This window comes from Streptomyces sp. NPDC056224 (assembly GCF_042267665.1).
Taxonomy (GTDB): Bacteria; Actinomycetota; Actinomycetes; order Streptomycetales; family Streptomycetaceae; genus Streptomyces.
This window is the reverse complement of the sequence record NZ_JBHJTK010000020.1, coordinates 1-112,965: the sequence shown is the minus strand read 5'-3', so window position 1 is coordinate 112,965 and position 112,965 is coordinate 1. Positions and strand designations below refer to the sequence as shown.

At 72.2% G+C, this 112,965-nt stretch carries 98 protein-coding genes, 1 tRNA gene, 1 rRNA gene and 1 other RNA gene (1 of these 101 only partly in view); 36 read left to right on the top strand and 65 right to left on the bottom strand.

The window, feature by feature from the left end; all coding sequences use genetic code 11:
- On the bottom strand, positions 1-332 hold the start of the coding sequence (rph, locus tag ACFCZ1_RS22910) for a ribonuclease PH (protein ID WP_376680126.1). It extends 394 nt beyond the left edge of the window; only the first 332 of its 726 coding nucleotides appear in the window; it begins with the start codon at positions 330-332; its stop codon lies beyond the left edge, outside the window.
- Positions 333-531: 199 nt separating this feature from the next.
- Positions 532-855, bottom strand: coding sequence for a glucose PTS transporter subunit EIIB (locus tag ACFCZ1_RS22905; RefSeq protein WP_376680125.1), 324 nt, complete (start codon positions 853-855; stop codon positions 532-534).
- Positions 856-994: 139 nt separating this feature from the next.
- Between ACFCZ1_RS22905 and ACFCZ1_RS22900 the strand changes: the two genes are divergently transcribed.
- Positions 995-2,296 carry a PTS transporter subunit EIIC gene (locus tag ACFCZ1_RS22900; RefSeq protein WP_376680124.1) on the top strand — a complete coding sequence of 434 codons (1,302 nt, stop codon included), beginning with the start codon at positions 995-997 and terminating at the stop codon, positions 2,294-2,296.
- A 334-nt stretch (positions 2,297-2,630) separates the two neighbouring features.
- A complete protein-coding gene (locus ACFCZ1_RS22895) occupies positions 2,631-3,857 on the top strand; it encodes a PTS transporter subunit EIIC (RefSeq protein ID WP_376680141.1) in 1,227 nt (408 codons plus the stop codon).
- 104 nt (positions 3,858-3,961) lie between these two features.
- On the opposite strand, the gene ACFCZ1_RS22890 is transcribed toward ACFCZ1_RS22895, so the two are convergent.
- The gene (locus ACFCZ1_RS22890; RefSeq protein ID WP_376680123.1) at positions 3,962-4,714 is read right to left on the bottom strand and encodes an MBL fold metallo-hydrolase; all 753 of its coding nucleotides are present in this window, start codon (positions 4,712-4,714) and stop codon (positions 3,962-3,964) included.
- A 206-nt stretch (positions 4,715-4,920) separates the two neighbouring features.
- On the opposite strand from ACFCZ1_RS22890, the gene ACFCZ1_RS22885 reads away from it, so the two are divergent.
- Together ACFCZ1_RS22885 and ACFCZ1_RS22880 are read left to right on the top strand one after the other, a co-directional pair.
- Positions 4,921-5,340, top strand: coding sequence for a hypothetical protein (locus ACFCZ1_RS22885; protein WP_376680122.1), 420 nt, complete (start codon positions 4,921-4,923; stop codon positions 5,338-5,340).
- Positions 5,337-5,684: a DUF488 domain-containing protein gene (locus tag ACFCZ1_RS22880; RefSeq protein WP_376680121.1), complete on the top strand. Its 348-nt coding sequence runs from the start codon at positions 5,337-5,339 to the stop codon at positions 5,682-5,684. Before ACFCZ1_RS22885 ends, ACFCZ1_RS22880 begins: the two co-directional genes overlap by 4 nt.
- Positions 5,685-6,102: 418 nt before the next feature.
- On the opposite strand, the gene ACFCZ1_RS22875 is transcribed toward ACFCZ1_RS22880, so the two are convergent.
- The 7 genes from ACFCZ1_RS22875 to clpS all read right to left on the bottom strand — a co-directional run bounded on the left by ACFCZ1_RS22875 (position 6,103) and on the right by clpS (position 10,807).
- Positions 6,103-7,053 carry a PLP-dependent cysteine synthase family protein gene (locus ACFCZ1_RS22875; RefSeq protein ID WP_376680120.1) on the bottom strand — a complete coding sequence of 317 codons (951 nt, stop codon included), beginning with the start codon at positions 7,051-7,053 and terminating at the stop codon, positions 6,103-6,105.
- Positions 7,053-7,340, bottom strand: a complete 288-nt coding sequence (locus ACFCZ1_RS22870) for a MoaD/ThiS family protein (protein WP_376680119.1) — start codon at positions 7,338-7,340, stop codon at positions 7,053-7,055. The genes ACFCZ1_RS22875 and ACFCZ1_RS22870 overlap by 1 nt, the downstream gene beginning before the upstream one ends.
- 91 nt (positions 7,341-7,431) lie before the next feature.
- Positions 7,432-7,539 (bottom strand): putative leader peptide, encoded by a 108-nt coding sequence (locus ACFCZ1_RS22865; RefSeq protein ID WP_310941867.1) that lies wholly within the window; start codon positions 7,537-7,539, stop codon positions 7,432-7,434.
- Positions 7,540-7,616: 77 nt separating this feature from the next.
- On the bottom strand, positions 7,617-8,039 hold the full coding sequence (locus ACFCZ1_RS22860; RefSeq protein WP_376680118.1) for a Mov34/MPN/PAD-1 family protein: 423 nt from the start codon (positions 8,037-8,039) through the stop codon (positions 7,617-7,619).
- 77 nt (positions 8,040-8,116) lie between these two features.
- A complete protein-coding gene (locus ACFCZ1_RS22855; protein WP_376680117.1) occupies positions 8,117-9,559 on the bottom strand; it encodes an amino acid permease in 1,443 nt (480 codons plus the stop codon).
- Between the two features lie 319 nt (positions 9,560-9,878).
- A complete protein-coding gene (locus ACFCZ1_RS22850; RefSeq protein ID WP_376680116.1) occupies positions 9,879-10,493 on the bottom strand; it encodes a DUF2017 domain-containing protein in 615 nt (204 codons plus the stop codon).
- Positions 10,493-10,807 carry an ATP-dependent Clp protease adapter ClpS gene (clpS, locus tag ACFCZ1_RS22845; protein ID WP_376680115.1) on the bottom strand — a complete coding sequence of 105 codons (315 nt, stop codon included), beginning with the start codon at positions 10,805-10,807 and terminating at the stop codon, positions 10,493-10,495. The genes ACFCZ1_RS22850 and clpS overlap by 1 nt, the downstream gene beginning before the upstream one ends.
- 80 nt (positions 10,808-10,887) lie before the next feature.
- Between clpS and ACFCZ1_RS22840 the strand changes: the two genes are divergently transcribed.
- The gene (locus tag ACFCZ1_RS22840; RefSeq protein WP_376680114.1) at positions 10,888-12,216 is read left to right on the top strand and encodes a nicotinate phosphoribosyltransferase; all 1,329 of its coding nucleotides are present in this window, start codon (positions 10,888-10,890) and stop codon (positions 12,214-12,216) included.
- Positions 12,217-12,345: 129 nt separating this feature from the next.
- The gene (locus tag ACFCZ1_RS22835; protein ID WP_376680113.1) at positions 12,346-12,939 is read left to right on the top strand and encodes an isochorismatase family protein; all 594 of its coding nucleotides are present in this window, start codon (positions 12,346-12,348) and stop codon (positions 12,937-12,939) included.
- Positions 12,940-13,072: 133 nt separating this feature from the next.
- Here the strand turns inward: ACFCZ1_RS22835 and ACFCZ1_RS22830 are convergent, their stop codons facing one another.
- Both ACFCZ1_RS22830 and ACFCZ1_RS22825 read right to left on the bottom strand, forming a co-directional pair.
- Positions 13,073-13,375, bottom strand: a complete 303-nt coding sequence (locus ACFCZ1_RS22830) for a hypothetical protein (RefSeq protein WP_030825287.1) — start codon at positions 13,373-13,375, stop codon at positions 13,073-13,075.
- 112 nt (positions 13,376-13,487) lie between these two features.
- Positions 13,488-15,842 (bottom strand): immune inhibitor A domain-containing protein, encoded by a 2,355-nt coding sequence (locus tag ACFCZ1_RS22825; protein ID WP_376680140.1) that lies wholly within the window; start codon positions 15,840-15,842, stop codon positions 13,488-13,490.
- Between the two features lie 473 nt (positions 15,843-16,315).
- On the opposite strand from ACFCZ1_RS22825, the gene ACFCZ1_RS22820 reads away from it, so the two are divergent.
- Positions 16,316-16,651, top strand: coding sequence for a hypothetical protein (locus ACFCZ1_RS22820; protein WP_376680112.1), 336 nt, complete (start codon positions 16,316-16,318; stop codon positions 16,649-16,651).
- Between the two features lie 12 nt (positions 16,652-16,663).
- Here the strand turns inward: ACFCZ1_RS22820 and ACFCZ1_RS22815 are convergent, their stop codons facing one another.
- Positions 16,664-17,368 carry an RDD family protein gene (locus ACFCZ1_RS22815; protein WP_376680111.1) on the bottom strand — a complete coding sequence of 235 codons (705 nt, stop codon included), beginning with the start codon at positions 17,366-17,368 and terminating at the stop codon, positions 16,664-16,666.
- 87 nt (positions 17,369-17,455) lie between these two features.
- A complete protein-coding gene (locus tag ACFCZ1_RS22810; RefSeq protein WP_376680110.1) occupies positions 17,456-19,090 on the bottom strand; it encodes an RDD family protein in 1,635 nt (544 codons plus the stop codon).
- A 257-nt stretch (positions 19,091-19,347) separates the two neighbouring features.
- Between ACFCZ1_RS22810 and ACFCZ1_RS22805 the strand changes: the two genes are divergently transcribed.
- Positions 19,348-19,827, top strand: a complete 480-nt coding sequence (locus ACFCZ1_RS22805; protein ID WP_376680109.1) for an SsgA family sporulation/cell division regulator — start codon at positions 19,348-19,350, stop codon at positions 19,825-19,827.
- A 5-nt stretch (positions 19,828-19,832) separates the two neighbouring features.
- On the opposite strand, the gene ACFCZ1_RS22800 is transcribed toward ACFCZ1_RS22805, so the two are convergent.
- Positions 19,833-21,215 (bottom strand): FAD-binding oxidoreductase, encoded by a 1,383-nt coding sequence (locus ACFCZ1_RS22800; protein ID WP_376680108.1) that lies wholly within the window; start codon positions 21,213-21,215, stop codon positions 19,833-19,835.
- A 96-nt stretch (positions 21,216-21,311) separates the two neighbouring features.
- Here ACFCZ1_RS22800 and ACFCZ1_RS22795 point away from each other — a divergent pair, with 96 nt between their 5' ends.
- Positions 21,312-22,871 (top strand): tetratricopeptide repeat protein, encoded by a 1,560-nt coding sequence (locus ACFCZ1_RS22795; protein ID WP_376680107.1) that lies wholly within the window; start codon positions 21,312-21,314, stop codon positions 22,869-22,871.
- A gap of 66 nt (positions 22,872-22,937) precedes the next feature.
- Here the strand turns inward: ACFCZ1_RS22795 and hppD are convergent, their stop codons facing one another.
- The gene (hppD, locus tag ACFCZ1_RS22790) at positions 22,938-24,083 is read right to left on the bottom strand and encodes a 4-hydroxyphenylpyruvate dioxygenase (protein ID WP_376680106.1); all 1,146 of its coding nucleotides are present in this window, start codon (positions 24,081-24,083) and stop codon (positions 22,938-22,940) included.
- Between the two features lie 133 nt (positions 24,084-24,216).
- Between hppD and ACFCZ1_RS22785 the strand changes: the two genes are divergently transcribed.
- From ACFCZ1_RS22785 to ACFCZ1_RS22775, 3 genes are all read left to right on the top strand, one after another.
- Positions 24,217-24,693 carry an Lrp/AsnC family transcriptional regulator gene (locus tag ACFCZ1_RS22785; RefSeq protein ID WP_376680105.1) on the top strand — a complete coding sequence of 159 codons (477 nt, stop codon included), beginning with the start codon at positions 24,217-24,219 and terminating at the stop codon, positions 24,691-24,693.
- Between the two features lie 111 nt (positions 24,694-24,804).
- Complete coding sequence (locus ACFCZ1_RS22780; protein ID WP_376680104.1) at positions 24,805-25,407, top strand: ArsR/SmtB family transcription factor; 603 nt, start codon at positions 24,805-24,807, stop codon at positions 25,405-25,407.
- Complete coding sequence (locus tag ACFCZ1_RS22775) at positions 25,404-26,699, top strand: MFS transporter (protein ID WP_376680103.1); 1,296 nt, start codon at positions 25,404-25,406, stop codon at positions 26,697-26,699. Before ACFCZ1_RS22780 ends, ACFCZ1_RS22775 begins: the two co-directional genes overlap by 4 nt.
- Here ACFCZ1_RS22775 and ACFCZ1_RS22770 read toward each other — a convergent pair.
- The 6 genes from ACFCZ1_RS22770 to ACFCZ1_RS22745 all read right to left on the bottom strand — a co-directional run bounded on the left by ACFCZ1_RS22770 (position 26,629) and on the right by ACFCZ1_RS22745 (position 32,569).
- A complete protein-coding gene (locus ACFCZ1_RS22770; protein ID WP_376680102.1) occupies positions 26,629-27,426 on the bottom strand; it encodes a S16 family serine protease in 798 nt (265 codons plus the stop codon). The two genes, ACFCZ1_RS22775 and ACFCZ1_RS22770, sit on opposite strands and share 71 nt — an antisense overlap.
- Before the next feature lie 138 nt (positions 27,427-27,564).
- Positions 27,565-28,206 (bottom strand): IclR family transcriptional regulator, encoded by a 642-nt coding sequence (locus tag ACFCZ1_RS22765; RefSeq protein WP_069920456.1) that lies wholly within the window; start codon positions 28,204-28,206, stop codon positions 27,565-27,567.
- Positions 28,207-28,522: 316 nt separating this feature from the next.
- On the bottom strand, positions 28,523-30,307 hold the full coding sequence (locus ACFCZ1_RS22760; protein WP_376680101.1) for a DEAD/DEAH box helicase: 1,785 nt from the start codon (positions 30,305-30,307) through the stop codon (positions 28,523-28,525).
- 150 nt (positions 30,308-30,457) lie between these two features.
- Positions 30,458-30,829 carry a type II toxin-antitoxin system death-on-curing family toxin gene (locus ACFCZ1_RS22755; RefSeq protein WP_376680100.1) on the bottom strand — a complete coding sequence of 124 codons (372 nt, stop codon included), beginning with the start codon at positions 30,827-30,829 and terminating at the stop codon, positions 30,458-30,460.
- Complete coding sequence (locus ACFCZ1_RS22750; protein WP_365921590.1) at positions 30,826-31,023, bottom strand: Arc family DNA-binding protein; 198 nt, start codon at positions 31,021-31,023, stop codon at positions 30,826-30,828. The genes ACFCZ1_RS22755 and ACFCZ1_RS22750 overlap by 4 nt, the downstream gene beginning before the upstream one ends.
- A gap of 76 nt (positions 31,024-31,099) precedes the next feature.
- The gene (locus tag ACFCZ1_RS22745) at positions 31,100-32,569 is read right to left on the bottom strand and encodes an MFS transporter (protein WP_376680099.1); all 1,470 of its coding nucleotides are present in this window, start codon (positions 32,567-32,569) and stop codon (positions 31,100-31,102) included.
- A 171-nt stretch (positions 32,570-32,740) separates the two neighbouring features.
- On the opposite strand from ACFCZ1_RS22745, the gene ACFCZ1_RS22740 reads away from it, so the two are divergent.
- Positions 32,741-32,812, top strand: a tRNA-Cys gene (locus tag ACFCZ1_RS22740).
- Here ACFCZ1_RS22740 and ACFCZ1_RS22735 read toward each other — a convergent pair.
- The 13 genes from ACFCZ1_RS22735 to ACFCZ1_RS22675 form a co-directional block, all read right to left on the bottom strand.
- Entirely contained in the window at positions 32,794-33,426 is a 633-nt protein-coding gene (locus ACFCZ1_RS22735; RefSeq protein WP_376680098.1) for a hypothetical protein, read from the bottom strand. The two genes, ACFCZ1_RS22740 and ACFCZ1_RS22735, sit on opposite strands and share 19 nt — an antisense overlap.
- 110 nt (positions 33,427-33,536) lie before the next feature.
- Positions 33,537-34,082: a hypothetical protein gene (locus ACFCZ1_RS22730; RefSeq protein WP_376680097.1), complete on the bottom strand. Its 546-nt coding sequence runs from the start codon at positions 34,080-34,082 to the stop codon at positions 33,537-33,539.
- A complete protein-coding gene (locus ACFCZ1_RS22725; RefSeq protein ID WP_376680096.1) occupies positions 34,082-36,397 on the bottom strand; it encodes a hypothetical protein in 2,316 nt (771 codons plus the stop codon). Before ACFCZ1_RS22725 ends, ACFCZ1_RS22730 begins: the two co-directional genes overlap by 1 nt.
- Before the next feature lie 8 nt (positions 36,398-36,405).
- Positions 36,406-36,837, bottom strand: coding sequence for a hypothetical protein (locus tag ACFCZ1_RS22720; protein ID WP_376680095.1), 432 nt, complete (start codon positions 36,835-36,837; stop codon positions 36,406-36,408).
- A gap of 79 nt (positions 36,838-36,916) precedes the next feature.
- Entirely contained in the window at positions 36,917-38,101 is a 1,185-nt protein-coding gene (gene mycP, locus ACFCZ1_RS22715; RefSeq protein ID WP_376680094.1) for a type VII secretion-associated serine protease mycosin, read from the bottom strand.
- A gap of 21 nt (positions 38,102-38,122) precedes the next feature.
- Positions 38,123-39,541, bottom strand: coding sequence for a WXG100 family type VII secretion target (locus ACFCZ1_RS22710; protein ID WP_376680093.1), 1,419 nt, complete (start codon positions 39,539-39,541; stop codon positions 38,123-38,125).
- Positions 39,541-40,077 carry a DUF2563 family protein gene (locus tag ACFCZ1_RS22705; RefSeq protein WP_376680092.1) on the bottom strand — a complete coding sequence of 179 codons (537 nt, stop codon included), beginning with the start codon at positions 40,075-40,077 and terminating at the stop codon, positions 39,541-39,543. The genes ACFCZ1_RS22710 and ACFCZ1_RS22705 overlap by 1 nt, the downstream gene beginning before the upstream one ends.
- A 171-nt stretch (positions 40,078-40,248) precedes the next feature.
- On the bottom strand, positions 40,249-42,552 hold the full coding sequence (locus ACFCZ1_RS22700; RefSeq protein ID WP_376680139.1) for a xanthine dehydrogenase family protein molybdopterin-binding subunit: 2,304 nt from the start codon (positions 42,550-42,552) through the stop codon (positions 40,249-40,251).
- 35 nt (positions 42,553-42,587) lie between these two features.
- On the bottom strand, positions 42,588-44,642 hold the full coding sequence (locus tag ACFCZ1_RS22695) for a 2Fe-2S iron-sulfur cluster-binding protein (RefSeq protein ID WP_376680091.1): 2,055 nt from the start codon (positions 44,640-44,642) through the stop codon (positions 42,588-42,590).
- The gene (locus ACFCZ1_RS22690) at positions 44,639-45,529 is read right to left on the bottom strand and encodes an FAD binding domain-containing protein (RefSeq protein ID WP_376680090.1); all 891 of its coding nucleotides are present in this window, start codon (positions 45,527-45,529) and stop codon (positions 44,639-44,641) included. Before ACFCZ1_RS22690 ends, ACFCZ1_RS22695 begins: the two co-directional genes overlap by 4 nt.
- A 247-nt stretch (positions 45,530-45,776) precedes the next feature.
- Positions 45,777-47,471, bottom strand: a complete 1,695-nt coding sequence (locus tag ACFCZ1_RS22685; RefSeq protein WP_376680089.1) for a beta-N-acetylhexosaminidase — start codon at positions 47,469-47,471, stop codon at positions 45,777-45,779.
- A gap of 145 nt (positions 47,472-47,616) precedes the next feature.
- On the bottom strand, positions 47,617-47,898 hold the full coding sequence (locus tag ACFCZ1_RS22680) for a DUF3039 domain-containing protein (protein WP_328925954.1): 282 nt from the start codon (positions 47,896-47,898) through the stop codon (positions 47,617-47,619).
- A gap of 28 nt (positions 47,899-47,926) precedes the next feature.
- Positions 47,927-48,487 carry a YqgE/AlgH family protein gene (locus ACFCZ1_RS22675; RefSeq protein WP_376680088.1) on the bottom strand — a complete coding sequence of 187 codons (561 nt, stop codon included), beginning with the start codon at positions 48,485-48,487 and terminating at the stop codon, positions 47,927-47,929.
- A 263-nt stretch (positions 48,488-48,750) separates the two neighbouring features.
- Between ACFCZ1_RS22675 and murA the strand changes: the two genes are divergently transcribed.
- Positions 48,751-50,094, top strand: coding sequence for a UDP-N-acetylglucosamine 1-carboxyvinyltransferase (gene murA, locus ACFCZ1_RS22670; RefSeq protein WP_376680087.1), 1,344 nt, complete (start codon positions 48,751-48,753; stop codon positions 50,092-50,094).
- A 306-nt stretch (positions 50,095-50,400) separates the two neighbouring features.
- Here murA and ACFCZ1_RS22665 read toward each other — a convergent pair whose 3' ends face one another.
- The 8 genes from ACFCZ1_RS22665 to ACFCZ1_RS22630 all read right to left on the bottom strand — a co-directional run bounded on the left by ACFCZ1_RS22665 (position 50,401) and on the right by ACFCZ1_RS22630 (position 60,528).
- Positions 50,401-50,682 (bottom strand): HU family DNA-binding protein, encoded by a 282-nt coding sequence (locus ACFCZ1_RS22665; protein ID WP_007264399.1) that lies wholly within the window; start codon positions 50,680-50,682, stop codon positions 50,401-50,403.
- Between the two features lie 397 nt (positions 50,683-51,079).
- Positions 51,080-52,483 (bottom strand): NAD-dependent malic enzyme, encoded by a 1,404-nt coding sequence (locus ACFCZ1_RS22660; RefSeq protein ID WP_376680086.1) that lies wholly within the window; start codon positions 52,481-52,483, stop codon positions 51,080-51,082.
- Between the two features lie 438 nt (positions 52,484-52,921).
- A complete protein-coding gene (locus ACFCZ1_RS22655; protein ID WP_376680085.1) occupies positions 52,922-55,228 on the bottom strand; it encodes a HelD family protein in 2,307 nt (768 codons plus the stop codon).
- Positions 55,229-55,321: 93 nt separating this feature from the next.
- Positions 55,322-55,867, bottom strand: coding sequence for a CGNR zinc finger domain-containing protein (locus tag ACFCZ1_RS22650; RefSeq protein ID WP_376680084.1), 546 nt, complete (start codon positions 55,865-55,867; stop codon positions 55,322-55,324).
- 311 nt (positions 55,868-56,178) lie between these two features.
- The gene (locus ACFCZ1_RS22645; protein WP_376680083.1) at positions 56,179-56,727 is read right to left on the bottom strand and encodes a GNAT family N-acetyltransferase; all 549 of its coding nucleotides are present in this window, start codon (positions 56,725-56,727) and stop codon (positions 56,179-56,181) included.
- Positions 56,728-56,831: 104 nt separating this feature from the next.
- A complete protein-coding gene (locus ACFCZ1_RS22640; RefSeq protein WP_376680082.1) occupies positions 56,832-57,983 on the bottom strand; it encodes a uroporphyrinogen-III synthase in 1,152 nt (383 codons plus the stop codon).
- 111 nt (positions 57,984-58,094) lie between these two features.
- Complete coding sequence (locus ACFCZ1_RS22635; RefSeq protein WP_376680081.1) at positions 58,095-59,465, bottom strand: nitrate/nitrite transporter; 1,371 nt, start codon at positions 59,463-59,465, stop codon at positions 58,095-58,097.
- A 97-nt stretch (positions 59,466-59,562) separates the two neighbouring features.
- Positions 59,563-60,528 (bottom strand): LysR family transcriptional regulator, encoded by a 966-nt coding sequence (locus ACFCZ1_RS22630; RefSeq protein WP_376680080.1) that lies wholly within the window; start codon positions 60,526-60,528, stop codon positions 59,563-59,565.
- A gap of 84 nt (positions 60,529-60,612) precedes the next feature.
- Between ACFCZ1_RS22630 and ACFCZ1_RS22625 the strand changes: the two genes are divergently transcribed.
- The 3 genes from ACFCZ1_RS22625 to ACFCZ1_RS22615 are packed head-to-tail and all read left to right on the top strand — an operon-like array spanning position 60,613 to position 62,434.
- On the top strand, positions 60,613-61,914 hold the full coding sequence (locus ACFCZ1_RS22625) for an MFS transporter (RefSeq protein WP_376680079.1): 1,302 nt from the start codon (positions 60,613-60,615) through the stop codon (positions 61,912-61,914).
- On the top strand, positions 61,905-62,180 hold the full coding sequence (locus ACFCZ1_RS22620) for a type II toxin-antitoxin system Phd/YefM family antitoxin (protein ID WP_376680078.1): 276 nt from the start codon (positions 61,905-61,907) through the stop codon (positions 62,178-62,180). The genes ACFCZ1_RS22625 and ACFCZ1_RS22620 overlap by 10 nt, the downstream gene beginning before the upstream one ends.
- Positions 62,177-62,434: a Txe/YoeB family addiction module toxin gene (locus ACFCZ1_RS22615; protein ID WP_376680077.1), complete on the top strand. Its 258-nt coding sequence runs from the start codon at positions 62,177-62,179 to the stop codon at positions 62,432-62,434. The genes ACFCZ1_RS22620 and ACFCZ1_RS22615 overlap by 4 nt, the downstream gene beginning before the upstream one ends.
- Positions 62,435-62,491: 57 nt before the next feature.
- Here ACFCZ1_RS22615 and ssrA read toward each other — a convergent pair.
- The 5 genes from ssrA to ftsE all read right to left on the bottom strand — a co-directional run bounded on the left by ssrA (position 62,492) and on the right by ftsE (position 66,399).
- Positions 62,492-62,880, bottom strand: a transfer-messenger RNA (tmRNA) gene (gene ssrA / locus ACFCZ1_RS22610).
- A gap of 84 nt (positions 62,881-62,964) precedes the next feature.
- On the bottom strand, positions 62,965-63,450 hold the full coding sequence (gene smpB / locus ACFCZ1_RS22605; RefSeq protein ID WP_376680076.1) for an SsrA-binding protein SmpB: 486 nt from the start codon (positions 63,448-63,450) through the stop codon (positions 62,965-62,967).
- Positions 63,451-63,468: 18 nt separating this feature from the next.
- Entirely contained in the window at positions 63,469-64,659 is a 1,191-nt protein-coding gene (locus ACFCZ1_RS22600; protein ID WP_376680075.1) for a S41 family peptidase, read from the bottom strand.
- Between the two features lie 67 nt (positions 64,660-64,726).
- Positions 64,727-65,692 (bottom strand): permease-like cell division protein FtsX, encoded by a 966-nt coding sequence (ftsX, locus tag ACFCZ1_RS22595; RefSeq protein WP_362392190.1) that lies wholly within the window; start codon positions 65,690-65,692, stop codon positions 64,727-64,729.
- Positions 65,693-65,709: 17 nt separating this feature from the next.
- Positions 65,710-66,399, bottom strand: coding sequence for a cell division ATP-binding protein FtsE (gene ftsE / locus ACFCZ1_RS22590; RefSeq protein ID WP_328925968.1), 690 nt, complete (start codon positions 66,397-66,399; stop codon positions 65,710-65,712).
- A 223-nt stretch (positions 66,400-66,622) separates the two neighbouring features.
- On the opposite strand from ftsE, the gene ACFCZ1_RS22585 reads away from it, so the two are divergent.
- The gene (locus ACFCZ1_RS22585) at positions 66,623-66,814 is read left to right on the top strand and encodes a hypothetical protein (RefSeq protein WP_376680074.1); all 192 of its coding nucleotides are present in this window, start codon (positions 66,623-66,625) and stop codon (positions 66,812-66,814) included.
- An 89-nt stretch (positions 66,815-66,903) separates the two neighbouring features.
- On the opposite strand, the gene prfB is transcribed toward ACFCZ1_RS22585, so the two are convergent.
- Positions 66,904-68,013: a peptide chain release factor 2 gene (prfB, locus tag ACFCZ1_RS22580; protein WP_376680073.1), complete on the bottom strand. Its 1,110-nt coding sequence runs from the start codon at positions 68,011-68,013 to the stop codon at positions 66,904-66,906.
- Positions 68,014-68,326: 313 nt separating this feature from the next.
- Here prfB and ACFCZ1_RS22575 point away from each other — a divergent pair, with 313 nt between their 5' ends.
- Entirely contained in the window at positions 68,327-69,331 is a 1,005-nt protein-coding gene (locus ACFCZ1_RS22575; protein WP_376680072.1) for an isopenicillin N synthase family dioxygenase, read from the top strand.
- A 52-nt stretch (positions 69,332-69,383) separates the two neighbouring features.
- Here ACFCZ1_RS22575 and ACFCZ1_RS22570 read toward each other — a convergent pair whose 3' ends face one another.
- A complete protein-coding gene (locus tag ACFCZ1_RS22570) occupies positions 69,384-70,634 on the bottom strand; it encodes a serine/threonine-protein kinase (protein WP_376680071.1) in 1,251 nt (416 codons plus the stop codon).
- 159 nt (positions 70,635-70,793) lie between these two features.
- Positions 70,794-72,515 carry a serine/threonine-protein kinase gene (locus tag ACFCZ1_RS22565; protein ID WP_376680070.1) on the bottom strand — a complete coding sequence of 574 codons (1,722 nt, stop codon included), beginning with the start codon at positions 72,513-72,515 and terminating at the stop codon, positions 70,794-70,796.
- A 426-nt stretch (positions 72,516-72,941) separates the two neighbouring features.
- Between ACFCZ1_RS22565 and ACFCZ1_RS22560 the strand changes: the two genes are divergently transcribed.
- From ACFCZ1_RS22560 to ACFCZ1_RS22540, 5 genes are all read left to right on the top strand, one after another.
- Positions 72,942-75,971, top strand: coding sequence for an FHA domain-containing protein (locus ACFCZ1_RS22560; RefSeq protein ID WP_376680069.1), 3,030 nt, complete (start codon positions 72,942-72,944; stop codon positions 75,969-75,971).
- A 128-nt stretch (positions 75,972-76,099) separates the two neighbouring features.
- Positions 76,100-77,461, top strand: a complete 1,362-nt coding sequence (locus tag ACFCZ1_RS22555) for an ABC transporter substrate-binding protein (protein WP_376680068.1) — start codon at positions 76,100-76,102, stop codon at positions 77,459-77,461.
- A 4-nt stretch (positions 77,462-77,465) separates the two neighbouring features.
- Positions 77,466-78,785: a carbohydrate ABC transporter permease gene (locus ACFCZ1_RS22550; protein ID WP_376680067.1), complete on the top strand. Its 1,320-nt coding sequence runs from the start codon at positions 77,466-77,468 to the stop codon at positions 78,783-78,785.
- A 26-nt stretch (positions 78,786-78,811) separates the two neighbouring features.
- On the top strand, positions 78,812-79,723 hold the full coding sequence (locus tag ACFCZ1_RS22545) for a carbohydrate ABC transporter permease (RefSeq protein WP_376680138.1): 912 nt from the start codon (positions 78,812-78,814) through the stop codon (positions 79,721-79,723).
- Positions 79,724-79,900: 177 nt separating this feature from the next.
- A complete protein-coding gene (locus ACFCZ1_RS22540; RefSeq protein ID WP_376680066.1) occupies positions 79,901-82,144 on the top strand; it encodes a CDP-glycerol glycerophosphotransferase family protein in 2,244 nt (747 codons plus the stop codon).
- 30 nt (positions 82,145-82,174) lie between these two features.
- Here ACFCZ1_RS22540 and ACFCZ1_RS22535 read toward each other — a convergent pair whose 3' ends face one another.
- Positions 82,175-82,792: a TetR/AcrR family transcriptional regulator gene (locus tag ACFCZ1_RS22535; RefSeq protein WP_376680065.1), complete on the bottom strand. Its 618-nt coding sequence runs from the start codon at positions 82,790-82,792 to the stop codon at positions 82,175-82,177.
- 130 nt (positions 82,793-82,922) lie between these two features.
- Between ACFCZ1_RS22535 and ACFCZ1_RS22530 the strand changes: the two genes are divergently transcribed.
- Together ACFCZ1_RS22530 and ACFCZ1_RS22525 are read left to right on the top strand one after the other, a co-directional pair.
- The gene (locus tag ACFCZ1_RS22530) at positions 82,923-83,828 is read left to right on the top strand and encodes an ABC transporter permease (protein ID WP_376680064.1); all 906 of its coding nucleotides are present in this window, start codon (positions 82,923-82,925) and stop codon (positions 83,826-83,828) included.
- Positions 83,821-84,603, top strand: coding sequence for an ABC transporter ATP-binding protein (locus tag ACFCZ1_RS22525; protein ID WP_376680063.1), 783 nt, complete (start codon positions 83,821-83,823; stop codon positions 84,601-84,603). The genes ACFCZ1_RS22530 and ACFCZ1_RS22525 overlap by 8 nt, the downstream gene beginning before the upstream one ends.
- 98 nt (positions 84,604-84,701) lie before the next feature.
- Here ACFCZ1_RS22525 and ACFCZ1_RS22520 read toward each other — a convergent pair whose 3' ends face one another.
- The 3 genes from ACFCZ1_RS22520 to ACFCZ1_RS22510 form a co-directional block, all read right to left on the bottom strand.
- Complete coding sequence (locus tag ACFCZ1_RS22520) at positions 84,702-89,678, bottom strand: NAD-glutamate dehydrogenase (protein ID WP_376680062.1); 4,977 nt, start codon at positions 89,676-89,678, stop codon at positions 84,702-84,704.
- Positions 89,679-90,045: 367 nt separating this feature from the next.
- Positions 90,046-90,702 carry an HAD family hydrolase gene (locus ACFCZ1_RS22515; RefSeq protein ID WP_376680061.1) on the bottom strand — a complete coding sequence of 219 codons (657 nt, stop codon included), beginning with the start codon at positions 90,700-90,702 and terminating at the stop codon, positions 90,046-90,048.
- Complete coding sequence (locus tag ACFCZ1_RS22510) at positions 90,699-91,199, bottom strand: DUF6912 family protein (protein WP_376680060.1); 501 nt, start codon at positions 91,197-91,199, stop codon at positions 90,699-90,701. Before ACFCZ1_RS22510 ends, ACFCZ1_RS22515 begins: the two co-directional genes overlap by 4 nt.
- A gap of 445 nt (positions 91,200-91,644) precedes the next feature.
- Here ACFCZ1_RS22510 and ACFCZ1_RS22505 point away from each other — a divergent pair, with 445 nt between their 5' ends.
- Positions 91,645-92,124 (top strand): Rv3235 family protein, encoded by a 480-nt coding sequence (locus ACFCZ1_RS22505; RefSeq protein WP_376680059.1) that lies wholly within the window; start codon positions 91,645-91,647, stop codon positions 92,122-92,124.
- 260 nt (positions 92,125-92,384) lie between these two features.
- Here the strand turns inward: ACFCZ1_RS22505 and secA are convergent, their stop codons facing one another.
- Positions 92,385-95,186, bottom strand: coding sequence for a preprotein translocase subunit SecA (gene secA / locus ACFCZ1_RS22500; protein WP_376680058.1), 2,802 nt, complete (start codon positions 95,184-95,186; stop codon positions 92,385-92,387).
- 241 nt (positions 95,187-95,427) lie between these two features.
- Here secA and ACFCZ1_RS22495 point away from each other — a divergent pair, with 241 nt between their 5' ends.
- Genes ACFCZ1_RS22495 through ACFCZ1_RS22485 form a run of 3 tightly spaced genes read left to right on the top strand, consistent with a single transcriptional unit; the run spans position 95,428 to position 97,811 of the window.
- Positions 95,428-96,000 carry a GNAT family N-acetyltransferase gene (locus tag ACFCZ1_RS22495; RefSeq protein WP_376680057.1) on the top strand — a complete coding sequence of 191 codons (573 nt, stop codon included), beginning with the start codon at positions 95,428-95,430 and terminating at the stop codon, positions 95,998-96,000.
- Between the two features lie 22 nt (positions 96,001-96,022).
- A complete protein-coding gene (locus ACFCZ1_RS22490) occupies positions 96,023-96,619 on the top strand; it encodes a GNAT family N-acetyltransferase (protein ID WP_376680056.1) in 597 nt (198 codons plus the stop codon).
- Positions 96,600-97,811: a winged helix-turn-helix domain-containing protein gene (locus ACFCZ1_RS22485; RefSeq protein ID WP_376680055.1), complete on the top strand. Its 1,212-nt coding sequence runs from the start codon at positions 96,600-96,602 to the stop codon at positions 97,809-97,811. Before ACFCZ1_RS22490 ends, ACFCZ1_RS22485 begins: the two co-directional genes overlap by 20 nt.
- Before the next feature lie 72 nt (positions 97,812-97,883).
- On the opposite strand, the gene ACFCZ1_RS22480 is transcribed toward ACFCZ1_RS22485, so the two are convergent.
- The 8 genes from ACFCZ1_RS22480 to mtrA form a co-directional block, all read right to left on the bottom strand.
- Complete coding sequence (locus ACFCZ1_RS22480; protein ID WP_376680054.1) at positions 97,884-98,477, bottom strand: hypothetical protein; 594 nt, start codon at positions 98,475-98,477, stop codon at positions 97,884-97,886.
- Positions 98,474-98,761, bottom strand: coding sequence for a hypothetical protein (locus ACFCZ1_RS22475; RefSeq protein WP_376680053.1), 288 nt, complete (start codon positions 98,759-98,761; stop codon positions 98,474-98,476). The genes ACFCZ1_RS22480 and ACFCZ1_RS22475 overlap by 4 nt, the downstream gene beginning before the upstream one ends.
- Before the next feature lie 343 nt (positions 98,762-99,104).
- Positions 99,105-99,857, bottom strand: a complete 753-nt coding sequence (locus ACFCZ1_RS22470; protein WP_376680052.1) for a response regulator — start codon at positions 99,855-99,857, stop codon at positions 99,105-99,107.
- Positions 99,858-100,066: 209 nt separating this feature from the next.
- Entirely contained in the window at positions 100,067-100,762 is a 696-nt protein-coding gene (hpf, locus tag ACFCZ1_RS22465) for a ribosome hibernation-promoting factor, HPF/YfiA family (RefSeq protein ID WP_376680051.1), read from the bottom strand.
- A 310-nt stretch (positions 100,763-101,072) separates the two neighbouring features.
- Positions 101,073-101,774, bottom strand: a complete 702-nt coding sequence (locus ACFCZ1_RS22460; protein WP_376680050.1) for a ComF family protein — start codon at positions 101,772-101,774, stop codon at positions 101,073-101,075.
- A gap of 73 nt (positions 101,775-101,847) precedes the next feature.
- The gene (locus ACFCZ1_RS22455; RefSeq protein ID WP_376680049.1) at positions 101,848-103,767 is read right to left on the bottom strand and encodes an LpqB family beta-propeller domain-containing protein; all 1,920 of its coding nucleotides are present in this window, start codon (positions 103,765-103,767) and stop codon (positions 101,848-101,850) included.
- On the bottom strand, positions 103,703-105,694 hold the full coding sequence (gene mtrB / locus ACFCZ1_RS22450) for an MtrAB system histidine kinase MtrB (RefSeq protein WP_376680048.1): 1,992 nt from the start codon (positions 105,692-105,694) through the stop codon (positions 103,703-103,705). The genes ACFCZ1_RS22455 and mtrB overlap by 65 nt, the downstream gene beginning before the upstream one ends.
- A 1-nt stretch (position 105,695) precedes the next feature.
- Complete coding sequence (mtrA, locus tag ACFCZ1_RS22445) at positions 105,696-106,385, bottom strand: two-component system response regulator MtrA (protein WP_200904315.1); 690 nt, start codon at positions 106,383-106,385, stop codon at positions 105,696-105,698.
- Between the two features lie 233 nt (positions 106,386-106,618).
- On the opposite strand from mtrA, the gene ACFCZ1_RS22440 reads away from it, so the two are divergent.
- The 6 genes from ACFCZ1_RS22440 (at position 106,619) to ACFCZ1_RS22415 (ending at position 112,649) form a co-directional block, all read left to right on the top strand.
- Positions 106,619-107,860, top strand: coding sequence for a hypothetical protein (locus ACFCZ1_RS22440; protein ID WP_376680047.1), 1,242 nt, complete (start codon positions 106,619-106,621; stop codon positions 107,858-107,860).
- A gap of 7 nt (positions 107,861-107,867) precedes the next feature.
- On the top strand, positions 107,868-108,548 hold the full coding sequence (locus tag ACFCZ1_RS22435; protein WP_376680046.1) for a DUF4129 domain-containing protein: 681 nt from the start codon (positions 107,868-107,870) through the stop codon (positions 108,546-108,548).
- On the top strand, positions 108,545-109,789 hold the full coding sequence (locus ACFCZ1_RS22430) for a DUF4350 domain-containing protein (protein ID WP_376680045.1): 1,245 nt from the start codon (positions 108,545-108,547) through the stop codon (positions 109,787-109,789). The genes ACFCZ1_RS22435 and ACFCZ1_RS22430 overlap by 4 nt, the downstream gene beginning before the upstream one ends.
- Positions 109,786-110,772: an AAA family ATPase gene (locus ACFCZ1_RS22425; RefSeq protein ID WP_376680044.1), complete on the top strand. Its 987-nt coding sequence runs from the start codon at positions 109,786-109,788 to the stop codon at positions 110,770-110,772. The genes ACFCZ1_RS22430 and ACFCZ1_RS22425 overlap by 4 nt, the downstream gene beginning before the upstream one ends.
- Positions 110,772-112,082: a DUF58 domain-containing protein gene (locus ACFCZ1_RS22420; protein WP_376680043.1), complete on the top strand. Its 1,311-nt coding sequence runs from the start codon at positions 110,772-110,774 to the stop codon at positions 112,080-112,082. The genes ACFCZ1_RS22425 and ACFCZ1_RS22420 overlap by 1 nt, the downstream gene beginning before the upstream one ends.
- Before the next feature lie 132 nt (positions 112,083-112,214).
- Positions 112,215-112,649, top strand: a complete 435-nt coding sequence (locus ACFCZ1_RS22415; RefSeq protein WP_376680042.1) for a nuclear transport factor 2 family protein — start codon at positions 112,215-112,217, stop codon at positions 112,647-112,649.
- Between the two features lie 59 nt (positions 112,650-112,708).
- On the opposite strand, the gene rrf is transcribed toward ACFCZ1_RS22415, so the two are convergent.
- Positions 112,709-112,825, bottom strand: a 5S ribosomal RNA gene (rrf, locus tag ACFCZ1_RS22410).
- Positions 112,826-112,965: the final 140 nt, after the last annotated feature.

Here is a 112,965-nt window from a genome sequence, read left to right as displayed (position 1 = left end):
TTCTCGCCGAGCGCCTTGTAGTCGATGACGGCGCGCAGCGAGCGTCCGATGAGGCGGGAGATCTCGTGGGTGCGGCCGCCGATCTTGCCGCGGACGGACTCGCGGTCGCCGCGGGTGTTGGTGGAGCGGGGCAGCATCGAGTACTCGGAGGTGACCCAGCCTTCGCCGCTGCCCTTGCGCCAGCGCGGGACGCCTTCGGTGAAGGAGGCGGTGCAGAAGACCTTGGTGTCTCCGAAGGAGATGAGGACGGAGCCCTCGGCGTGCTTGCTCCATCCGCGTTCGATGGTGACCGGGCGGAGCTGTTCGGGCGTACGGCCGTCGATGCGAGACATGGCTCCGAGCCTAGTCCCTGAGCGCGAACGCGAAGACCCCGTCCGGGTTTATCCGGGACGGGGTCTGTCGTACGGCGGGCCGTGCGCGGGTCGTACGCAGGCTGTACGGCGGGCCGTGCGCAGGCCGTACGCAGGCCATACGCAGGCCGTACGCAGGCCGTACGCAGGCCGTACGGCGGCGAGCCTTGAGGGGCTCAGCTCACATCATGTCTTCGATCTCGCCGGCGATCGGGTCGGCGTCGGTGCCGATGACGACCTGGACCGCGGTGCCCATCTTGACGACGCCGTGGGCGCCGGCGGCCTTCAGGGCGGCTTCGTCGACGAGGTCGGGGTTGTGAACCTCGGTGCGCAGGCGGGTGATGCAGCCCTCGATCTCGTCGATGTTGTCGATGCCGCCGAGCCCGGCGACGATCTTCTCAGCCTTGGTGGCCATGTGTTTCTCCCTGAGTGTTTCGAAGAACGAGTCTCGGCGGCCAGGTTCCGGATGCCCACCTGCGTGATCCGCTTTGTCACGGTAACGCACGGTTGGCCCATCTATGCGAGCGCATGACTGCTGTCTGTCGAATGATGACGATCAGCAGCAGCCTGCCCCACGACTGGTCTACACCAGTGTGCCGCACGTGCCGCAACTGCCAAAAACGGGCCGGTCAGGGAGGACGCCGATGAGCGCGAGCAGCGCTGCAGCAGCGCCGCAGCCGAAGTGGTGGAACGGTGTGTTCCAGGGGCTGCAGAAGATGGGGCGGAGCCTTCAGCTGCCGATCGCCGTACTGCCCGCCGCGGGCATCCTCAACCGCCTGGGCCAGCCTGACGTATTCGGCGTGGAGGGCCTCGGCTGGACGGACGTCGCCCGGGTCATGAACGCCGCGGGCGGCGCGCTGCTCAATGCCGACCTCGGCCTGCCGCTCCTCTTCTGCGTCGGCGTCGCGATCGGCATGGCCAAGAAGGCCGACGGTTCGACGGCACTGGCGGCGGTGGTCGGCTTCCTCGTCTACCGCAGCGTCCTGCGCGCGTTCCCCACGGCCTGCCCCACGGGGACCAGGGACGTCGGGGGTGGCTGCCTGGGGAAGGACTTCACCCTCGCCGAGTACACCTTCCAGAACCCGGGGGTGTTCGGCGGCATCGTCATGGGCCTGCTGACGGCCTGGTTCTGGCAGCGCTTCCACCGGGTGAAGCTGGTCGACTGGCTCGGCTTCTTCAACGGCCGCCGGCTCGTCCCGATCATCATGACCTTCGTCGCGATCGGCTTCGCCGTCATCTGCCTGTGGATCTGGCCGCCGATCGGTGACGGCTTGGAGAGCTTCTCCGACTGGCTGGTGGGCCTGGGTTCCTGGGGCGCCGGGATCTTCGGTGTCGCGAACCGCGCGCTGCTGGTGATCGGCCTGCACCAGTTCCTGAACGTACCGGTGTGGTTCCAGTTCGGCAGTTTCACCAAGCCGGACGGCCAGGTGGTGCACGGCGACATCACCATGTTCCTCAGCGGCGACCCGGAGGCCGGGCAGTTCCTCACCGGCTTCTTCCCGATCATGATGTTCGCCCTCCCGGCGGCGGCACTGGCGATCACCCATTGCGCGAAGCCGCGGCGGCGCAAGGAGGTCGGCGGCCTGATGCTGTCGGTCGCCCTGACGTCCTTCGTCACCGGCATCACGGAGCCGCTGGAGTACTCGTTCCTCTTCGTGGCACCCCTGCTGTACGTGATCCACGCGTTGCTCACGGGCGTCTCGATGGCGGTGACGTGGGCGCTGGGCGTCCATGACGGCTTCAGCTTCTCGGCCGGCCTGATCGACTACGTCATCAACTGGAGCCTGGCGACGAAGCCGGCGCTGATCATCCCGATCGGGCTGGGTTTCGCGGCGGTCTATTACGCCATCTTCCGGTTCGCGATCACCAAGTTCGACCTGGCCACCCCGGGCCGGGAGTCGGACGAGGAGATCGACGAAATGGAGAAGGAGAACATCAAGGCGTAGGCACCGCCCGGTAGTACGCCGGCCCTTCGGTCCGTCTCCCCGTGGCCCCCGGATCCTCGCATCCGGGGGCTTCGGGCATGTTCGACGCGCACCCGAACCCCTTGTGGCGTAGACCACAGGAAATCGAAGGTTCCTTATCTAACCCCGACCGTGTTACAACTGGTCTACACCATCAATTGGTGTAGACCACGTGGGCCTGTCTGCGCTCGCGTTCCCCCCTTTTACGAGACGTCGCCGTCCCCCGGCTCACCCCCTGGCGGCGCCTTGCCCACTGGAGGAAGTTGTGACCACGGCTGCCGCCCCCGCGGCGGAAAAGAAGAAGGGCGCTGGCGTGATGGCCGTCATGCAGCGCATCGGCCGGAGCCTCATGCTCCCCGTTGCGGTGCTGCCCGCGGGCGCGCTCCTGCTCCGCCTGGGCGCGGACGACATGCTCGGCGACAAGGACGTCTTCCCGACGTTCATCCTCAAGATCGCCGGATACATGGCCGCCGGTGGTGGCGCGATCCTCGACAACATGGCGCTGCTGTTCGCCGTCGGTATCGCGATCGGCTTCGCCAAGAAGTCGGACGGTTCCACCGCCCTGGCCGCCGTCACCGGCTACCTGGTCTTCCAGAAGGTCCTCGCCACCTTCACCGACGGCAACCTGCCCCAGGTCGCCAAGGTGGCCGGCGGCAAGATCGTCATGGTGGACGCCCCGGTCAACGCGGGTGTGCTCGGCGGTGTCGTGATGGGCATCATCGCCGCGCTGCTCTACCAGAAGTTCTACCGGACCAAGTTGCCGGACTGGGCGGGCTTCTTCGGCGGCCGCCGCCTGGTCCCGATCCTCTCCGCCCTGGCGGGTCTGGTCACGGGTATCGTCTTCGGCCTCATCTGGCCGGTCCTCGGGTCGGGTCTGCACAACCTCGGTGAGTGGCTGGTCGGTTCCGGCTCGGTCGGCGCGGGCATCTTCGGTGTCGCCAACCGTGCGCTGATCCCGATCGGCATGCACCACCTGCTGAACTCCTTCCCGTGGTTCCAGGCCGGTTCCTTCGACGGCGCCAACGGTGCCGTGCACGGTGACATCGGCCGCTTCCTCGCCGGTGACCCGACCGCCGGACAGTTCATGACCGGCTTCTTCCCGATCATGATGTTCGCCCTCCCGGCGGCCTGCCTCGCGATCGTCCACTGCGCCCGTCCCGAGCGCCGCAAGGTCGTCGGCGGCATGATGTTCTCCCTCGCGCTCACCTCCTTCGTCACCGGTGTGACCGAGCCGATCGAGTTCACCTTCATGTTCATCGCCCCGGTGCTCTACGCGGTCCACGCGGTCCTCACCGGTATCTCCATGGCGCTGACCTGGGCCCTGGGCATGCGTGACGGCTTCGGGTTCTCGGCGGGTCTGGTCGACTACCTGCTGAACCTGGGTATCGCCGAGAACCCGCTGGGCCTGGCCGTCGTCGGCCTCTGCTTCGCGGCGGTCTACTACTTCGTCTTCCGCTTCGCGATCACCAGGTGGAACCTCCCCACCCCGGGCCGCGAGTCCGACGAGGAGCTGGCCGAGCTGGCGAAGGCCGAGGCCAAGTAGGCCTCAACGCCTCTGGCACGACGGAGCCGACGGAACCGACGGAACCGACGGAGCCCCCGCTCTCCCGGAAGGGAGGGCGGGGGCTCCGTCGTACCCCGGGTGCCTCAGACCTCGTACACGGCGCCCGCGTACGCCAGGTCGATCGGGCCGTCGTAGACCGCGCGGGCGTCGGCGAGGTTCTGCTGCGCGTCCGTCCACGGCGGGATGTGGGTGAGGACGAGGCGGCCGACCCGGCCGCCCCGCGCGTACTCCCCGGCCTCGTGGCCGTTGAGGTGCAGGCCGGGGATGTCCTCCTTGCCGCGGGTGAAGGAGGCCTCGCAGAGGAACAGGTCGGTGCCCTCGGCGAGCAGGCCCAGCTCCGGGCAGGTCCCGGTGTCCCCCGAGTAGGTGAGCGAGCGGCCGCCGTGCTCGATGCGGATGCCGTACGCCTCGACGGGGTGGCTGACCCGCTCGGTGCGGACCTGGAAGGGGCCGATCTCGAAGCTGCCGGACTTCAGGGTGCGGAAGTCGAAGACCTCGCTCATCGAGCGTTCGTCGGGCACGTCGTCGTAGGCGTTGATCAGGCGCTTCTCGGTGCCCTCGGGGCCGAAGACGGGGATGGTGCCGCAGCGGCCGCCCTCGTGCCGGTAGAAGCGGGCCACGAAGTACGCGCACATGTCGATGCAGTGGTCCGCGTGCAGGTGGCTCAGGAAGACCGCGTCGAGGTCGTAGAGACCGATGTGGCGCTGGAGCTCGCCGAGGGCGCCGTTGCCCATGTCGAGGAGCAGCCGGAAGCCGTCGGCCTCGACGAGGTAGCTCGAACAGGCCGATTCCGCGGACGGGAACGACCCCGAACAGCCGACGACGGTGAGCTTCATGGAGCGTGAACCTCCGTGGACGGTCCGTGGACGGAATGCGGGCCGTGCGTGCGTCGAGCGTAAGGCGCGAAACGGCCGGTCGCTCCTCCACGGCGGGCCGTTGTGGGGGGAATCACCTGCACTGTCACCCGGGGGAGCGACGGCGGGTACGGGCGTTGCCAAAGGTTGCCCATGCCGGGGCGTTCCCGCGCGGCTACGGTCGAAACATGGACACGTCCTGGTGGCCCGCGGTGGCCGCTGTCGTGGCCGTGGCACTGGTGATGCTGCTCGCCGGGGCGCGGCTGGGACTCCCCCGCCGGGCCCCGCCCGCGCACGGCCCCGGCCCGCCGCCCCGGCCGCGGCCGGGTGAGCTGTGGTCGCTGGAGGACGGGCGGGTCTGTCTGGTGCTGGCGGTGGCGCAGGTACGGGGCCACCGGGCGCGGGTCGCGTGGATCACCGGGAAGTACGACGACCGGCGGGCGGGGGTGGTCCCGCTGCCGCCGGGAACGGTGGGGGCGCAGGGACGGGCGACCTATCTGGAGGCGGACCGGCCGGCCGAGGTGTCGCTGTGGGAGTTCCGTGGCCGGCTGGGGGTGCTGGACCCGGCGGTGTGGGACGAGATCAAGGGACTCGGAGGTGGCCGGTGATCCGATTGCGGCGCGTGTACGACCCGCCGGAGCCGGGGGCGGACGGGGTGCGGGTGCTCGTGGACCGGCTGTGGCCGCGCGGTCTTTCGAAGGCGGCGGCGGAGGTGGACGAGTGGCCGCGGGCCGTTGCCCCGTCGACGGAGCTGCGGAAGTGGTTCCACGGGGGCGGCTCCGCCGGGGAGTTCCGGCAGCGGTACGAGGCGGAGCTGGCCGGCCCCGAGGCGGTGGCGGAGCTGGAGCGGCTGCGGGGGCTGGCCGCCGCGGGGCCGCTCACGTTGCTGACCGCGGTCAAGGACCCGGAGTCCAGCCACGCGGCCGTGCTCGCGGAGCTGCTGGGCGGCTAGTGCCCTGGCCGGACGGGTTTGCCGGGGCGCGGCGCCGGTGCGGTGCAACCTGATGCGGCGGGCCGCGACCCGTACGGGACGTACCGGCGCGGTCCGGCAACGCGGCGAGGTGCCGGGCCGGGCCGGGGGCCGCGACCCGGTGAACCCCGCCGGTCACAGCCGGGTGTGCCGTCCCGCTTGGGGCCTGCCGGGCGCCGCCGCCCGTGCCCGGCACGTCGATCCCCGGCGCGGCCGGAAAACCCGGGCTCCGCCCCGGACCCCGCGCCCGTCCTCCGGACGGGGCCGGATCTCCCGCAGGGCGGTTCCGGCGCCGTCGGCGTTCGAGGCGCTGGGGTCCCCCCGGACGGAGTCCGGGGAAGGTTCCGGGGCCGGCCCCGGCAGCGGCGCCGCAGCCTCCCGCTGAGCAGCCCCGCAGGGACTACGCCCAGAGCTGGCCCTGGAGGACCTCGATCGCCTCTTCCGTCGTCGCGGCCGTGTAGACGCCGGTCGACAGGTACTTCCAGCCGCCGTCGGCCACGACGAAGACGATGTCCGCCGATTCACCGGCGGCCACCGCCTTGCGGCCGACGCCGATCGCCGCGTGCAGGGCGGCCCCGGTGGAGACGCCCGCGAAGATGCCCTCCAGCTGGAGGAGTTCCCGGGTGCGGGTGACCGCGTCCGCCGAGCCGACCGAGAAGCGGGTGGTGAGGACCGAGGCGTCGTAGAGCTCGGGTACGAAGCCCTCGTCCAGGTTGCGCAGTCCGTACACCAGGTCGTCGTAGCGCGGCTCGGCGGCGACGATCTTGATGCCCTCGACGTTCTCGCGCAGGTAGCGGCCGACGCCCATCAGGGTGCCGGTCGTGCCCAGGCCCGCCACGAAGTGGGTGATCGAGGGGAGGTCCGCCAGGATCTCGGGGCCCGTCGTCGCGTAGTGCGCGCCCGCGTTGTCCGGGTTGCCGTACTGGTAGAGCATCACCCAGTCGGGGTGCTCCGCCGCCAGTTCCTTGGCCACCCGTACGGCGGTGTTCGAGCCGCCCGCGGCGGGCGAGGAGATGATCTCGGCTCCCCACATGGCGAGAAGGTCCCGGCGCTCCTGCGAGGTGTTCTCCGGCATCACGCAGACGATGCGGTAGCCCTTGAGCTTGGCCGCCATCGCCAGGGAGATTCCGGTGTTGCCCGAGGTGGGCTCCAGGATGGTGCAGCCGGGGTACAGCCGGCCGTCCTTCTCGGCCTGCTCGACCATGTGGAGCGCGGGGCGGTCCTTGATCGAGCCGGTCGGGTTGCGGTCCTCCAGCTTCGCCCAGATGCGGACGTCGTCCGAGGGCGACAGCCGGGGCAGCCGGACGAGCGGCGTGTTGCCGACCGCGGCCAGCGGGGAGTCGTAGCGCATTACTTCGATCCGCCGGCGACGGCCGGGAGGATGGTGACGCTGTCGCCGTCCTTGAGCTCGGTGGTGATGCCGGCGAGGAAGCGGACGTCCTCGTCGTTGAGGTAGACGTTCACGAAGCGGCGCAGCTCGCCGCCCTTGGACTCGTCGACGATGCGCTCGCGGATGCCCTTGTGGCGGGTCTCCAGGTCGGTGAACAGCTCGTCCAGGTTCGCGCCCTCGCCGGACACGGCCTTCTCGCCGTCGGTGTAGGTGCGGAGGATGGTGGGGATGCGGACCTCGATGGCCATGGCTGGCTCCAGTCGTGAAGGATCGTGAGGGAGGGCGTGAGAACGTGAAGCGCGCGGTTCGTCGGCCCCCCGCGCAAGAGGGCTCTGGTGCTCAGGCGGCAGGACAGATGGCGCTGGCGAGGCGGCACAGGTCGACGTGCAGCCGGGCCACGAGCAGCAGCCTGCCGGGCGTCTCGATGCTCACGTCGTGGGGAACCATGCGGTCATGTTAACGATTCCCGCTCCCCGGTTTGGAGTGTGATCCCGCATCTCGGACGCCCACTGCTCGGATGCTGGTCAGTAGGCCTCGACGACCTGCACTTCTTCCTCGGTGATCACACCGTCGACGATGCTGTACGAGCGGAACTGGAACTCGCCGAGGCCGTCCTTGTCGGCCGTGGAGACCAGAACGTAGTGGGCGCCGGGCTCGTTCGCGTACGTGACGTCCGTGCGCGAGGGGTAGGCCTCGGTCGCGGTGTGCGAGTGGTAGATGATCACCGGCTCCTCGTCGCGGTCGTCCAGCTCGCGGTAGAGCTTCAGCAGGTCCTTCGAGTCGAACTCGTAGAAGGTGGGCGAGCGGGCCGCGTTGAGCATCGGGATGAAGCGCTCCGGGCGGCCGGTGCCCGCCGGGCCGGCCACGACGCCGCACGCCTCGTCGGGGTGGTCCTGGCGGGCGTGCTCGACGATCTGGTCGTACAGGGCCTGGGTGAGGGTCAGCATGAGCGACAGGATAAACAGACGGGCCCTTCCGTACCGAGGTGTGGTACGGAAGGGCCCGAATGCTGGACAGGGCTGGTTCAGGCGGCCTTGTTGAAGGCCGCTCCGGCCGGGTTGCGGGACTTGAGGACCAGGTAGGACACGCCGAGGATCAGACCCCACAGCGGGGCGCAGTACAGCGAGACGCGGGAGTCCTTGTCGACGCCCATCATCACGATGACCATGCCGATGAAGAGCAGTGCGAACCAGCTGGTCCACGGGGCGCCGGGGGCGCGGAACGCGGACTGCGGGAGCTCGCCGCGGTCGGCCTTGGCGCGGTAGCGGATCTGGCAGACCAGGATCATGATCCAGGCCCACATGCCGGAGATCGTGGCGAAGGAGACGACGTAGTCGAAGGCCTTCCCCGGGGCGACGTAGTTGATCCAGACGCCCACCAGCATCAGCGCGGCGGAGAAGGTGGTGCCGACCAGCGGGGTGCCGCTCCTGGTGAGCCTGGTGAAGAACTTCGGGCCCTGGCCGTTGAGCGCGAGGTCGCGCAGCATGCGGCCGGTGGAGTACATGCCGGAGTTGCAGGAGGACAGTGCGGCGGTCAGGACGACGAAGTTGACGATCGCGGCGCCGACGCCGAGGCCCATCTTCTCGAAGGCCAGCACGAAGGGGCTCTCGCCCGCCTTGAAGTTCGACCACGGGATGACCGACATGATCATGATGAGTGCGCCGACGTAGAAGACGGCGATGCGCCACGGCACGGTGTTGATGGCCTTGGGCAGGGTCTTCCCGGGGTCCTTGGACTCGCCGGCGGTGACGCCGACCAGCTCGACCGCGAGGAAGGCGAACATCACGATCTGCAGGGTCATCAGCGTCTCGCCGATGCCGTTGGGGAAGAACCCGCGGTCGCTCCACAGGTTGGAGACGGAGGCGGTGGCGGCGGCGTCGGAGAAGCCGATGGTCAGGATGCCGGCGCAGATCAGGATCATGCCGACGATGGCCGTGACCTTGACCATCGAGAACCAGAACTCCAGCTCGCCGAAGAGCTTCACGGAGATCAGGTTGGCGGCGTAGAGGATGACGGTGAAGATCAGCGCGTACGCCCACTGCGGGAAGCCGTCGTGGGTCCAGTACGACATGTACTTGGCCGCCGCGGTGACCTCGGTGATGCCGGTGACCACCCAGAACAGCCAGTAGGTCCAGCCGGTCGCGTAACCCCAGAACGGGCCCAGGAACTCGCGGGCGTAGTCCGAGAAGGAACCGGAGACGGGGCGGTACATGAGCAGCTCGCCCAGCGCCCGCATGATGAAGAAGATGACCAGGCCCGCGATGGCGTAGGCCAGGATCAGGCTCGGTCCGGCCTTGGAGATGGCCTTGCCCGCGCCCAGGAAGAGGCCGGTGCCGATGGCTCCGCCGATCGCGATCATCTGGATCTGGCGGGCGCCGAGCGCGCGGTGGTAACCCTCGCCGTCGCCGTCGCCCGAAGTGCCCTCGCCGGGCGTCCTGCCGTCCTGCTCGACCTGCACAGAGGTCATGTCTTGGTGCGCCTTTCTCCACGCCGACCCGCGCCTTTCGCAGGCCGCGGATCGGGTCCTCGATCCCCCCGGATACGGATGGAGTTGCACCCGGCGGTCAGCCGGTTCAAGCCCGCCGCGGGACATGGGTGGCGTCCCGTCGGCGGTCGTGAAGATCTATCACGTGATCGCGGGTGAACGGGGGCGGAAGAAGTGGCGCAGCTCACGGCAAACCGGGGACATAACACCCGAAATTAATCAGATCACCGTATGACGGTGATCTGATCGTTATCCGGATTTGAGCGTCCGCTGAGCGAACGGCGCTCGCCGTTGAGGAACCTCAGAGGGTCCCTGCGAGCGTCTCGACGAGGGTCTCCTGGAGGCCGCCGAGCCAGAGGTACGCCATGACCATCGGCTTGCGCGGATCGTCGTCCGGAAGCCGGAAGAGCGCCTCGCTCTCGTCGTCCTCGGTGATGTCGAGCCGCGCCGCGAGCGTCAGCCGCAGGTCGTTGAGGGCCCCGAGCCAGCGCAGCGGCAGCTCACCGGTCAGCTCCAGGACCGCCACCCCGTCGCCGGCCGGGGTGAGCGCGTCCAGGCTGCGCACCACGGCCAGCGCGTCCTGCCGCTTGCGGGTGCGCAGGTCGTTCTCGGTGAAGCGGCGGAACTCCGCCGACCGGGCGCGCAGTTCCTCGGGGTCCTGCGCGGGCTCGGCGCCCGGTCCCCCGTACGCGTCGGGGAAGAGCCGGGCCAGCGCCGGGTCGGAGGGGGGCTCGGTCGGGCCGTCGGCGGCGAACAGCGCGGCCAGCGGGTCGGCGTCCTCCGCGGGTTCCGGCTCGCCCGGGCCGATCAGCTCCAGCAGCTGGACGGCCAGGGAGCGCAGGATGGAGATCTCGATCTCCTCGAGCGCGACGGCGGCGCCACTGCCGCCCTTGAGGGGCTGGAACGTGCCGCCCATCAGGTGCGGTCCTGGGAGAGGGTCGCCCACAGGCCGTATCCGTGCATGGCCTGCACGTCGCGCTCCATTTCCTCGCGGCTGCCGCTGGAGACGACCGCCCGCCCCTTGTGATGGACGTCGAGCATCAGTTTGTGCGCCTTGTCCTTGGAATAGCCGAAGTACGCCTGGAACACGTACGCCACGTAGCTCATGAGGTTGACCGGGTCGTTGTGCACCAGGGTCACCCAGGGGACGTCGGGTTCGGGGACCGCGAAGGTCTCTTCGGCCGATTCGGTGCGTTCGATCTCTACAGGAGCAACACTCACTCGTCCCATGCTGCCACTGTGACGGGCCCGTCGCACAAACGGGCCCTACATCTCGTCACTCTGACGAAATGTGCGCTAGCATCCGTGACATGAACCCTGCGGACCTGGGCCTGCCGGTGGACGTGCCGTCGACAGCGCTCTTCACGGACCATTACGAGCTCACGATGCTGCAGGCCGCCCTGGCGAACGGCACCGCCGACCGCCGCTCGGTCTTCGAGGTGTTCACCCGGAGGCTGCCCGAGGGACGCCGGTACGGCGTGGTGGGCGGCACCGGCCGGGTGCTCGACGCGGTGGAGAACTTCCGCTTCGACAGCGCGGTGCTGGAGTTCCTGCGCGAGCGGGCCGTCGTCGACATGCGGACCCTGGACTGGCTGTCCTCGTACCGCTTCTCGGGCGACATCTGGGGCTACCCGGAGGGGGAGGTCTACTTCCCCGGCTCGCCGATCCTGCGGGTGGAGGGCAGCTTCGCCGAGTGCGTGCTGCTGGAGACCGTGATCCTGTCGATCCTGAACCACGACTCGGCGATCGCGGCGGCCGCCTCCCGGATGTCCTCGGCGGCCGGCGAGCGCCCGCTGATCGAGATGGGCGCGCGGCGCACGCACGAGCTGGCCGCGGTGGCCTCGGCGCGGGCCGCGTACGTGGGCGGCTTCGCCTCCACCTCGGACCTGGCGGCCGGATTCCGGTACGGCATCCCCACGGTCGGCACGAGCGCGCACGCCTTCACCCTGGTGCACGACAGCGAGCGCGACGCGTTCACCGCACAGGTGGCCTCGCTGGGCGGCTCGACCACGCTCCTGGTGGACACCTACGACGTGGCCGAGGCGGTACGGACGGCCGTGGAGGTCGCGGGCACCGACCTGGGCGCGGTGCGCATCGACTCGGGCGACCTGCTGCTGGTGGCCCACCGGGTGCGGCAGCAGCTGGACGAGCTGGGCGCGGCCTCGACGAAGATCGTGGTCACCTCGGACCTGGACGAGTACGCCATCGCCTCGCTGGCGGCGGCCCCGGTGGACGCGTACGGGGTGGGCACGCAGCTGGTGACGGGCAGCGGGCACCCGACGTGCTCGATGGTCTACAAGCTGGTGGCGCGGGCGACGTCGGCGGACCCGAAGGCGCCGCTGCTGCCGGTGGCGAAGAAGTCCACCGGCGGGAAGACCTCGATCGGCGGGCGCAAGTGGGCGGCCCGCCGGGTCGACGCGGAGGGCGTGGCGGAGGCGGAGGTCGTCGGGACGGGCCCGGTTCCGTCGGCGCTGGCGGACTCGCAGCTGCTGGTCGAACTGGTGAAGGGCGGCGAGGTGGTCGCCCGCGAGCCGCTGGAGGCCGCTCGGCAGCGCCACCGCGCCGCCCGCGCCGGGCTCCCGCTCTCCGCGACGCAGCTCTCGCGCGGCGAGGCCGTGATCCCGACCGAGTACGCGTAGCGGCCGCGCCGCCACCGCCGGCGCGCCGTACCGGGTCCGGGGCGGCGCCCCCGTTTCGGGAAGGGGCGGGGTGGGGGAAAGGCCCCGCAGGGCCCCGCCGCAGGACACCATCGAACCGAAGGGCACGCGATGCACCGCGCACTGATCGTCGTCGACGTACAGAACGACTTCTGCGAAGGCGGCAGCCTGGCGGTCGCCGGCGGGGCCGACGTCGCCGCCGCCATCACCGAGTTCATCGGGCAGGCCACCCCCGGTTACCGGCACGTCGTCGCCACCCGCGACCACCACATCGACCCGGGCACCCACTTCGCGCGCCCCCCGGCCGAGCCGGACTACGAGTCCTCCTGGCCCGTGCACTGCGTCGCCGGGACCGAGGGCGTCGGCTTCCACCCGAACTTCGCCCCCGCCGTGGCCTCGGGCTCCGTGGCCGCCGTCTTCGACAAGGGCGCCTACGAGGCCGCGTACAGCGGGTTCGAAGGGGCCGACGAGAACGGGGCGGGCCTCGCCCAGTGGCTGCGGGACCGGCACGTCACCGAGGTGGACGTGGTCGGGATCGCCACCGACCACTGCGTGAAGGCCACCGCCCTGGACGCCGCCCGCGCCGGATTCACCACCCGCGTGCTGCTCGACCTGACGGCCGCCGTGGCCCCCCACACCACCGCGAGGGCGCTGGAGGAGCTCCGGGCGGCCGGAGTGACCCTGATCGGCGGCAAGGCCTCCTGAGGGCCGTCCCGCGGTCCCGGCGGGCGCGCGACGCCGGGACCGGCGGCGCGCCGCCGTGCCCGCAGCCCGAACGCGCCCGGTACGGGAACACCAGGCTCCGTGCGCCGACCCACCAGGGATCGGGGGACGGCCCTCAGGTCCCCAGCAGGGCCCGGATGGGGTGCCAGAGCTCCTGCGCGCGGTCGGGTGCGCCGCGCCACAGGAGGCCGTCCGGGTGGTGCAGGACGGCCGTGACCTCGTCCGGGGTCGGCGGCTGCGCGTTGCCGCGCAGGTACACGGCCCGCATGCCGAGGTTCCGCAGCCTGGTCAGGGCGCGGGCCCGGTTCGCGGCGTGCACGAGGACGCGGACGTTTCCGCCTTCTCCGGACGGCCTCGGCAGCGTGAGCGCGACCACCACGCTGCCGCCCGGCAATCTGACGAAACCGCCACCCGGCATGGCTGTCATCTCCCCCGTCAATAAGAAACTCGTACCGCGCATCTAAACGCGATCGGCCGCCGCCCGCTAGAGGGCGACGGCCGATCATGCTTTGACCTGCGGTTTTACCGAGTTACTTCGAAGAGGGGCCGACCTCGACGGTCATGACCTCACCGTCGTAGGTCTCCTTCAGGATCTTGATCTTGGTGTTGGTGTCAGTGACCTTCACCGATCCGGTCGGGTTCTCGTCGTAGTAGTACTTGCCCTTGTGGTCGTCGAAGACCAGCTGGGCGGGCTTCGGCTTCAGGAACAGCGCCTCGCCGTTCTTGTGCAGCGTGAACGCGTCCGTCGAGTAGGCGCTGAACGCGGCGTCGTACGGCTGGATCTTGTTCCGCAGCAGGGTGCCGTCCGCCCACTTCATGGGCTTGGCGTTGGCGTCGATCGGAAGGATCAGACCCTGGCCCGGGTGCTGGCTGGTGTTGTTGTCCTTCTGGGAGGTGTCCCACTGCCAGATGAGCAGGCCGTCCTGGTACGGGTAGTGCTCGACCCAGTCGGGCTTGGTGTTGCCGAAGCCGAAGTTGTACGGGCCGACCTTGAGGGTCTTGTCGTACGAGACGTAGCGGCGGTTCTCGGCCAGGTAGTACTGCGCGTACTCCTTGGTGAAGCCGGCGCCGATGCGCGAGAAGCCCTTGCCGGTCCAGCCGTTGTCGCCGTTCTCGGCGCCGTCGGTGAAGAGCGCGGAGCCGTCCGCGGTCAGGGTGACGGCGTCGGCCGTGAAGCCCTTGCCGCCCGCGCCGCCGTCCGTCTGGTAGCGGAAGCGGAGGTCGACCTTCTTGCCCGCGTAGGCGTCGAGCGGGAAGTTCAGCGACTTCCAGGCGCCGGAGGCACCCGTCAGCGACGGGCTGCCGGAGGCGTCGGCCGGGAGGGCCGTGCCGTCGGCGGTGCCGGCGAGGGCGGTCCAGGTGGCGCCGCCGTCCGTGGACACCTCGGTGTAGAGGAAGTCGTAGTCGGCCTCGATGTCCCACCAGCCCTTGAGGGACAGCGCGGCGGACGTCTTGCCCGTCAGGTCGACCGACCGGGTGAGGGTGTTCTTGAGGTCGTCACCCATGTTGCTCCACCACTGGGAGGAGCCCTCGGCGGGAGCGACGACGTCGGTCTTGACCTGCTTCTTCGGCAGCTCGACGACCAGCGCCTGCTTGTCCTTGGTGTTGTACTCCGCAACGCCCAGCTTGTGGGTGGACTTCGACGCGGCCTTGGCCTTGTCGTAGTTCAGCCAGCCCAGCTGGAGCTTGTCCCAGGCGGTCATGTCGCCCGGGAGGTCGCCTATGGAGTCCTTGCCGGTGCCGAGCCAGGAGCCGGCCGACATCAGGGACCAGAAGCCGACCGAGTTCTCGCCGCCACCGGAGGTGTCGTAGAGGTCCGGCAGACCGAGGTCGTGGCCGTACTCGTGCGCGAAGACGCCGAGTCCGCCGTTCTCCGGCTGCATCGTGTAGTCGCCGACCCAGATGCCGGTGTCACCGATCTGGGTGCCGCCGGCCTTGTTGTTCTCCGGGCCGGTCTTGCCCGCCGCGGTGCCGTAGGCGTACCAGCGGTGCGCCCACAGAGCGGTCGTGCCCTGCACGCCGCCGCCGGCCGACTCATCCTCGCCCGCGTGGACGATCTGGAAGTGGTCGATGTAGCCGTCGGGCTCGTTGAAGTTGCCGTCGCCGTCGAAGTCGTAGCGGTCCCACTGGTCGTACTGGGCCAGCTGCGCCTTGATCTGGGCGTCGGTCTTCCCGGCCTTCTTCTGGGCCTCCGTCCACGCGGTGACGCCGTCCTTGACGGTGTCCCACACGTTGGAGCAGTTGGTCTGGCCGCAGTAGTTGGAGCCGTAACGGCCCTCGTTGTACGGGACCTTGACCCAGTCGGCGACCTCGCCCTCGACCGAGTAGCGGCCCGAGGAGGTCTTCTCGTAGTAGGTCTTCAGCGAGTCCTTGCCCTGGCCCGTACCGAAGTACAGCTCCTGGAAGTAGTCGCGGCTGAAGTCCTTGCGCCAGGCGGTGCTGTTGTCCTGGGCGCGGTCCGGCTGGGCGATCGTGTTGTGCAGCGGACCGGGGGTGCCGCCGTACTTCGGGACCGCCGGCTTCGGGCCGGGACCGTCCGGGTCGAACATGGTCGTGCTGTCAACCTGGTCGCCGAACTCGACGAGGATCGTGAAGATCTTGTCGGTCTTCTCGCGGCCGAGCTCGACGTACTTCTTGTCGTCGAGCTTGACGACCTTGGAGGCGCCGCGCTGCTCGACGTCCTTCTTGCCGGCCAGCACCTGGTCCAGAGCGGCCTTGCGCTGCTGGGCCTGCTGCTCGCTGAACGGGCCCTTGAGGTCGTGCTCGACGACCTTGGCAGGAGCGGTCGGGTCCTGCCGGTCGGAGGCGGGCGCCCCGACGGAACCAGGGTTGGCCTGGGCCGCGGTGACGGTGAAGAAGGTGGCACTGGTCGCACACGCGGCCATGGTCACGGTGACGGCGGCAGCACGAAGCGCACGCCGACGGGCGGAATTGCTGGTCACTTGATGTCGTTCCCCTCCCGCGGCCGCAGCATAGGTCGGAACGTCTCCATAGGAGCGGGGGGTTCCGCGCGGCGCGCGTCTCAAGTGACGACATTTGACCGGAGAGTCGAGAGAAAAGACAGACCTTGACTTGTTCCTTACAACTGCACTATGCGGTCAGCCAGTTCCGCTATTCGGACGTTCGGCAGCCATCTGGGGCGAAGGGTGCTTCCCGGCCGTCCATCACGTGCTTCCGGTACGGCATTTCGGGCATGCCGGTGTGAGGAAGATGACCCCGTGCGCCCCCCGTGCTCCGGCACCGTGGGTTAGGTCACGCTTACCGGCGGTTCCGCTCGGGCATTCCCGTCGTAGAGTCTCTTGACGCGCGACCAGGTTGAGCCGACTCCCCCTCCCCTCCCCGAGGACGGATTATCCCCATGCCGCGTCCGACCGCCGCACAGCTCGCTTACGGGTCCGCCACCGTCGTCGTGTCGACGATAGCCATGCTGCTGCTCTCACGGACGAGCACGGGGCTGGGGATCGCGGTCATCTCCGCCGCCGCCCTCGGGCTCGGTCTGCTCGTCGCCGTCACCGTGCCCCACCCGGGGCGCCGCGGCCGCCACGCGGCCCGTGCGGGCGCTCCCGCGGCCTCCACGGCCTCCCTCCCGGTATCCGCCCCCGCTCCCGCCCCGCACGCGGACGCGGACGCGCCGGCGGCCGCCCGGGTTCCGGAACCCCGAACGGCCGCCGCCGAACACTCCGTTCACCACTGAGCCCGACGGGCGTCAGGTGGTCTGGACGACCACGGTCCTGGCGACCTTGTCGTGCAGGCCCTGCTTGTAGGGCTTGTCGACGAGGATCGAGATCACCAGCGCGATCGGCCACAGGCAGAAGCAGCAGATCAGCGTCGGCAGCCACAGGACGGCGGCGCGGGAGAGGGCCGCGTTCGACTGCGGGACGCTGCCGTCGTTGAGCATCGCGACGCGCAGGCCCATCGCCTTCTTGCCGACGGTCTGCCCGCTCTTCTTGGTGAACCACCAGTCGTAGCCCACGTACGCGACGATCGAGATCAGCGTCATGACCAGACCGCTGCCGCTGTAGGACTTGGTGATGACCTCGGTGACGTCCTCGCCCTTGTTCGTCTCGACCGTGTACCGGTTCGGGCCGAAGGCCAGCTGGATGAGGAACAGGGGCACGGCGATGATCAGCACGTCGATGATGCGGGCGGCGAGCCGCTTGCCGAAGTCCGCGAGCGGGGGCATCCCGGCCAGCGGATCGGGCATGCCGTAGCCGCCGCTGCCGCCGTACGGGTCGCGGCCGCCGTCGTACGGGGGCGGCGGGGTCGGATATCCGCCCCCGCCGCCGCCCGCGCCCCCGGGTGGCGGTGAGTCGTACGGCGAACCGCCCGACGGCGGCGTCGGTTCCTGGGGCTTCTTGAGGAACGGGTCTTCCTCGGGCGGCTCGCCGGGCGGCGGCTGATCGGTACTCATGGCCCGAGTCGAACCCGGCTCCGTCACCCCCGCAACGTGAGGGCGTCCGATCGGGGGGCGGCCCCGTCCCGGGCGGCTCGGCGGGCCTCAGCGGGCCACGTACGTCCGGGCCGCCTTGTCGTGCCAGGCCTGGCGCCGCGGGCGGTCCACGAGGCACCAGAGGCTGCCCGGGATGCCGAGGAGGACGTACACCAGCCAGCGGCGCAGGGCCGCGCCGAAGGTGGGCGGGCGCAGGGTCGCGACGTCGAGCACCCGGACGCCGAGCAGCTTCTTGCCCGGGGTGCGGCCCCAACGGGCGGTGGGCAGCGCCTCGTAGAAGACGCCGAAGAGCACGACCGCGCCGAGGACCAGTCCGAGGTGGCCGACGATGGTGCCGTCCAGCAGCCACACGGTGGTGGTGCGGCCGGTGGTCCGGGCGGCGTCCACCTTGCCCTGGACGTGGGCGGTGGCGGCGGGCAGGAGGGGCCGGGCGGCCGCCGCGCCGACCGCGGCGAGGACGAGCGAGTCCAGGGCGCGGGCCACGGCCCGGCGCACCAGCCCGGCGGGGCGCACGGCCCGTTCGGCCATCCGCTCGAACACGGCCCGGGGCGTACGGGTGCCCTCGGGCCGGGATTCGGGCCGGGATTCGGGCCGGGACTCAGGCCGGGACTCGGGCCGGAACTCGGAGCGGGACCCGGGCCCGGGTTCAGGCGCGGGTTCGGCCCGGGGCCCGGCCGGGACCGTCGTCCCGCGCGGCGGAAGCTTGGGACGGGCTCCGGTCCGGGGCTGCCAGGGATCGAAGCGGGGCGCCTCGGCGGGCTGGGCCCCGGCGGAGCCGTCCCGGGCCGCGGCGCGGTCCGAGGCCGGGGCCGGGATCGGGGTCGGGGAGCGGCGTGCGGTCGCTTCCCGCGGGAACGGCTCGGCCGGGGCGGCGGGCGCGGCGGCATGTGCGGCGGCGGGCGCGGCTCCCGTGGTACGGAGCCGCAACGGGCGGACCGCCTCGGACGGGGGCACCGCCGGGGCCGCCACCGCCTCGGGCCAGGAGGACGTCAGGCCGGAGCCGCCGGAGCCGCTGCCACCGGGAGCGTCGGGCCATGCCGGAGCCGGGACCGGTTCGGGGGCGGGGACCGCCTCGGGGGCAGGGGTCGGAGCAGGGGTCGGAGCAGGGGCCGGGGCCGGAGCCGGGGCCGCCGCCGCAGGGGAGCGCGCCGAGAGGATCCCGGCCGCCGCCTGGGCCGGGAACCGCTGGGCCGGTGTGGCCGCCGCCGCGGCGGACGGCGTACGGGCCAGGGAGATCCCGGGGCCCGGGGCCGCCGGAGGCTCCGCTGGGCTGCCCCACGAGACGCGGTGGTCGCGCGGCCCGCCGAAGCCTGCCTGGTGAAGGGGGTCGGCCTGCCACACCGCCTGCTCCGCGGCCCGCTCGGGGGCGCGCCCGGCGCCGCGCCCGGCGACCGGTTCGGCGACCACCCGGAGCACGGGCTCCGGCTCCGACCCCGGCCCCGGCGCCGCCTCCGGTTCCCGTTCCGGTTCGGGCTCCGCCAGCGCCTCCGTCACCGAGGTCCGGTCCAGGAACACCGGCCCCGTCTCCTCGACCGGCGCGGCGGGAGCGGGAGCGGGGGCAGGGCGGCTCGTACCCGGAACCCAGGCGGCGCCGTTCCAGTACCGGACGTACCCGGGGATGGAGGGATCCGGGTAGTAGCCCTCGCGGGCCGCGTGCTCGCCGTCACCAGGGGAGGCCGTCAATGTCCCCAACTCCGTTCGTGGCTTGAGGCATGTGCAGGGGAGGACCATAGCCAAGAACCGCCCCCCGACAGGTCCGGTAACGGGAGATTGTCAACCTTCGAGCGAAACTCGGGTATGCGGCTATTTCTCGTCACCCGACAGGATTCGGCCAACCTTTGGTTCCTCGCCCGAAGTCGCGTCATACCCGGGTACACCGGAGCTCTCTCCGGGTGCGGGGCGCTGTCCGGCCCCACGCACCGAACCGAAGTGAGGCCGTCATGCACCACCCCGTCATCGAGCGCGAGCTGGAACTGAAGCTGGTCCTGTCCCCCGAGCGCAGCATCCCGGTACCCGCCCGGCTCCTCTACCTCAGCGACGACCCGTACGCCGTCCACATCACGTTCCACTCCGGCTCCAGCGCCCCGGTCAACTGGACCTTCGCCCGCGAGCTGCTGGTCGAGGGGGTGTTCCGCCCGTGCGGCCACGGAGACGTCCGGATCTGGCCCACGAAGATCGACAACAGGGCCGTGCTCTGCATGGCCCTCAGCTCGCCCGACGGCGACGCCCTGCTGGAGGCCCCCGCCGCCGCCGTGTCGGCCTGGCTGGAGCGCACCCTGCGCGTCGTCCCGCCCGGGACCGAGGCCGAGCGGATCGGCCTGGACGCCGCCCTGGCCGAGCTGCTCACCCCGACCCCGGCGGACGAGCTGTGGCTGCGCGACCCCTGGCCGTCGGACGAGTCGGCGGACGGGGAGCTGTGATGCCGTCAGAAGAGCTTGCCGGGGTTGAGCAGCCCCAGCGGGTCGAAGGCCTGCTTGACGGCGCGCTGCATCTCCAGGCCCACCGGTCCGAGTTCGCGGGCCAGCCACTCCTTCTTCAGCACTCCGACGCCGTGTTCGCCGGTGATCGTGCCGCCCAGTTCCAGGCCGAGCGCCATGATCCGGTCGAAGGACTCGCGGGCCCGCCGCGTCTCGTCCTCGTCGGCCGGGTCGAAGCAGACCACGGGGTGGGTGTTGCCGTCGCCGGCGTGCGCGCAGACCCCGATGAGCAGGCCGTACGAGCGGGCGACGGCGGCCGTCCCCTCCAGCATCTCGGCGAGCCGGGAGCGCGGCACGCACACGTCGTCGATCATCGTGGCGGGCCGGAGCGTCTCCAGGGCCGTCAGCGACATCCGGCGCGCCTGGAGCAGCAGTTCGGACTCCGCCTCGTCGTCGGCGGGCACCACCGCGGTGGCCCCGGCGGCCGTGCACAGCTCCCCCACGGCCGCGAGGTCCTCGGGGGCGTGCGGGGTGTCGAAGGCGGCGAGCAGCAGGGCCTCGGTGGTCTCGGGCAGACCCATCTTCCCGAGCGCGTTGACGGCCCGGACGGTCGTCCGGTCCATCAGCTCCAGCAGGGAGGGCGTCAGTCCGGCCTCCATGACGGCGCAGACGGCCGCGCAGGCTGCCGCGGCGGAGGGGAACTCGGCGGCCAGGGCGAGCTGGCGGGGCGGCGCGGGCCGCAGGGCGAGGACGGCCTGGACGACGATGCCGAGGCTGCCCTCGGAGCCGACGAAGAGCCGGGTGAGGTCGTATCCGGCGACGCCTTTGGCGGTACGCCGGCCCGTGCGCAGCAGCCGTCCGTCGGCGAGGACGACGTCGAGGCCGAGCACGTACTCGGCGGTGACCCCGTACTTGACGCAGCACAGCCCTCCGGAGGCGGTGCCGATGTTGCCGCCGATGGTGCACTGCTCCCAGCTGGAGGGGTCGGGAGGGTAGTACAGGCCCTGTTCGGCGACGGCCCGCGAGAGCACGGCGTTGACGACGCCCGGCTCGACGACGGCGATCCGGTCGACGGCGGAGACCTCCAGGATCCGGTCCATCTTGACGAGCGAGAGCACGATGCAGCCGTCGGAGGCGTTGGCGGCGCCGGACAGGCCCGTGCGGGCGCCCTGCGGGACCACGGGGACCCGTAGGGCGGTGGCGGTGCGCATGACGTGCTGGACCTGTTCGACGGTCCGGGGCAGGACGACGGCGGCCGGTGTTCCGGCGGCGCAGAAGCTGGCCATGTCGGTGGCGTAGGAGGCGGTCACCTGGGGGTCGGTGAGCAGGGCCTCGGCGGGGAGCCCTTGCAGCAGACGTGCGCGCAGACGTGCGAAGAGGTCGTCATCCATGGGGTCAGCGTGGCACCCGGGGCCATCGGTGTGAACACGGCCGCGACCGGCTTCGGACATCTCGGTGAGCTCTTCATATTGACGCACAGTGAGCCCATGGACCGTATCGACCGTTTCGACCGTTTCGACGAGGCATCGCAGACCCCGGCACCGCCCGTGACCTTCACCGGCCGCAAGACGCTCGTGGCGGCCGCGGTCGCGGTGGTCCTGATCGCCGGGGCCCTGCTGATCCGGCCGGCCCGCGGCGGTGACGACGCCCGTCCGCCGGGACCGAGCGAGCGGGCCGCGGCGGCGGTCGGCATGGGCGCGCCCGCGGCGGCGGTGGACCTGGCGGCGCTGGTCGCGGACCGGGAGAAGTGGGTCGCGGCGCACCCGGACGACGAGGCCTCGTGGGCGGTCCTCGGCGCCGCGTACGTGGAGCAGGCGCGGCGCTCGGCGGACTCGGGCTGGTTCCCGAAGGCGGAGAAGGCGCTGAAGCGGTCGCTGGAGGCCCGCCCGGCGGAGAAGGGCAACCTCGACGCGATGACGGGCATGGGCGCGCTGGCCAACGCCCGGCGGGACTTCGGGACCGGGAAGAAGTGGGGCGAGCTCGTACGGGCGCAGGCGCCGAAGCGGTGGGCGGCGTACCCGGTGCTCGTGGACGCGTACACGGGCCTGGGCGACTACAAGGCCGCGCAGAGGGCGATGGAGGAGCTGATGGAGCTCCGGCCGGGCCTGGCGGCGTACGTCAGGGCCTCGCAGGTCTACCGGGACCGGGGCTGGCGCGAGGACGCCGCGATGTCGATGGAGCACGCGGCGGGCGCGGCGAAGGCCCCGGCGGAGAAGGCGTACGCGCTGTTCCGGCTCGGGGAGCTGTCCTGGGAGCGGGGCGACCCGTCGGAGGCGCTGCGGCAGTACGAGGGCTCGCTGCGGACGGATCCGGCGCAGGCGGAGGCGCTGGGCGGCCGGGCGCGGGCGCTGGCCGCGCTGGGGCGGACCGGTGAGGCGGTGCGGGACTACCGGCTGGCGCTGGGGCGGACGCCGCTGCCGCAGCTGGCGAGGGAGCTGGGCGAGCTGCTGGAGTCGCTGGGGCGGGAGCAGGAGGCGCGGGTGCCGTACGACATGCTGGGCGCGCTGGCGGCGCGGGACAACACGAACGGTGTGGACGACGACGTGGTCCTCGGCCTGTACGAGGCGGACCACGGGGATCCGGCGGCGGCGGTGCGGCGGCTGTCGGAGGAGTGGCTGCGCCACAAGAGCATGCCGGTCGCGGACGCGCTGGGCTGGGCCCTGCACAAGGCGGGCGAGGACGAGGCGGCGCTGGAGTACGCGAAGAAGGCGACGGAGCCGGGGCTGCGCAGCGCGGAGTTCGCCTATCACCGGGCGATGATCGAGCGCGGCCTCGGCGACGAGGCGGCGACCCGGCGTCACCTGGAGGAGGCGATGCGCACCAACCCGCACTTCTCGCCGCTGCGGGCGCCGCTGGCGAAGGAGGCCCTGGCGGCCATCGGCCAGCCGCCACCGGGCGGCCCGGAGCACCTGCAGCCGACCGCTCCGTGGGTGGCTCCGGAACTCCCGAAGGCCGCCAAGCCGAAGCCGGCGGCCCCGCCGGCCGAACCGAAGCCGAAGCCGTCCGCGCCGACCGCGCCGGGCACGTCAGGCGCGTCAGGCGCGTGACGGGCACGCCGGGCACGTGACGGGCCGGCCCCCCCGGCGGGAGCCGAGGGGGCCGGGTGCGGCGGCCTACAGGTTGCCGCGCTTCTCCTGCTCGCGCTCGATCGCCTCGAAGAGGGCCTTGAAGTTGCCCTTCCCGAAGCCCATGGACCCGTGCCGCTCGATCATCTCGAAGAAGACCGTCGGCCGGTCCTGCACCGGCTTGGTGAAGATCTGCAGCAGGTAGCCGTCCTCGTCGCGGTCGACGAGGATCTTCAGCTCGCGCAGGGTCTCGACGGGGACGCGGGTCTCGCCCGCCCACTCGCCGAGCGTGTCGTAGTACGAGTCGGGGGTGTCCAGGAACTGCACGCCCGCCGCGCGCATGGACCGCACGGTCGCGACGATGTCGTTCGTGGCCAGCGCGATGTGCTGGACGCCCGCGCCGCCGTAGAACTCCAGGTACTCGTCGATCTGCGACTTCTTCTTCGCGATCGCCGGCTCGTTGATCGGGAACTTCACCTTCAGGGTGCCGTCCGCGACGACCTTGGACATCAGCGCCGAGTACTCGGTCGCGATGTCGTCGCCCACGAACTCCTTCATGTTCGTGAAGCCCATGACCTTGTTGTAGAAGGCGACCCACTCGTTCATGCGGCCGAGCTCGACGTTGCCCACGCAGTGGTCGATGGCCTGGAAGGTGCGCTTGGCCGGCGGCTCGACGATCGGGTCGGCGGCGACGAAGCCCGGCAGGTAGGGGCCGGTGTAGTCGCCGCGCTGGACCAGCGTGTGGCGGGTCTGGCCGTAGGTCGCGATCGCGGCCAGCACGACCGTGCCGTGCTCGTCCTTGACCTCGTACGGCTCGTCCAGGCCGCGCGCGCCGTGCTCGACGGCGTACGCGTAGGCCGCCCGCACGTCGGGGACCTCGATGGCCAGGTCGATCACGCCGTCGCCGTGCTCGGCCACGTGCTCGGCGAGGAAGCGGCCGTGGTCGGTCGTCGCCTTGATGACGGAGGTCAGCACGAAGCGCGCGCCGCCGTTGGTCAGGACGTAGCTGGCGGTCTCCCGGGTGCCGTTCTCCGGTCCGGAGTAGGCCACGAGCTTCATGCCGAAGGCGGTCGAGTAGTAGTGCGCGGCCTGCTTGGCGTTGCCGACGGCGAAGACGACCGCGTCCATGCCCTTCACCGGGAAGGGGTCTGCCTCACGCGCGGTGTGCGGGGTGGTTTCGAGGGTCTCAGTCATGAGCGCAGAGTCCCGCCGATCCACAAGCTGCGCAATAGTTTCCTATTTGACTGTACAGACTGCCCAGCTGCGCCTGAGGATGGCTGAAACATCTGTGCACTATGACCACCTCCGAGGAGCTGGGAGCGTACTCATGGGAATCGACGAACTCGACGGCCGGCTGATCGTCCTGCTCGCCCGCGAGCCGCGGATCGGGGTGCTGGAGGCCTCGCGCCGCCTGGGAGTGGCGCGCGGGACCGTACAGGCCCGTCTGGACCGGCTCCAGTCGAACGGGGTCATCCGCGGTTTCGGCCCGCAGGTCGATCCGACGGCCCTCGGGTACCCGGTGACCGCCTTCGCCACCCTGGAGATCAAACAGGGGCAGGGAGCCGACGTGCGGGCCCACCTGGCCGGGGTGCCGGAGGTGCTGGAGCTGCACACCACCACCGGGCACGGGGACATGCTGTGCCGGCTCGTGGCCCGGTCCAACGCGGACCTCCAGCGGGTGATCGACCTCGTCGTCGGCTTCGAGGGCATCGTGCGGGCCTCGACGGCGATCGTCATGGAGAACCCCGTACCCCTGCGGATCATCCCGCTGGTCGAACAGGCCGCCGAGGACGACAGCCGGTAGGGGGCGGGGCGGGGCGGCCGGGCGGGGCGGGGTGGGGCGGGCCCGGAGTCACCGGGAAGGTGTTGCAAATAAACCGTTGCAGAGAAGTCTTTGCAACTCTACGCTCGCGGCATGCCCGAGACGACCGCCGCATCCCCCGACCCCTCCGAGCCCAATGCGCGGGTCCTCGACGCCCGCTCCCTGCGGGGCCTCGCCCACCCGCTGCGCATCCGCATGCTGGCCACCCTGCGCCACGACGGACCGGCCACCGCCTCCCAACTGGCCCAGCAGCTCGGCGAATCCAGCGGGTCCACCAGCTATCACCTGCGCCAGCTCGCCGTGCACGGGTTCGTCGAGGACGCACCCGAGCACGGCAAGGGCCGCGAACGGTGGTGGAAGGCCACCCACGACGGCACGGTCTTCGACGAGAAGCTGATCTACGACGAGGACCCGGCCACGCGGGGCGCGGCGGACCTCTTCATGCACGAGATCGCGACGATCCACACGCAGGAGTTGAGCACCTGGCTCGGCAACGCCCACACCTGGTCGAAGGAGTGGCGGCGCGGCTCGGACATGAGCGACTTCACCCTGCGCCTGACGGCCGCACAGAGCCTCGAACTGATCCGCAGGATGCACGAACTGGTCAACGGCTTCCGCGATCTGCCGCAGGAGGAGGGCATGGAGCAGGTCCGCGTCCACACCCACGTCCTCCCGCGCGGCGGTGAGACCACATGAGCCGGCGGCCCCTGGCGGCGGTGCTGGCCGCCAACACGATCTCCATAGCCGGAAGTTCGCTCACCCTCATCGGCGTCCCGTGGTTCGTGCTCCAGACCACGGGCAGCGCCGCGCGGGCCGGGATCGTCGCCTTCTGCGCCACCCTGCCCGTGATCGTGGCGGCCCTCGCCGGCGGACCCGTCATCGACCGGATCGGCCGCCGCCGGGTCTCCGCCGCCTCCGACCTGATCTGCGCCCTGTCCGTCGGCGCGATCCCGCTGCTGCACCACGCGGGCGTGCTGGAGTTCTGGATGCTGTGCGCGCTGATGGCCGTCGGCGGCCTCGTCCACACCCCCGGCCTGACCGCCCGCTCCGTCCTGCTGCCGGATCTCGCCGAGCACGCCGGCACCACCGTCCTGCGGGCCGCCAGCCTCTACGACGCGGTCTCGCGCGGAGCCCGGATGCTCGGGGCCGCGGTGGCCGGCTTACTGATCGCGGCGTCCGGCGCCGAGACGGTACTGCTGCTGGACGCGGCGACCTTCGGGGCGTCGGCCCTGCTGGTCACCGTCTTCCTGCGCGGGATCCCGGCCGCCGAGCCGCAACGCACCGCGCAGAAGGCCTCGTTCGCGGCCTACCGGGCCGAACTGGCCGAGGGCTGGGCCTTCCTGAGCCGCACGCGGCTGCTGATGGGCGTCACCCTGATGGTGATGACGACCAACGGGCTGGACCAGGGCTGGTCCTCGGTGCTGCTGCCCGTGCACGGCCGGGAGACCCCGGGCGGGCCCGCCGCGCTCGGTCTGCTGATCTCCCTCTTCGGCGGTTTCGCGCTGCTGGGCGCCCTGCTCTACGGCGCGTGGGGCGAGCGCTTCCCGCGCAGGGCGGTCTTCGCGGCCGCGTTCCTGCTCTGCGGGGCACCCCGCTACGTGACGGCCGCGGTCACGGACACGCCCCTGCCGCTCGCGGTGGCGATGGCCCTGTCCGGGCTGGGTGCGGGCATTCTCAACCCGGTCCTGAGCACGGTCTTCTACGAGATCGTGCCGGAGGAGCTGCGCACCCGCGTCTCGGGCGTGGCCACGGCGGGCTGCGAGCTGACCATGCCGCTGGGCGGGCTCGCTGCTGGCCTGCTCGTCGACGGGTTCGGCGTGTCGACGGCGCTGCTGCTGTTCGGCGGCACGTACCTGCTGGCCACTCTGGCGCCGCTGGTGTTCCCGGCGTGGCGCGCCATGGACCGCACGGCCACCGTCAGCAGGACGGAGCGGGCTCTCCCCGGTTCAGCGCGCGAAGGGCGTTCACGGCATCCGTCAGCGAGGTGACGGGGACCAGCCGGAGCCCCTCGGGGAGTTCCGACCGCGCGTCCGAGCACTCGGCCTTCGGCACGAGGAACACGCTCGCCCCGTCGCGCCGCGCGGCCTGGGTCTTCAGGGCCACGCCGCCGACCGCGCCGACCTTGCCGTCCGCGTCGATGGTGCCCGTACCGGCGATGCTGCGTCCGCCGGTGAGGTCGCCGCCGCTGCCGTCGCCGTCGAGCTTGTCGACGATGCCGAGGGAGAAGAGGAGACCGGCGCTGGGACCGCCGACGTCGGCGAGGTTCAGCTCGACCTTCACGTCCTTGGGGTCCTTGTGGAGGTAGCCGAGGGCCGCCTGCTCGGCCGCGGACTGGGATTTGGACATTTCCTCCAGATTGTGCTCCTCGATCTCCTCGTCCGTTCCGCCCGAGGAGTAGACGGCCTCCCTGGGCATGACGGCCCGGGAGGTGTCGAACCAGTTGTCCAGGAGTTCGGGGAGGTTCACCGTCGTGGAGGGGCCGGTGGCCTGGATGGTCGTCATGCGGAGCTGGCCCGTCGTCTGCCGGGCCGGGGCGCCGGTGACCGAGATGACGGCCTTGCCGTCCCGCTCGCCCAGCACGTCGGCTGTGAGCCCCGGCTGGGCGATCACGAAGGGCAGCGGCGCGAAGACCGCGACGGCGAACAGCGCGAGCACGGGCACGGCGCAGACGGCCAGGGCGGTGGGACGCGGCAGACGTGTGAGACGAGAGAGCACCCGCCCAATCTATCGGGCCGCCCCGCGGGGCCACTCAGCCCCACCGGGCGGTCCGGCCCCGCCGGGGGCGGCGGGCCGCGGAAACGGCGGCGCACCCGGCGCCGCAGCGGCGCCGGGCGACCCCGCCGGGCCCGCGGCTCAGCGAAGGGCGTCGGCGACCTCGCGCGCCGCGTCGACCACCCGCGGCCCGACCCGCTCGGGCACGGCGTCGGCCAGCATCACGACCCCGACGCTGCCCTCCAGCCCGGTGATCCCCACGAGCGGCGCGGCGGCGCCACTGGCACCGGCCTCCAGCTCCCCGTGGGTCAGCGTGTACCCCGGCTCGATCAGCGCGCCCTGACGGGCGGCCAGGATGGCCCGCCCGGCGGCCCCGCGGTCCAGCGGGTGGCGGAAGCCGGCCCGGTAGGCCACGTGGTAGTCCGTCCAGGTCGGCTCCACGACGGCGACGGCGAGCGCCTCGGTGCCGTCGACGAGGGTCAGGTGCGCGGTGGCGCCTATGTCCTCGGCGAGGGACCGCAGCGCGGGCAGGGCGGCCTCGCGGACGAGCGGGTGCACCTGCCGGCCCAGCCGCAGCACTCCGAGCCCGACCCGGGCCCGGCCACCGAGGTCACGGCGGACCAGGGCGTGCTGCTCCAGGGTGGCGAGGAGCCGGTAGACCACGGTGCGGTTGACACCGAGGCGGTTGGAGAGCTCGGTGACGGTCAGACCGTGGTCGGTGTCGGCGAGCAGTTTGAGGACTCTGAGCCCTCTGTCGAGAGTCTGGGAGGTTTCCGCGGTCACGACGCCTCTCCCTCTTTCGGTGAGCGGCGGTGACTCTCTGGGTGGCGCGCCGCCGGTCCCGCGGCGGCGCACGGAGAGGCCGCCGGTAGCGGCCATTGCACCGGCTGCGCTCCCGCGGCGGCGCTGCCACGGTGCGTTCGATGCGGGGACATTAGCGAGCGGGTCCGCTCAGCGGAAGGGCTCGTCCAGAATCCGGGCGTGCACTACCCCTTTATGCCGTTTCCTGACCGCTCTTGGAGTCGTTTCGTGACCTCGGACCGGCTCGGGGGCGGTACGAAGCTCCGTACCGCCCCCCGCCCATGCCTGTGGGAACAGATCACCGCATACGGGTGGCCCACTCCTGAACCTTCTTGATCCGCTCGCGCAGCTGGCCCGCCGTCGCCTCCGCGCTCGGCGGCCCGCCGCAGACCCGGCGCAGCTCCGTGTGGATGACGCCGTGCGGCTTGCCGCTCTGGTGGACGTACGCGCCCACCATCGTGTTCAGCGACTTGCGCAGCTCCAGCAGTTCCTTGTGCGAGACCACGGGCCGCCGGTCGGCCGGCAGCTCCAGCAGGTCCGCGGCCGCGTCGGGCTTGCGCCGGCTGTGCGCGATCTGCCGCGACTGGCGCTTCTGCAGCAGCATCTGCACCTGGTCGGGCTCCAGCAGCCCGGGGATGCCGAGGTAGTCCTGCTCCTCCTCGCTGCCCGGGTGCGCCTGCATGCCGAATTCGGCGCCGTCGTAGAGGACCCGGTCGAAGACGGCGTCGGACTCCAGCGCCTCGAAGGACATCTGCTCGTCCTCGCCGGTGTCCTCGTCCTCCTGCCGGTTCGCCTCGTCCATCTCCTTCTCGGACTCGGCGTACGGGTCCTCCTCGCCCTGCTTCTTCGGCTTGTCGAGGACGTGGTCGCGCTCGACCTCCATCTCGTTCGCGAAGCCGAGGAGGTAGGGGATGGTCGGAAGGAACACGGACGCGGTCTCGCCACGCCTGCGCGACCGCACGAAACGCCCGACGGCCTGCGCGAAGAACAGCGGGGTCGAAATGGTCGTGGCGTACACCCCGACGGCCAGTCTGGGCACGTCGACGCCCTCGGACACCATCCGGACCGCGACCATCCAGCGGCTGCCGTCCGCGCTGAACTCGTCGATCCGCTTGGACGCGCCGGTGTCGTCGGAGAGCACCACGGTGGCCTTGCTGCCCGTGATCTCCCTGAGCAGCTTGGCGTACGCGCGCGCCGAGTCCTGGTCGGAGGCGATGACCAGGCCGCCCGCGTCCGGAATGCCCTTCCTGACCTCGGTCAGCCGCTGGTCGGCCGCGCGCAGCACGTTCGGCATCCAGTCGCCGCGCGGGTCCAGGGCCGTGCGCCAGGCCTGCGAGATGGCGTCCTTGGTCATCGGCTCGCCGAGCCGGGCGGCGATCTCGTCGCCCGCCTTCGTCCGCCAGCGCATGTTCCCGCTGTAGGAGAGGAAGATGACGGGCCGGACGACTCCGTCCCCGAGCGCGTTCCCGTACCCGTAGGTGTAGTCGGCGGACGAGCGCCGGATCCCGTCGTTGCCCTCCTCGTACGTGACGAAGGGGATGGGGTTCGTGTCGGACCGGAAGGGCGTGCCGGTCAGGGCCAGGCGCCGGGTCGCCGGGTCGAAGGCCTCCAGGCATGCCTCGCCCCAGGACTTCGAGTCGCCGGCGTGGTGGATCTCGTCGAGGATCACCAGGGTCTTGCGCTGCTCGCAGCGGTTGCGGTGCAGCATGGGCCGTACGCCGACGCCCGCGTACGTGACCGCGACGCCGTGGTAGTCCTTGCTGAGCGGCCCGGCGGAGTACTCGGGATCCAGCCGGATGCCTATCCGCGCCGCCGCCTCCGCCCACTGCTTCTTCAGGTGCTCGGTCGGCGCGACCACCGTCACCTGCTGGACGACGTGGTGGTGCAGCAGCCAGGACGCGAGGGTCAGCGCGAAGGTGGTCTTTCCGGCGCCGGGCGTGGCCACCGCGAGGAAGTCCCGGGGCTGGGTCTGGATGTAGCGGTCCAGCGCCCCCTGCTGCCAGGCACGCAGCGCGCTGGCGGTGCCCCAGGGGGCACGGCCGGGGAAGGCGGGTGAGAGGTGGTGGGAGGCGGTAGTAGTCACGGTCTCCGGTTCGGGCTCTCGGCGTACTCGCGTACTGGTACGGGCAGTCGTACGTAGGACAACCGGGCCACCCTACCGGCCCGGGGCCGCCCCTCGCGGAGGGACAGGCCCGTGACCTCGGCGGGTGCGGCGAGCGTCACAGTCCGCGGGTCAGCGAGCGAACCTCGGAAGGTGCGCTGCGATCTTCGGTACGTCCAGTGCGCCCTGGCATACGTCCAGCACGAAGCGCTCGGCCTCGTCGACGTCGAAGTCGGCGTCGAGCGGGTGTCCGTTCATGTGCAGGAAAACCCAGGTCGCGTACCAGGCGATGCGCTTGTTGCCGTCCACCAGGCAGTGGTTGCGGGCGAGCGACTCCATCAGGGCGGCTGCCTTCTCCCAGACGTCCGGGTAGGCATCCTGGCCGAAGACGCTCGACCGGGGGCGGGCGAGCGCCGAGTCGAGCAGCCCGTAGTCGCGCACCTCGCTGGTCCCGAGCCGCTCCGCGAGGTTCAGCACCTCGGGGAGGGTCAGGTAGTGGGTCACGCAAGCCTCCGGTTCAGCTCACCGCTGACCTTCAGGACGTGCTCGGCCGCCTCGTTGAAGAGCCGGGAGTGTTCGTTCACGGCCTTGATCACCGCCTCGTGCGCAAAGGACTGCATGCTGCGGCCCTCCGCCTCGGCGCGTTCGCGCAAGGCGTCCAGCTCTTCTTCGGTGAACCTGACGTTGAGACCAGCCATGACGCCACGGTACCGCGTGGTACCAGCTGGTGTCAGCTGGTGTCAGCTGGCAGGTACCGCGTGGTACCAGCTGGTGTCAGACGGCTTCCGGAGCAGAAGCCGGATCCAATCGGGTGGCGACCCACGCCCCCACCAGCGCCACGCACGCCATCGGCAGGAACACCACCACGAACGCGCCGGGGTGCGAGGCGGCCGCGCCCTCGGCGGCGACGGCGTGCGCCGCCCCCACCGCACCCCCGCCCAGCGCGGCGAACGCCGCCCCGCCGCCGGCCAGCAGCACCACATTGGCCAGCGCGTCGGAGATCTGCAGCGCGGCGGAGTTCGCCCCGGCCTCCTCCGGCGCCGACAGCTTCAGCAGCAGCACGCTCGTCGAGCCGATGACGAGGCCCATCCCCAGGCACCCCACCGCCCAGGCGAGCGCCAGCGTCCACACCGGCACCGACTCGATCAGCACGGCGGGCGCGGCCGCGATGGCGGCGGCCACCATCACCATCCCGCCCACCATCAGCCGCTCCCGGTACGGCGCCATCCGCCCCTTCGACTGCAGCCACGAGCCGCCCGCCCAGGTCAGCCCGCCCAGCGCGAGCGAGAATCCGGCCAGCGTCGGGCTCAGCCCGCGCTGGGTGACCAGCATCAGCGGGATGAAACTCTCCGCCCCGATGAACGCCCCCGCCGCCAGCCCGCGCAGCAGCACCACGGACGGCAGTCCGCGCCGCGCCCGGTAGGTGCCGCGCGGCAGCAGTCCCCGTACGGCGGGGACCAGCAGGGCCACGCCCACCGCGCCCGGGAGCAGCGACAGCCACCGCAGGTCCTGGGCGGCGTACTGCAGGAGCCCGGCGCCCGTGGAGATGCCGAGGGCCAGCCGGATCCGGCGCCGGTCGAACGCCACCGGCGGCGCGCCGGGGTCGACCGGGCCCGACGCGGTCCGCCGTATCGCCGGCAGCGCGATGGCGAGCGGTACGACGACCAGGGGCGGTATCCCGAGGAAGACCCACCGCCACCCGAGGTGCTCGGTGACCGTCCCCGAGGCGAGCGGTCCGACGATCGAGGGGATCACCCAGCTGGCCGCGAAGGCCGCCATGATCGCGGGGCGCAGCCGCTCCTCGTACGCCCGGCTGACGACCACGTACAGGGCGACGATGACCAGCCCGCCGCCGAAGCCCTGTATCGCCCGGCCGAGGACGAAGACCCACATGGCGCCGGCGGTTCCGGCGACCACGAGCCCCGTGGCGAACGAGGCGATCCCGACGGTCAGCGGCCGCAGCGGTCCCTGGCGGTCGGCCCACTGCCCGGCGAGGACCATCCCGAAGAGGCTGGTCGTGAAGTAGGCGGAGAAGGCGAAGGCGTAGAGCCCGATCCCCTCCAGCTCCCGCGCGGCGACGGGCATGGCCGTTCCCACGGCGGTGGCCTCGAAGGCGATCAGGAAGATGACGGAGATGATCCCGATGCTGAGCGTCCGGTAGGCGGGCCCGAGGATCCCGGCGCGCGGCGGTGCCGGGGGGACGGCTGCGGTCTTTTCGGGCACGCGGGGTTCGAGGGCGCTCATCGCCCCAGAGTAAGGGGCGTACCCCTGTTTGGTCCCTGTCAATTCGACGTATCCCGCCTCGGCCGCCGGACCTAGGTCCGTGAACGCGGCATGGCAGTCGTGTTGCGGCCGCAGCGCCGCCCTTCCCCGGCCCCGCGGCCCCCCGTACGGTCGTGCACATCACCACCACAGAGCCGTGTGCCCGAGTGGTTGAGGGACTCGCCTGCAAAGCGAGGCACGCGGGTTCAATTCCCGCCACGGCTTCTACGTGAAGGCCGCTCAGGAGTCTCCTGAGCGGCCTTCACGTCATGTCCGCACGTGCCCGTACGTGCGTCAGGGCTTCGGGAGGCCAGCAGCCCCGTCGGGCAGTGCGCCGCTGTTCTCGCATCCCAGCTCTTCGGCGATCGCACGCGCGGCGGAGTGGGCGAGGACCAGGTAGTCCTCACCCAGCACGGCGTCTCCCTTGCTGTTGTGGAATCGGTCCGTATAGAAGGCCGTGATCGCAGCGGCATGTCGCGCGTCGAGCCGACGCGGGTGCTCACGCAGTCGAAGGCCACGCCTCGCTCCTTGTCGGCGCGCGTCACCCGGACACCCGTCTGGCCGGTTCCCGGCGCGCCGACGTTCCGGCTCTCCGCGGCGAGCCGGATCTCGCCCACCCGCTTCCCCATGCCCACGATTCCGGTGACGGTGCACGGAGGAACGGCGGCCTCGCCGGCCTTCGGCCCCGCATCGTAGGCCTCCTCCAGAGCCTTGCCCATGGCCGTGACGCCAACAGTCTGCGCATCGTCGTTGACCAGATGCGAGGACTGCAGCACATGCATCAGCGCCGGACCGGCGGCATCCGTGATCAACCCGGGGCACGCCTCCGTCAGGTCCACTTCCGGCGCCTTCACCGGACGCGACGCCTTCGGCTCAGGGTCTGACGTGGTACATCCTGCGACCAGGCCCACGAGTACCGCGAATGCCACGGCGCGGCCGGTGGAAACCATCAGGGCGCGCAGTTGAGCTGTTTGCGGGTGGAGTCCTGGTAGTCCTTCATCAACTGGGTATTCAGCGCCTTGGCCTTGGCGCTGTCGATGCTCGCCGGGCCGTTGTCGATCCTCAGCTCCAGTTCGAAAGCCTCCGTCGGAGTCCGGCACGTGTACAAGAGCGCAGCGCCGCCGTCCCACACCAACCCCTTGCGCCCCATGTCGAGCTTGTCCGGATGCAGCGGGTCGTATGCCTGCCAGAACGCGTCGCTGCCCAGCGGCTTGCGCCAGGCGAACGCGGTCATCACCGTCGCGCCGTCCAGCTGAACGCGACAGGTGATCTTGTTCAGATCGGCCGCCAAGGAGAACGCGTCCCGTGTGTCCTCCGTGATCTTCTTTCCGCTGCCCAACAGGGGAGCCACGGTCTTGGCGTCGAAGGCCCCCCAGCACAGCCTCTCCGGCATCTCGGAAGCGGTGGCGTTCTCCTTCTTATCCGAGCAGCCGGCCAGCAGGACGCCGACGGCCAGCACGGCGACGGCGGCTCCCGCCGACCTCGCCGCGGACATCAGGACGACCCCTTCGAGCTGTCCACCAGGTCCCGGCCGACCGAGTGGGCGACCGAGGACTCCTTGGACGCCACACCAGCCAGCGTATCGATGTCCTTCTGTGAGAGACCCGAGCCGACAGTCGCGTTGCGCACCGCACTCTCGGCCGAGCTACTGGTACCGATATCTGCCTTGGAGTACATGTTTGCCACGGCCTTTTCGGTGTCGGCGGTTTTCTCCTTGCCCTTTTCCTTGGCGTCCTCGACGAAGTATTCGGTGACGTCCTCCTGGACCCATTCCACGATGTCGCCGGCCACCGGCACCATTTCCAGGTACTTGCCACCGGCGGCACTGATGCCGCGATTGATCCACTTGGCCCCGTCCTCGACGCCCTTCACGTACTCCTCGTTCGTATGGGCGGTCTCGGCATGCATGCCCTGTGCGCGGGCCTCCGTCATCATGCCCGCGATCTGACCACCTGGCTGTACGGCGTTCCCCACCGCATCCCCCAGCAGGGTGTACTCGCCGTGGTGCTGGACTACGTCGTTGACCAGCACCGCCGTGAACGCCTGATTGGCGTTGGTGATCGCGCCGTAGGCGCCGGGGTCCTGGGCGACCGCCCCGAGGAAGCGGGAGACCGTCGCCTCCTCGAACTCGGCCATCGTCCCGTTGACCTTGATCTGGTTCCCGCCGTTCTCGGCGGAGGCCTGGAGGTCCGGGATGTATTCCGCCGCCATGTTGCCGAAGTGCCCGGCCATGGGGCCCAGCCGCGGCTTCTTGTCCTCGTCGTCCGGGTCCTGCGCCACCAGCGAAGGGTCGTCGCCGATCTTCTGGACGACGTCTTCCATGATCGCCGTCATTTCCTTGGTGTGCGGAACGGGCTTCGCGTCCTCGTCGCCCGGCACGCGGCCCGAGACCGCCGCCTCCAGCGCGCCGCCGAGCGCCTCCTGGGCCGGGCCCGCCTCGCCGTAGGGGTGGCCGGGGGCCCGGTCGAAGGCGTCGGCCCACGACTCCTTGTCGAGCATGTAGTCGACCATGCCCCGGGCTTTGCCGTGCTCTCCGCCCACCGCCTTGTCGGCCAGGGTGACGATGCCGTCGCCGTTGCTGTCCTGGCGGACCGGCTCGGTGAAGAAGGCCGTCGCCGCGTCCGGGTTGTGGGCCATCGCGTCCATCAGGCCCGTCAGCGGGTAGAAGCCCCGGCTGCCGTCCTTGCCCTGGCTGAGCACCGTCTTCGGGTCGTACGGGGACCCGTGCTCCCAGGCCTTGGGGTTCTCACGGTCGAACGCGACCATGTCCCGGCCTACCGAGGTCAGGAAGTCCTTGTCGTACTTGCCCTCGTGGAGCAGCGAGCCCAGCGCCTGGTAGCCGTAGATCTTGCTGGTCAGATCGCCGGTGACCTGCATCTCCTTGCGGCCGGCCTTCATCAGGTCGGTCGTCCACGCCGCATCCAGGTGGTTCGGCGAGCCCTTCTGCGTGGCGAGCCCGAGCATCGCGCCCATGTCGTTCTGGATGTTGCCGACCATCGCCAGGCGGTCCTTGCCCGCCTCGCCGAGGGTCGACGCGTCGATGGACAGCTTCGCGTACGCCTCGAGCGTGCCTTCGGGGCCGAGCTTGCGGTAGAAGTCCGTCGAGAAGTCCGCCTCGTTGCGGTTGTCGTCGAGCAGGTCCTCCAGCTCGCGCAGCGCCTCGGGGTTGCGCGCGACGCCGCCCTGCTCCTTGCTGAGCTTCTTCATCAGCTCGGCCGCGCGGTCGGCCTGTTCGCCGTCCAGGGTGGTGTACTTCGGCGCGGTGAAGTTGTGGTCGTCCGAGACGTTGGCGCGCAGGGCTCGGGCCAGGGAGTCGTCGGCGTCCGCGCAGTCCTCGACGAGCCGGTCCACCCTCGCCTGCCAGGCCTTGCGGTTCTCCTCCTGCTTGCGCAAGAACTCGGGGTAGTCCGGGTCGTGCCGGGCCGCGAACTCGGTCTTCGGGTCCATCGGAACGGCCGAGACCTTACCGGCCGCGTCCACCCGGAAGCCGGCGGCGGGGGCCTCCTCGTCGGCGGCCTTCTTCAGGGCGTCCCGAGCCGTCTTGATGGTGGTGTGGCCGTCGCTGAGGAGCTGGTGGACGCCCTTGGCCTCCTTGGCGGCGTCCTCGAACTCCTTGGCCGTCTTGTCGACGAACGCCCGCCCCACGCCGGCGGTGACCCCGCTCCACTCGGCCTTGTCGGCCTTGGCCTTCATCCCGTTGCGCGCCGCCTCGGCCAGCTCGTCCAGCTTGTCGACGAGCGCCTTCCAGTCGGTGACGGCCGTCTGGAGCTTGTCCAGCGGGGCGTTCATCACGTTTTCGTACGTCAGCATGCGGGCGCCTACTTGAGGTATTTGTCGAGCGCGGAAACGGTGAAGTCGGCGTGGAGCTCCTGCTCGTCCTTGGCGTGGGAGGTGAGCGAGTAGTTCAGCCCGTTGGAGATGGTGGCGCAGGCGGCCACGAGGGTCTTCACCTGGCTCTCCCAGGTGGTGTTGACCTTGAGCAGCGCCGCCCCGCTGGCGAAGCCCTCCTTGGTGAGCGCGCCGGCGGCCTCGGCGGTGGCGGTGGAGGCGTGCTTGCCGTCGGTCAGCAGACGGCTGTGCAACTTGTACGCCTCGGAGCCGATCGCACCGATGTGGTCCTGGTTGAGATCGAGATCGCCGCCGCCACCGCTCCCGCCGCCACCGGGTTCCACGGGGACGTGGTTGAGCCGCATGGACACGTTGGCGGCGGCCGTGGCGCGTGCCGCCGACCATTCCTCGTCGAACGACATCGCGTAGAACTCCCCTGTCAGGTCCGGTAGTCCGATAGTGCTTGTGGTCAGCGATCAGCGGAGCGACCAGCGTCAGCGATCAGCGGTTGTTACGGCGCACCACGACGGCGGTGACGGCTCCGCCGATCAGCAGGCAGGCTCCCAGACCGAGGCCGATCCAGGGAAGCAGGCTGCCGTCCTTCTTCTCCCCGGCCTGCGGCACCGGCTTGGCCGCCGCCGACTCGGGTGCCTTGCCGTCCGGAGAGGCCGAGGGGGACTTGGCGCCGTCCGCCGCCGCGAGGTCGGGCAGCGGGTAGACATCGGCAGGGCCGGGGTCGCCGGGGGTGGGCACCGCGATACGGGGGCGGACGACGCCGTAGCCGACGTAGTCGTTGCGCTGCGAGCCGTCGACGGGCTTGCCCGCGGTGTTCAGGAGGACCCGGAGAACCTGGTTGTTGGTCCAGTCGGGGTGGGCGGACCAGAGCAGGGCGGCGGAGGCGGAGGCAAGGGCGGAAGCGTCACTGGTGCCGTGGGTCTTGCACAGCCCCGTCTTGCCCTTGCATGCAGTAACGATGTCGATACCCGGCGCCGACAGGTCGATCTGCGGGCCGTGCTGCGACTCCTTGGTTGGTTCGCCATTGACGTCCACCGCGCCCACTCCGACCACTCCGGGGGTCGCAGCAGGGTAGTTGATCTCGTTGGTCGAGTCCCCTGAGTTACCCGCAGCGGCGAAGATCAATTTGCCCTTCGACAGTGCATACTTCACCGCGGCTGCCCGCTCTCGATCAGCCTCGGGCTTGCCGGACCTACCTTGAGAAATGTTGATGATCTTGGCGTCTGAGTCCGCTGCGTAGCGGATGGCTGCGACCCAAGCCGGGGTCGTGTCATCCTCCAGCATGTCTGGCACGCGGATCGGGAGGATTTTGGCGCCGGGTGCAAGCCCGAAAGCGCCATCACCACTCGGGTGCTTTCCGGTTCCGGCGATCGTTGCAGCCATGCCGGTACCGTGACCGAAGTAGTCGTTGTCTCTGCCGCCCTCGGCATCACCAACAGGGAAGGCTTTGCCCGGGAGGACCTGTCCTTCGAGTTCCGGGATCTGGTTGACGCCGGTGTCGATCACCGCGACGGTGACGCCTTTTCCAGTGCTCGTCTTCCAGATGTCGTCGGCCTTCATGGCGTCGAGATGCCACTGCTGCGAACGAATGGACTCCGCATGGGCCGGGGTCGCGGCGACCCCGGCCAGCAGCAGACCCACCAGGGCCGAGGTCGTCTTACGCATGCGCATCCCGTGCAACGTCCGTTCTGCTCAGTCGATCACCGGCGGAACAACACGACGGTTGCCCTGCCAGGTCTCTTCGTCCTCGGCCAGGTAGTCGGGGCGTTCGCCCGCGTGGTCATCGCGTCGGCCGCCCGGAGTGCGCGCACCGGCGCCGATTCCACCGGCGTTGTTCCGCACGAGGCCCGAACCGCCCTGGGTGAACGGCGTCGAGCGGCCACCCGTCGCAGGCTGACGCCCGCCGACGATACCCCCCGGCTCCGAGGCCAGCCGACGGCCGGTCGGCGAACCAACCTGGCCTCCGTGCGGACCACCCGCACCGTGGCCCATGCCGCCGCCCATCATGCCGCGGCCGGCCTGAGTGCCTTCGGCGCCGATGACCGTGCCGCGCGGGATGCCTGCGCTGGGTCCCGTGGAAGTCACCGGACGGCCGCCCATGATGCCGGTGTCCCGCGGGGGGAGGCCTGGCATGCCGAGCTTGCCGAGAGGACCGCTCGTACCCGGGACCGGACCGCCGGGAGGGAAGCCGACGGGGCCGATGCCGGGGATCGTCTTCATCCCGCCGACCGGCGGCAGGGGCACAGGCGGGACGAGGGTTACGGGGTTGGGACCGCTGGGCCCCGTGGGCAGCGGCCCACCGGGCATGGTCGTCGGTGGCAGGGTCGGGTTCGGGAGCGTGGTGACGGTGTCGAGGTCCACGTCCACGTTGCGGTCCGGGGTCAAAGAGACAGGCGGCATCGTCACCGTCGGGACGGTGCTGTCCGGCTGCGGCGGGTGTCCGGAAACCCAGCCCGGTTCATTCGCAGAGCCACTGCTGCCGGATGCCGACGATGCGTACGACGAACTCCCCGAGTAGTTCCCCTGACCGGAGCTTCCGCCCGGGCGGGCTATGTCCTCTCCGCCGTAGTAGTCCGACGGCACAAACACCTTCGGCGGCTCCGGAAACGTCGGAACGGGAGCCTTGTCCATCTCCCCCGACGACAAGCTGTACGACTGAGAGAGCTTCCTCAGCGCGTCCACGGCACGCGTGTGGTCCCCGCTCAGCTTTGACCACGCCTCCTGGCCCATCTGCTGGGCGTCCGGGTCGTTGTGGTACTCCCGCGACGTCGCGAGATTCTCCTTGAGCGTGGCCTCTGCCGCAGCGTCGTACTTGGGCATGTGGATCTCGGACATGGTCTGGGCAGCCAAGGTCATCCAATGGCCGCCCGTGGCGCTGTAGTCGGCCAGGACCAGGGTTGCGCTGCCCGCGCGGTTCACCCATTCCTGGAAGGCGACGGCTGCCTCGCCCTCCCAGTCCTTGACCTTGTGATCCTTGAGTTTCTGTCCGATCTCCTTGATGGCCTTGGAGGCTTCGGTGAGCTGCGTACCACGCTGCGACACCGTCTTGGAGTCGAGCGACGCGACCATCGCGGCCAACTGCGCGTGCGAGTAACCCTCGAAATTCGTCATCAGATCACAGCGCCCTTGTTCGCTCCGCCGTGGGCACCCGGGCTGTTCGGCGTGCCTGCCGGCACACCGCCCATCTTGTCCGCGTACGGATCACGCTTCGGGACGTAGTTCTCGCGGGCTTCCTTGGCGATGGCCGCCATGCGCCGCCTCGTCTCCTCGTCCACGTCCCCGAAGCCCTTGCCCGCCGTCAGGATCGCGATGCCCAGGGCCTCGATCTGGTCCGCGAGGCCCTTCGAGAGCTTCTGCAGCTCTGCGTGGACGGTGTTGTACGACTTGAAGAGGGCGTCGGCCTCGGGGAAGCCCGTGCCCAGCACACCGGCCGGCAGCGTGCCGTGGGACAGCTTCCCATGCTCCGCCGGAGACTCCTCCAGCGACGTCAGGAGGCCGTCCACCAGGTTCTTGTAGTCCTTCAGCGAGTCGTACTCGATCCGCAGCGCCGCGGCCTTCGCCTGTGCGTCGGCCTGCGCCCTGATCGCGTCCGCCAAACCCGTCGTAGGGCCTGCTCCGAACAGACCTGAACCGTTCTCCGCTGCCACGATGGCCTCCCCGACTCCCCGTCTCCCCGCGGTCGCGGCGTGAGTTACCGCCGCTCCCCGTCCCCGTTCGCACCCGTTCGCACGCGCGCGTGCACACTCTCACCGATCACTCTAGCGACCGGCACCGACAGCCCCAAGTCCGGGGTTGCAGGTGCAATGCGGGTCAGACGGTCACGAGTTGGGTGCCGCGACCGCCGCCGAGGGGCGGATCGGGAGCCTGTTCACCGGGCGGCCCGTGGCCGACCGGACCGCCGAGGCTACCGCCGCGGGCGTCGTCACCACAGGGATCGCGCTCGCCGCCTTCGCGCCGAAGGGGGCCACCACGTCGCGTTCCTCGACCAGCTTGACGATGCGCACGGCCGGGGCGTCCAGCGACGTCGGCAGTGCGTAGCCCGTCAGGTCCGGGTGGCGGACCAGGCCGGCGACCGTCCGGAGGTTCTCCGTCAGGGCCGCGCCCACGCCCTGGGTGACGCCCGCTTCGATGCGGGCCGCCAGCTGGCGGGGGTTGAGGACGCGGCCCACGTCCTGGGCCACGGCCAGCTCGACCACGCGCACCGATCCCAGCTCGATGTCCACGTCCACGACCGCGCGGATCGCGCAGAACGCGAGGCCCACGAACGCGTCGCCCTGGCCGTCCCCGTCCAGGGGTTCCGTCGGGTGGGGGCGGCACTGGGCCGTCGCCCAGAGTTCCTTGCCCTCGATCGCCTCCGCGACCGTCGTCGAGAACGCGCCGTCGTACGACGTGATCCGGCCGTCCGTGATCTGGAGGAGCTCCGTGGACATGCCGAGCTTGTGCGCCATCGGCTGGAGGAGCTGGGTGCGGACCATCTTCGCCGCCCGCTCCACCGCGCCGCCCGACACCCACGTGTGGCGGCCGTGCGCCGACGGACCGGCCGGCGGCTGGTCGGTGTCGACCGGAGCCGTCGTCACCTCGTCGATACCCAGGACCTCCTGGACGATCTGGCGGGCCAGTGTGGCGAAGCCCTGTCCGGTGTCCACCGCCGCGCAGATGACCGTCGCGACGCCGCCCACCACCTTCACGGTGGCCGTGGCGACCTCGTCCGTGCCCTCGGCGCCCAGCATGTGCACCATGCCGACGCCGTAGCCGACGCCGCGCCGCACCGCGCCCGGCTCACCGGCGCCCTCCGGGCCGCCCGGCAGCAGCCACTCCTCCTCCGGGGTGTCCTTCGGGAGCGGCGGAAGTTCGTGATCCCGTACCGCGCGCAGGAGTTCCGCCACCGGAGCCGGGCACGTCACCGTCTGGCCCGTCGGGAGCAGGTCGCCGGTCGCCAGGACGTTGCGCATGCGGAGTTCCGCGCCGTCCATGCCGAGCGCGGCGGCCAGTTTGTCCATCTGGCCCTCGTACGCCGCGCACACCTGCATGGCGCCCTCGCCGCGCACGTGGCCCGACGGGGGGTTGTTCGTACGGACCGCCCAGCCCTCGACGAAGGCGTGCGGGACGACGTACGGGCCGCACGCGAAGGCCACCGCCGCCGCGAGGGACTCCGAGGACGAGTCCGCGTACGCGCCCCCGTCCATCAGGATCTGCGCCTCGACCTTGACCAGCCGGCCCTCCGCGTCCGCGTGGTGGCGGTAGCGCAACAGGGTCGGGTGCCGGTGGGTGTGGCCGAGGAAGGACTCCTCGCGGGTCGCGGCCAGCTTGACCGGGCAGCCCGTGCGCAGGGCGAGGAGGCCGAGGGGGAGTTGGAACGCCGCGTCCTCGCGGTCCGCCGTCGCGCCCGGGACTCCGGTGACCACGACGCGCACGCGGTCCGGTTCGAGGCCGAAGCAGGCCGCGGCCAGGTCGCGGTCGGTGTGCGGGTCGGTGGAGGCCGTGTACAGCTCCACGCCGCCGTCGGGCCGCGGTACGGCCAGCCCGGCCTCGGCGCCGATGGGTGCGGGGTCCTGGCGGCCGATCCGGTACAGGCCCTCGACGACGACCTCGCCGGTCGCCTCCGGGTCGCCGTAGCGGAGCGGGATGTGCCGGATCAGGTTGCCGTCGGGGTGCAGGGCGGGGGCGCCGAAGGACTGCTCGGGATCGGTGACCGGGTCCAGCAGCTCGTACTCGACAGCGATCGCGGCCGCCGCGAGCCGTGCCGTGTCCGGGTGGTCGGCGGCGACAGCGGCGATGGGCTCGCCGTGGTGGCGCACGACGTCGTGGGCGAAGACCGGCCGGTCGGCGATGCGGCGGCCGTGCGTGGTGGCGCCGGGGACATCGGCGTGGGTGACGACGGCGCGCACGCCGGGCATCTCGGCAGCCGCCGAGGTGTCGATGGAGAGGATCCGGGCGTGGGCGTGCGGGGAGCGCAGCACGGCCGCCCACAGGAGACCCTCGGCCCACAGGTCGGCGGCGTAGGGGAAGGTGCCCTCGGTCTTGGCGCGGGTGTCGGCGGCCGGGACGGAGGCTCCGATTCCGCGCGGTACCTGCTGGTCCGGGGCCTCGGGGGCGGCCGAGGCCGCGACCGTGGCGTTCATGGTCGTCGTCGTGGCCGTCGCCGCGTCCTGCGCGCTCACACCGTGCCTCCGTGGTGGATGCCGCCCTCGCCGGGCTGTGCCTGATGCGGAATGCGCGGCTCGGGGAAGCCCTGAGCCGGAGAATGGCCGGCGGGCTCGGCCGAAGCCGAAGCCGACGCCGAAGCCGACGCAGTCGAAGCCGCCGTCGCCTCGCGCTCGGCCACGACCTCGCGCACGGCGTCGATGACCCCGGCGTAGCCGGAGCAGCGGCAGAGGTTGCCGCACAGCGCCTGACGGGTCTCCAGCTCGCTGGGGGCGTGATTGCCCTCCAGCAGATCGTGGATGGTCATGGCCATGCCGGGCACGCAGAATCCGCACTGCACCGCACCCGACCTGCACAACGCCTGCTGCACGTCCGAGAGTTCCCCGCCCGTCGCGAGACCCTCGACGGTACGGACCTCGCTCCCGGCGGCCGTCGCGGCCGGAACCAGGCAGGAGGCGACGAGCCGGCCGTCGACCTTCACCGCGCAGGCGCCGCATTCGCCCTGCGAGCAGCCGTCCTTGGCGCCGGCGAGGCCGAGGCGCTCGCGCAGCACGTAGAGCAGGGACTCGCCGATCCAGGCGCCGGTGACGGGCCGGTCGGCGCCGTTGACGCGCAGGACGTAGGAAGCCTGCGGGTGCTCGTGATGGGCGGCGGTCACGGCCGCCGCCGTTCCTTCTTCGTACGCCGGCAACCCGGCCGGGAAACCTACGGCGGTGTCCTCGGCCGGCGGTGCCACGGCCGTGTCGGCGGTGTCGGCGGTGTCGGCGGTGTCGGCCGTGTCGGCGGTGGAAGCGGTCGGCGTGGACCCGGCCGGGAACCCGGCCGGTGCCCGGGCGGCTTCGGTGAAGCCGTGCTCGTCCGCGTCGGCCGGCTCCGTTTCGGGTCCGTGCCCCGCCTCCGGCCCGTGCCCCGCCTCGGGTCCGTGCCCCGCCTCGGCCTCGGGAGGCGCCTGCGGCGCGTGCCCGGATACGGCGAAGCCCCGCCCGTCGCTGCCGGCGGGCCCGGCGGCCTGCTCGAACGGCACGGACGCGGACGGCTCGTGCTCGGACGTCACGTGCTCGAACGGCACCTGCTCGAACGGCACGGACTCGGCAGCCGCGGACTCGCCGGCCGCGGGTTCCGCCGCCGCCTCGACCCGCACTCCGCCGAAGAGGTCCAGGCCGCCGGTGGCCGCCGGCCGCTCCGCCGCCTCGGCCACCGGGTGCGGCCGCTCCCCCTCGACCTGCATCGCCGCCGCACCGTGCGCGGCCTCGATGTCGTGCGGGGCCGGGTGCACCGGCTCGCCCGCCTCCGGGAGCGGAGTGCCCACGCCGGGGCCGCCCAGCACGCGCGGCCCGCGCGGCGGGGCGCCGACCCCGGGCCCGCCGAGCAGCCGCCCGGCGGCCGCCGCCGTGGCAGCGGCCGCCGCGGCCGACGCCGCGGCCGCCTCGTCCGTACCCGGCAGGGTGCCCTGGTCCTGCTGCAGCGCCGCGAAGTCGGGGTGGTTCGCCCACGGCGCCGGGGCTCCGCCCGGCAGCGTCGCCGGGGCCTGGCTCCAGTCGGCGTCCAGCGCGCTCTGCCGGAAGTCCGCGGGCTGCCCGGCGGTGTCCGCCACGGCCCACTGCCCGGTCGCCGAAGCCTCGTCCGGGAACCGCCACTCCGCCGTCGCCCCCGGATCGGGCTCCGGCTCCGGCTCCGCGTACGCCGCGGCCACCGACGCCGGGATCGGGATCGACGCCGGGATCGGCCCGCCGACCGGCGCCGCGGCGGAAGCCTGGGCGGGCGCCGACGCCGGGTCCGCCGGAGCCGGGGCCCCGGCCTCCGGCCACTGCACCGGAATCGTCCACGTACCCGTGGCCGCCGGATCCGTGCTGGCCGAGCCGAGCGGCACGATCATCGGCGGCGGCACGTACCCGTGCCCGGGCGCGGCAAGGGGCTCCCCGGTGCCGAGCGCGTCCAGCATGTCCTGCGGCAGCTTGACGAAGGCCGTCGCGTCGGAGTCGTACTCGCCGCCCTGCGGGACCGGTTCCCAGCCCCAGCCCGCCGTACCGTTCCCCTGGGTCACGTTCTCGTTCTCGTTCTCGCTCATGAGGTCAGTGCCCTCCCGAGGGCCCTGCGTGCCAGCACGGCCACCGTCCGCCGCAGATGCAGTACACCGGGGGCCACCGGTTCGCCCTGGTCGGGCACGCAGGCGGCCGCGACGTACTCGCCGAAGGCATCCAGTGCCTCGGGGGCCAGGGTCCGCTCCCCGTCCCAGTCGATCAACGAGGCCACCCACTGTTCGGCCTCCAGCGGCCGGAGCGGCATCGGGGCCACCGCGCCGATCGCACAGCGCACACCCCGGCGCGCGGGGTCCAGTACGAGCCCCACGGACGCCACCGCGCGCCCCGGCCCGGTGCGCCCCGTGGCCTTGAGGAACACCTGGGGCGCGTGCAGCAGCGGCACCCGGACGTAGCCGATCAGCTCTCCGGGGCTCAGCATCTCGCGGCCGGCCAGCAGGTGGGACACGGGGATCTCGCGCGATCCGCCCGGGCCGACGATGACGAGCACGGCCTCCAGCGCGGCCAGCACGGGCAGGGCGTCACCTGTGGGCGCGGCGCTGGCGATGTTCCCGCCGAGGGTGCCCGCGTTGCGGATCTGCGGGGGACCGGCGGCGCGCGCGGCTGCCGCCAGCGCGGGGATCAGAGCGGCGAAATCCGGCCGCCCCATCCGCGCGTGGGTCAGGCCGGCGCCGAGCAGTGCGTGGCCGTCCTGGTACTGCCAGCCGCGGATCTCGTTGATCCGCCCGAGGCCCACCAGCGCGGCGGGTCGCAGCAGTCCGGCGTTGACGGCGGCCATGAGGTCGGTGCCGCCGGCCACGGGCACGGCGGCGGGCATGGCGGTGAGCGCCGCCACGGCCTCGTCGAGCGAGGTCGGCAACGTCACGGACTGCGCCGCCTGCGGCCCCTGAACTGAATGCGGTGCGTGCGTGGTCAACCCAGCTGCCCCTTCCCGATGTCCCGGTCCCGGCGCTCACGCCTGTCCGCCGTACGGTACGTGCTCACCGCCGGGACGTGGCAACTCTGGCACATCTTCCCGGCCGCCCCGCGCGAGGGTCGGCCCGGCGCCCCAAGGCCGCCCGGGCTGCCGAAATCCCTCTCCCGGGCGTGGTCCGGGTCTCCGCCCCCAACTGCCCGTTTTCCCCGTATCGGCAGAAATCCAGCCAGAGTTCCCGTTCTCGTTGTCACACGTTCGGGGGCGCACCCTCGACCGGCCGCCCGGCCACCCCCGGACGCCTCTGCCACGGCAGCGGGCCGCCCGGCGGCCGGTAGCCGACCCCCAGCGCGTCCAGCCTGGCGTAGTGAGCCGCCGCCATCCGGGCCTCGAACCGGGCGAAGTCCCGCTCCCGGGGCTCCGGCAGCCGCGACCACACCACCTCGGCGAAGGCCGCGAGCCGCGGGAACACCTGGTAGTCGACGCGGCCCTGGTCCTCCATCACCTCGGTCCACACGTTGGCCTGGGCTCCGAGCACGTGCGAGGCCGCCTTCGCCGACAACTCCGGCGGAACCGGCTCGAACCGGTACACGTCCTCCAGTGAGCGCACGTACGCGATGGGCGTCGGCTCCTCGGCGCCGCCCGACTGGCGGTAGTCCAGGTAGACGTGCTGCTCCGGGCACATCACCACGTCGTGCCCGGCCTCGGCGGCGGCGATCCCACCCCCGTACCCCCGCCACGAGGAGACGGCCGCCCCGGGCGCGAGCCCGCCCTCCAGGATCTCGTCCCACCCGATCAGCCGCCGCCCGCGCCCGGCGAGCCAGGTGTCGAAGTGCCGGACGAACCAGGACTGCAGCCCGTCCTCCCCGTCCACCCCCAGCTCCCGGATCCGCTCCTGGGCCGCCGCGGAGGCCTTCCACTGGGCCTTGGGGCACTCGTCGCCGCCGATGTGGACGAAGGGCGAGACCTCGGCGGGGAACAGCTCCAGCAGCTCCTCGAAGACCCCCTCGTAGAACCGCAGCACGGCCTCGGTCGGCGCGAGCACGTTCTCACTGATCCCCCAGTCGTCCCAGACCTCCAGCGCCCGGGTGTCGACCACGTCCGCATTGCCCAGCTCCGGGTACGCGGCGATCGCGGCCTGCGAATGCCCCGGTACGTCGATCTCGGGGACCACCCGGACGTGCCGCTCGGCGGCGTACGCGACGATCTCGCGGATGTCGTCCTGGGTGTAGTGGCCGCCGTGCGGGGTCTCGTTCCACAGCGGGGAGGCCCGGTGGCCCCGCCGGCTGCGCGCCCGCCACGCGCCGACGCCGGTCAGCCGCGGGTAGCGCTTGATCTCGACCCGCCAGCCCTGGTCGTCCGTCAGGTGCAGGTGCAGCACGTTCAGCTTGTGCGCGGCGAGCAGGTCGATGTACCGCAGCACCCCGTCCTTGGGCGTGAAGTGCCGGGCGACGTCGAGCATCATCCCGCGCCACCCGAACCGGGGACCGTCCTCGATCCCGGCGTACGGCAGGCTCCACGCGCGCCCGGGCAGCGGGGCCCTGCGGTACGCACCGGGACCCAGCAGCTGACGCAGCGTCTGGGCGGCCCAGAAGAGCCCGGCCCCGCTCGCGCCGACCAGCAGGACCCCGGCGGCGTCGACGGTGATCCCGTACGACTCGGGCCCCGCGCCCGCCCCGTCCGGCGCCCCGCCCGGCGCCCCGCCCCACGCCCCGTCCCCGGTCCGCGTCCCCCACTCCGGGTCGACGCGCAGCCGGATGTCCGCGGCCCGGCCTGGCCCGGCTGCCGGCAGGCTCCAGCCGGTGGCCGCGCCGAGCTCGCGGCGCAGCCAGCGGGCGACGCCCTCGCCACCCGGCCCGGCGGCGAGCGTCGGCTCGGGCCCGAACTCGAAGCGGCGACCGTCCCCGTGGAAGACGGCGGCCCTGGGAGCGGGGATCAGGTCCATGCGTCAGCCCTTCGCAGCGCCTGTTGCGCCCTGCGCAACGCCCGTTCCGCAGGGTGCTCGTCGCGCCGACCCTAGTACGCCGAAGGCCCCCTGGATACGCCGGTGCGTACCCAGGGGGCCTTCGTGCCGCCGCGGAGGGCCGGGCCTACTTGTCCTTGCCCTTGTCCTTGTCCCCGCCGGGGCCCATGGACTCGTAGATCTCCTTGCACATGGGGCAGACCGGGTACTTCTTCGGGTCCCGGCCCGGTACCCAGACCTTGCCGCAGAGCGCGACGACGGGGGTCCCGTCGAGGGCGCTCGCCATGATCTTGTCCTTCTGGACGTAGTGGGCGAAGCGCTCGTGGTCGCCGTCACCGTGCGACACCTGCGGCGTCGGCTCTACGAGGGTCCCCGTGCCAGTCCCGCGCTCGGGCTCAAGAGTGCTCATGCCACCAGGGTACCGATCCCCGTGCGCGTCAGTTCAGCGACGGGTCGTCCGGATAGGTGGCGACCATCGCGAGTTCGCTGCGCTGGCGGCGCAGCACCGCCCGCCACAGCCGCTCCGGGTCCGGGAAGGACACGTCACCGGGCTCCGACTCCACCACGTACCAGGCTCCGTCGCCCAGCTCTTCCTCCAGCTGGCCCGGGCCCCAGCCCGAGTATCCGGCGAAGATGCGCAGGGACCCCAGCGCCGCGGCCAGCAGTTCCGGCGGCGCCTCCAGGTCGACCAGGCCGATCGCCCCGTGCACCCGGCGCCAGCCGAGGGGGCCCTCCTCGCCCGGGATGACCGCGATGCCCAGGGCCGAGTCCAGCGCGACGGGCCCGCCCTGGAAGACCACGCCCGGGTCTCCGGCCAGGGGCGCCCACGGCAACAGGACGTCACCGACGCCCACCGGAGTGGGCCGGTTGAGGACAACGCCGAGCGAGCCCTGCTCGTCGTGGTCGAGCAGCAGCACCACCGCGCGGTCGAAGTTCGGGTCCGCGAGGGCGGGGGTGGCCACGAGCAGCCGCCCTGTGAGGGAGGACACCTCGGTCATGCCGCCATGATCCCCCACATTCGCCTTCCGCGGGGAGCGCGCGGAGGCATCCGGTCTCACGCAGTTCAGGGCGCACGGCAGCAGGAGGGAGGGCGCGCGGGCGGCGCGACCGGAATGCCACACTCCGCCATGAGGTGGATACGGAGGGTGTTGTGCCGAATTCATGACAGTCGTATGGCCGCGTCAGCCATGCGAACAAAGGGGTGATGGCCCTTACTCTTTTCTCTGGCCCCCTGCCCACCCCACTCCGGAACGCGAGATTCATGACCGGCATCAGTGACGATGTACTGCTTGTCCACGGCGGCACCCCGCTTGAGGGCGAGATCCGAGTCCGCGGTGCGAAGAACCTCGTGCCCAAGGCCATGGTCGCCGCTCTGCTCGGCAGCGGACCCAGCCGGCTGCGCAACGTTCCCGACATCCGTGACGTCCGGGTCGTGCGCGGTCTGCTCCAGCTGCACGGGGTGACGGTCCGCCCCGGCGAGGAGCCGGGCGAGCTGGTTCTCGACCCCACTCACGTCGAAAGCGCGAACGTCGCCGACATCGACGCCCACGCGGGCTCGTCGCGCATCCCGATCCTGTTCTGCGGCCCCCTGCTGCACCGCCTCGGCCACGCCTTCATCCCGGGCCTGGGCGGCTGCGACATCGGCGGCCGGCCGATCGACTTCCACTTCGACGTGCTCCGCCAGTTCGGCGCGACCATCGAGAAGCGCGAGGGCGGCCAGTACCTGGAGGCCCCGCAGCGCCTCCGCGGCTGCAAGATCCGCCTCCCGTACCCGTCGGTCGGCTCGACCGAGCAGGTGCTGCTGACGGCCGTCCTGGCCGAGGGCGTCACCGAGCTCAGCAACGCCGCGGTGGAGCCGGAGATCGAGGACCTCATCTGCGTCCTGCAGAAGATGGGCGCGATCATCTCCGTCGACACCGACCGGACCATCCGGATCACGGGTGTCGACCGTCTCAGCGGCTACAACCACAAGGCGCTCCCGGACCGCCTGGAGGCCGCCTCCTGGGCTTCCGCGGCCCTGGCGACCGGCGGCAACATCTACGTGCGCGGCGCCCAGCAGCGCTCGATGATGACCTTCCTGAACACCTTCCGCCGGGTCGGCGGGGCGTTCGAGATCGACGACGAGGGCATCCGCTTCTGGCACCCCGGCGGCCCGCTCAACGCCATCGCGCTGGAGACGGACGTGCACCCCGGCTTCCAGACCGACTGGCAGCAGCCGCTCGTGGTGGCCCTGACGCAGGCCTCGGGCCTGTCGATCGTGCACGAGACGGTCTACGAGTCCCGGCTCGGGTTCACCTCGGCGCTCAACCAGATGGGTGCTCACATCCAGCTGTACCGCGAGTGCCTGGGCGGCTCGGCCTGCCGCTTCGGCCAGCGCAACTTCCTGCACTCGGCGGTCGTCTCCGGCCCCACCAAGCTGCAGGGCGCCGACCTGGTCATCCCCGACCTGCGCGGCGGTTTCTCGTACCTGATCGCGGCCCTGGCGGCCGAGGGCACCTCGCGCGTCCACGGCATCGACCTGATCAACCGCGGCTACGAGAACTTCATGGAGAAGCTCGTCGAGCTCGGCGCGAAGGTCGAACTGCCGGGCGGCGACCTCGTCTGAGCCGTAACCGGCCGTCAGGAAGCCCCCCGCGCCCCGCCAGGGCCCCGGGGGGCTTCTTCGTGGCCCCGGGGGGCGCACAGCGGCGCACAGCGTCTCCAGGGGGCCCCGGACGGCCCAACGGGCCGACAGCGGCCCGTTGCAGGCCGAAGGGCGGCCGGGGACAGGCCGAAGGGCGGCCGCCCCGTCCGGGGTGACCGCCCTTCGCCGTATCCACGCTTCTACGCGTCTGCGCGGCCGTCCACGTGACCGGCGCGCGTACTCCTCACCGTCCCAGAGGCCTCTGCGGCCTCCGGCGCCGGGGCAGGACTACTTGCCCTTGGCGGCTTCCTTGAGCTTGGAGCCCGCGGAGACCTTCACGCTGTAGCCGGCCGGGATCTGGATGGGGTCGCCGGTCTGCGGGTTGCGCGCGGTGCGAGCGGCACGGTGGGTGCGCTCGAAGGTCAGGAAGCCGGGGATGGTGACCTTCTCGTCGCCCTTGGCGACAATCTCGCCGACGGTCTCGGCGAGCGCGGCCAGAACGGCGTCGGCGTCCTTGCGGGTCACCTCGGCGCGCTCGGACAGAGCGGCCACCAGCTCACTGCGGTTCATGTTGTACTCCCGTGTTCAACTTGCCTTAGAGGCGTGAGATCGAAGCCGATGCTGCCAGGGCCCTCGGACAGTCCCCGGACCCGGGTCTGAACGTCAGACCCTCTCGCCCGGTTACGCATCCTGCCCCCACCAGCGGCGGGAAAGCCAATCCGGCACCCGCCGGGGTCACACGAAAAGCGCCACAGTCACGCCGCGGTGACCCTCCGTCCGCGTCCTCGCCCAGACATCGCTGCGGACCGCGGACCTCGCGGGCATCCCCGCAACCCTAGAGGCGGCCCGGCGGGGCCGCGCCACGCGACGCGCCGGGATCAGAGGTCCGTGAGGGCGGTCACAGCGCCGCCTCCGCGCCCCGGCAACTCCCTCACGGCGCCGGGCGCGTCGGCGGCCCGGACGGCCGTCACACCGCCGAGGCGGCCTTGCGGACGGCGCCCGCCACCGCACCCGCGACCTTGTCGTTGAACACCGACGGGATGATGTAGTTCGCGTTCAGCTCGTCCTCGCCGACGACGTCCGCCAGGGCGCTCGCGGCGGCCAGCATCATGTCGGTGTTCACCGTCCGCGACTGGGCGTCCAGCAGGCCGCGGAAGACGCCGGGGAAGACCAGCACGTTGTTGATCTGGTTCGGGAAGTCGGAGCGGCCCGTGGCGACGACGGCGGCGGTCTGGCGGGCGACGGCCGGGTCCACCTCGGGGTCCGGGTTCGCGAGCGCGAACACGATCGCGCCCTCCGCCATCGCGGCCACGTCCTCGCCGGACAGCACGTTCGGGGCCGAGACGCCGATGAAGACGTCGGCGCCGACCACGGCCTCCTTCAGAGTGCCCGTGTAGCCCTCGGGGTTGGTGTTGTCGGCGATCCAGCGCAGCGGGGAGTCGGGGGCCGCGTCGACGAGGTCGGGACGGCCCGCGTGCACGACACCGTGGATGTCGGCGCTGACGGCGTTCTTGACGCCCGCCGCGAGGAGCAGCTTGAGGATGGCCGTACCGGCCGCGCCGGCCCCCGACATGACCACCTTGACGTCCCCAACTGCCTTGCCCACCACGCGAAGTGCGTTGGTGAGGGCGGCGAGCACGACGATCGCCGTGCCGTGCTGGTCATCGTGGAACACGGGGATGTCGAGGGCCTCGCGCAGCCGGGCCTCGATCTCGAAGCAGCGCGGCGCGGAGATGTCCTCCAGGTTGATGCCGGCGAAGCCCGGGGCGATGGCCTTGACGATCTCGACGATGGCGTCGGAGTCCTGGGTGTCGAGGCAGATCGGCCAGGCGTCGATGCCGGCGAAGCGCTTGAAGAGGGCCGCCTTGCCCTCCATGACGGGCAGCGCGGCCATCGGGCCGATGTTGCCCAGGCCCAGCACGGCGGAACCGTCCGTCACGACTGCGACGGAGTTGCGCTTGATGGTGAGGCGGCGCGCGTCCTCGGGGTTCTCGGCGATCGCCATGCACACGCGGGCCACGCCCGGGGTGTAGATCATCGACAGGTCGTCACGGTTGCGGATGGGGTGCTTGGACGCCATCTCGATCTTGCCGCCGAGGTGCATGAGGAAGGTTCGGTCGGAGACCTTGCCGAGGCTGACGCCCTCGATGCCGCGCAGCTTCTCGACGATCTCGTCCGCGTGCGCGGTGGAGGTCGCGGCGATGGTGACGTCGATGCGGAGCTTCTCGTGGCCGGAGGCGGTCACGTCGAGGCCGGTGACCGAGCCACCGGAGGACTCCACGGCGGTGGTGAGCTGGGAGACCGCGGTTCCGCTCGCGGGCACTTCCAGACGGACCGTCATCGAATACGAGACGCTGGGCGCCGTTGCCATGGCCGTGTTCCTCTTCTGTCCCTGGTTTTCGCTGTACGCACAGGGCCCGGCACACCTCGGGCGTGGCAGGACCTGTTGTCCGATCGTCCCACCTACCCGCCGGTACAAGGTAACCAGCTACAAATTTCGGAAGAACACTTCCACCATACGAGATGTCCGATGCCCGTGGAACGGCGGGTCCACACAAAACAGGTCCGCGCCCCCCACTGGATGGAGGGCGCGGACCTGGTGATGCGGACGTATATGACACCGACCCGCCATGCTCGCCTCGCGGCAAGTGGTCGCTCTAAGCGACGAAGGTTGGGCCCGGGGGCTTGGATCGAGTCGGTGCCTTCACCAGGCTAACAAAGGATCGCCGGATACGGTCCCCCTCCCGGCGGCCGGTTCTGCCCACCACGCTCCTGGCCGCGGGCCATACGGCCGTACGGCTCCGGACCCTCACGGAAGCAGCAGTTCCGGCACCCCGTCCGCGCCGGGCCGGTCCCGGTCGCCCGAGACCACCGTGAGCTGCTGCGTCGCGCGCGTCAGCGCCACGTACAGCACCCGCAGGCCCGCCGGGGACTCGTCCGCGATCTCCGCCGGGGAGACGACCACCGTGGCGTCGTACTCCAGGCCCTTGGCCTCCAGGCTGCCGAGCGCCACGGCCCGCTCCCCCAGGTCGGCCAGCCAGCCCGCCGCCTCCGCGCGCCGGTCCATGGCCACGACCACGCCGACGGTGCCGTCCACCTGCTCCAGCAGCCTGCGGGTCTCCTCCCGCACCGAAGCGCCGAGATCGTCCCCGGCGGCCGTGAAACGGGGCTCCAGGCCCGTGGAACGCACCGCCGACGGCGGCTCCATGCCGGGCATCGCCAGCCGCAGCACCCGGGACGCGACCTCGGCGACCTCGGCCGGGTTGCGGTAGTTCACGGTCAGGGTGAACCGGCGGCGCGGCCGGGACCCCAGGGCCTCGTCGCGGGCCGCGGCCGCCTCCTGCGGGTCGGTCCACGAGGACTGCGCCGGGTCGCCGACCACCGTCCAGGTGCCCATCCGGCCCCGGCGGCCCACCATCCGCCACTGCATCGGCGTCAGGTCCTGGGCCTCGTCCACGATGACGTGCGCGTACTCGGTGCGCTCCGCCGCGAGCCGCTCGGCCCGCTCCCACTGGGTCTCCTCGCGGGTCGGCATCAGCTCCTCCAGCCCGCTGAGCTGGTCCAGCGGGTCCATCTCCCGCCTGCGCCTGGGCCTCGCGGGCGCGCCGAGCAGCTGCTGAAGCTCGTCCAGCAGCGCCACGTCGTGCACGGAGAGGGGGCCCTTGCCGTCCGGGCCGATCCGGCGCAGCGAGCGGGCCAGCTGACGGGTCTCGCGCGGGTTCAGGTCCCGCCGCGACCAGCGGCCGAGCTTGCGCTCGTCGGCCATCGCGGCGAGCACCCCCCGCGGGGTCAGCTCCGGCCACCAGGCGTTCAGGAACTCGATGAAGGCGTCCTCGGTGGAGATGTCCTCGTCGAAGGCGGAGCGCAGCTCGGCCGCCAGCTCCGGGTCGCTGTGCCGGCCGGCCCCGCCGGACTTCGCGTACAGGGCGTCCAGCAGCAGCTTGCGGGCGCGGGGCCGCAGCAGGTTGACGGGGGCGGTGCCGCCGAGCACGTTCTGCCGGATCCGGTTCAGCTCGCCGGCCTCCAGCTCCTGGCGGCGGCCGAAGGCCACGACGCGCAGCCGGTCCGGGGCGTCCCCGAGCTCCAGCGCGCCCCGCACGGCCTTGCGCAGCACCTTCAGCATCCGCGAGGAGCCCTTGATCCGGGCCACGGCCGGATCGTCGTACGTGGTCGCCTCGGCGCCGTCGACCAGCGAGCCGAGCGCCCGGATGGCGACCTGGCCCTCCTCGCCGAGGGAGGGCAGCACGCCCTCGGTGTACGCGACGAGCAGCGGGGTCGGGGAGACGATCAGGATGCCGCCGGAGTAGCGGCGCCGGTCCTGGTAGAGCAGGTAGGCGGCGCGGTGCAGGGCGACGGCCGTCTTTCCGGTGCCGGGTCCGCCGGCGACCTCGGCGACCGAGGCGGCGGGGGCCCGGATGACCAGGTCCTGCTCGGCCTGGATGGAGGAGACGATGTCCCGCATGGAGTGCGTACGGGCCCGCCCGAGCGCGGCCATCAGGGCGCCGTCGCCGAGGGCGGGGAGCTCCTGGCCGCCGAGGAAGGCGGTGACCTCGGGGCGCATCAGGTCGTCCTCCACGCCGAGCACCTTGCGGCCCTTGGAGCGGATGACGCGCCGGCGCACGACGCGCCCGGGGTCCTTGGGCGTGGAGCGGTAGAACGGCGCGGCGGCCGGCGCGCGCCAGTCGATGACCAGCGGCGCGTAGTCGGAGTCCAGGACTCCGATGCGGCCGATGTGCAGCGTCTCGGCGATGTCGGCCGTGAGGTCCTCGCGGATCGCGTCGTCGGCCGGCTCGACCGAGGTGTAGGCGCCGTCCGGCCCCTTCTCCCCGTCCTTCCCCAGCACCAGGTCGATGCGGCCGAAGAGGAAGTCCTCGAACTCGTTGTTCAGCCGGTTCAGGTGGATACCCGCCCGGAAGACCTGCGCGTCGCGCTCGGCGAGGGCCCCGGGGGTGCCCACCTGACCGCGTTTGGCGGCGTCGTTCATCAGGAACTCGGCCTCGTGGATCTTCTCCTCAAGGCGTCGGTACACCTGGTCGAGATGCGTCTGCTCGACCGCGATCTCCCGATCGCGGACGGAATCCGCCGTGCTGTCGACAGCGGCATTCTGCGCGGCCACCAAGGCCCCCTTCTGACGTGCATGGGCGACCGTCAACCGTACGCGAACCGGCACCCTGTCCGCACGCCCGTTCCGGAACCGGCGGGGCCGGGCCTACACCGAGTCCGCGGCCAGCGCCCGCCGACGGTGGCGGGCGACGCGCTCCCGGTTGCCGCACACCTCGCTGGAGCACCAGCGGCGCCGGTGCCCACGGGAAGTGTCCAGGTAGACCCGGGTGCAGCCGTCACCCTCGCAGGCCCGCAACAGCGCCAGGTCGCCGGGGTCGGTCAGCAGCTCGACGGCGTCCCGGGCGACGGCCGCGAGCAGCGCCCCGCACTCCACGCCGCCGCACAGCTCCCGTACGAGGTGGCCTTCCCGGTCCCTTACGGCACACAGGCCCGGGGGTGGTCCGGCGGCCAGCGCGTTGACCCGGGCGAGTGCCTGTTCGTCGGGACCCGTCCCGTCCAGCTCCGCCCGTACGAGGCGCTCCACATCCCCGCGCAGGTCGCGGAAGGCGGCGGCCCAGTCGGGGCCCACCCGGGCGAGCGGCGTGCGGTCGGGCACCAGCCCGGCCCCGGCGAGCCACTGGCGCAGCTCGTCGCCGTCCCGGATCTCCTCGGCCACCAGGTCCAGGCAGACCCGCCCGGCGTCGAACCGCATGCCCGTCACCGCCTCGCGTCTCGGGGGCGCCCCACCAGAGTGCCCCCAGCCGCCGCACAGCGGAACCCCCCGTGCGGGTATGGCGCGGCGGGCCGGGCCGTCCTCCCCCGGCGGCTACCGGCGCCACCCGGCGGCTGGGGGCCGTCCCGCGGGCCCCGGCGGGCGCGGAGGCCGGCCGCGGCACCGCGCCGCGTCGCCGGAACGCCCGGATGCGCCCGGATGTGCCCGGTACGGGGGCGCCCCTCCGCCATGTGGTGCACCGCGGAGGGACGCCGTGCGGCGACGACCCGCCGGGGATCACGGGACGGCCCTCAGGGCGCCGGCGGGTCGTCGTGCAGCAGTCGCTGGAAGAGGCGGTGGTCCCGCCAGGCCCCGTTGATGTGGAGGTAGCGCGGCGCGACGCCGTACGGCTCGAAGCCCGCCTTGAGCAGCACCCGCTGCGAGGCCGCGTTGTCGAGCAGGGTCCCGGCCTCCACCCGGTGCAGGCCCAGGTCGTCGCGGGCGGCCCGGCACACCTCTTCCAGGGCCGCGGTGGCCAGGCCCCTGCCGTGCCAGGCCCGGTCGACCCAGTAGCCGACGCCTCCGCTGCACAGCGGCCCGCGCGCGATGGAGCCCAGGTTGATCGCGCCGACCGGCGCGCCCGTGGCCGCGTCGGCCAGCACGTACGGAACCATCCGCCCCGCGTCGCGCTCGGCGAGCATGCCCTCGATCCGGGCCCGCTGCCCCCGCTCGGTGTAGAAGTCCTCCGGCCGGACCGGCTCGAAGGGCGCCATGTACGCGCGGTTGCGCGCGAACGCCCCGGCCAGCCCGGCGGCGTCACCGGGCGCGAGGGCCCTCATCTCCACCCCGTCAATGATCATCCGGGCAGGCTAGTGCTGTGCTCCTCACCGGTCACGCCGCCGGCCCGGCCCGCCCCCCGGCGGACACCCCGCGGAGCTCACGCGCGGCGGGCACCCCCCGGCGCTCACGCGGGCGGGGCGTCCCCGTACTTGACCTCCCCGCCGGCGTCCAGCGACAGCCGGTACCCCCGCTTGACCACGGTCTGGATCAGCTTCGGCGCCCCCAGCGCCACCCTCAGCCGGGCCATCGCCGTCTCCACGGCGTGTTCGTCGCGCCCCGCCCCCGGCAGCGCCCGCAACAGCTCCCCGCGGGCCACCACCCACCCCGGCCGCCGGGCCAGCGCCCGCAGCAGGGCCATCCCGGCGGGCGGCACGGGCCGCAGCTCGTCGTCCACCAGGACCGCGTGCCCGCGGATCTCCACGCGGTGCCCGGCCACCGGCAGCACCCGCGCCCGTCCCGGCAGCTCCTTGCAGAGCAACTGCACCAGCGGGCCCAGCCGGAACCGCTCCGGCTGCACCGTGTCCACGCCGTGCGCCTGCAGCGGCAGCGCGGTCACCGGCCCCACGCACGCCGACACCACCCCGCCCCGCAGGGCCGCCAGCACGGCCTCCCGTACGCCCCGCTCCTCGGCCCGCGACAGCAGCGAGGCCGCCGCCGGGGCGGAGGTGAAGCTGACCGCGTCCACCCCGCCGCCGACCACCGCGTCCAACAGCCGGTCCAGCGGTGCGAGGTCCTCCGGCGCCATCCACCGGTACACCGGGACCACCACCACCTCGGCCCCGCCGGCCCGCAGCGCCTCGACGAAGCCGGGCAGCGGCTCCCCGTGCAGCTGGAGCGCGATCCGCCGCCCGGCCACCCCGCCCGACAGCAGCCGTTCCAGTACCTCGGCGAGCGATTCCGACTCCGGCGACCAGGCCTCCACCAGCCCGGCGGCCCGGATGGCGCCCTTCACCTTCGGTCCGCGCGCGAGCAGTTCGGTGGCCCGCAGCCGTGCGAGCAGTTCCTCGCCGACCCCCCAGCCGTCGGCGGCCTCGATCCACCCGCGGAACCCGATGGCGGTGGTGGCGACCACCGCGTCCGGCGCGCAGGCGATCAGCTCCTTGGTGGCGGCGAGCAGTTCGCTGTCGTCGGCCAGCGGCACGATCCGCAGCGCGGGCGCGTGCACCACGGCGGCCCCGCGCCGGCGCAGCAGGGCGATCAGCTCGTCGGCCCGCCGCGCGGCGGTCACCCCGACCGTGAAGCCCGCGAGCGGACCGGTGTTCCTGTCATCGTCCATGGTGACCTGCCTTGCCCAGTGGGTCGGTATCGCGTCGCGGGAGCGGAACCGAGCCTGCCAAGTCGGCGTGTCAGGCTCGGTTCCGTCGTATTTCACCGCGGTAAAGCCGGGTTACACCGACGTGAGCTGCGGCTTCGCCGCCACCCCTGCGTCCGGGACGGCCACCGCGGCCGGCCGGCGAAGGTATACCGCCCACATGACCGTGCAGCACACCGCGTAGAAGCCGAGGAAGGTCACGAAGGCTGCCGTGCCCGACCCGGAGCTCTGGAACGCCCCCCGGAAGACGAGGTTGATGCCGAGCCCGCCGAGCGCCCCCACCGCGCCGATCAGCCCCATGGCGGCCCCGGACAGCCGCCGCCCGTACGCGGCCGCGTCCTCGCCGCTCATGCCCCGGGCCAGCGCCTGGGCCTGGAAGATCCCGGGGATCATCTTGTACGTCGACCCGTTGCCGAGGCCGCTCAGCGCGAACAGCGCCACGAAACCGACCAGGAACACCGGCAGTGATTCCCGTACGGAGGCCAGGATGACGACCCCGGTCGCGGCGGCCATCGCCACGAAGGTGGCCAGGGTGATCCGCGCGCCGCCGAACCGGTCCGCCAGGGCCCCGCCCACCGGCCTGATCAGGGAGCCGAGCAGCGGCCCGATGAAGGTCAGCGAGGCCGCCTGGAGCGGGGTGCGGCCGAACTGCGTCTGGAGCACCAGCCCGAAGGCGAAGCTGTAGCCGATGAAGGACCCGAAGGTGCCGATGTAGAGGAAGGCCATGATCCAGGTGTGCGGTTCGCGGACCGCCTCGCGCACGGCGCCGGTGTCGTTGCGCACGGGCGCCAGGTTGTCCATCCGCAGCGCCGCGAGCGCCGCGGCGGCCACGATCAGCGGGATGTACACGACGAGCAGCAGCCGCGGGTGCCCGGCCCCGGCGGTGGCGATGACCAGCAGCGCGGCGAGCTGCACGACGGGGACGCCGATGTTCCCGCCGCCCGCGTTCAGCCCGAGCGCCCAGCCCTTCTTGCGCAGCGGGAAGAAGGCGTTGATGTTCGTCATCGACGAAGCGAAGTTCCCGCCGCCGACGCCGGTCAGGGCGGCCACGGCGAGGAAGGTGCCGTACGAGGTCCCGGGCTCCATGACCACCAGCGCGGCCACGGTCGGCGCGAGCAGCAGCAGGGCGCTGACGACGGTCCAGTTCCGGCCGCCGAAGCGGGCGACGGCGAAGGTGTAGGGCACCCGGACCAGGGCGCCGACCAGGGTCGCCGTCCCGATGAGGAAGAACTTCCCGGCCGGGTCGATCCCGTACTGCGGCCCCATGAACAGGACCATCACGGACCACAGGGACCAGATGGAGAACCCGATGTGCTCGGAGAGCACGGAGTAGAGGAGGTTGCGGCGGGCGACCCGCTCCCCCGTCTCCTTCCAGAACGTCTCGTCCTCGGGTTCCCACCGCTCGATCCAGCGGCCCCCCTTGCGCGGTGCGGTCGTACCGGTCATCACACGCCTCCACAGCTGTCGCGTCCGTGGTGACGACCGTAGGAACGGTGCGTTTCGGCCTCGGTCCCCGCCTGATGACCGCCGGGAAACCTTGCTCTCACCCGCCGCCGGGGCCGTGTGTGAGCCGCGCCGGGGTCCAGCTGCCCGCCGGCGGATCCAGCCAGCCCCTCTCCGCCGCCAGCTCGGCGGCAGCGGCGCGCAGGGCGTCCAGCCCGGGGTGGGCGAAGCCCCTGCGCCACACCATGGACAGCGGCGACAGCGGGACGGGGTCGGTCAGCGGCCGCTTCACGCAGCCGGGCATGTCGAGGAAGTCCACCGTCGCCAGCACCGGATTGCCGGTCTTGGCCATCACCCGGCCGAACTCCTCCTTGCCCATGGCCACGGGGGCGGGCGGCGCCATCTCGATCCCGCGCCCGGCGAACAGCTCGCGGGCGAGCCCCGTCCACTCCACGGTCCGCGGGTTCCCGGCCCCCGCGTACACGGTCTCCCCGGCCAGCGCGTCCAGGCGTACGGCGGTCAGCGCGGCCAGGGCGTGCCCCTCGGGCAGCAGCACGGCCAGCGGCTCGTACCGTACGGGCGCCTGCGCGAGCCGCGCCCGCAGCGCCGGGGCCAGCCCGTCGGCGTACCCGAAGGCGACGTCGAGCCGGCCGGCCGCGATCTCGGCGGCGGCGTGGGTGAGCCCGCTCTCGAAGCGGGCCATCAGCTCACAGTCCGGGGCGAGTTCGCGGGCCCGTTCCAGCACCGCGCGCCCGGTGCTGGGACCGTCGGTGTTCAGATCGACGAGCAGCGCCCTGGGGGCGGTGAAGGCGGCGGCCAGCTCCTCCTGCGCGCGCAGCACCCGCCGGGCCAGCGGCAGCAGCCGCTCCCCGTCGGGGGTGAGCTCCACCTGGCGGGTGGTCCGTACGAACAGGCTCGCGCCCAGGGCCTGTTCGAGCCGCCTGACGTCACGGCTGAGGGCCTGCTGGGCGACGTAGAGGCGGGCGGCGGCGCGGGTGAAGTGCAACTCCTCGGCGGCCGCGACGAACCCGCGCAGGAGCCGGGGGTCCACATCACGGGGGATCACCCGGGGAGACTAACAACAGGAACGGGTGAATGGCACGCGAACAGGTGTTGGACGACACCGCGGTCCCGGCCGGAGCCTTGGATCATGCCGCAGACCACCCCGTTGATGACCGTGACCGGCTCCACCCTCGTCATCGCCCCCGCCCCGCGGAGCCGGAGCGCCCGCACGCCGAGCCCCTACCACCGCCTGTTCGCCCTGCCCGGCACCCGCGCCTTCACCGCCGGGAACCTCCTGGCACGCCTCCCCATGGGCATGTTCGGAGTCAGCGCGGTCATGATGATCGCCGGCCAGCGCGGCTCGTACGCCCTCGCCGGCGCGGTCGTGGCGACCGGGCTGGCCGCCACGGCGCTGGTGGCGCCCTGGACGGCCCGGCTGGTCGACCGCCACGGCCAGGCCCGGATCGCCCTCCCGGCCACCCTGATCGCGGTCCTCGGCTCCCTCGCCCTGATCGTGTGCGTCCGTACGCAGGCCCCGGCCTGGACGCTCTTCGCCTCGTACGCCGCGACCGCCACCACCCCCAACATCGGCGGCATGTCCCGCGCCCGCTGGACGCACCTGCTGCGCGACTCCCCCGCCTCGCACCACACGGCGATGTCCTTCGAACAGGCCGCCGACGAGCTGTGCTTCATGCTCGGCCCGGTCCTCGCGGCCTTCCTCTGCACCGCCGTCTTCCCCGAGGCGGGCACCCTCACCGGCGCGGCCCTGTTCCTCGCCGGGATGCTGCTCTTCACCGCCCAGCGGGCCACGGAGCCCCCGGTGACCGGCGCGGCGGCCCGGCGCGGTTCACCGCTGCGCGCCCTGGGCCCGCTGCCGGTCCTCTTCCTCTGCCTGGGCCTGGTCTTCGGCTCGATGGAGGTCAGCTCGATCGCCTACCTCGACGCCGCGGGCCTGGGCGCCGCGTCCGGCCTGGTCCTGGGGCTCCAGGCGGCGGGCTCCTGCGCGGCCGGACTGCTCTACGGCGCCCTGCGCCCGCGCGGCCTGCGGACCTGCCTGACCGCCCTGGGCGTCGCGATGGCCCTCCCCTGGGCGGCGGCGGCCACCGGCTCCGTCCCGCTGCTGGCCCTCGCCCTGCTCCTGGCGGGCATGGCCACCGCCCCGGTGATGGTCACGGCGATGTCCCGCGTCCACGCCCGCACCCCCGAGGGCCGCCTCAACGAGGGCATGACCCTCGCGGTCACCGCCATCTTCGCGGGCATCTCGGCCGGCTCGGCCGTGGCGGGCCTGACCGTCGACCACCTCGGCCCGTCGGCGGCCTACCTCCTGCCCGCGGCGGCCGCCCTGCTGGCCGGCGCAGCCGGCACGATGACTCGTACGAGTTTCCGGTACCGGTCCCGTACCGTAAACTCGTACCAGCATCAGTCCGAGAGGGGCCAACCATGTCCATAAGCGCCAGCGAGGCCAGGGCGACCCTGTTCCCCCTGATCGAGCGCGTCAACACCGACCACGACCCGGTGCGCATCACCTCCAAGAACGGCGACGCCGTCCTCATGTCCGCCGACGACTACGACTCCTGGCAGGAGACCGTCTACCTGCTGCGCTCCCCCGCCAATGCCCAGCGGTTGATGGAGGCCGTCGCGCGCGACCGTGAGGGCGGCGCCACCGTCACCAGGACCCTGGACGACCTGAGGGAGCTGACCGGGGGCGAGGGGTGAGGAGCGTCCACCTCGACCCCGCGGCCTGGGAGGACTTCCTGTTCTGGCTCTCGTCGGACCGGAAGATGGCCCGCCGGATCACCCGCCTGATCGGCGAGATCCAGCGCGACCCCTTCACGGGGATCGGCAAGCCCGAGTCGCTGAAGGGGGACCTGTCGGGCTACTGGTCCCGCCGCATCGACGACGAACACCGACTTGTGTACCGGGCGGACGACAAGGAAGTGAAGATCCTCAAGGCCCGCTACCACTACTGACCGGCATGACAAAGGCCCCGCAGCCGTGAGGCCGCGGGGCCTTTGCCCACATGGGATGAGTGGAGATGGCGGGAATCGAACCCGCGTCCAACGGTGCAGAAGCAGGGCTTCTCCGAGCGCAGTCCGCTGCGCTTTTCTCGGCCCCGGAGATCACACGGACAAGTCTCCGACGGGCTCAGTCACTGTTTGATTTCCCTCCAACCCCCGTGACCGGGGCTAGAGGTTTAGATCCCTAATTGACGCCAGGATCCGGACCGGGACCACTTCCGGGCTGACGCTCCTCACAGAGGCTTCAGCTCACTGTTATTAGGCAGCGAGGGTGAAGCGGGAGTTATCGCTCTTGGAGTTGGCGATTATTGTTTGCGACATGTGGTTAGCGAGATCATTGCCGCTTCCTCGGCTCGCTTCCCCTGCATCGACATCCGCTGTCGAAACCGATCATCCCCATGTTTTTTTAACAAGCTGCTCCGCCCCCGAGGGGGTGGTGCTGACGCCATGGTACGCGAAGTGGACCGCCGCGTGCCAGGAGGTTAAACAGTGCCGCGCTGCTTGCGGCGGACCGCCGAGATCGCGCGGTTCGTCTCGCGGGTGTCCTGCTTCTCCCGCAGCGTCTGCCGCTTGTCGTACTCCTTCTTGCCCTTCGCCAGCGCGATCTCGACCTTCGCGCGGCCGTCCTTGAAGTACAGGGACAGGGGCACGATCGTGTGACCCGACTCGTCCGCCTTCCGCTCCAGCTTGTCGATCTCCTCCCGGTGCATGAGGAGCTTGCGCTTGCGGCGGGCGCTGTGGTTCGTCCAGGTGCCCTGGCTGTACTCCGGCACGTGCACGTTGTACAGCCAGGCCTCGCGGCCCTCCACCGACACGAAGCCGTCCACCAGCGAGGCCCGGCCCTGGCGCATGGACTTGACCTCGGTGCCCGTGAGCACGAGACCGCACTCGAAGGTGTCCAGGATCGTGTAGTCGTGCCGCGCCTTCTTGTTCTGGGCGATCAGCTTGCGCCCTTTTTCCTTAGCCATAGTGCGGTCATTTTCGCACTAAGGACCCACCTCGCGGCCACCCAATACCTTGGCGGCCCGTTCCTCGGCCCCGTCGCCCACCGCCACGTCCGGGGTGATGCCGCTGCCGTCCAGGCTGCGGCCCCCCGGCGTGCGGTACGTGCCCACCGTCAGCTCGGCCACCGAACCGTCGGGCAGCTCGGTGGGCATCTGCACCGAGCCCTTGCCGAAGGTCCGGCTGCCCACGGCCAGGGCCCGGCCGCGGTCCTGCAGGGCGCCCGTCACCAGCTCGGCCGCGCTCATCGTGCCGCCGTCGACCAGCGCCACCAGCGGCCGGGCCGTGTCGCCGCCCGGCTCCGCGTACAGGGCGCGCTCGTCGCCCCGTACGTCGTAGGTCGCCACCAGCCCGCCGTCCAGGAAGGCGGAGGCGGCCGTCACCGCCTCGGCGACCAGCCCGCCCGGATTGCCGCGCAGGTCGAGCATGACCCCGGCGCCGGGCGGGGCCTCGCGGACGGCGGCCTTGACGCGTTCGCCCGAGCCACGGGTGAAGGAGACCACCTTGATGACGGTGATCCCGCCCGCGATCTGCCGTACCGTCACCGGCTCGGTGCGCAGCTGCTCGCGGCGCACGGTCTCGGTGAGGCCGACGCCGTCGCGGCTCAGGTTCAGCACCACGGGGGTGCCGGCCTCGCCGCGCAGCAGGGCGACGACCTCGGTGACGGGCAGGCCGGTGACGGCGTGCCCGTCGACGTTCAGCAGCCGGTCCCCGGCGCGCAGGCCGGCCCGCGCGGCGGGGCTGCCGGGCTGGACCTTGTCGACCTTGATCAGGCCGTCACGGCCGCGGTCGGCCCAGAGCCCGACGCCGGTCCAGCGGCCGTCGAGGCCCTCGGCGAAGGCGGCGTACTCACCCTGGTCGTAGACGGTGCCCCAGCGGTCGCCGCTGCGGCTGACCACATCCTGGGCGGCCTTCTTGCCGGACTTCCCCTCGGCGACCGCCTCGGCGGCGGCGCGCGCCACGGCCTCGCGGTCGGCTGTGCCCGTGGCGCGGGGCTTCTCGGGCGCGGCGGCCCCGGTGGGGGCGGCGAGGGCGGCGGGTGCGGCGGGTGCGTTCTCGCGGTCCCAGCAGCCCGTGCTCACGGCGGCGGCGACGGCCGCGAGGAAGACCAACGTCAAGACGGCCCCGCGACGCAGGTCGCGGGGCCGGAGACAGAGGGCGGGGGGACCCGGCATGGCGCCGAGTCTAGGACAAGCCCCGCGCCGGTACGGATGGTTGACCGGACCGCTCGCGGGGCGCTTGTCACACCTTCAGGTACTTGCGCAACGCCAGGAAGGCCGCCAGGGAAGGCATCAGGAGCCCGATGAAGAGCACGTACGGCAGCTTGCCGATCATCGCTCCCCAGCCCAGGAAGTCGATGAGCTCCATCCGGTCCCGCAGTGCGAAGCCGTGGTCGATCACGAAGTACTGGCCGGAGACGAGCATGCCGCAGGCGAGGACCGCGCCGATGAGGCCGGCGACGGCCGCCTCCATGATGAAGGGGAACTGGATGTAGAAGCTGGAGGCACCCACCAGCCGCATGATCCCCGTTTCCCGCCTCCGGCTGAACGCCGAGACGCGCACGGTGTTGACGATCAGCAGCAGGGCCACGATCAGCATGATCAGCATGATGCCGAGCGCGGCGATGTTGACGGAGTTGAGGAGCCCGAAGAGGGCCTCCAGCGACTGGCGCTGGTCGTCGACGGTGTGGATGCCGTCCCGCCCGACGAAGGCGGAGGTGACGACCTTGTACTTCTCCGGGTCGTTGAGCTTGACCCGGAAGGACTCCTGCATCTGGTCGGGCGTGATGGAGGAGGCCAGCGCCGTGTGCCCGTACTGCTCCTGGTAGTGCTTGTACGCCTCGTCCGCCGACTCGTGGGCGACGGACTTGACCAGGGACATCTGCTTGAGCTCGGACTCGATCTGCTTCTTCTGCTCGTCGGTCACCGCACCCTTGCGGCAGGTGGCGACCCCCAGGTCGCCCGCCGACCCGGCCGCCTTGTTGGCGGCCTCGGTCGCCTGCTCGGCGTCCTGCTTGTTGCAGAGGTAGATCGAGACGTTGGCCTTGTCGTACCAGTAGCCCTTCATGCTGCTGACCTGCTCGCGCATGAGCAGGGAGCCGCCGAACAGGGCCAGCGACAGGGCCACGGAGATGATGACCGCGAAGGTCATGGTGAGATTGCGACGGAGACCGACGCCGATCTCCGACATGACGAACTGGGCGCGCATTGCGTCTCAGGGACCTTTCAGTGCTGGTAGCCGTAGACGCCGCGCGACTGGTCGCGCACGAGTCGGCCCTGTTCGAGTTCGATGACGCGCTTGCGCATCTGGTCGACGATCTGCTGGTCGTGCGTCGCCATGATCACGGTGGTGCCGGTCCGGTTGATCCGGTCCAGCAGCTTCATGATCCCGACGGAGGTCTGCGGGTCGAGGTTGCCGGTGGGCTCGTCCGCGATCAGCAGTGCGGGGCGGTTGACGAAGGCGCGGGCGATGGCCACGCGCTGCTGCTCACCGCCGGAGAGCTCGCCGGGCATCCGCTCTTCCTTGCCGCCGAGGCCCACCAGCTCCAGGACCTGCGGGACGGCCTTGCGGATCTCGCCCCTCGGCTTGCCGATCACCTCCTGGGCGAAGGCGACGTTCTCGGCCACCGTCTTGTTGGGCAGCAGGCGGAAGTCCTGGAACACGGTCCCCAGCTGGCGCCGCATCTGCGGGACCTTCCAGTTGGAGAGTTTGGCGAGGTCCTTGCCCAGGACGTGCACCTGGCCGTGGCTCGCCCGCTCCTCGCGGAGGATGAGCCGAAGGAAGGTGGACTTGCCCGAGCCGGAGGAGCCGACCAGGAAGACGAACTCGCCCTTCGCGATGTCGAGGGAGACGTCCCTGAGTGCGGGACGGCTCTGCTTCGGGTAGGACTTGGAGACGCTGTCGAAACGGATCACGGGTGCACCACGGTCGCCGGGAGTAGGTGTGCGTGACCATACGCGAACGGGCGCGAGGTGGGGACCCGGCATCCTGACTTGCCCCTTTTATCCCCTGGTCCGGGAGGGTTGGGACCGCGATTGCCCGGACGGGCCGCGCCGAATGTCGGCGGAGCTGGCACAGTGGTGGGGGGAACGGTCTCGTTCCCCCCAGCGTTGTACGAGGGGACGAGAGGAGGAGCGCATGACATATGACCGGCTCGTGTGCGCGAACTGCGCCGCACCCGTCAGCCAGGGCCGCTGCCCTGTGTGCCGGGCGAACCGGGAGCGCCTCCAGCAGGAGGGCCCCTTCTCCGGACTGAACCCCGTGGCGCTCATCGTCCTCATGGTGGTTCTCGTGGCCGCTCTGGTCGTGGTGGCCCAGCAGACCGCGTAGGCGTACCGATCACGACGGATGCCTGATGGAGTATGACGAAGGGCCCGGACACCACTGGTGTCCGGGCCCTTCGTCATGCGTCGTCGCGTTTAAGCGGTCTGCTCCTGCTGCTTGCGCCAGCGGATACCGGCCTCCAGGAAGCCGTCGATCTCGCCGTCGAGCACCGCCTGCGGGTTGCCGACCTCGAACTCCGTCCGCAGGTCCTTGACCATCTGGTACGGGTGCAGGACGTAGGACCGCATCTGGTTGCCCCAGGAGCTGCCGCCGTCCTTGAGGGCGTCCATCTTGGCCTGCTCCTCCTGGCGGCGCCGCTCCAGCAGCTTGGCCTGGAGGACGTTCATGGCGCTGGCCTTGTTCTGGATCTGCGAGCGCTCGTTCTGGCAGGAGACCACGATGCCGGTCGGCAGGTGCGTGATGCGCACGGCCGAGTCGGTCGTGTTGACGCCCTGACCGCCGGGGCCGGAGGCGCGGTACACGTCGATGCGCAGCTCGCCCTCGTCGATCTCGACGTGGTCGCTGGACTCGACGACCGGCAGCACCTCGACGCCCGCGAAGGAGGTCTGGCGGCGGCCCTGGTTGTCGAAGGGCGAGATCCGGACAAGGCGGTGGGTGCCCTGTTCGACGGAGAGGGTGCCGTAGGCGTACGGGGCCTTGACGACGAAGGTGGTCGACTTGATGCCGGCCTCCTCCGCGTACGAGGTCTCGTAGACCTCGGTCGGGTAGCCGTGGCGCTCGGCCCAGCGCAGGTACATGCGCTGGAGGCGCTCTGCGAAGTCGGAGGCGTCGACGCCGCCGGCCTCGGCGCGGATGTTGACCAGGGCCTCGCGCTCGGCGTACTCGCCGGAGAGCAGGGTCCGGACCTCCATCTCGTCCAGCGCCTTGCGGACGGCGACCAGCTCGGTCTCCGCCTCGGCGAGGGTGTCCGCGTCCTCCATCTCCTGGGCGAGCTCGAAGAGGACCGCGAGGTCGTCGATGCGGCCGCGCAGGCCCTCGGTCTTGCGGACCTCGGCCTGGAGGTGCGAAAGCTTGCTCGTGATCTTCTGAGCGGCGTCCGGGTCGTCCCACAGGGACGGCGCGGCGGCCTGCTCCTCGAGCACGGCGATTTCTGCCCTCAGCTTGTCGAGGTCCAGGACGGCCTCGATCGACCCCATGGTCGAGGAGAGGGACTTCAGCTCTTCGGAAACATCGACGACTGCCACGGGTCCAGCGTAGCCGGTCATCGGAGCGTGCCGTCCGGGCAGGCCAAATCACCCGTACTGGTGAACGCGGGTACGGGCGTACGCTCACCGTATGACCGTTCTCCTCGTCAAGCGCCGCCATGTGGACCACATGCGCGTCACGACGACCAGCTGTCTGCCGCCGGACCATCCCCAAGCCTGATCCACGCCGATCCGACTTGGTCCTGTACGCGGCCCTGCGGCCCCGGCCCATCCCTGCCGGCGGCCCTCCCCTCCCGCGGCCCCCGCCACCTCAAGGGGAACAGGACCCCGTGACATCCGAAACGGAGCCGTCATGCCGTCCGCGCACTCCTCCCTTCCCGTCCTGGACCTCTCCCAGGCCGACGATCCGGCCCAGCGGGCCGACTTCCTGAAGCAGCTGCACGCAGCGGCCAGGGACACCGGATTCCTGCACCTCACCGGGCACGGCGTCACGGACGCCGAGACCGCCCGCATCCTGGCCGTGACCAAGGCCTTCTTCGCCCTCCCGGAAGCCGACCGGTTCGCCGTGAGCAATCTCAGGTCGCCGCACTTCCGCGGCTACACCCGGATCGGCCACGAGCTGACCGGCGGGGCCTCCGACTGGCGGGACCAGCTGGACGTCGGGGCCGAGCGCCCCGCTCCGGTGGTGGGGCCGGACGACCCGCCGTACCTGTGGCTGGAGGGCCCGAACCTGTGGCCGCAGGCCCTCCCGGAGCTCCGTACGGCGGTGCTGGAATGGCAGTCCCGCCTGGCCGCGGTGGCCCACCGGCTGCTCCAGGAGCTGCTGGTCTCGATCGGCGCCCCGGCCGACTTCTTCGACGAGGCCTTCGCGGACCGCCCCCACCTGCACACCAAGCTGATCCGCTACCCGGGATCCGCCCCGACGGGTGCGGACCAGGGTGTGGGCGCCCACAAGGACTACGGCTTCCTGACCCTCCTGCTCCAGGACTCGGTGGGCGGGCTCCAGGTGGTCCGGGACGGGGGCTACCTGGACGTGCCGCCGCTGCCGGGCGCGTTCGTCGTCAACCTGGGCGAGCTGCTGGAGATCGCGACCGAGGGCTATCTGACGGCGACCGACCACCGGGTGGTCAGCCCGCCGGGGGCGGTGGAGCGGTACTCGGTGCCGTTCTTCTACAACCCGCGGCTGGACGCGGTCATCGAGACGGTCCCGGGCGACTACCTCGCGTCCGCACCCGGGATCGCGCACGACGCGTCGAACCCGCTGCACGCGGAGTACGGCCGCAACGAGCTGAAGGGCTGGGTCCGCGCCCACCCCGCCGTCGCACGCCGCTGGCACCCGGAACTGGTCGGGGCGTAGCCGCCGTCCCCGGGCGGGGGCCCGGTGACCCGCCGGCCCCCGCCCGGGGGCGCTACGGCTTCGCCGGGCGCGACTGCTTGGTGTCCTGCGGAGCGGCCGGCTCGTCGGCGCCCGAGACGGCGAGCCAGGTCCCCAGCCCGACCGCGGCGGCCAGCACGACGGCCGCGGCCGACAGTGCCAGGCGCCGCTTGCGGGCGGCCTCGGCCCGGTGCCGCGCGGAGCCCGGGCGGTGGCCGCCGGCCGGCCTCGGCACCCGCGCGGTGCCCAGCGCACCGCCCGCCAGCTCGTCCGGTCCCGGCACCCGCATCGAGGTGTGGGTGTCCCGGTTGGAGTCCGTCGCGGAACCCGGCACCAGCGGGACCACGCCCCGGCGGCGGACCGGATCGGCGACCGGCTCCTCCGAAGGGCCGGCCTCCGGTTCCGCGTCGTCCGGCTCGTCCACGTCCAGCGGCGGCATCCCGGCCAGCAGCGGCAGCAGCTCCCGCAGGCGTACGGAGAGCTCCGAGGCGCGCAGCCGCGAGGCCGGCGCCTTGGCCAGGCACTGCACGATCAGCTGCCACAGCTCGTCGGGGATCCCCGGCAGCGGGACGACGGTCTCCGTCACGTGGCGGCGCAGCACCGCGCCCGGGTGGCCCCCGCCGAAGGGGGTGAAACCGGCCAGGAGCTCGTACAGGACGGTGGCCAGGGCGTATATGTCCACCGCCGCCCGCGGGGGCAGGCCCTCGACGATCTCCGGCGCCAGGTAGTCCGGGGTGCCGATGATCCGGGTGGTGGGGGCCGATACCCGGCCGGCGGAGGCCCGCCGCGGGGTGTCGATCAGCTTGGCCACGCCGAAGTCGGTCAGCAGCGCCGGGTGCGAGCCGCCCGGGCCCAGCGGGCCCTGCATGTCCAGCAGGACGTTCTCGGGCTTGACGTCCCGGTGGACGACCCCGGCCGCGTGCGCGGCCGCCAGCGCGTCGGCGACGTCCGCGACGATCGCCACGGCCGCCTCGGGGGCGAGCCGCCGCTCGCGGTCCAGGCGCGTGCGCAGGTCCGTACCGCGGACGAGGTCCATGACGAGGGCGAGGTCGTTGCCGTCGACGACGAGGTCGCGGACGGATACGACGTGCGGATGCTCCAGGCCGAGCAGCGCGCTGCGCTCCTGGACGAACCGTCCGACCAGCTCCTGGTCGGACGCGAGGTCCTCGCGCAGCAGTTTGACGGCGACGGGGCCGTCAGGCCCCTCGCCCAGCCACACCGTGCCCGCGCTGCCGCGCCCCAGGATCTGGTGCGCGGTGTACCGGCTGCCGATCTTCCGTGCCACGACTGCTCCCTCAGCGGCTGGCGTACGCACCAAAGCTACGCGGCCGGGTGGGCGTTGGAGGCCAGCAGGGGCCCGGAATCGCGGCGACCTTCACTTCTGCGGGCGAAATCACGTCCCAGAAGTCGACAAATCCACGAACTCGGCGCTACGGGGTCCGTCTCAGGGCGCGGAGGAGCCCGTGGAGCCTGTCGCGTCCCCGATGGCGCTGATCCAGTCGACGATGCCGGTACCCCAGCTCCACACCTGGTCCCACCATCCCTTGCCGGTGCCGACCCACTCCTGGAGCGGGGTCAGTTCCCAGATCAGCCATCCGCCGACGAACATCAGCAGGATCATGACCAGGCAGCCCTTGAGGCAGCCGAGGCCGGGGATCCGTACCGGGTTGGCGCTGCGGCGACGCGGCTCGCGCGGCTCACGCGGGGCCTGCGGGGGCTGCTGCCGGGGCGGCGGGCTCTGCGGAGGCTGCTGCTGCGGGGGCTGCGGCTGGCGGTACTGGGGCTGCTGCGGCTGCTGGTACTGCTGCGGCTGCGGCTGGTAGTGCTGCGGGGGCGGCGGCGCGTACTGCTGCTGCGGCTGCTGCTGGTACTGCTGCTGCGGCGGGCCCTGCCGGTACGGCTGCTGCGGCTGGCGCTGCGGCGGCTGCTGCTGCTGCGGCTGGTGCTGCGGCGGCGGAGGAGGAGGCGCCTGCCGCTGCGGGCGGCGCCGCAGCGGGTCCTCGCTCGGGTCGAGGTACTGGACCTGCGTCTGCTCGTTGCGGTCGCGGACGGCGCGCAACTGCGACTCCCACGGGTGCGGCTGGTCCGGCCGCTGCACCGGCGGCATGACCGAGGTGGCGTCGGCCGCGCCGACCGGCGGCATGACGCTGGTCATCGCGTTCGGGTCGTAGGCTCCGGCCGGCATCGCCCCGGCGCCGCCGGGCAGCACCTGGGTGGCGTCCGCGGCGCTCGGGGTCTGGGGGACCGGGGCCGGCGAGGGGTCGGGCGCGAGCAGCGCGCCGACGCCGAGCGCGGCCTCCACCTCGGCGGCCGTGGAGTGCACGCCGATGCCGGAGGCGACCACGCGCAGCCCGCGGGCCAGGCTCTCGGCGCTGGGGCGCTCGTTCGGCTCCTTGCGCAGGCAGCGCTCGACGACGGTCCACAGCGGCTCGGGCACCGTCGAGGGGCGCTGCGGCTCCTCGCTGAGGTGGCGGTGGAGCACCTCCAGGGCCGTGCCGCCCGCGAACGGCGGACGGCCGGTGAGGAGCTCGAACAGCAGGATGCCGGCGCCGTAGATGTCGACGGCGGAGGTCTGCGGGCGGCCCTCGGCGGACTCCGGGGCGACGTAGGCCGGGGTGCCGACGAACTCGTGCGTGCGGGTCAGGCCCGGGGAGTCCGCGAGGCGGGCGATGCCGAAGTCGGTGAGCATCGGCTTCATCTGCCCGCCGCGCTCGTCGAGCAGCACGTTGGCGGGCTTCAGGTCGCGGTGGACCACCCCGTCGGCGTGGCTGGCCGCGAGCGCGTCCGCGATCTGGGCGGTCAGCAGGCTCGCCGCGACGGGGGTGAAGGCGCCGTTCTGGCGGAGGTATTTGTGCAGGTCGGGACCGTCGATCAGGTCCATGACGAGCGCGAGCAGGTCCCCCTCGACCACGAGGTCGCGGGTGCGCACGATGTTGGGGTGCGTCAGGCGCAGCAGGACCGAGCGCTCGCGCAGGAAGCGCATGACGATGTCCGCGTCCTGGGCCAGCTCCTCCTTGAGGACCTTGATGGCCACCGTCTCGCCGGGCTGCCCGGCGACGGCCGCCTCGGCACCCGCGGCCTCTCGCTGGCGGGCACGCCAGACGGTGCCCGTGGCGCCGCGCCCGAGCGGCTCCTCGAGCAGGTATTTGCTGCCGACTGGCCGCACGTCTCGCGCTCCCCTGCTGTCGTCTGCTGTGGTCGATCCGTTGACTGGTTTTTCCGGCCCACTCTAGGGGGTGTCCCCGTGAAAGACGCCGGGCGCCGAAGGTTGGTTGCCGCACATATGTACGAAGGGTGATGTTTGCGGGGTATGCCGGAGGCGATTTTCCCCCACCCGTTGTCCGATAAGCGTGAGGTCCGCGCCCCGCCACGACCGATCAAGATCAATTGTCGGCGGGTGCCGGGCGTGTTGTCGGCGACAGGTGCGAGGATGCACCCGTACGGAACGGCACGGGACGGGAGCCCCGCCTTCCGGCAGACCTGACCGGACGACGCGTCCGTGCCGGGTGGGGGGCGACCGGGCGGCCATGTCCCGCAATTCCCCTGCCGGGCGCACACACCGCGCACCGCGCAGAAGGGACCGCTGACGGCGATGCAGATCCGGCTGACCGTCCTCGGGTCGCGCAGCGGCCACCAGCCCGCGACCGCCCCGGTGAGCTGTGACGTGCTCGTCACCGCGCCCGCCGGCACCGTGCTGGCCGCGGTCGCCTCCGGGCTCGCCGCGACCGTCGGCGGGCCCGACACCGGGGGCACGGTCGTGCTCTACGCCGGCGCCGAGCGGCTCGACCTGCAGCGGCGGGTGCTGGGCGAACCGCCCCTGGTGGACGGGGCGGTGGTGGCCCTGCACGGCCCGGTGCCGGACGTCCTGCCGGAGGAGAGCCTCGGCGCGCCCCAGCTGCACGTGGTCGCCGGGCCCGACGCGGGCGGGGTGCACCTGCTGCACAGCGGGCAGATCCGGGTGGGCCGGTCCTCCGACGCCGACGTCCCGCTGGACGACCCGGACGTGTCCCGGCTGCACTGCGCGGTCACGGTGATGCGGGACGGCCGGGTGGCCGTGGCCGACCTGGACTCGACGAACGGCACCACGCTCGACGGCTCCCCGGTGGGGCCGCAGCCGGTGGCACTGCCGCCGGGCGCCCTGCTGCGGGTGGGCGAGTCCACGCTGCGGCTGGCGCCCGCGAGTGCGGACGGCTCCGCCCTGACCGTGATACCGGACCTGGAGGGTCACCTCGCGCTCCCCGGCCGCGGCGCGCCCGCCTCCGGCGCGGGGTCCGGGGCGGGCCAGGCGCCGCAGGCGCCACCGGGGGACCTCCCCGCGGCCGCCGGACCGGCCGCCGGACCCCGGACCGCCGGGGGCCCCGCCCCCAGCCCCCTGCCGGGCGCGCTCCCCGCGGCGCCCGGTACCTCCGGCATGCCCGGTACCTCCGGCACGCCCGGTGCGGAGCACGCGGGCGACCCCCGCCCCGGCCCGTACGGCGCCCCCGGCACGCAGACGGGCCCCGCGCCCGGCCCCGCGCAGGCGGGCCGCCGCAAGGGGCTCGGGGCCTGGGCCAGGAAGTGGGTGCGGGGAGAGGAACCGACCGGGCCCGGGGCCGCGCCGCAGGCCGTCCCGGCCGCGCCCGACCCCGACGACCCCGCCGCGCTGCTGCTGGCCGCGCTGGGGCCCACCGGACGGTTGTGGTCGCGGGACCCGGGGCATCCCCGGGTCCTGGAGGTGGGGCTCGGCGCCGGGAGCCGGGTGGCGCTGCGCGAGGTCGGCGCGCTCGGCCTCGCCGGTCCGCGGGCCAGACTGGCCGGGGTCGCCCGCTGCGTGATCGCTCAGCTCGCCGGCCTGCACGCGCCCGGGCAGCTGGAGATCGTGCTCGTCTCCACCGACCGGGCGCGCCCGCTCGCCGAGCGCCGCCGCGACTGGGGCTGGCTCGGCTGGCTGCCCCACGTACGGCCCGCGCATGGCCAGGACTGCCGCCTGCTCCTCGCGTACGACCGCGACCAGGCCGCCGCCCGCACCGGTGAGCTGACCCGGCGCCTCGACGACGGTCCCCTCGGCGCGCACTGGGCCGCCGCGGACGCCGAGCGGGTACGGCAGGCCGCCGACGCGTACGAGGGCCCGTACACGCTCGTCGTCCTCGACGGCGATCCCGGCGCGGGCCCGCTGCGCGACGTGGCCGGGCGGCTCGCCTCGCACGGCCCGGCCGCCGGCATCCACGTGCTGGCGCTGGCCGAGGCTCCGGCGGCGACGCCCGCCTCCCCGGTCACCGAGACGTACGAGGCCGCCTGCGCGAGCACCCCGCCGTTCCGGGACTGCGGCGCGGTCGCCCTGCTCAGCGGCGATGTGGCCACGGCCGTACGGACCTTCGCGGTCAGCGGCGGCCGGCCGGTCCCGAACGGCGACACCGCCACCGCCGACGCCGTCTCCGCGGCCTGGGCCGAGCGGTTCGCCCGGGCGCTGGCGCCGCTCCGCGCCGACAGCGGGACCGCCGAGCCGTACCGGCCGGCCGCCGCCGCCCTGCCGGCCACCGCGCGGCTGCTGGACGAGCTGGGGCTGGCCCGGGCCACCCCCGCCTCCCTGATGGCCCGTTGGGCCGCCGCCACCGAGCAGGGGCAGGGGGTGGGCGGCCTGGCCGAGATCGTGCTGGGCAGCGGACGGCGCGGCGTCGTCGGCGCCGAGCTGGCCCACGACGGTCCGCACCTGCTGGTCGAAGGGCCGGCGGGCAGCGGGCGGACCGAGCTGCTGCGGTCGGTGGCCGCGTCCCTGTCGGCGGCCGCCCGGCCCGACCGGCTGGGGCTGGTCCTGCTCGACGGGGCGGGCGGCGAGCGCGGCGACGGACTGCAGCCCTGCACCGAACTGCCGCACGTCTCGGCCCATCTGGTGGCCTCCGATCCGCTGCGGATGCGGGAGTTCGCCCAGGCGCTGGGCGCGGAGCTCAAGCGCCGCGACGAGCTGCTGGACGGGATGGCGTTCGCCGAGTGGCACGCACGCCGTGAGGTATCCGACCGGATGGTCTCGCCGCGCCCGCCCACCCCGGGTGAGCTGCGCGGCGACCTGGACAGCCAGCGCACGGGCACGCTCCGGCTGCGCGCCTCGGCCATCCGTACCGATCCCGCGGCGCCGGGCCCGCTGCCCCGCCTGGTGGTGCTGGTCGACGACTTCGACGCGCTGGTCGCACCGGGGCTCGGCGCCACGGGCCGCCCCGCCGCCGGTTCGGTGGTCCGGGTCCTGGAGGCGGTGGCCCGCGAGGGCGCCCGGCTCGGCGTGCACCTGGTGGCCGCGAGCGCCCGCCCGGACCGTACGGCCGACACCGGGCTGGCCAGGCTGACGACGCTGCGCGTGGAGCTCGACGCCCCCGACCAGCCGGGTCCCGGCCGCGGTCTGCTCCGGTACGCGGACGGCCGGACGGTCCCGTTCCAGGCGGGCCGGGTCACGGGCCGGATCCCCCGTACGGCCACGCTGCGGCCGACGGTGGTACCGGTGGAGTGGGAGCGTATGGGTGATCCGCCGGCCCGCCGCCCGGTGCGCGAGCTGGGCAACGGACCGACCGACCTCGCACTGCTGGCCAGCGCCCTGGACCGGGCCTCGCACCTGGTCTCGGCGATACCCGTGCTGTTCCCGGCGGCCCCCTGACGGCTCCCTGACGGCTCCCCGCGAGCCCCCGAGGGGGTCCCCGGATGCCGGGACGCGGTATTGCGGGGGCGCGCGGGGCGGCGTAGACCTGTGGTCCGGGACACATCATGAACCTCGGGGGCAGAGCCATGCGCAAGCACGGAACGAGCCGTACGACGTACCGCTGGGCGGCCCTGGCCGCGGCCGGCGCGCTCGCGCTCACCGCGTGCGGGAGCGACCCGGACACGAAGGCGGATCCGCCGCGGGCCGGGACCTCGGCCGGACCGACGGTGGAGTTACCGCAGCTGACGGGTGAGAAGCTCTCGGTCGCCGCCGTCTGGACGGGCCCGGAGCAGGAGAACTTCACCAAGGTCCTGAAGGAGTTCGAGAAGCGGACGGGCGCCTCCGTCACCTTCGTCCCGGCCCAGGACCCGATCGTCACCTTCCTCGGTTCGAAGATCGCGGGCGGCGTCCCGCCGGACGTGGCGCTGCTGCCGCAGGTCGGGGCGCTGGTCTCGGCGGTGCAGAACAAGTGGGCGCAGCCGGTGGGCCCGGAGGCCCAGGCGCAGCTCGACAAGAACTACTCGGCGGGCTGGAAGGCGCTCGGTGCCGTCGACGGCACCCAGTACGGCGTGTACTACAAGGCCGCCAACAAATCGCTGATCTGGTACAACGCGAAGGCCTTCGAGGCGGCGGGCGTCAAACCCCCGACGACCTGGAAGGACCTGATCACCGCGGCCGACACGCTGTCCGCCTCCGGTACGCCGGCGGTCTCGGTGGCCGGCGCGGACGGCTGGACGCTCACGGACTGGTTCGAGAACGTGTACCTCTCCCAGGCCGGTCCGCAGAAGTACGACCAGCTGGCCAAGCACCAGATCAAGTGGACCGACAACAGCGTCAGGCAGGCGCTGACCACGCTGGGCGAGCTGTTCGGGCGCAAGGACTTCCTGGCGGGCGGCCCCAGCGGCGCCCTGTCCACCGAGTTCCCGAAGTCGGTGACGCAGACCTTCACCGGCGGCGACCGCCCGGCGGCCGCGATGGTCTTCGAGGGCGACTTCGTGGCGGTGAACATCGCGCAGACGGAGGCGAAGGTGGGTGAGGACGCCCTCGTCTTCCCCTTCCCGGCGGTCGGCGGCAAGTCGCCGGTGGTCTCGGGCGGTGACGTGGCGGTGGCGCTGAAGCCGTCGAAGGGCGCGCAGGCGCTGCTGACGTTCCTGGCTTCGCCGGACGCGGCACAGATCCAGGCCCGCGAGGGCGGTTTCGTCTCCCCGAACAAGGGGGTCGATCCGGCCGTCTACCCCAACGACATCCAGCGGGGCATCGCGAAGGCGCTGATCGCGGCGGGCGACGACTTCCGCTTCGACATGTCGGACCAGGCTCCGGCGGCCTTCGGCGGGACCCCGGGAGCCGGCGAGTGGAAGGCGCTCCAGGACTTCCTGGCGAATCCGTCGGACGTGGCGGGCACCCAGGCGAGACTGGAGGCGGACGCGGCCAAGGCCTACGGGAACTGATCCCGTGGGAGCCACGGCCGCCCCGGCTTCACGGTCCGCGGAGGCCCGGCGCCGCCGCCTCGTCGCGGCGGCGTTCCTCCTGCCCGCCCTGGTGCTGCTCGGCGCGCTCGTCGTGCATCCCATCGGCTACTCGGTCTACCGCAGCTTCTTCGACCGCTCCGGCGACACGTTCGTGGGCGGCGGCAATTACCGGGAGATCCTGCACGACGACACGATCCGCACGGCCCTGAAGAACACGGCGCTGTGGGTGGTGCTGGCGCCGACCACGGCCACCGCCCTCGGCCTGATCTTCGCGGTGCTCACCGAACGGGTGCGCTGGGGAACGGCGTTCAAGCTGCTGGTGTTCATGCCGATGGCGATCTCGATGCTGGCGGCGGGCATCATCTTCCGTCTCGTCTACGACCACGACCCCGACCGGGGCATCGCGAACGCGGTCTGGGTCGGCGTCCACGACACCTTCGCGGAGTCCTCGGCCTTCCCCAAGGCCCGCCCGGGCCGGGACTCCCCGCTGGCGGACGCCGGCGGGGGCGCCTTCGTGACCCGCGATCCCGTGCGGGCGGGCACTCCGGCGCTGCTCCCGCTGGTCGGCGTGGCCCCGGAGGCGCTGCCCGGGGGGACCCGTACGGCCAGGGCAGCCGACGCCGAGCCCGGCAAGGTCACGGGGACGGCCTGGCAGGACTTCACCCGTGGCGGGGGCGGCCGTACGAACGCGGTCGACCCCACCGAGCAGGCCTTCGCAGGAATGCGGATCGAGGCGGTCAAGGACGGCAAGGTGGTCGACACCGCGACGGCCCGCGCCGACGGCACCTTCACCCTGTCCGCGAAGGCCGACGGGGCGCTGCTGCGCCTGCCGGCGGTGAACTTCCAGGAGGCGTACGGGGGAGTCCAGTGGCTCGGCCCGACGCTCGTCACCCCGGCGGTCATCGGGGCGTACGTGTGGATGTGGGCCGGGTTCGCGATGGTGCTGATCGGGGCCGGGCTGGCCGCCGTGCCGCGGGAGCTGCTGGAGGCGGCGCGCGTGGACGGGGCGAACGAGTGGCAGGTGTTCCGCCGGATCACCGTCCCGGTGCTGGGGCCCGTCCTCGTGGTGGTGCTCGTCACCCTGGTCATCAACGTCATGAAGATCTTCGACCTGGTCTTCGTGATCGCGCCGGGGGCGGTGCAGGACGACGCGAACGTGCTCGCGCTCCAGCTGTACCGGACCTCCTTCGGCACGGACGCCGATCCGGGCCTGGGCAGCGCGATCGCCGTCCTGCTGCTGGTACTGGTGGTCCCGGTGATGCTGGTGAACATCCGCAGGCTGCGCAAGGAGGGGTCCCGATGAGCGGCTGCGACCGGGCGCCGGACCCGATGAAGGTGGCCGTACCGGCGGTGGCGCTGCCGGCGGCGGCCGCGCCGACGGCCCGTCGGCGGGCAGCGGGCCGGGCCGGCTTCTCCAAGCTCGCCGCGAGCGGTCTGGTGCGCCTCTTCCTGGTGGGGGCCGCGCTCTTCTGGCTGCTGCCCACCGTCGGCCTGCTCCTCTCCTCCTTCCTCTCCCCCACCGACCTCAACGAGGGCGGCTGGTGGCAGGTGCTGACCGCGCCCTCGCGGCTGACGGCCGGCAACTACGAGCGGCTGCTGGCGAACGACACGATCACCGGCTCGCTGCTGAACACGGTCGCGATCGCCGTCCCCGCGACGCTGCTCGTCCTCGTCCTGGGCGCGTTCGCCGGATACGCCTTCGCCTGGCTGGACTTCCCCGGACGGGACTGGCTCTTCCTGGTCGTCGTCGGGCTGCTGGTCGTCCCGGTCCAGGTGGCGCTGATCCCGGTCTCCGAACTCTTCGGCGCCATCGGGCTGTTCGAGACCACCGCGGGGGTGGTCCTCTTCCACACGGCCTTCGGGCTGCCCTTCGCCGTGTTCCTGCTGCGGAACTTCTTCGCGCAGATCCCGCGCGAACTGCTGGAGGCGGCGCGCCTGGACGGCGCGGGCGAACTGCGGCTGTTCGCACGGGTGGTGCTGCCGCTGGGCGCTCCGGCGATCGCCTCGCTCGGCATCTTCCAGTTCCTGTGGGTGTGGAACGACATGCTGGTCGCGCTCGTCTTCGCGGACTCGGCGAACCCGCCGGTGACGGTCGCGCTCCAGCAGCAGGTGCGGCAGTTCGGGAACAACATCGACGTACTGGCGCCCGGCGCGTTCCTGTCGATGGTGGTGCCGCTCGTCGTCTTCTTCGCCTTCCAGCGGCAGTTCGTGTCGGGGGTGATGGCCGGGGCGATCAAGTAGCGCATGCCGGTTGACGTGCGACGTTGACGCTCGGTAACCCGGTTGCCGCACACTGCGTAACCCGGTCGCCACGCCGGGGGTTCCTTGGGGGCACTCCCCCAGCCTCCGGCCGGGGGGACCTCCACCCAGCGGTAGCCGGGGGAGCCATATGCCTGCCCGCCGACCCCTGGATGTGCCGTGCCCCGGTTCAGCGTCATCGTGCCCGCGTACAAGGTCCAGGCGTACCTCCAGGAGAGTCTGGACTCGGTCCTGACGCAGTCGTACCCGGATCTGGAACTGATCGCGGTCGACGACGCCTCCCCGGACGCCTGCGGCTCGATCATCGACGAGTACGCGGCCCGCGACCCCCGGGTCACCGCGGTGCACCTGGCGCACAACCTCGGGCTGGGCCCGGCCCGCAACGCGGGTCTGGCCCGGGCCACGGGCGACTACCTGGTCTTCCTCGACGGCGACGACACCCTGGCCCCCGGCGCCCTGCAGGCCGTCACCGACCGGCTGAAGGCCGCCGGCTCCCCCGACGTCCTGGTCTACGACTACGCGCGCACCTTCTGGACCGGCGAGCTGGTGCGCAACCGCCTCTCGCACCGGCTGTCCGAGGAGGGACCGGCCAGCTTCCGCCTCGCCGACCGCCCGACGCTGCTCGGCATGCCGATGGTGGTGTGGAACAAGGCCTACCGCCGCGAGTACGTGGAGCGCGAGGGCTTCACCTTCCCGCCCGGCTTCTACGAGGACACCCCCTGGACCTACCCGGCGCTGCTGGCCGCGGAGTCCGTCGCCGTCCTGGACCGGGTCTGCGTGCACTACCGCCAGCGGCGCACGGGGTCGATCCTGACCACCTCCAGCCGCCGCCACCTCGACATCTTCGACCAGTACGACCGGGTCTTCGGCTACCTCGCCGGCCGCCCGGAGCTGGAGCGCTGGCGCCCGGCCGTGCACCGGCGGATGGCCGAGCACTTCTGCGCCCTGTACGCCGACCCGCGCCGGCTCCCGCGCGCGAGCCGGCCCGAGTTCTTCGGCCGGGCCTGCGCCCTGCTGCGCCGCTACCGGGCCCCGGGCGGCGCGGGCGCGCTGCCGCTGCCGCTGTCCCGGACCGACCGCGCGCGGCACGCCCTGATGCGGCTGGGAGCCCGGCGCACCTACCGGCTGCTGTCGGTCCTGCGCTCGGCGGCCCTGGCGGCGGGACGCGGCGGCCCGGCCCTCTGGCGGGGGCTGCGCGAGAGCGCCCTGCGCCTGCACTACCGGCTCCAGCGCCTGCTGCCCCTGCGCCAGGAGCTGGCGGTCTTCTCCGCGTACTGGCACGGCGGTTACGCCTGCAACCCGGCGGCGATCGAGGCGAAGCTGCGGGAGCTGGCGCCCCGGATGCGGACGGCGTGGATCTGCGACCCGGCGCACGCGGCGACCCTGCCCCGGGAGACGGCGGCGCTGCGCCCGGGCTCGGCGGCGTACTGGACGGCCCTCGCCAGGGCCACGTACCTGGTCACGAACGTCAACTTCGAGCGCAGCCTGGTCAAGCGCCCGGGCCAGGTCCTGGTCCAGACCCAGCACGGGACCCCGCTCAAGCGGGTCGGCCTCGACCTCCAGGACCGGCCGGCGGCCACCCCGACCACGGACTTCGCGGGCCTGCTGCGGGGCGCCGACCAGTGGGACTACCTGCTCTCCGCGAACCGGCACTCCACCCTGGTCTGGGAGCGGGCCGTCCCGTCCTCGTACACCACCCTGGAATACGGCTACCCGCGCAACGACGTGTTCCACCGTGCCACCCGGGCGGACGTCCTCGACCTGCGCGAGCGGATCGGCATCGCGCCCGGCTCGACGGCGGTCCTGTACGCGCCCACGCACCGGGACTACCGGCGCAGCAGGCCGGACCACCTGGACTTCGAACGGGTGCTGCGCGATCTCGGGCCGCGGTTCACGCTGCTGGTGCGCACGCACCTGACGTACGCGGACTGCCCGGCGGCCGCCCCCGACCCGCACCCGCGCCTGATCGACGTCTCCTCGCACCCCTCGGTGGAGGAACTCTGCCTGGCCTCGGACGCGTTGGTGACGGACTACTCGTCCCTCATGTTCGACTACGCGGCGCTGGACCGGCCGATCGTGATCCACGCGGACGACTGGGAGGCGTACGAGGCCGCCCGTGGCACCTACTTCGACCTCCGCTCCTGCCCGCCGGGGGCGGTCGCCCGCACGGAGGACGAGCTCGTGGACATCTTCGCCACCGGCCACTGGCAGGGCTCGCGCTCCACCCAGCTGCGGGCCGCCTTCCGCTCGCGCTTCTGCTCGTACGACGACGGAAACGCGGCCGAGCGCGTCGTGCGCCGCGTCTTCCTGGGGCAGTCGGCCCCGATCCCGCCGGTCACCCCCCTGGAGGACCGCCGGCCCGCCCCCGCCCCGGCCCCGGCACTGACCCCGGGCCGGCCGTAACGGCTGCGGGCCGCCCGCCGGGCACGGCCGTCAGGCGGCGCGCAGGCCCGCGACCACCGAGCGGGCCAGCTCGTCGAGGTAGCCGGCGGGGACGGCGTCGCGGACGACCACCTGCCGCCAGTACAGCGGCCCGATCGCCAGATCGAGCGCCCGCCCCGGATCGGTGCCCTCCGGCAGCTCACCGCGCGCGACGGCGCCGGAGACGATCCCCTGCGCCATCCGCCGCTGCCCGTCCAGCAGCGCGCCGCGCACCGCGTCCGCGATCTCGGGATTGCGCGCCGCCTCGACCAGCAGGTCGGGGATCACCGCCGAGGCCACCGGATGCCGCAGCACGTGTGACATGACCTCCAGCAGGGCCCGTACGTCCCCGTACAGCGACCCCGTCTCCGGCACCGGCAGGCCGTCCGCCGCGAAGGCGCCCACCAGATCCAGGACCAGGTGCAGCTTCGACTTCCACCGCCGGTAGACCGCGGTCTTCCCGACCCCCGCCCGCCGCGCGATGCCCTCGATGGACATCCGGGAGAAGCCGACCGCGGCCAGTTCCTCCACCACCGCGTCCCGGATCGCCTCGGTCACGTCCTGGCGCAGGACGGCGGCCCCGGCGGGGGCGCGGCGGGCGGGGGCGGGGGCGGCTGGCTCCGTGGTCACGCGCACAGCATAGCTTCGCGCGTCACGACGATACGGTTGCGTTCCGACGCACTCCGCCCTAACCTCACCGTAGCGACGATACGGACCCGTCCCATCGCCACCCGCCCCGACCCCGGCGAAAGCGACCCTTGTGACCACCGCGACCGCAACCAAGACCGCACCCCCGCCCGCGACACCCGCGGAGCTGGCCGCCGCCCACGGCCTGACCCTCAGCGGCGCCCGCCCCACGCTCCCCCGCTACGTCGCGGAGCTCTGGGACCGCCGCCACTTCGTCACCGCCTACGCGACGGCCCGCATGCGGGCCACGTACAGCACGGCGAAGCTCGGCCAGGTCTGGCACCTGGCGACCCCGCTGCTCAACGCGGCGGTCTACTACTTCATCTTCGGCATCGTCATGCGGGCCAGTCACGGCGTGCCCGACTACGTGCCGTTCCTGATCACCGGCGTCTTCGTCTGGGACTTCATCGGCAGCTCCGTCAACGCCGGCACCCGCGCCGTCCACAGCAACCTCGGCCTGGTCCGCGCCCTGCACTTCCCCCGCGCGAGCCTGCCCCTCTCCACCGTCATCCAGCTCTTCCAGCAGCTGCTCGTCACCATGGGCGCCCTGGTCGTCCTGCTGCTCGCCTTCGGCCAGACGCCCGCCCCGTCGTGGCTCCTCGCCGTCCCGACCCTCCTGCTGATGGCCTGCTTCGCCGCCGGCTGCGCGATGGTGCTGGCCCGCATCGGCAGCAAGAGCCCGGACGTCAGCCAGCTGATGCCGTTCGTCCTGCGCACCTGGATGTACTCCTCGGGCGTCATGTGGTCCATCGACTCGATGCTCACGACGGACCACCTGCCGCACTGGGTGTCGATGATGCTCAAACTCAACCCCGCGGCCGTCTACATCGACCTGATGCGTTTCGCACTGATCGACAGCTTCGGGGCCCACTCGCTCCCGCACCACGTGTGGCCGATCGCCATCGGCTGGGCGCTGCTCGCCGGCGCCGGCGGATTCATCTACTTCTGGAAGGCAGAGGAGGAGTACGGCCGTGGCTGACACCGCAACCGGGACCCGCGTCCCCACCGTGATCGCGGACGAGGTCCACGTCGTCTACAAGGTCCACGCGGGCGGCGGCCGCAAGGGCGGCGCCACCGCCGCGCTCAGCCGGATCTTCTCCCGCAGGCCCGCCCCCGGCGTCCGCGAGGTGCACGCCGTCAAGGGCGTCAGCTTCACCGCGTACAAGGGCGAGGCCATCGGCCTCATCGGCTCCAACGGCTCGGGCAAGTCCACCCTGCTCAAAGCCATCGCCGGCCTCCAGCCGGTGGCCCGCGGCGCGGTGTACTCGCACGGCCAGCCCTCGCTCCTCGGCGTGAACGCCGCCCTGATGAACGACCTGACCGGCGAACGCAACGTCATCCTCGGCGGCCTCGCGATGGGCATGTCCAGGCAGCAGGTCCACGAGCGCTACCGGGACATCGTCGACTTCTCCGGGATCAACGAGAAGGGCGACTTCATCTCCCTGCCCATGCGTACGTACTCCTCCGGCATGGGCGCCCGGCTGCGGTTCTCCATCGCCGCCGCCAAGGACCACGACGTGCTGATGATCGACGAGGCCCTCGCCACGGGCGACGCCGCCTTCCAGCGGCGCAGCCAGGCCCGCATTGAGGAACTCCGCCAGCGCGCGGGCACCGTCTTCCTCGTCAGCCACGGCATCAACACGGTCCGCGAGACCTGCGACCGCGCGATCTGGCTGGAGTCGGGCGTCCTGCGCATGGACGGCCCCTCCGCCGAGGTCTGCGACGCGTACGAGGCCTTCACCTCGGGCGGCTGACCGCCCGGCAGCGGCGCCGCACCCGGAACGCGAACGGGGCCGGGCCCGGGACCCTGTGGTCCCGGGCCCGGCCCGTCCGCGTTACACCCGCCCAGCGGTCAGCTGTGGGCGCGCAGCAGGCTGCGCATCGTCCGCATCGCCACCGACAGGTTCGCCAGGTCGAAGTCGTCCGAGCCCCGGATCTCGTCCAGGGTCGTCCGGGCCCGCCCGATGATCGCCGCGTTCTTCTCCTCCCACGCCCGGAAGCGCTCCTCGGGAGTCGAGCTGCCGTTGCCCACCGACAGCACGTCGGCGGTCAGGGCGGCGTGCGCCGCGAACAGGTCCTCGCGGATGGAGGCGCGGGCCATGGACTGCCAGCGGTCGGCCCGCGGCAGCTCGATGATCCGGTCCATCAGCTGGGTGATGTCGAGGCGGTCGGCGAGGTCGTAGTAGACCTCGGCGACGTCCAGCGGAGCCACACCGGTGCGGTCCGCGATCGCGACGACGTCGAGCGTCGGGAAGGCCGAGGAGAAGCCGGCCACCTTGGCCGCCAGTTCCTCCGGGACGCCCTCGCCCGTCAGCTCGTCCATGATCGACTGGTACCACTCCAGGTCCGCACCGCGCACCAGCTTGGGCAGCTCGGCCCAGACGTCCCCGACCCGCTTCACGAAGAAGTCGATGGTCTCGGTGATCTGGAGCGGCTGCGGCCGGTTGTTCAGCAGCCAGCGCGTACCGCGCTCGACCAGGCGTCGCGAGTGCAGCCGGATCCGGGTCTGGACGCTGGCCGCGACCTTGTTGTCGAGGGCCTCGACGGAGTCCCACACCTCGGCCAGGCCGAAGATCTCGCGGGCCGCGAGCTGCGCCCGGACGATCTCCTCCGTGGAGGCGCCGGTCTCCTCGCGCAGGCGGTGCAGGAAGGTCGAACCACCGGTGTTGACCGTGTCGTTGACCAGCAGCGTGGTGGTGATCTCCCGGCGCAGCGCGTGCCCCTCGACCTGCTCGGGGAACTTCTCGCGCAGGGCGGCCGGGAAGTAGGCGAAGAGCAGGCGGCGCAGGTACGGGTCGTCCGGCAGCCCGGTGGCGATGAGCTCGTCCGCCACCGTGATCTTGGTGTAGGCGAACAGGACGGCCAGCTCCGGCTGGGTCAGACCCCTGCCGTTGCTCAGCAGTTCACGGATCTGCCGGTCGGTGGGCAGGAACTCCAGCTCCCGGTTGAGCAGCCCCCCGCCCTCCAGGCGGCGCATGAAGCGCTGCTGCGCGTGGAGCAGGCTGGGGGCCTGCGCCGCGCCGTTGGCGAGCGCCGTGTTCTGCGCGTAGTTGTTGCGCAGCACCAGCCAGCCGACCTCGTCGGTCATCTCGGCGAGCAGCTTGTTGCGCTGCTTGACGGTCATGTCGCCGTCCGCGACGACCGCGTTGAGCAGGATCTTGATGTTCACCTCGTGGTCGGAGGTGTCCACGCCGGCGCTGTTGTCGATGGCGTCGGTGTTGATCCTGCCGCCCTGGCCGCCGGCGCCGGAGCGGGCGAACTCGATCCGGCCGAGCTGGGTCAGACCCAGGTTGCCGCCCTCGCCGATGACCTTGGCCCGTACGTCGGAGCCGTTGACGCGGATGGCGTCGTTGGCCTTGTCGCCGACGTCCGCGTGCGTCTCGGCCGTGGCCTTGACGTACGTACCGATGCCGCCGTTCCACACCAGGTCGACGGGGGCCTTGAGGATCGCCTGCATCAGCTCGGCCGGGGTCATCTTGGTGATGCCCGCCTCGATGCCGAGGGCCGCGCGGATCTGCGCGTTGACCGGGACGGCCTTCGCGGAACGCGGGTGGATGCCGCCGCCCGCAGAGATCAGCGAGGTGTCGTAGTCGGCCCACGAGGAACGCGGCAGCTCGAACAGGCGGCGGCGCTCCGCGTAGGAGGTGGCCGCGTCCGGGTCCGGGTCGATGAAGATGTGCCGGTGGTCGAAGGCCGCGACCAGGCGGATGTGCTCGGAGAGCAGCATGCCGTTGCCGAAGACGTCGCCGGACATGTCGCCGACGCCGACGACGGTGAAGTCCTGGGTCTGGGTGTCGTGGCCCAGCTCGCGGAAGTGCCGCTTGACGGACTCCCACGCGCCGCGGGCCGTGATGCCCATGCCCTTGTGGTCGTAACCGGCCGAGCCGCCGGAGGCGAAGGCGTCGCCGAGCCAGAAGTTGTACGAGACCGCGACCTCGTTGGCGATGTCGGAGAACGTCGCGGTGCCCTTGTCGGCGGCGACGACGAGGTAGGCGTCGTCCTCGTCGTGGCGGACCACGTCCTGCGGCGGCACGACCTCGCCCGCCACCAGGTTGTCGGTGATGTCGAGCAGCGCCGAAATGAAGGTGCGGTAGCAGGCGATGCCCTCGGCGAGCCAGGCGTCGCGGTCCACGGACGGGTCCGGGAGCTGCTTGGCGACGAAGCCGCCCTTGGCGCCGACCGGCACGATCACCGTGTTCTTCACCATCTGCGCCTTGACCAGGCCGAGGATCTCCGTACGGAAGTCCTCACGCCGGTCGGACCAGCGCAGACCACCGCGCGCGACCTTGCCGAAGCGCAGGTGCACGCCCTCGACCCGCGGCGAGTACACCCAGATCTCGAACGCCGGGCGGGGCGCCGGCAGGTCCGGGATGGCCCGGGGATCGAACTTCATCGACACGTAGTCGTGCCATTCGAAGCCGTGCGCCTCCTGGAAGAAGTTGGTCCGCAGCGTCGCCTTGATGAGGGTGAGGAAGGCCCGCAGGATCCGGTCCTCGTCGAGCGAGGCGACCTGGTCCAGGGCCCCGTCCAGCTCCTCCAGCATGGCGTCGATGAGCTCGGTGCCGGCGGTCTGCCGCGCGGGGGACATCCGGGCCTCGAACAGCGAGACCAGCAGCCGGGTGGTGTGGACGTTGTTGCGGAGGGTGTCCTCCATGTAGTCCTGGCTGAAGGTGGAACCGGCCTGGCGCAGGTACTTGGCGTACGCGCGCAGGACGACGGCCTGCCGCCAGGTCAGCCCGGCGCTCAGCACCAGGGTGTTGAAGTTGTCGTTCTCCGCCTGTCCGGTCCATACGGCCGCGAAGGCCTCCTGGAAGCGCTCGCGGGCGTCGTCGCCGGCGTAGTTGGTCGTCGCCGCGCCGTCGCCGGTCCCGGCGGGCATCCGCAGACCGAAGTCGTAGATCCAGGCGCTGACCCGGTCGGTGCGGCGCAGCTCGTACGGGCGCTCGTCGGTGACCTCGACGCCCAGGCGCTGCAGCACCGGCAGGACCGCGGAGAGCGAGACCTGCTCGCCGGTGCGGTAGATCTTGAACCGGCGCTCGCCGGGGGCCGCGCCGACCGGCTCGTACAGTGACAGCGCGAACGGCCGGTCGCTGGCGGAGAGCCGCTCCAGGTGGCAGAGGTCGGCGACGGCGGCGCGCGGCGAGTGGTCGGCCTTGTAGCCCTCGGGGAAGGAGGTGCCGTACTTGCGCAGCAGCTCGGCGGCACGTTCCTCACCGAGCTCGGCGACCAGGGCCTCGCCGAAGCCGTCGGCCCAGGAACGGGCGGCGTCGACGAGGCGGCCCTCGATGCGCTCGACGTCGCCGTCGGTGAGGACGGGCAGTTCCTTGCCCTGCGGAACGCGGACGACGAAGTGGATGCGCGAGAGGATCGACTCGGTGTTCCACGCCGTGAAGTCGACGCTGATGCCGCCCAGTTCCTCCTTCAGGATGTCCATCAGGCGCAGCCGGACACCGGTGGTGAACCGGTCGCGCGGCAGGTAGACGAGCGCCGAGTAGTAGCGGCCGTACTCGTCCTGGCGCAGGTACAGCCGCAGCCGGCGGCGTTCCTGGAGGTACAGGACCGAGGTGACGATCGACTGGAGCTGGTCGACGGGCGTCTGGAACAGCTCGTCGCGCGGGTACGTCTCCAGGATCTGCAGCAGGTCGCGGCCGTCGTGGCTGGACGGCGCGAAGCCGGCCCGCTCCAGGACCTCGGCGACCTTGCGGCGGACGACCGGGACGCGGCGCACGGACTCGGTGTACGCGGCGGAGGAGAACAGGCCGAGGAAGCGGCGCTCGCCGACGACGTTGCCGTCGGCGTCGAACTTCTTGACGCCCACGTAGTCGAGGTACGAGGGGCGGTGCACGGTGGAGCGGCTGTTGGCCTTGGTCAGCACCAGCAGGCGGTGCTCGCGGGCCTTGGCGCGGGCGTCGGCGGGCAGTCGGTTGAACGACGGCGAGACGGGGTGGCCGTCGTCCTTGCCGCTGTGGTGCGGGTCGGAGCGCAGGATGCCGAGGCCGGTGCCGGGGACGGCCGAGAGGGCGTCGCCGTCGACGAGGTTGTACTCGCGGTAGCCGAGGAAGGTGAAGTGGTCGTCGGCCAGCCAGCGCAGCAGTTCGCGGGCCTCTTCGAGCTCGTACTCGCGCAGGTCCGGTGCGGTCGGCTCCTCGGGCAGGCCTTCGGCGATGCGCAGCGCCGCGTCGCGCATCTTCTCCCAGTCCTCGACGGACTCGCGTACGTCGGACAGGACGCGCGCCAGATCGCCGTTGATCTGCTTGAGGTCGGCGCGGTCGGTCTCGCGGTCGATCTCGACGTGGATCCAGGACTCCACGAGGGAGTCGTGGGGGCGCGCGGTACGGGGGCCGTGCGCGTCGCAGTCGGGTCCGAGGATCTCGATCAGCTTGCCGGTGACGTCACGGCGGACGACGACCTGCGGGTGGATCACGACGTGGATGCCGCGGCCCTGGCGGGACAGCTCGTTGGTCACGGAGTCGACGAGGAACGGCATGTCGTCCGTGACGACCTCGACGACCGAGTGGCTGGAGGTCCAGCCGTTCTCCTCGACGGTGGGCGTGTGCACGCGCACGCTCGCGGTGCCCTGCGGACGGTTCTCCGCGAGCCGGTAGTGCGAGAGCGCCGCGCCGAACACGTCGACCGGGTCCCGGTCCAGCAGGTCCTCGGGGGCGGTGTGCAGGTAGTAGCGCTGGAGGTAGGCGAGCACTGTGTCCCGGTCGGGACGCTCCCCCGGCTCGGACCCAGTCGGAAGTAGCCCCCCGGCCGGGCTGTTCTCAGCTACCCGTGCCGCCCGCGCGAGCAGCTCGGCCTTTGCTTCGTCCAGCTTGGTCTGCATGTCCTCTGGCTCCTGTCGCGCGCCATTGCGTGACGTAGGTGAAGGAAGGAATGGCGTAGCGCCGCGAGGCGGGATGTCCGTCCGGGACCGACGCTATGCCGTCGAGAAGGCCTGCCGGGAGGGAATCGGCCATGATCGGCGAGAGGTCCCGGCGGCGGAAATCAGCGAAGGCCCGGGCACGGTCGTGCGCCGGGCGCAGGCCGGAGGCTCCAGTGCCCCCGATGACTATCGCGCTGATCACGGGTACAAGGCTATCTCGCCCTACCCCCCGGTCGTCATGCACTGCTTCTGTACAAATCTTGGGGTAGAACTTTGACACTCTGGCCAGCGACGTGAAGAGCAGTCCGTGCACTGGCCTGTCCAGCCGCTATTCGGACAGCTCGCGAGCTGTCCGTACGGCTTCCGCCAGGGTGTCGACGACGGGAACACCGGCCGATTCGAGACTGCCGCGGCTGTGCGAGCCGCCCGTGTAGAGCACGGCCCGGGCACCGACGTGGGCCGCGGCGAGCGCGTCGTCCACGGCGTCTCCTATGAGGACCGTACGTTCCGCGGTCACACCCGTCCCGTCCAGGGCAGCCAGGTGGCGTACGAGATGCCCCGCCTTGCTGGTGTGGGAAGGACCGATCCGCCCGTCGACGCGCAGGAAGTGCCCTTCGATGCCGTGGAACCGTACCAGCGGCACGAGCTTCTCGTGGGGTGCCAGGGACAGCAGCGACTGGGTGAGCCCGCCCCGCTGCCAGTCCCGGAGCAGCTCGCGGGCTCCCTCGGCGAGCCCTGCGTCCTGCGCCGCGGCCCAGTAGTGCCGGTGGAACGTGTCGTCCATGAGCAGCCACTCGTCCTCGGTGGGCAGCCGGCCCATGAGGCGCTCGTAGAACTTCGGCACCGGTACGACGTACAGCTCGCGGTAGGTCTCCAGGGTGATCGGCGCGAAGCCGAGCTCGGCGAAGGAGGCGTTGGTCGCGGCCATCACGGCGTCGATGTCGTGGAGGAGCGTGCCGTTCCAGTCCCAGACGATGTGTGTCACTTCAGCAGCCCCGGGATCTCCTGCACGCCGAACCACAGCAGCTCGTGGTCCTCGGCGCCGTCGACGGTGAACCGCGCGTCGTCGTCCCCGGCGTCGGCGGCCCCGACCGCCGCCGCGGCGGCGGCCACGTCGTCCTCGGCGTCGTCGGCGTCGACGTGCACGGCGGCGGCCACGGTGAGCCGTACGGCGTCGGCGAGGGCGACCTGGCCGAGGGCGGCCTCGTCGGCCCCGGGCGTGGCGGTGGCGGCCTCGTCGGCGACGTCCAGGGCGACGACGACCCGCCGGCGCGGGGCCGCCGGGTCGGCGGCGACCAGCCGCAGGGAGGCGGCCGCGGCGCGGCCGAGGGCCGCGTACTCCAGCTCCTCGATGTCGTCCGAGACGCACCACTCGCGCAGCCCGGGCGTGACGGCGTACGCACGCAGCGGGGCGGGGCCCAGCTCACCCGCCTTGTGCGCCTCGGCGAGCCCGGGGAGGGTCAGGGGGACGTAGACGCGCATGGCCGGCCGCTTTCGGTAGTCGGAAACGTCCTCAGGATACGACCGCCCCGACCGCGACCGGGAGACGGACGGCCGGCCCCCTGCGAGTGAGGGCCCCCCGACCGTTCCCCGGCGCCCCCTCGGGGCGCCCGGCCGCAGCCCGCCTCCCCGCCTTCGGGCGGCTGCGCCGCAAGCCGTACGGGCGGTGACGGACCCGCCCCCTCCGGGTGACGGCTCCGTCCCCCTTCGGGGTGCCGGAGCGGGACCCGCGGCCGTCCACCCCGGTCCTTCCGGGCCCGCCGCCGAGGCCCCGGCCAGCCCGCCGGGCACTCGGATAGGTGAACCGGCCCGGCACCGGCCCCGGCCGGGCGGACGGTTGCGGAGCGTGTGCGGCGGCCGTAGAAGATCCCCATCAAGTTACCGCCCGGTACCGTTCCGGGCCCGGCCTGTTCGGGGGCAGATCGCGATGGACACCACGATGCGCGGCACGATCGGCGGCGAGGCGGCCCGCCGCCGGACCGGCGGCCAGTCCTCCCGGACCCGGCCGGCCGGGCGCCGCGACACCCGGCGCCCGGCGGCGCCGCCGCGTGGCCTGCGGCTCGGCCCGCACCACTGGTTCGCCGACCGCCTCCTGGCGGTCGTCAGCGGCCTCCGGCCGGTCCACTCGCTCCTCGGCCACACCGTCGGACCGGCCTACCAGCAGCTGGTCACCCTGGCCCCCTCCGGCCCTTCCCCTCACCCTGCGGGCCGGGCGGACCCCCGGCGCGACCGCCCGCGTCCGGTCGTCCGCCAGTGCGGCCGCTTCACCCCGGGCCCCGGCGTCATCGAGGCCTTCGCCCGTATCGCCACGGGCGACCGCATGACGGCGATGGCCTTCCGCCTGGAACAGGGCCCGGACCTGCGCTGGCGCTGCGCGGCGATCGAGATCCAGGGTCCACGCCCGTGATCCCGCGATCCCGGTGGATCAGCGCACGGCCGTGGGCGGTGACGTCGCGCGGCCGCCGGGGATGACGGGGACGGCCAGTGCCGTGCCGGTTCGCACCCTTGACGACCGGCCCGGGCGGGTCGCAGCAACGCCCGCCCGCACCCGCACCGCACCGGCACCGGCACCGGCACCGGCACCGGCACCGGCACCGGCACAACGCGGCCGGGGCCGGACACCGCGTACGGTGTCCGGCCCCGGCCGGTGGCTCGACCCCGGTGGGGTCACTTCTTGCGGCGACGCCCGCCGGAGGCCTTCTGCGCCTTGCGGCGCTCCGCCCGCGTCATCCCGTCGCCGTCACCGGCGGCCTCAGACTCGAAGTCGCCCTCGACCACACCGCCCTCACCGTCGACGGTCGGCGCCGAGAAGTGCAGCCGGTCCGGCCGCTGCGGAGCGTCCAGCCCCTTCGCCCGGATCTCCGGACGGGCCATCGCACCCGCCGGCTCCTTCGTCAGCGACGGCGCCTCGGCCTGCACCGGAACCTCCTCGACCTGCTGCTCGACCTGGACCTCCAGGTTGAACAGGTAGCCGACGGACTCTTCCTTGATGCCGTCCTGCATGGCGTTGAACATGTCGAAGCCCTCGCGCTGGTACTCGACCAGCGGGTCCTTCTGGGCCATCGCCCGCAGGCCGATGCCCTCCTGCAGGTAGTCCATCTCGTACAGGTGCTCGCGCCACTTGCGGTCCAGCACCGACAGCACCACGCGCCGCTCCAGCTCGCGCATGATGTCGGAGCCGAGCGTCTTCTCGCGGGCCCCGTACTGCTCGTGGATGTCGTCCTTGATGGACTCCGCGATGAACTCGGCGGTGATGCCCGCCCGGTCGCCCGCGGCCTCCTCCAGCTCCTCGATGGTGACCTTCACCGGATAGAGCTGCTTGAAGGCGCCCCACAGGCGCTCCAGGTCCCACTCCTCGGCGAAGCCCTCGACCGTCTCGGCCGCGATGTACGCGTCGATCGTGTCGTCCATCATGAAGCGGACCTGCTCCTGGAGGTCCTCGCCCTCCAGGACGCGACGGCGCTCGCGGTAGATGACCTCACGCTGGCTGTTGAGGACCTCGTCGTACTTCAGGACGTTCTTGCGCGTCTCGAAGTTCTGGGTCTCGACCTGCGACTGGGCCGACGCGATCGCGCGCGTCACCATCTTGTTCTCGATCGGCACGTCGTCCGGCACGTTGGCCATCGCCATGACGCGCTCGACCATCTGCGCCTTGAACAGGCGCATCAGGTCGTCGCCCAGCGACAGGTAGAACCGGGACTCGCCCGGGTCACCCTGTCGGCCGGAGCGGCCGCGCAGCTGGTTGTCGATACGGCGCGACTCGTGGCGCTCGGTGCCCAGCACGTACAGCCCGCCGAGCTCCTTGACCTCTTCGAACTCGGCCTTCACGGCCGCCTCGGCCCTGGTGAGCGCCTCGGGCAGGGCGTGCGCCCACTCCTCGATGTGCTCCTCCGGGTCCAGCCCGCGCTGGCGCAGCTCGGCCTCGGCGAGGTCGTCCGGGTTGCCGCCGAGCTTGATGTCGGTGCCGCGGCCGGCCATGTTCGTGGCGACGGTGACGGCGCCCCGGCGGCCGGCCTGGGCCACGATCGTCGCCTCACGGTCGTGCTGCTTGGCGTTCAGCACCTCGTGCGGGATACCGCGCTTGGAGAGCTGCTGGGAGAGGTACTCGGACTTCTCGACCGACGTCGTACCGACGAGGATCGGCTGGCCCTTCTCGTGCTTCTCCGCGATGTCGTCGACGACCGCGGCGAACTTCGCGACCTCGGTCCGGTAGATCAGGTCCGGCTGGTCCTTGCGGACCATGTCGCGGTTGGTCGGGATCGGGACGACACCGAGCTTGTAGATCTGGTGGAACTCGGCGGCCTCGGTCATGGCCGTACCGGTCATGCCCGACAGCTTCGAGTAGAGGCGGAAGAAGTTCTGCAGGGTGATCGTCGCGAGGGTCTGGTTCTCGTCCTTGATGTCCACCCCTTCCTTCGCCTCGATCGCCTGGTGCATGCCCTCGTTGTAGCGGCGGCCGGCGAGGATACGGCCGGTGTGCTCGTCGACGATCATGACTTCGCCGTCGAGGACGACGTAGTCCTTGTCCTTCTTGAACAGTTCCTTCGCCTTGATGGCGTTGTTCAGATAGCCGACGAGCGGGGTGTTCACCGACTCGTAGAGGTTCTCGATGCCGAGCCAGTCCTCGACCTTGGCGACACCGGCCTCGTGGATGGCGACGGTGCGCTTCTTCTCGTCGACCTCGTAGTCGCCGGTCTCCTCGATGCCCTTCAGCGGCTGGCCGGGCTCGCCCTTCTTCAGGCGGGTCACCAGCTTCGCGAAGTCGCCGTACCACTTCGTGGCCTGGTCGGCCGGACCGGAGATGATCAGCGGGGTACGGGCCTCGTCGACGAGGATCGAGTCGACCTCGTCGACCACGGCGAAGTTGTGGCCGCGCTGGACGAGCTCGTCCTGGGACCACGCCATGTTGTCGCGCAGGTAGTCGAAGCCGAACTCGTTGTTCGTGCCGTACGTGATGTCGCAGCCGTACTGCTCGCGGCGCTGCGCCGGCGACATGTTCGCCAGGATGCAGCCGACCTCCAGGCCGAGGAACTTGTGCACCCGGCCCATCAGCTCGGAGTCGCGCTCGGCGAGGTAGTCGTTCACCGTGATCAGGTGGACGCCCTTGCCGGACAGCGCGTTCAGGTACGCGGGCAGGGTGCCGACGAGGGTCTTGCCCTCACCGGTCTTCATCTCGGCCACGTAACCGAGGTGCAGCGCGGCGCCGCCCATGATCTGGACGTCGTAGTGGCGCTGGCCGAGGACGCGCTTGGCGGCCTCGCGCACCGTCGCGAAGGCCTCGGGCAGCAGGTCGTCCAGGCTCTCGCCGTCCTGGAAACGCTGCTTGTACTCGTCCGTGAGCGCCCGCAACTCGGCGTCGGAGAGGTTGACGAAGTCCTCTTCGATGGAGTTGACCTGGTCCGCGATGCGGTGCAGTTTGCGCAGGATCTTGCCTTCGCCTGCACGCATGAGCTTGTTGAAGACGGACACCGAGGTTTGTCTCCTTGCCGGTCGGGCCTGGGCACTGTACGTACACGGGCACGGCAGGTGGGCCCCACCGCAACGGCCATCGTAAGCGAGGACGTGGTCGCGCCGGGAGGTCCGCCGTAGCCGTAAGGGCGTGGGTGCCCCGATTGAGAACGTACGGGGGACGCCGAAGGTGCCGCCGTCCCGGAGGTGCTTTACGAAAAAAGTGTTCGCACGGTGCGTTGCGTCACCACAGAATCACTTCATGCAACCCACCGTACTGACCACCGCCCGCCTGGATCTGCGGCCTTTCGCCGCCGCCGACGAGGACGAGGTCTACGCGGCCGCGCAGGATCCGGACATCCAGCGCTGGACGATGGTCCCCTCCCCCTACGAGCGCGCGCACGCGCACGGCTTCGTCAACGAGGTCGTGCCGAACGGCTGGCGCGAGGACACGGGCTACCCCTTCGCCGTACGCCTGGGGGCCGGCGGCCCGCTGGTCGCCGCCGTCGGCGTCCACGTGCACGGCCCGGCGTACGAGATCGGCTACTGGGCGGTGAGGGAACACCGCGGCCGGGGCTACATGACCGAGGCCGTGGCGGCCGTCGCCCGCTGGGCCTTCACCGAGGTCGGCGCCGTACGGCTGGAGTGGCGCGCCGAGGCGGGCAACACCGGCTCCCGCGTCGTGGCGGAGAAGGTCGGCTTCCGCTTCGAGGGCGTCCTGCGGGCCGGCCTGATCAGGAACGGCACCGCGCGCGACTGCTGGATCGGCGCCCTGCTCCCCTCCGACCTCGGCCTGACCCCCGCGCTGCCCTACCTGACACCGGCCGCCGGCTAGCCGGCCGGCGGAATCCGGGACCATGGAGCCGATCACGCTGACCACCGAACGCCTCGTCCTGCGCCCCCACACCCCCGGGGACACCGCCGAGGTGTACGCGGCCTGCCAGGACCCCGCCATCCAGCGCTGGATCTCGGTACCCGTCCCGTACGAACTCGCTCACGCGCGGACCTACGTGACGGAAAGCGTCCCGGCCGGATGGCGCGAGGACACCGCGTACGACTTCGCCGTCCGGCTCGGGGCCGACGGCCCGCTGGTCGCCACGCTCGCCGTGCACCGCACGGGGGCGCACACCCACGAGATCGGGTACTGGACCGTGGCCGCGCACCGGGGCCGCGGCTACATGACGGAGGCCCTGCGGGCCGCCGTCCGCTGGGCGTTCACCGGAGCCGACGTCGTACGGCTGGTCTGGCGCGCCGGGGTCGGCAACGACGGCTCCCGCGCCGTCGCCGAGCGGGCGGGCTTCCGGATCGAGGGCGTCCAGCGCGCCGGCATGGAACACGGGGGCACGCTGCTGGACTGCTGGGCCGGCGCCCTGCTCCCCTCCGACCTGGGCCTGCCCTCCCGCCTCCCCTACGAGCCCGCTGCCACGAGCACCGATGTCAGTGGCGCCGCCTAGGCTTCGGCGCATGACCAGCCTGCCGCCGCCGACCGTGTCCCTCTCCGCCGACGAGGCCCGCCGGATCGCCCTGCGCGCGCAGGGCTTCCTCGGGGCGCCCGACCGCCGCGGTGGGGTCCGCGGCGTCCTGCGCCACCTGGGCGCGGTACAGCTGGACACGATCTCGGTCCTGGCCCGCTCGCACGAACTGATCCCGTACGCCCGGCTGGGCGCCGTCGGCCGCAGCACGGTGGAGCAGGCCTACTGGTCCGACCGTCACGCCTTCGAGTACTGGTCGCACGCCGCCTGCATCCTTCCCATCGAGGAATGGCCGCATTTCGCCTTCCGGCGCCGCGCCCGCCGGGCACGCGGCCACCGCTGGCACGTCCTGCAGGACAAGGAGCGCTCGACGAAGGCGGTCCTCGACCGGCTCCGGGCCGAAGGCCCGCTGACCTCGACCGAGCTGGGCGGCGCCAAGAACGGCGGCGAGTGGTTCGAGTGGTCCGAGACCAAGATCGCGGTGGAGTGGCTGCTCGACACGGGTGAGGTGGTGTGCAGCGAGCGCCGCGGCTGGAAGCGGGTGTACGACCTCGCCGAGCGCGCCGTCCCCGACGCACTGCTCCACGACGACCTGGACGACCGCGAGTGCGTGCGCCGCCTGGTCGCCCTCGCCGGCCGGTCGCTGGGCGTGGGCACCCGCGCCGACATCGCGGACTACCACCGCCTGGGGGGCGACCAGGTCGACGCGGTGATGGCGGACTCCGGGCTGGTGCCGGTCACCGTGGAGGGCTGGGCCAAGCAGGCGTGGGCGGACCCCGCGGCCCTCGCGACAACCCCTCGGGGCCGCCACCGCACGACGCTGCTCTCCCCGTTCGACTCGCTGGTCTGGGACCGCCCCCGTACGGAACGAGTCTTCGGCTTCACGCACCGTCTGGAGGCGTACGTCCCCAAGCCGAAGCGGATACACGGGTACTTCGCCATGCCGCTGCTCGCGGGCGGCCTGCTCCAGGGCCGCGTCGACCCGGGCCGCGAGGGGAAGACCCTGGTCGCCCGCCAGCTGTCCCTGACGACGCCGAAGGCCGCCCGCCCGATGGCGCAGGCCCTGCGGGAGGCGGCGGAGTGGGTCGGCTGCGACGCGGTCGTCGTCGAGCGCGCCCAGAGCCCCCGGGAGGCCGCCGCCGTCGTGGCGGAGCTGGCCGCACTGCCGGGCTAGGAAGAGGGCGGGGCCCCTCCCCGCAGTAGCAGGCGGGGGGCCGCGGACGAGGCGGAACTTTCGATGTACGCCCTAGGTGCCGGGGTTGACGGGCCGCTTGTAGTACCGCCACGGGAACCATCCCGCGCCGACCGGAATCCAGCCTTCCGATTCCATCCGCCGGTGTCGCGCGAGGGAGGGGAGCGTGACCCGGCAGTGCTCCCAGGGCTGGCCGGACGCCTCCACCTCGTGGAAGAAGGGGCCGTAGCCGACCATGTGCCAGCCGTCGCGGCCGGCCTCCTCCAGGGCGGCCATTTCGTTGAACGCGGTCAACCCGCTGAGGGTGCGGCGCTTCGGGGCGTTCGGCCCCCCGGCGGGCGGCGCCGACAGACCCGCTCCCGCGGCCTTTCCCGCGAAGCGCTGCTGGGCGGCCTGGCGGCTCACTCCCAGGACGCGGCCCACCGTGTCCCAGCTGTGGCCGGCGGCCCTGGCGCCCTGGACCGCCTCGCGCAGCAGCCGGCTCGCCTCCTCGGCGCCGACGCGCGAGGCGTCCAGCAGGCGCAGGTACCCGTGGGCGTCGTGTTCGAGCGAGTCGGCCAGCCCCTCGGGGGCGCCGAGGACGGCTGCGGCGATCCCTTCCCGGATCCGGTCCATCTCCGCCGGGTGGAGCAGTGGTTCGTCGCTCATCGGCGCAGTCCGGCAAGGGGTTCGAGGGCGTCGAGGACCGCCTCGTCGCGGCGCGCCTGCTCGGCGGAGTCGCGGGCCGCCGCCGCTCGGGCGGCCAGGCCGGCCGTGCAGGCGATGAGCGCGAGGCCCATGACGATCAGGGCGACGGTGGCGGAGGTGCCGAACCGGTCGCCGAACATCACCGTCACGGCCGGCAGACTCAAGCCGAGCGGCAGCGCTGCGGCCATGGACGCGGTGGCGGGAAAGAGGTCCCGGTGCCGGCCCTTCGCATTCAAGATCAACATGCGTCAAGGAAACCTTGACACGGCGGACTTGTCAAGAATTCCTTGACACCTGAGTCCCGCACGGCCGCGTTCCCCTGGAAGCACGCCGGAGACCACGCCCGTCCCCAGGTCCCGGAGGTCCGTCGCGGCGCCTTCGGTCGCGCGAGGAATGCCGCGGCGCCCAGCGGCGCCCAGCGGCGACGATGGCGGCGGGGCGGCGGGGCGGCGGGGCGGCCCAGGAGACCCCCGCGGCAGCGCAGGGGGGGCCAACGAGTGCCAGCTCCCGACCCGCGCCCTTCGGGGCGCCCGGCGACGCTTGGGAAACACACCCGAGCCCGCCCGGCCGGCTCCGGCAGGGAAGCGGCTAGCGGATTTCGAGGATCTTCTCTCGCATCGCGTAGACCACCGCCTCCATCCGGGAGTGCAGCTGCAGCTTCTCCAGGATGTTGCGGACGTGGTTCTTCACCGTGTTCTCGGAGATGAACAACTGCTTGGCGATGTCGCGGTTGTTCATGCCGGTGGCCACCAGCTTGAGGACCTCCAGCTCCCGGTCCGTCAGCCTCGGCGCCGGCACCAGCCGCCGCTCGTCGGTCCGCTGGATCATCGACTTGAACTCGGTGAGCAGCTTCGACGCCATCGACGGGCTGATCTGCGACTGGCCGTCCGCCACCGCCCGGATCGCCGTGGCCACCTCGTCGGTCGAGATCTCCTTCAGGAGGTACCCGGTCGCACCCGCCTTGATCGCGTCGTAGAGGTCCGCCTCCTCGTCGCTGATCGTCAGCATGATGATCTTCGCGGACGGGGCCACCTCCTTGATCGAGGTGCACGCCTCGATCCCGCCGCGCCGCGGCATCCGTACGTCCATCAGCACGATGTCCGGCAGCAGGTCCGCCGCCTTGTCCACGGCCTCCGCCCCGTCCCCCGCCTCACCGACGACCTGGATGTCCTCCTCCTGCGCGAGGACGATTTCCAGCCCTCGCCGGAACAGCGCGTGGTCGTCGACCACGAGGACCCGGATGGGCTCCCCCGCCGGCGAGCCGGCGCGCTCCGCCGCCGCGTCCGCCGCACGGCAGCCCGCGCCGTCGTCACCGCGTACCGGCCCGAAGCTGTCCGCCATCGTTCCTCCCCCTGCCCCTGCATGTGCCGAGCTGCTGCGCCAACCGGACGGGCCCGGCCGCCGGTTGACTGCCCGCCATGATTCCATGCCCGCGGCACGGCCCGGGGGCCGCCGATGAGTGCCCGGCGCATACGCGCCACACAGGAGGCCCGCACAAGAGGCCCCCGCGGGACGCCACAGCGTCCCGCGGGGGGCGGTGAATGATGTGCTCAGCCGCCGAGTGCGCCCCCGGCACCACCGGGGGGCTGCTCCGAGCTGGAGGCCCCGTCGGGGTTCACGTGGATCACGCCGTAGTCGTACGCGTGACGTCGGTAGACGACGCTGGGCAGCTTCGTCTCGGAGTCGACGAACAGATAGAAGTCGTGTCCGACCAGTTCCATTTCGTACAGTGCCTGGTCGAGCGACATGGGTGCGGCCGAGTGGGTCTTCTCGCGGACGACGAGCGGGCCTTCGCCCTGCACTTCCAGCGATCCGATCCGGGTGGTCGGGATCGCGTCCGTCTTCTCCGCGGTGACCGGCTCGCCGTTCCCGTTCAGGGTGGCGGCGTCCGGAACCACGTCGGCGACCTCCGCCGCCGAGAGCCGGCCGCTGCCGCGGCGGGTGTGGCGCTTGTCGTGCTGCTTGCGCAGCCGGGCCTCCAGCTTGTCCTGAGCCAGGTCCAGCGCCGCGTACGGGTCTGCGGCGGCGGCCTCCGCTCGGATCACCGGGCCCCGCGAGTGCAAGGTGATCTCCACGCGGTCGGAACGGTCGGCCTGGCGCGGGTTGTGCTCCTTGGACACCTCGACGTCCAAGCTGATCACCTTGGCGTCGAGCTTCTGGATCCGCTCCGGATTCAGCTTCTCGGCCACGTGCTTGCGGAACCGGTCGGGCACCTCGGTCTTGCGGCCCTTGACGACGATGTCCACGCAGAACTCCGTTCCCGGATAGCTCCGCCCGACGGGCGAAGCGTCTCCCTTTCGCACCAGACTCCGGTGAAGGCCGGAGCCTCGGACTTGGCGACTTTCACCTCCTCCTCCCCCATCGGCAAGATCTACACCCCACCGACTTCGGAGTCGAGAGACAGCGATGCGCGGGGCCTCAAGGCTCGCCAGTCCTCACAACCGAACATATCCCTCTATGACGGTTGTCGGCACCCGCTACCGGAACGTTCTTCCGTCCAGGTGGCCGTTCCCTCGTACTACCTGCAACGATGGGCCTTCCCCGGCAGTTCCGAATCTATTCACGGGATTTTCGATCCGTCCGGGTCGCGGCCACCACCGCCGCCCGCAGACCGGCCTCGCACGCCGGCTCCGCGGCACGCACCGCCCGGGCCGCCTCGGCCAGCGTCGCCCCGGTGGTGATCAGGTCGTCCACGAGCACGAGCGCGGCCCCGCGGGTCAGCGCCGCCCCGCCACGGCACACCTCCAGGGCCCCCGAGAGGTTCTCCCGGCGCTGCCGGGCGCCCAGCCCCGACTGGTCCGCCACGGCCCGCCGCAGCCGCAGTACCGGCACCACGCGCGCGGGCACGCCTCCCCGCCGCAGCCGGCCCGCCGCGGCGAGGGCGATCCTGCGCGCCGGGTCGTGCCCGCGCGCCCGCACCTGCCGCCGCGCCGACGGGACCGGCACCAGGGCCACCTCTCCCTCCCCGGCCCCACCCGCCCGCACCGCCGCCGCCAGGGCGGCACCGAGCGCACCGGCCAGGGGCAGCGCCCCGCGCTCCTTGTGCGCCAGCAGGACAGCCCGTACGGGCCCCTCGTACACGGCGGCCGCATGCACCACCGGCAGACCCGCAGGCCCCGGAAACAGCCTCGCCCGCGCCGCCCCGGCCCCGCTCAGCGCCTCCCGGCAGCCGGCGCACAGCAGCACCCGGGAGGCCCCGCAGCCCGCGCAGTCGACCGGCAGGACCAGCCCGGCCAGCTCCCGCCACCACCCCCGCATGCGTCCACTGTGCCGAGCCCCGCAGGCGCCCGCCACCCCTGTGGACAACGGGGACAACGGGCGCGCGAGCGGGTCAGCCCGGGTACACCGGAGCCCGGCCGCCCGCCATCACCGTGCGCCACTGCGCCCCCGGCGGCAGCCACACGATCCCGTCGTCGTCGGAGAAGGCCACCACCGGCTTCGGCTTCGACTCGTCCTCCGAGGCGGCCGCCGCGACCTCGTTCAGCCCGGTGGCCCCCGGCAGACCCGCCGCGACCATCGAGCCGTCCGCGAGCATGTAGCGGGCCTGCACGATCCCGCCGCTCTCCCGGCCCACCACCAGCAGCCGGCCCCGCGGCGCCCAGCTCATCGCCGTCACGTCCGCCATCTGCGGCGCCGCCGGACGCAGCTCGCGCACCGACACCGCCGAGACGTCACCCTTGCCGTCGGGCCGCTCGATCCGCCCGACGTACAAGTTCTTGCGGGAGCCGTCCCGCTGCACGAGCAGCGCGATCCGCGCCCCGTCCGAGGACGCCTTCAGCGAGGTGATCCGCCCGCCGTCGAGCCCGGCCACCTGGACCTTCTCCGGAATCCCGGTGCCACCCGGCACCCGCCACAGCCCCAGGCGCTGCGGATCCTGGTCGGCGAACCACAGGTCCCCCGCCGCGTCCCAGCTGGGCGCGGTCAGCGTGTTCGGCTTGTTCGCCTTGCCGACGTACAGCGGCTGCGGCATCGGGTCGGACCCGGACATCGACACGACATACAGCCCGTGCCCGTCCTCCGAGACCACCGCCGCGCGCCGCTCGTCGTACGACACGGCGGCCGAGAGGACCTTGAACCCCGGCGGAGTGGCCAGTGGCCCCGGCACCGCTTCGGGCCGGTTCTGCTGGACCTCGCTCGCGATGTCGAGCTTCAGCCGGACCAGCCGGCTCGCCTCGTCGACGAAGTACTGGTACTCCGGGATCTTCGGCCGGTTGGCGATCGCCGCCGCGCTCACCTCGGTCACCGAACACAGCGAGGACGACTTGCCGTCGGAGCGCAGCAGTTCGACCTGTTCCAGCCGGGAGCCCGTCAGATCCTTGATCGTGTACAGGAGTTGGGTGGCCATCTTCCGGCACTGCGGCTGCGCGACGTTGTCAGCCTTGTCGTTGAGCGGCACGCGCAGCGTGTTCTGGCCGTCGTACGAAAGGGACTTGGTGCCCGGCCGCAGTTCCGTGCCGGTCGGGAAACTGGACTCGACGACCGGGCTGAGCCACCTGGACGGCCCGGCCAGCAGCGACTGCACGGTCTGCGTGGTGGGGTCCATCCGCGAGTCGGGGTCGCTGCGCTGGCGCACGTACACGGGGTCGGCGACCAGGCTGGCGCCCGCGAAGTAGTACTTGTTGACCGGCATGTAGATCCGCTGGAAGTCGGACTCGCTCAGCACGAGGGTGTGCGGCGGGGTCGCGATCCGCCACTGCTTGTCCTCCTGGACCAGCTGGAGGAACTCCTCGAACGCCCCGCCGCCGGTCTCCGGCTGGTAGGCGCTGCGCTCGTCCACGGTCGCGAGCTTCTTGCCGGTCACCTTCCAGCGCGGCCCGTCGGGGTCCTTCTCGCCGCGGACCGGGGACCGGTCGAGGCCGCCCCGGAGCACGGTGACGGCGGAGCCGGGCTTCCAGCTCTTGGCCTGCTCCTCCGTGAGGTACTTGCGGGCCGTCTCCAGCTGCGGGTCGTCGCTGGTCATCGCCTCCAGGAAGCCGTCGACGATCTCGGCCGCACTGGCCTTGTCGGCGGGCGGTACGCCGAACACCCGGACCTGGGAGTCGACGCCCTGCGAACCCTGCACCGAGCGGATCTCTCCGTGGTCGGGCATCGAGGCGCAGCCGGCCAGCAGCAGCCCGGCGACACCGAGCGCGTACGCCCGTACCGCGCGCAGCCGCCTGCCCCGGGCCCGGGCGGCGGCCCTGGCCTCAGCGTCCTCGGGCATCGGCATCGCCATCGGCATCGGCATCGGCGTCGGCGTCGGCGTCGGCATCGGTTCGATCCTCCTGTGGTGCCTGCCCGGCCGGCCGGGCCACGACCCTGGCTCCGTTGCCGGGCAGGGCCGTCGGGTCGGCGGGTACGGGCAGCGCGCCGGCGACCGGCGAGCGCGGCGGTATGGACGACCGGTCCGCGCCATCGGCCGGCTGCCGGGCCTCCGGGCTGCCCGCGGCGTCGGCGGCGGCCCTGGCCCGGTTGGCCCGGGAGTCCTCGGGTTCCAGCGGGATGGGCGAGCCCCGCAGCGGCTCGTCTGCCGTGCGCGGCAGGGTCAGGCGGAACTGCGAGCCGCCGCCCGGCTCGCCCCATGCCTGGAGCCAGCCGCCGTGCAGTCGGGCGTCCTCGACGGCGATGGACAGGCCGAGGCCGGTGCCGCCCGTCGTACGGGCCCGCGCCGGATCCGCCCGCCAGAAGCGGTTGAAGACGCGGGTGGCCTCGCCGGGCTTGAGCCCGACGCCGTAGTCCCGTACGGCGACCGCGACGGCCCCGCCCGCGGACGCCAGCCGGACCACCACATCGCGTCCCTCGCCGTGCTCCACGGCGTTGACGACCAGATTGCGCAGCACCCGCTCCACCCGCCGGGCGTCCGCCTCGGCGATGACCGGCTGGGTGTCGCCGAGGACCCGGATCCGGGTCCCCTTGTGCTCGGCGAGCGGCTCGGCACCGTCGATGACCCGGCGCACGACGTCCCGCAGGTCGATCGGCTCGGCCTCCAGCGCGGCCGCACCCGCGTCGAACCGGCTGATCTCCAGCAGGTCGGCGAGGAGCGACTCGAACCGGTCGAGCTGCCCGGCGAGCAGTTCGGCGGAGCGGGCGGTGACCGGGTCGAAGTCGACCCGGGCGTCGTGGATGACGTCCGCGGCCATCCGCACGGTCGTCAGCGGGGTGCGCAGCTCGTGCGAGACGTCCGAGACGAACCGGCGCTGCATCCGCGACAGCTCCTCCAGCTGCTGGATCTTGAGCTGGAGGTTCTGCGCCATCTTGTTGAAGGCCTCGCCCAGGCGGGCGATGTCGTCCTCGCCGGTGACCTTCATCCGCTCCTGGAGCCGGCCCGCCGAGAGCCGCTCGGCGATCCCGGCGGCCATCCGTACGGGGGTCACGACCTGGCGCACGACGAGCCAGGCGATGCCGCAGAGCAGGACGACGACGAACAGGCCCGCGGTCACGATGGTGACCTTGATCAGGTTGAGGGACTCCTCCTCCTGCGTGAGCGGGAAGAGGTAGTACAGGTCGTACGGGTCCCCGTTGATGTCGGTGAGCCGCTTGCCCACGACCAGCGCGGCCTCGGGGGCCTTCTCCCCGGCCCCGGCGGTGTACCGGATCTCGGAGAAGGTCTTGAAGGTGCCCGCGGAGTGGTTGACGGCCCGGCGCAGCGCGATCGGCACGCTGGCGGCCGGGTCGACGTTGCCCGAGGCGCGGGCGCCCTTGACCCCCTGCGTGCCGGGCATGACCTGCTCGCCGGTGCCCGCGCCGAGCGCGACCACCTCGAAGGCGGACTGGCCGCCGCTGGCGAGCTGCTTGACCAGCGAGTTCATCCAGGTACTGGCGTCGAGCCCGACCTTGTTGTCGGCGGCGTCGGGCCCGTCCACGCTCGCGGGGGCGTTGGCCTTCTCCTGTGCGACCGCGAACCCGCCCGCGGCCTGGCTCTGCGCCGCCTCCTCCTTGACGTCGAGGAGGCCCTTGCTGACCTGGGCTATGACGACGAAGCCCAGGGCGAGGACCACGGCGAGCGAGATCAGCAGCGTGGCGGCGACGACCCGGAGCTGGATGTTGCGACGCCACAGCCGGACAGCCGGAAGCACCGGCCTTCGCAGCAGACGTACGAAAAGCCGGAGCACGGGGCCGCCGGGCGCTCCGTCCTGGAGCAGCCGGCCGCCCCGGAGCGCTCCCCAGCGGGAACCGGCCCGGTCCCTGCCGGACTGCACGTCAGCTGGGTCCGGCCTTGTAGCCGACACCGCGCACCGTCACGACGATCTCGGGGCGCTCCGGGTCCTTCTCGACCTTGGAGCGCAGGCGCTGCACGTGCACGTTGACCAGCCGGGTGTCCGCCGCGTGCCGGTAGCCCCAGACCTGCTCCAGCAGCACCTCACGGGTGAAGACCTGCCAGGGCTTGCGCGCGAGGGCGACCAGCAGGTCGAACTCGAGCGGGGTCAGGGCGATGGAGGCACCGTCCCGCTTGACCGAGTGCCCGGCCACGTCGATGACGAGGTCACCGATGGTCAGCTGCTCGGGAGCGGGCTCCTCCGACCGGCGCAGGCGGGCCCGGATGCGGGCCACCAGCTCCTTCGGCTTGAACGGCTTGACGATGTAGTCGTCGGCGCCGGACTCCAGGCCCACGACGACGTCGACCGTGTCGCTCTTCGCCGTGAGCATCACGATCGGCACGCCGGACTCGGCCCGGATCAGCCTGCACACCTCTATGCCGTCCCGTCCGGGCAGCATGAGGTCGAGCAGTACCAGATCGGGCTTCGCCTCCCGGAAGGCAGCCAGCGCCTTGTCACCGTCCGCTACGAACGACGGCTCAAAACCTTCTCCACGCAGCACAATGCCGAGCATCTCGGCCAGCGCGGTGTCGTCGTCGACGACAAGGACTCGTCCCTTCATGCTTGACATCATCCCATTAGCTAATCGTTACCCGGCGGTGAGCTGTCCCACAGCCAAAAGGGCTGGAAATCGCCCCTCGGACCTGCGTGGAGATCAGGTCACCCAGTCTCACCCGGATCCGGGTGACAATTGAAGGTACGGGCTACCGGGGATCCGGGGGGACGGCTGGTCCGTTCGTGGACCTCACGTGGCACGATGGCAGCGACCAGCGCCCCCGCGCAGCAGGTGCACGTGAAGGAGCGACGATGAACGACTCTCCGGGCTGGGCTTCGCCCGGATCCTCTCCGTCCGACGGCGAGCGACCTGGGGCGCCCTCCGACCAGCCGGCCTCCGGCGGCCCCAAGTGGTCCGCCGAGCAGCCGCCGCCCGGTGACTGGTCCGCCCCGGGCGCCGGCCCGGCCCCGACTCCGCCTCCGCCGGCACCGCCGCAGCAGGGCCAGGGCTGGGGACCGTACGGCGGCCAGCAGCACGGAGCCCCCTACGGAAGCCCCTACGGCGGCCAGTACGGCTACCCGGGCGGCCCCGGCCAGTGGGGCAAGCCCCCGGCCGCCAAGCCCGGCGTGATCCCGCTGCGCCCCCTGGACATGGGCGAGATCCTCGACGGCGCGGTCGCCACCATGCGCGCCCACTGGCGCTCCGTGCTGCCGATCACGCTGGTCGTGGCCACGGTGGTGCAGGTGCTGAGCCTGCTCCTGCAGAAGTACGTGATGTCCGACCTGGCCCTCGCCACGGACCCCGCGGCGGACATCGAGCAGACGATCAACACCCTCGGCACGGCCTCGGCGGTCACGGCCGGAGCCCTTTTCATCCAGGCGCTCGGGGGCATCGTGGCCACCGCGATGCTCACGATGATCTTCAGCCGGGCGGTCCTCGGCAACAGCTCCACGGTCTCCGCCGCCTGGCGCGACGCCCGTCCGCAGCTGCTGCGCCTGACCGGACTGACGCTGCTGATGGGACTCGGCCTCATTTCCCTCGTCACCGTGCTGATCGTGCCGGGCCTCCTCGCCCGGAGTGCGGGACTGGTCGTCCTCGGCGGCTTCGCCGCGGTCCCGCTGGCCACGTGGCTGTGGATCAAGTTCGGCCTGGCCTCCCCCGCCCTGATGCTGGAGAAGAGCACCGTCTTCACGTCCCTGCGCCGCTCCTCCAAGCTCGTCAAGGGCACGTGGTGGCGCATCTTCGGCATCACGCTCCTCACCGGCATCATCACCGGCATCATCGCGGCGATCATCGTCTGGCCGCTGACGTTCCTCGGCGTCGCCCTCTTCGGCGGCGGCATGGGCGGCCTGCAGGCCGGCACGGCCTCCACCGCCTGGGGAGCGCTCATCCTCTCCGGCATCGGCGCGATCATCGCGCAGACCATCGTGATGCCCATGCAGTCGGGCGTCACCGTCCTCCTCTACGTGGACCAGCGCATCCGCCGCGAAGGGCTCGACCTGGAGCTCGCCCGGGCGGCGGGCGTCGAGAACTACGGGACGACCGGAGGCTGACACACCGATGATGAGTACGGGGGGTCTCATCAGCCGCGCCACGGCGCTCCTGCCCGGCACGGCGACACCGCCGGTGACGACACCGCGCGAGCCTGCCCAGGAGGCGGCCGAGCGCGAACTGTCCAAGCCCATGTACCACCAGAACGACCCGGGGCTGCTGGACCGCGCCCTGCGCAAGTTCTTCGCCTGGCTCGACGACCTGTTCGGCGCCGCCTCCGGGTCGGCCCCCGGCGGCACGACCGGCCTCGTCGTGATCGCCCTCCTGGTCGCCCTGGCCGTCGGCGCACTGTGGTGGCGGCTCGGCTCCCCCCGCCGGGCCGTCTCCGGCGCGGGCGTCCTCTTCGACGAGGGCATCCGCAGCGCCGCCGACCACCGCACGGCCGCCGAGGCCCACGCCGCCGCGGGCCGCTGGACCGAAGCCGTCCAGGAGCGCATGCGCGCCGTCGTCCGCTCCCTGGAGGAGCGGACCCTGCTCGACCCCCGCCCGGGCCGCACCGCCGACGAGGCCGCCGCCGAAGCCGCCGCCTGCCTCCCGGACCACGCCGCGGACCTCCGTGCGGCCGCCCGGACCTTCGACGACGTCACCTACGGCGGCCGCACCGCCGACGCCGACGCGTACGCCCGCCTGCGCGCCCTCGACCTCACCCTGGACCGCGCCAGGCCGCTCCTGACGGGACCCACCGCATGACCGGCCCCCTCACGCCCGCCACCGGCTCCGTCGCCGACGGGACCGGCGCCCCGGCCGACACCGCGGCGCCCCGGGCCGGCCGAGCCCGGCGGATACGCAGGACCCTGCGCGTCCTGGCCTTCCTCGCCGTGCTCGCCGCGGGCGGACTCGCACTCGCCGCCCTGGACTCCGGCACCCGCCACGGCATGCTCGACCCCCGCTCCGCCGACCCTTCCGGCAGCCGGGCCGTCGCCGAGCTCCTCAAGGACCGCGGTGTCACCACCCGCGTCGTCACCACCGCCCGCGAGGCCGCCGACGCGGCCGGCCCCCGCACCACCCTCCTGGTCACCGACCCCGACGTCCTCGGCACCACCCAGCGCGGCGTCATCCGCTCGGCCATGGACCTCTCCGGCGGCCGCACCGTCCTCCTCGCCCCCGGCGGCCACAGCCTCCCCGACCTGGCCCCCGGCGTGCACACGAAGGGCGACGCCGATTCGGACACCCTCGCCCCGGCCTGCACCCTGCCCGCCGCCGCCTCCGCAGGCCGCGCGGGCACCGGCGGCGGCCTGCGCTACACCACCGCCCTCCCCCGAGCGACCGCCTGCTACCCCACCGGCGGCCACCCCACCCTCCTCGTCCTCCCCGCCGCCACCCCCGGCGGCGACACCGTCCTCCTCGGCTCCGGCACGGTCCTCCTCAACGAGAGCCTCGCCGAGGAGGGCAACGCCTCCCTCGCCCTCCAACTCCTCGGCTCCCGACCGGACCTCGTCTGGTACATGCCGTCCCTCGCGGACTCCGACCCCGCGACCCACTCCGGCGAGGACGAGAACCTCTTCGACCTCATCCCGGCCGGCTGGTACTGGGCCCTGCTCCAGCTCCTCGTCGCCGCGGTCCTCGCCGCCCTCTGGCGCGCCCGCCGCCTCGGCCCCCTCGTCACCGAGAAGCTGCCGGTCGTCATCCGCGCCTCCGAGGCCACCGAGGGCCGCGCCCGCCTCTACCGCAAGGCCCGGGCCCGCGACCGCGCCGCCACCGTGCTGCGCGCCGCGACCCGCGAACGCCTGGCCGCACTGGTCGGCGTGCCGCACGCCCAAGCCCACGACCCGTCCGCGCTGACGCCCGGCGTCTCCGCCCGCCTCACCGGTGGGCCGCAGGCCAGGGACGTCTCCGGCCTGCTCTTCGGCCCCACACCCTCCGACGACGCGGCACTCGTCGCGCTCGCCGACCACCTCGACGCCCTCGAAAGAGAGGTCCGTACGTCATGACGTACCCGGCCACCGAGTCCACGGCTGCGACCGCGGACAGCGCCCGCGCTTCCCTCGAAGCGCTCCGCACCGAGATCGGCAAGGCCGTGGTCGGTCAGGACTCCGCCGTCACCGGTCTCGTCGTCGCGCTCCTGTGCCGCGGCCACGTGCTCCTCGAAGGCGTCCCCGGCGTCGCCAAGACCCTCCTCGTACGGGCCCTCGCCGCGTCCCTCGAACTCGACACCAAGCGCGTCCAGTTCACCCCGGACCTGATGCCGAGCGATGTCACCGGCTCCCTCGTCTACGACGCGCGCACCGCCGAATTCTCCTTCCAGAACGGCCCGGTCTTCACCAACCTCCTCCTCGCGGACGAGATCAACCGCACCCCGCCCAAGACCCAGTCCTCCCTCCTCGAAGCGATGGAGGAACGCCAGGTCACGGTCGACGGCACGGCGCGCCCGCTCCCGGAGCCCTTCCTCGTCGCCGCCACCATGAACCCCCTGGAGTACGAGGGCACGTACCCGCTCCCGGAAGCCCAGCTGGACCGCTTCCTCCTCAAGCTCACCGTGCCCCTCCCCTCCCGCACCGACGAGATCGGCGTCCTGACCCGGCACGCCGCAGGCTTCAACCCCCGCGACCTGCACGCCGCGGGCATCCGCCCGGTGGCGGGACCCGCGCAGCTCGAAGCCGCCCGCGAGGCCGTCTCCAAGGTCTCCGTCTCCCCCGAGATCGCCGGCTACGTCGTCGACATCTGCCGCGCCACCCGCGAATCGCCCTCCCTCACCCTCGGCGTCTCCCCGCGCGGCGCGACCGCCCTGCTGGGTACCGCCCGCGCCTGGGCGTGGCTCACCGGCCGCGACTACGTCACCCCCGACGACGTCAAGGCCCTCGCCCTGCCGACTCTCCGCCACCGCGTCCAGCTGCGCCCGGAAGCGGAGATGGAGGGAGTCACGGCCGACGCCGTCATCACCGCGATCCTCTCCCACGTCCCCGTCCCCCGCTGATGGCCCTCACCGGACGCGCCGCCCTGCTGGCGGCCCTCGGCAGCATCCCCGTCGGCATCCTCGAACCGAGCTGGACGGGGATGCTCGCGGTCAACGGACCCCTGGCGCTGGCCTGCGCGGTCGACTACGCCCTGGCGGCACCCGTCCGCGCCCTCGGCCTGACCCGCTCGGGCGACACCTCGGTCCGCCTCGGCGAACGGGCGGACGTCCACCTCACCGTCACCAACCCGAGCGGCCGCACCCTGCGGGCCCACGTCCGCGACGCCTGGCCCCCCAGCAGCTGGATCCCGGGCACGGAGACGGCCGCCTCCCGCCACGAGGTCGTGGTCCCCGCCGGCGAACGCCGACGCCTGACCACCCGCCTCCTCCCCACCCGGCGCGGCGACCGCCGGGCCGACCGGGTCACGATCCGCTCGTACGGCCCGCTGGGCCTGCTCTCCCGGCAGGGCGCCCACGTCGTCCCGTGGACGGTCCGCGTCCTGCCCCCCTTCACCAGCCGCAAGCACCTGCCGTCCCGGCTGGCCCGCCTGCGCGAACTCGACGGCCGTACCAGCGTTCTGACCCGCGGTGAGGGCACCGAGTTCGACAGCCTCCGCGACTACGTACCCGGTGACGACACCCGCTCCATCGACTGGCGCGCGACGGCCCGGCAGAACAAGGTGGCCGTCCGCACCTGGCGCCCCGAACGCGACCGGCACATCCTGATCTGCCTGGACACCGGCCGCACCTCGGCGGGCCGCGTCGGCGACGCCCCGCGCCTGGACTCGGCGATGGACGCGGCCCTGCTCCTCGCCGCCCTGGCCACCCGCGCCGGCGACCGCGTGGACCTGCTGGCCCACGACCGCCGGCCCCGCGCCCAGGTCCAGGGCCGCCCGGCGGCCGATGTCCTCCCCTCCTTCGTGAACGCGATGGCCCCGCTGGAACCGGAGCTCGTCGAGACGGACTCCCGCACCCTGGTCTCCACCATCCTGCGCAGCGCCCCGCGCCGCTCCCTGGTGGTCCTCCTGACGAGCTTGGACGCCGCCCCGGTCGAGGAGGGCCTGCTGCCGCTGCTGCCGCGCCTCACCCAGCGCCACACGGTCCTCCTGGCCTCGGTGGCCGACCCGCACGTGGCGGAGATGACGACGTCCCGCGGCGGCGTGGACGAGGTCTACGAGGCCGCGGCGGGCACCCAGTCCCAGTCGCAGCGCCGAAGGACCGCCGACCAGCTCACCCGCCACGGCGTGCACGTGGTCGACGCCACCCCGGACAGCCTGGCCCCGTCCCTGGCCGATGCCTACCTGTCCCTCAAGGCCACCGGGCGCCTCTGAGCACGCCCAGTCCCCTCGCGCGATGACCTCCGAGGTAATCGCGCCCGGCGGCCCGGGCGGCCGAGAATGCTGCTCTCTCCGCGTCGCGACGACGCGGGCCCCGAGCCGGAGGGACCAGCCATGGGCGAAACCATGCCCACGAAGCCCACGAACACCCGCGCCGTGGTGGAGGAGCTCCTGCTCCGCATCGGCAAGGGCGACGCGGAGCACGTCGCCGCACTGTACGCGGAGCACAGCGACTGGAAGCTGGCCTGGCCGGCGGCCGAACACGGCCGTGCTGCCACGCCGTGGATCAGGCACCGTTCGACCCGTTCCGACGCTGCCGCCCATTTTCGTGAACTCGCCGAACACCACGTGCCCGGCGCAGCGGCCACTCAGATCGAACGCATCCTCGTCGACGGCAACGACGCGGTCGTACTCGGTGAGATCCGCCAGACCGCCCGCCCCACCAACCGTTCCTATCGCGCCCGGTTCGCCCTGCACCTCACGGTCGAACACGGCCGGATCACCCGCCACCACGTGTACGAAGACAGCCTTGCGGTGGCCCAGGCATTCATTCGGCCCTGAACGCAGAAAAGCCCCGCACCGGACCCCGGAGGGTCTGGTGCGGGGCTTCCGCAATGATTGTTCGGCGGCGTCCTACTCTCCCACAGGGTCCCCCCTGCAGTACCATCGGCGCTGAAAGGCTTAGCTTCCGGGTTCGGAATGTAACCGGGCGTTTCCCTAACGCTATGACCACCGAAACACTATGAAATTTGAACGCTGGTGTTTTCACAGCCGTTCGTTATTTCAGAACTAACACAGTGGACGCGAGCAACTGAGGACAAGCCCTCGGCCTATTAGTACCAGTCAGCTTCACCCGTTACCGGGCTTCCACATCTGG

What these genes read in the sequence shown, in the direction of transcription:
- ACFCZ1_RS22800 (WP_376680108.1), bottom strand. Translation starts at nt 21,215, where the DNA reads ATGGATGACGACCTCTTCGCACGTCTGCGCGCACGTCTGCTGCAAGGG.
- ACFCZ1_RS22725 (WP_376680096.1), bottom strand. Translation starts at nt 36,397, where the DNA reads ATGCTGACGTACGAAAACGTGATGAACGCCCCGCTGGACAAGCTCCAG.
- mtrA (WP_200904315.1), bottom strand. Translation starts at nt 106,385, where the DNA reads ATGATGTCAAGCATGAAGGGACGAGTCCTTGTCGTCGACGACGACACC.
- ACFCZ1_RS22420 (WP_376680043.1), top strand. Translation starts at nt 110,772, where the DNA reads ATGGCCCTCACCGGACGCGCCGCCCTGCTGGCGGCCCTCGGCAGCATC.
- ACFCZ1_RS22850 (WP_376680116.1), bottom strand. Translation starts at nt 10,493, where the DNA reads ATGGGCGGCACGTTCCAGCCCCTCAAGGGCGGCAGTGGCGCCGCCGTC.
- smpB (WP_376680076.1), bottom strand. Translation starts at nt 63,450, where the DNA reads ATGGCTAAGGAAAAAGGGCGCAAGCTGATCGCCCAGAACAAGAAGGCG.
- ACFCZ1_RS22895 (WP_376680141.1), top strand. Translation starts at nt 2,631, where the DNA reads ATGGCCGTCATGCAGCGCATCGGCCGGAGCCTCATGCTCCCCGTTGCG.
- ACFCZ1_RS22560 (WP_376680069.1), top strand. Translation starts at nt 72,942, where the DNA reads ATGCAGATCCGGCTGACCGTCCTCGGGTCGCGCAGCGGCCACCAGCCC.
- ACFCZ1_RS22660 (WP_376680086.1), bottom strand. Translation starts at nt 52,483, where the DNA reads ATGGCAACGGCGCCCAGCGTCTCGTATTCGATGACGGTCCGTCTGGAA.
- ACFCZ1_RS22475 (WP_376680053.1), bottom strand. Translation starts at nt 98,761, where the DNA reads ATGTTGATCTTGAATGCGAAGGGCCGGCACCGGGACCTCTTTCCCGCC.
- ACFCZ1_RS22840 (WP_376680114.1), top strand. Translation starts at nt 10,888, where the DNA reads ATGAACCCTGCGGACCTGGGCCTGCCGGTGGACGTGCCGTCGACAGCG.
- ACFCZ1_RS22645 (WP_376680083.1), bottom strand. Translation starts at nt 56,727, where the DNA reads ATGATCATTGACGGGGTGGAGATGAGGGCCCTCGCGCCCGGTGACGCC.
- ACFCZ1_RS22685 (WP_376680089.1), bottom strand. Translation starts at nt 47,471, where the DNA reads ATGGACCTGATCCCCGCTCCCAGGGCCGCCGTCTTCCACGGGGACGGT.
- ACFCZ1_RS22875 (WP_376680120.1), bottom strand. Translation starts at nt 7,053, where the DNA reads ATGCGCTACGACTCCCCGCTGGCCGCGGTCGGCAACACGCCGCTCGTC.
- ACFCZ1_RS22675 (WP_376680088.1), bottom strand. Translation starts at nt 48,487, where the DNA reads ATGACCGAGGTGTCCTCCCTCACAGGGCGGCTGCTCGTGGCCACCCCC.
- ACFCZ1_RS22745 (WP_376680099.1), bottom strand. Translation starts at nt 32,569, where the DNA reads ATGAGCGCCCTCGAACCCCGCGTGCCCGAAAAGACCGCAGCCGTCCCC.
- ACFCZ1_RS22455 (WP_376680049.1), bottom strand. Translation starts at nt 103,767, where the DNA reads ATGCCGACGCCGACGCCGACGCCGATGCCGATGCCGATGGCGATGCCG.
- ACFCZ1_RS22640 (WP_376680082.1), bottom strand. Translation starts at nt 57,983, where the DNA reads ATGGACGATGACAGGAACACCGGTCCGCTCGCGGGCTTCACGGTCGGG.
- ACFCZ1_RS22900 (WP_376680124.1), top strand. Translation starts at nt 995, where the DNA reads ATGAGCGCGAGCAGCGCTGCAGCAGCGCCGCAGCCGAAGTGGTGGAAC.
- ACFCZ1_RS22785 (WP_376680105.1), top strand. Translation starts at nt 24,217, where the DNA reads ATGGGAATCGACGAACTCGACGGCCGGCTGATCGTCCTGCTCGCCCGC.
- ACFCZ1_RS22545 (WP_376680138.1), top strand. Translation starts at nt 78,812, where the DNA reads ATGAAGGTGGCCGTACCGGCGGTGGCGCTGCCGGCGGCGGCCGCGCCG.
- ACFCZ1_RS22775 (WP_376680103.1), top strand. Translation starts at nt 25,404, where the DNA reads ATGAGCCGGCGGCCCCTGGCGGCGGTGCTGGCCGCCAACACGATCTCC.
- ACFCZ1_RS22620 (WP_376680078.1), top strand. Translation starts at nt 61,905, where the DNA reads ATGTCCATAAGCGCCAGCGAGGCCAGGGCGACCCTGTTCCCCCTGATC.
- ACFCZ1_RS22425 (WP_376680044.1), top strand. Translation starts at nt 109,786, where the DNA reads ATGACGTACCCGGCCACCGAGTCCACGGCTGCGACCGCGGACAGCGCC.
- ACFCZ1_RS22750 (WP_365921590.1), bottom strand. Translation starts at nt 31,023, where the DNA reads ATGGCTGGTCTCAACGTCAGGTTCACCGAAGAAGAGCTGGACGCCTTG.
- ACFCZ1_RS22885 (WP_376680122.1), top strand. Translation starts at nt 4,921, where the DNA reads ATGGACACGTCCTGGTGGCCCGCGGTGGCCGCTGTCGTGGCCGTGGCA.
- ACFCZ1_RS22870 (WP_376680119.1), bottom strand. Translation starts at nt 7,340, where the DNA reads ATGGCCATCGAGGTCCGCATCCCCACCATCCTCCGCACCTACACCGAC.
- ACFCZ1_RS22575 (WP_376680072.1), top strand. Translation starts at nt 68,327, where the DNA reads ATGCCGTCCGCGCACTCCTCCCTTCCCGTCCTGGACCTCTCCCAGGCC.
- ACFCZ1_RS22490 (WP_376680056.1), top strand. Translation starts at nt 96,023, where the DNA reads ATGGAGCCGATCACGCTGACCACCGAACGCCTCGTCCTGCGCCCCCAC.
- ACFCZ1_RS22600 (WP_376680075.1), bottom strand. Translation starts at nt 64,659, where the DNA reads ATGCCGGGTCCCCCCGCCCTCTGTCTCCGGCCCCGCGACCTGCGTCGC.
- ftsX (WP_362392190.1), bottom strand. Translation starts at nt 65,692, where the DNA reads ATGCGCGCCCAGTTCGTCATGTCGGAGATCGGCGTCGGTCTCCGTCGC.
- ACFCZ1_RS22470 (WP_376680052.1), bottom strand. Translation starts at nt 99,857, where the DNA reads ATGGCGGACAGCTTCGGGCCGGTACGCGGTGACGACGGCGCGGGCTGC.
- ACFCZ1_RS22865 (WP_310941867.1), bottom strand. Translation starts at nt 7,539, where the DNA reads ATGGTTCCCCACGACGTGAGCATCGAGACGCCCGGCAGGCTGCTGCTC.
- ACFCZ1_RS22695 (WP_376680091.1), bottom strand. Translation starts at nt 44,642, where the DNA reads ATGAGCGAGAACGAGAACGAGAACGTGACCCAGGGGAACGGTACGGCG.
- ACFCZ1_RS22480 (WP_376680054.1), bottom strand. Translation starts at nt 98,477, where the DNA reads ATGAGCGACGAACCACTGCTCCACCCGGCGGAGATGGACCGGATCCGG.
- ACFCZ1_RS22485 (WP_376680055.1), top strand. Translation starts at nt 96,600, where the DNA reads ATGTCAGTGGCGCCGCCTAGGCTTCGGCGCATGACCAGCCTGCCGCCG.
- clpS (WP_376680115.1), bottom strand. Translation starts at nt 10,807, where the DNA reads ATGGGACGAGTGAGTGTTGCTCCTGTAGAGATCGAACGCACCGAATCG.
- ACFCZ1_RS22415 (WP_376680042.1), top strand. Translation starts at nt 112,215, where the DNA reads ATGCCCACGAAGCCCACGAACACCCGCGCCGTGGTGGAGGAGCTCCTG.
- ACFCZ1_RS22825 (WP_376680140.1), bottom strand. Translation starts at nt 15,842, where the DNA reads ATGGCCGCGTGTGCGACCAGTGCCACCTTCTTCACCGTCACCGCGGCC.
- ACFCZ1_RS22520 (WP_376680062.1), bottom strand. Translation starts at nt 89,678, where the DNA reads ATGCAGACCAAGCTGGACGAAGCAAAGGCCGAGCTGCTCGCGCGGGCG.
- ACFCZ1_RS22805 (WP_376680109.1), top strand. Translation starts at nt 19,348, where the DNA reads ATGCACCACCCCGTCATCGAGCGCGAGCTGGAACTGAAGCTGGTCCTG.
- ACFCZ1_RS22585 (WP_376680074.1), top strand. Translation starts at nt 66,623, where the DNA reads ATGACATATGACCGGCTCGTGTGCGCGAACTGCGCCGCACCCGTCAGC.
- mycP (WP_376680094.1), bottom strand. Translation starts at nt 38,101, where the DNA reads ATGCGCATGCGTAAGACGACCTCGGCCCTGGTGGGTCTGCTGCTGGCC.
- ACFCZ1_RS22860 (WP_376680118.1), bottom strand. Translation starts at nt 8,039, where the DNA reads ATGCTGACCCTCACCCAGGCCCTGTACGACCAGATCGTCGAGCACGCC.
- ACFCZ1_RS22830 (WP_030825287.1), bottom strand. Translation starts at nt 13,375, where the DNA reads ATGCCGGGTGGCGGTTTCGTCAGATTGCCGGGCGGCAGCGTGGTGGTC.
- ACFCZ1_RS22435 (WP_376680046.1), top strand. Translation starts at nt 107,868, where the DNA reads ATGATGAGTACGGGGGGTCTCATCAGCCGCGCCACGGCGCTCCTGCCC.
- ACFCZ1_RS22680 (WP_328925954.1), bottom strand. Translation starts at nt 47,898, where the DNA reads ATGAGCACTCTTGAGCCCGAGCGCGGGACTGGCACGGGGACCCTCGTA.
- ACFCZ1_RS22665 (WP_007264399.1), bottom strand. Translation starts at nt 50,682, where the DNA reads ATGAACCGCAGTGAGCTGGTGGCCGCTCTGTCCGAGCGCGCCGAGGTG.
- ACFCZ1_RS22495 (WP_376680057.1), top strand. Translation starts at nt 95,428, where the DNA reads ATGCAACCCACCGTACTGACCACCGCCCGCCTGGATCTGCGGCCTTTC.
- hppD (WP_376680106.1), bottom strand. Translation starts at nt 24,083, where the DNA reads ATGACTGAGACCCTCGAAACCACCCCGCACACCGCGCGTGAGGCAGAC.
- ACFCZ1_RS22505 (WP_376680059.1), top strand. Translation starts at nt 91,645, where the DNA reads ATGGACACCACGATGCGCGGCACGATCGGCGGCGAGGCGGCCCGCCGC.
- ACFCZ1_RS22890 (WP_376680123.1), bottom strand. Translation starts at nt 4,714, where the DNA reads ATGAAGCTCACCGTCGTCGGCTGTTCGGGGTCGTTCCCGTCCGCGGAA.
- ACFCZ1_RS22625 (WP_376680079.1), top strand. Translation starts at nt 60,613, where the DNA reads ATGCCGCAGACCACCCCGTTGATGACCGTGACCGGCTCCACCCTCGTC.
- ACFCZ1_RS22710 (WP_376680093.1), bottom strand. Translation starts at nt 39,541, where the DNA reads ATGACGAATTTCGAGGGTTACTCGCACGCGCAGTTGGCCGCGATGGTC.
- ACFCZ1_RS22730 (WP_376680097.1), bottom strand. Translation starts at nt 34,082, where the DNA reads ATGTCCGCGGCGAGGTCGGCGGGAGCCGCCGTCGCCGTGCTGGCCGTC.
- ACFCZ1_RS22820 (WP_376680112.1), top strand. Translation starts at nt 16,316, where the DNA reads ATGCCGCGTCCGACCGCCGCACAGCTCGCTTACGGGTCCGCCACCGTC.
- ACFCZ1_RS22795 (WP_376680107.1), top strand. Translation starts at nt 21,312, where the DNA reads ATGGACCGTATCGACCGTTTCGACCGTTTCGACGAGGCATCGCAGACC.
- murA (WP_376680087.1), top strand. Translation starts at nt 48,751, where the DNA reads ATGACCGGCATCAGTGACGATGTACTGCTTGTCCACGGCGGCACCCCG.
- ACFCZ1_RS22555 (WP_376680068.1), top strand. Translation starts at nt 76,100, where the DNA reads ATGCGCAAGCACGGAACGAGCCGTACGACGTACCGCTGGGCGGCCCTG.
- ACFCZ1_RS22430 (WP_376680045.1), top strand. Translation starts at nt 108,545, where the DNA reads ATGACCGGCCCCCTCACGCCCGCCACCGGCTCCGTCGCCGACGGGACC.
- ACFCZ1_RS22460 (WP_376680050.1), bottom strand. Translation starts at nt 101,774, where the DNA reads ATGCGGGGGTGGTGGCGGGAGCTGGCCGGGCTGGTCCTGCCGGTCGAC.
- ACFCZ1_RS22720 (WP_376680095.1), bottom strand. Translation starts at nt 36,837, where the DNA reads ATGTCGTTCGACGAGGAATGGTCGGCGGCACGCGCCACGGCCGCCGCC.
- ACFCZ1_RS22855 (WP_376680117.1), bottom strand. Translation starts at nt 9,559, where the DNA reads ATGACCTCTGTGCAGGTCGAGCAGGACGGCAGGACGCCCGGCGAGGGC.
- ACFCZ1_RS22700 (WP_376680139.1), bottom strand. Translation starts at nt 42,552, where the DNA reads ATGAACGCCACGGTCGCGGCCTCGGCCGCCCCCGAGGCCCCGGACCAG.
- ACFCZ1_RS22815 (WP_376680111.1), bottom strand. Translation starts at nt 17,368, where the DNA reads ATGAGTACCGATCAGCCGCCGCCCGGCGAGCCGCCCGAGGAAGACCCG.
- ACFCZ1_RS22835 (WP_376680113.1), top strand. Translation starts at nt 12,346, where the DNA reads ATGCACCGCGCACTGATCGTCGTCGACGTACAGAACGACTTCTGCGAA.
- ACFCZ1_RS22440 (WP_376680047.1), top strand. Translation starts at nt 106,619, where the DNA reads ATGAACGACTCTCCGGGCTGGGCTTCGCCCGGATCCTCTCCGTCCGAC.
- ACFCZ1_RS22780 (WP_376680104.1), top strand. Translation starts at nt 24,805, where the DNA reads ATGCCCGAGACGACCGCCGCATCCCCCGACCCCTCCGAGCCCAATGCG.
- ACFCZ1_RS22635 (WP_376680081.1), bottom strand. Translation starts at nt 59,465, where the DNA reads ATGACCGGTACGACCGCACCGCGCAAGGGGGGCCGCTGGATCGAGCGG.
- ACFCZ1_RS22510 (WP_376680060.1), bottom strand. Translation starts at nt 91,199, where the DNA reads ATGCGCGTCTACGTCCCCCTGACCCTCCCCGGGCTCGCCGAGGCGCAC.
- ACFCZ1_RS22650 (WP_376680084.1), bottom strand. Translation starts at nt 55,867, where the DNA reads ATGCGGTTCGACGCCGGGCGGGTCTGCCTGGACCTGGTGGCCGAGGAG.